Here is a 115,343-nt window from a genome sequence, read left to right as displayed (position 1 = left end):
TAAATTAACCTCTTCTCTTATATCAAATACATTGGCAATACCACCCATACCTTCCGAAATCCATACCGCAGCATCCCTTGCAGTACCACACCAGGTACTATATAATATTGCCCACTTTTTATCCGATGGATTTGGATAATACTCCAATCCTTTTACTCCCTTTGTGATAAAAAAGAAACCAGTGCTAAAAGACAGCCATTTAAAAAAATCTCTCCTCTTCATCTTCACCCTTCAAAAGGTTTACTCTTCACTTTCTTTAATAAGCGGGACAAATCTTACAGGTAAAAGATTCTTAATACTTATCCTATTCAATTTTTTCTCTATTAGATAGAGAAACTGCAATGAGAATTGAGGACCTATTGGAATTACCATTCTACCACCGTTTTTTAACTGATTCACAAGTTCTACGGGTATCGTATCAGCTGCAGCGGTAACAATTATTGCATCATAAGGAGCATGCTCTTTCCAGCCAAACCATCCATTCCCCACTTTAAAGAGTACATTTTTATAACCCAATTTCTTTATCACCTCTTGTGCTCTTTTACTAAGTGCCTTAATAATTTCTACAGTAAACACAGAGTCTACAATTTCGGCAAGCACAGCTGCCTGATAACCAGAACCAGTCCCTATCTCCAATACCTTATCATCACCATCCAATTCCAATTTTTCGGTCATAAATGCAACGATATATGGCTGCGAAATCGTCTGCCTATACCCTATCGGTAACGGACAGTCATTATAGGCTTCGCTTACATACTCCGCTGGAACAAAAAGATGTCTTGGAACTTTCATCATCGCATCTATGATCTTTTTATCTATGATTCCTCGTGCAATTATTTGAGTAGTCACCATTCGTTTCCTCAGGCTGACAAAATCCTTTTCACCGCATCTGCAGAATGAAACGGATAAACATAAAAAGGCAGTCAAAACTGAATATAGTTTTTTAAATCTCAATTTAAACCTTTCTCAGCTAACGTTTTGATTCTTTTTATTCTTCGCTCAACAGATGGATGGGAATGAAAAAAGAACTCCACAATCTTTTGAGGCCGTCGATCAATAAGGTTTATTTCTGAAAGTTTATTCAAAGAAGATATGAAAGAATCTACCATTCCGGCTTTACGAAGCACAAATTCATCAGCTTCAAACTCCAGATAACGCGAAAAACTATTCACAACAGGCGATATAATAAATTGAACAATTATAATTATCACGTAAAGGATAGGTAATAGCGCTATTCTTGACTTATCAGATATTCCCATTGAAAAAATTATTTTAAAATACACCTGGTCAGCAACAAATAGCAGAGAGAAAACAATTAAAATCTGAAATAGAAAATTCTTCCAAATATGACCCAATTTATAATGTCCTATCTCGTGAGCAATTACACTTAATATCTCGCCTTTTCCGAAATTGTCAATAAGATTGTCGGCAATAATTACTCGCTTTGTCTTACCTATTCCTGTAAATCCTGCATTTGCTTTCCTTGTCGTCTTGCTGAGATTAAATCTATAGATATTTCCAATCTTGAAACCCATCTTCTTACAAAACTCTTTTATCTCATCCACCAGACCTTCATCACCTACCTTTTCAAACTTATAAAATATCGGCATAATAATAACAGGTGCTATATAGTTAATTAACAATGAAAACAATATCATTGCTGTAGCAAATAAAATCCACCACATCTTTTGAAAATTGACGATAATAGCATAAAAAACTAATAGAATTAGCAAAAGAATTGGCAAACCAATACCAATAGACTTTGTCTCCTCAATTATCCATTTTACAAGAGACTGATTGCTTAATCCGTATTTACGTTCTATTATATAGGACGAAATAAAATTAAACGGAAAGAGTATAATACCCAGAACTATAGCCAAAACCAGTGAAAATCCAACAAATATAATGTACTTATTCGAAAAAACTTTATAGAAAATATTCTCAAGAAAAAAGCTGAAATCAGAAGCAACAATAGCTATTAGTAAAATTATAACAAGAACAAACTCTATAATGCCGATACTGAGCTTCCATAATTCATATTGTTTCTCTTTTTTATCGTTGTTTCGCATATTATTTCTTTACTCGGCTCTCGATCAATTCCCTAACTGAGGGTAAAAGATATATTTTAGAAAGGTCCTTCTCACTTAAGAAGTCCAGTAAAAACTCTAAATGGACATCGATGGGGAAAAATTTATTAATTACTACCCTGTTATCCTCATAAACTTTGCATGCACCATTTGAAAAATCACCTCTATCAAAAATCACTGCATAACCCAATTTTTCAAGTACCTCTACAAGTTGATTCCTTAGCTCTCTTTTTTTATATCCAGCAAGACGAGATAGCTTCATAAGTATTTATTCAATCCCATTTTTTCAAGTTTTTCGACTATCTGTTTCACTTTCTCAGATTCACCACGTTTCGCTATCAAAACTGCATCACCTGACTGAATTATTATCAAATCTTTAACTCCAACAGTAGCCACTAATTTTTTTGAAGATATCAAACATCCTTCTGTATCTATCTCTACAAACTTATCCGATGCAACGTTGCCACTTTCGTCTTTTTTACTCAACTCATACACTGAATCCCATGAGCCCACATCACTCCAGAAGAAATCGCTTTTTACAACAAATACATTTCCTGCTTTTTCCATCACACCATAGTCAATTGATTCAGGATGAATTAATGCCCATTCGGTTTTTAATACATGTTCATACCTGGGTTTGTCTATTGCATCATGAATACGCATCAAACTTTCATACAATTCAGGCATGTATACCCTGAGTGCATTCATAATTACGCTTACCTTCCACACGAACATACCACTGTTCCATAAAAATTCTCTGGTTTCTAAGAATTTAACAGCCGTTTCAAGGTTCGGCTTTTCTGCAAATGTCTTAACCTTATAAACCTTATTCTTAATAAACTCATTTCTCTTATCGATTTGAATGTACCCATAACCAGTAGCAGGTTTGGTTGGATTGATTCCAAAGGTAACAAGCCCATTCTTTTCTCTAGCAATATTCTCTCCCAGTTTTACGGTCTCAATAAATTCATCTGTGTTTAATATGTGATGATCTGCAGGGAAAACACCCATTACAGCCTCTGGATCCTTTTTCATTAAATGAATAGCCGCAAGTCCTATACATGGAGCAGTGTTTTTACCGCTCGGTTCCATTATATAATTTTCCTGTGGAAACTCTGGCAAATCATCAAGTGTCTTTTCAAAAAACTGACTTCCAGCTACCAGATAAATATTTTCGATTCCTGTTATATTTTTTAGCCTATCATATGTCAGACGCAACATAGACCTATTCTTCTCAATAATATCCAGAAATTGTTTCGGATTTTCTCTCCTGCTCAATGGCCAGAATCTTTTACCAGCACCTCCAGCTAATATCACCACATACATTTTTATACCTCACAGGTTATTTTACCTTCAAAAACCTTTTTTACTTCACCACTTAGCCAGTATTGATCGTCAATAAAGTCCACTTCCAGATCACCACCTAATGCCTTTAATCTAATAGGGAAATTTTCATTAAAAATTCTGCTCACTACTAGAGCAGACGCCACAGTGCCTGTACCGCAAGAATAGGTTTCTCCTTCAACTCCTCTCTCATATGTCCTTATTTTCCAATGGGATAACTTTTCCCTCTCTATCAAGTTTACATTGGCATCATACTTTCTTCTAAACCCCTGTGCATACTCATCGATATCAATATTGTCAATTTCATCCTTAACTATCACAATGTGCGGTACACCAGTGTTAACAAAAAATATTTTTTCTCTTTCATTATCCAGACATTCCACTTCACCACCTCTAACAGTTACAGAAACCGCTCTATTACTATAAATACCAGTATGCTCGCCATCGATTGACAGAAACTTATAACATTTTTTTCTCACAATTGGTTTCTCAAACACAAATAATACAGACGCTCTTCCACCATTACCACACATAACAGGACCTGATCCGTCACTGTTATAATAGCGCATTTCATAATCAAAACCTTCTGCCTTATTTATAAATATAACGCCGTCAGCTCCAATTCCAAATCTCCGATCACATAGGAATGGCGTAATTTTCTTAAAAAATTCCCCACTTAATGCCTCTTGCATATTATCTATCATTATAAAATCATTTCCGCAAGCCTGTACTTTCCAGAAATTAATCTCAATCAAGGGATATCTCCAATCCTGCTGTTTCCCACCTTGCTCTAACACTTACTTTACCAGGAATAAACCAGAACGGTTCACACTCCCTGTATGGTATCAGACTTCCAGTATCAAATACCCCGTTTTCATTGACATCATACCAGACAAAAATAGAATAATCTCCTGGCAATAGATAGTTTATATAAAATTCTGCATTTTCCCCGACTCGTGTTGTCATTGTGTAATTATCATCAACATTTACTAAGCGAATTCTCAACTTATTTTTATCTTTGAAATCAGAACTGATTTTACCCGAAACTGATCCGGTATTATTCTCTTCAACAGTTTTAAAATGATAAATTACTAATGTATCTCCCATAATATTATTATTCACATCTGTAATTTTATTTCCATTAAAAATTAATTCAATAGTTTTACCAACTAATGGACTAATAGATGGATAAATTAAAACGGTATTATCATCTATTTTAATATCACTATACCTCATGGTATCGTTATCCACCTTTAAAATCATATATCCAGGCATTAACATAACAGCCTCAGAAAAATCCACTCTTATAAAATCAAATTTAGGATTAACTCTAGATGACTTACTCGAGGGATACATTCTACTGATTGCAGGTGGGATAGTATCTGCTAAAACTTCCTTCGCGTTAATTTTAATTTCTCCTCCTGACTTATTACCATAAATATCCCTTACGTTTTTATAATAAAGTTTTCCACCCCTTTCCAAAATCTTACCATTAACAATGACGTTAAGGTTCTTACCCTCACTTTCAACCCATCTTGCCAATATATCATACCTTTTTAATGAGTTATCACTACAATATAACAGAAAATTTCTTACTGAATCTTCCTTCAGTGGCTTATTAAAATTTAATTTTATTACTCCAAAACTGTCGATATTCATCCCAGTAACTTTCAAAGGTTCAATATCAAATTCAGTAACGTAAAACTTAATACCACCTATTACCTGATCTTTATGAAACACTTTCAATTCGTTAAAGATTGATACACCTGCAAATCTTATAACCTGTCCAGCTTTATAATAGCTTCTTTTGGTACAAATAGATAAAAGTCTATATCTACCTGGAGCTATATAATTTAGAACAAAATTCCCATCCTTTTCCGTTTCCACAATATAATCCCATGAATAATTAAGCAAGGTATCTACTGATATCCTATCCATATTATAAGCGAGAACAAAACATTTCATTTTTTCCGGAATATTATAAATTTTCCCTCTTATTTCAGCCTTGTTTAACTCCTCTCCCGTTGAAAATGCAAGTTTAACTTCCTTATCAACAAAGTTTCCATGAACATCCTGTACAGACCTTCCAAAGGAAAATACATAAGTTGTATTATCTTTTAAACTTTTCAAATTTTCAATTATTATTCTCTTTTTCTTAACCTTTATCTCAGGTTTATAATCTAAACTTGGCGTGATAGAAAGATAAACCTCAGGATTCCTAATTTGGATGTGCTCATCGAAAATAAATTCTATATAATCGAGGTCCGATATATTTGTCGACTGATTTTCAGGTATTGTTGATATTAAAACTGGTCCCCTTTTGTCCTCTGGACCACCAGTAGGAGGTGATATAGCAGCACAACCTATAAAAATAGCTAACACTAAAACTATATAAACCGCAGAACCTGTCAATAAAAATCTGTTATAATGGAAATTTATCACATTTTACCAATTCTAATTATATTATTCCCAGCTCTTTGCCTACTTTCTCAAACTTACTTAAAACATAATCCATCTGCTCAAATGTATGAGTAGCGATATAGCTGGTTCTCAATCGTGCAGAATTTTCAGGAACGGCAGGTGCAACAACTGCATTTGTATATACACCCTCCTGAAATAGCTTCTTCCAAAATAGGAAAGTCTTGATACTATCCCCGATAACTATAGGTATAATCGGGGTCTCACTTGTTGAAGTATCGAATCCTAAACTCTTGAAAGAATCTCTCATATAATTACTTATTTTCCAAAGATTTTCACGCCTCTGGTCATCTTCTTTTATTATTTTTAAAGCTTCCCTTGTGGATGCAACGACGCTAGGCGGAAGGCTTGCGGTAAAAATAAAACTTCTCGTATGATGCCTGATATAATCTATAACATATTCATCTCCAGCTATAAATCCACCGACAGCTGCAAAGGATTTTGAAAACGTCCCCATTATCAAATCTACATGCTCTGTAAGTCCGAAATGAGAAGAAGTACCGCTTCCCTTTGGTCCCAATACACCTAAAGAATGGGCATCATCCACCATTAACCTTGCACCTTTTCTATTTTTCACTATTTCAACAATTTCCGGCAGCTTAGCGATATCCCCTTCCATAGAAAAAATACCATCTACAACAACCAGGACTCCCTTATCTTTTGGAATTCTAAAAATAACTTGCTTCAAATTCTCTATATCATTATGTCTGAACCTTAATATTTCAGCTCTGGAAAGAAGACAACCGTCAACTATACTTGCATGGTCAAGTCTGTCTATAACCACTACATCATTCTTTCCAAGCAGTGTAGAGATTACACCAAGATTTACAAGATAACCGGTTGAGAAGATTAATGCCGATTCTTTTCCAACAAACTCTGCCAGTTCTTTTTCGAATTCCAAATGAATATCAATTGTCCCATTTAAAAAGCGACTCCCAGTTCTTCCCGTCCCGTACTTCCTCAATGCATTTTCAGCTGCCTCAATTAACCTTGGATGATTTGTTAATCCAAGATAATTATTGGAACCGATCATAATAATATTTTTTCCGTTATACTCAACGACGGTTCCATCACCACCTGTAAAAGGAACAAAATAGGGATACCAGCCCTGCTCTCTTGCTATTTGAGCATCATGAAACCTGTAACACTTTTCAAAAATGTCCATAATATTTCTCCCTCAATTCAATTCCATTCATGTTGCTCTAATTTAACCTCAAGACTAATTAACTGCAACAAAAGTAATTTGTACTTAATTATTTGAAATGATTATTTTAATAGTACAATAAATATGGATTCAATTATAATTATTCGTGAATTACTTTTGACATCTCAAATGAAAGGTCCACCTTTGGGTATATATTATGAAATTGTACTCCCAAATCTCTTAATATTTTCAATAAAATATTTAGCAAGTTCCTTATATTTGGTCAAATATTTATTTTTATCATCCCAATTTCTCTCAGAAAATAAAATATCCAAAGGGATACCATCACATTCAGCAGGAATTTTATAATCAAAAATTGGATCGGCTATAAATTTTACTTTATTAAATTTGCCATTTAGTATATTTTTTTAAAATTTCTCTGGTGTATTTTATACCTACAGATTCCCTAATCCATAAGGACCAACAATCTATTCTGTATTCACAAGCCACACTTCCGATTTGTACTTTTTTACATTCTCCTTAAGCGTTAATGCATATTTCAACAGATATATAACTATAAAAGGTGCACCGAAACAGTTGCTGAAAGTTGGAATAGGCTTTTTATCCTGCCCTCCTTCAGTACCACAAATTTTAGAAGTCTACCCAAACATAAAATGATACACCACTTAATTTAAATCAAGCTTTGCTACAGGAGGCATAACACCAAATGCATTACAGGTTAAAAATATTATGTGCTTTGGATGTGGGCCCTTTCCTGTCCAATTTCGTATTATCTATAAAATACAAAGGATATGAAGCTCTGCAATTCTCGGTTAATCGATCACTACTGAGATTAATTTTTTCGGTTATCACATCATAATCAACTTAGTAAAGAGTTGTTTAATATCTTCTAAAAATTATAACGTCTTAGTATCAGAGCGTCATTAACCTATTAATATTTTAATGTGTTAATATATTAAAGGTAAAGTTGTATAATAATTTTATTTATTAAATTGCAAATTTGGCGAGTTCAGTAAACCAAAACTCCTTTAGTGATATATGTCGGTTAAAATCTCCTTGATTCTTTTACTTGCTTCTCCATTACCAAATAAATTACTTCTCTGTTTTGTAGGATTAAATTTTGATACCACTTCGAAAATTTTCTCTGTCTCTGCCTCTACCAAAATATTCCATCCTTCTTCTAATGTTTCTACCCATTCAGTATTATTACGTATAGTAATACATGGTATGCCCAGAATATATGCTTCCTTCTGTACACCTCCTGAATCAGTTATAATTTTTTTTGCATTTTTTTCCAACGCCAGCATATCAAGATATCCTACTGGTTCAATTATTTTTATTCCGTTTATAATATCTCTACTTAAGGGAATATTTTCTAAAGCTCCCTTAGTTCTCGGGTGTACTGGAAATACAATATTTCCAAGTTCTTTAAATGCTCTTAATATATTAGATAGTCTTTCAATATTATCGGTATTCTCTGCACGGTGAATTGTTGCAAGATAATAATCTCCCGGTGTTACATCAATTTTTGATAAAATATTTTCTTCATCAATAATATTTATACAACTTTTTAGAGCGTCAACCATTACATCGCCAGTCATGAACACATTTTCAACAATAGATTCGTTTTTAAGATTATTAACTGCAGTCTGTGTTGGACAGAACAAATAATCCGAGCAATGATCGGTTAGGATTCTATTTATCTCCTCAGGCATTGATTTATCAAAACTCCTCAAACCAGCCTCTATATGAGCTATTTTAATGTGCAACTTTGAAGCTGCCAGAGCTCCAGCTAGCGTTGTGTTGGTATCACCATAGACCAAAACCAGATCAGGGTTTTCATTGATTAATACCTCTTCAATTCTTTTCAGCATCTCACCAGTCTGGTAAGCATGTGAACCAGATCCAACACCCAAATGATAATCAACCTCTGGCATCCCAAGCTCATCAAAAAAGACCTTGTTCATTAAATAATCATAGTGCTGACCTGTATGAACTATTACTTCTTTAAATTCCTTTCTAATTTCCCTTGAAACAGAAAATGCTTTAATAAAATTCGGTCTTGCTCCAACAATTGATACAATCTTTGCCGCCATACTTACTCCATTTTCATTCGATTATTATTGTTAGAAGGATAGTATTTTTCCAATCGCATTTTTACTTTACCGAATTTAAAAGATGTTTCAATCAGGACAGGAACCCTTTTATCAATAGACAGATAGATGACCGCCTGTCCACCGTACTTGAAAGGTTTATTATCAAATCCAATTGGCTTTATAACTAGACAATTCTGGTCTCCAAATATAGTACTGATGGTTTTAACATCACTAACTATTAACTTATATTTACTTATTTTACTATTATCAAAACTCTCAACGGAATATTCTTCTCCAGGATTAAGATCCAATCTTCTCACATAATAAAAAATTGACACTGGATCATTAACATATCCATTGAGAGATATCGTATCACTGTTACTTCTGGCTTCCATATTAACATAATCAAAATCAACCTTATAATTTTTCCTATAACTTCCCTCCCGAATATTTTTTTTAAATCCACAAGAATAAAACTTATCTGCATCAACAATTGATATCATATAATCCCTGACTTTATATATTTTTTCAAAAATTCCTGTTGAGATAGCTTTATATGAAATTATGTATGCAAAACCATTTCTGGTCTTTATTAAAGAATCTACACTCATTTCTGCATATCCAGCTTTTATAAAATTGTACCACATTGAAAACTCAAGTTTTTCTCCAATACCAAACCCGTTTTGGGAGTATAATCGACATATAAGAATAATAGTTAAAACAACCAGCAATAAGTATCTTCTCAAAATTACCTCCTGTACTGCCTGAAAAACCTTTTTGTGTTATGCCTTAAAAGGTTATTTTTTATAGCCTTTTGCAACTTTCCAACATCTTTTTCTGGTTGAATTGAATATTCTTTTAAAAATTCCCTATATAAACAATTATCATGCTCATACTCAAGCCTACAATTACACAAATTCAATTTAGATATGTCATACATTCTAAAATACGATGATAGAAATACCTTTCTCTTCATCCTATTTAAGTCCACAATAAATACCTTCCCATTACTATCTATTAAAAAATTACCAAGGGTTAAATCATTGTGGGTAAAGCCCATATTGTGAATTGTTTTCACGAATTCAGCAATCTTTTTTACTATTTTTATTTTATCTTCAAAATTTACACTAATATCCCTTAGCACTGACCTAGCTAATCTATAATTTTCAATTTCTTCCATAATAATAAAATTAGTCATTATAAACCCAAGTTTCCTTTCTGTATATACAGCTATAGGTTTAGGCACATTAACACCATTTTCTAACAGTAATAGCGAATTATCATATGTTTTTTTTGCTCTTGACCTCATAAAAGGACTTAACATGTAGGATATTTTGTTTCTCCAGCCAAAATATTTGATAACATAATTTTTTATTGTACCATCTAAATTAAGTTTTAATGATGCGACAATATTTACTTTGTTTTTGTAAATTTTTTCCGCATTTAATTCAATCCACTGCCTTGATTTTAAATTATTCAAAATATTAATATTTATTTCTTTCCCAATGTATTCTTCGCTTATCATCAAAACGACATTAAAATTAATTAAAGAACCTATAAGCCTGATACTTTCTAAAAAAGTTTAAGGGTTTTTTTCTTAATTTACTCAAAGCACCCGATTCTATTATTTTATCTACTGATTCTATCACTCTTAAACTATTTTTTGTATCGCGATATGCCTGTACTTGAGTAATTATTTTATCTCTAGCCTCCAAATTCAAGTCAGGGTTTTCTCTAAGCTTATCTATCGCAGCTCTTAACAAATTGACATCCTTTAAATTGATACCCTTCTCTTGCCTGACCTTTGCTCCAATTGTTATCACTGGTTTCCCCAATAATAAAAATTCATAAACGATTGACGATGTATCTGAAATCAAAATATCAGCAAGGTGCAATAAAGGGACGTTATCAGCATCTTTCAAAACAATTATCCTATTGTCTCCAATTTTTTTTGCCTCATTAATTTCTTCTCTTCTTGCAAGATCATGAAATTTCACAATTACTATTTCATCATCTCTTATAATACTGGATAAAACAGGCATTAGTTTGCTTGTTGATTTAAATTTTGGACTAAAAGTTGGAGCATACAATATTACTTTCATACTTGTATTGCCTACTATTTTCTCTCTGTACTTCTGATCAAGCTCGTAACTTAATATGTAATCAACCTTTGGCCAGCCTGTCTCAACTACTACAAAATGCCCATATTTTTTCTCCAACCTCTTAAATTTGCTGGTAATCAAAGGACCACTTGTACAATAGATATCAAAAAATCCAGTAATCTTATAATGCCCACCTTTTTCCTCACAAAGACCATGAAATACCTGAACTTTGATCCCTGGTAAATTAGGATGAACAATATTGCCCGGGATAAAGACTATATCAGGCTTAAATTTGATTGCATCATAGATGGAGTCGGTGACATTCGAACTGACGTATGAAGGAACCTTATCTAAAATACTTTTATGTACATAGACAAGACTTTCTCCCTTTTTATAATTATTAATTGTTTCAAGTAATGGTTTTATAACAGGGAATGAATATGGCTTAGTTACAAAGTGTAAGTATCTCTTCATTTAACTCTTTTTATTATATCTTCCACAATCCTTATAGAAGTTTTACCATCTACTTTACCAAGAAACATTTCTTTTCTTTCTCTAATCCTATCAAGTTTTTTTGTCTCAAATTCTGTTAATGAATCAACCACTTTATAAATATCCTCGGGCTTTTTCAGAACAAAAGCGAAATCTATATATTTAAAAATTTCTTTGTCCATTCTTGATGACCAGAAAAAACTTCGAAATATTCTGTGTTTCCATCTTGGCTTATAAAAATCACACAGTATTATTGGTTTCTCGGTAGCCAGATATTCAAATACAGTGGATGAGTAATCAGATAATAAAACATCTGATATTTTATAGTAAGGTATAATGTTAAACTCACCATAATCAATAAGGTATATATCTTTTCCTTTTTTCGACACATCTATCAAAATATTCTTCTGCTTCTCATATTTTTTCATAGTAAATGTGAACTGGTGGGGCTTGATAACAACATTGTAAACATCAGATAGAAAAGGGAGATACTTTGCGACATGCTCTATTGAGCTTGGGTAAAATGTCGGAGCATACAAAAGAACTGGCTTCTGGTTATTTATTTTAATATCAGCAGTAACACTGGAATCCAAAAGCAGATCAAGCTTCGGAAATCCTGTAACAACTATATCATATCTATAATTATATTTTAGAAGTTGCTCCCGTCTATATTCACTTTCAACATATCTAACATCTATTCTGGAGTCATAATCGGTATAATAACATTTCTTGAAACCTATCCCGTGATAAAGTAAAACCGCCATGGTTTTCTCTGAGCAATATTTTTTTGCGTGGGCACTTCTACCAAACACAGTCACATCAAAATTCTCAGATCTAATTTTCTTTATCTTATCCCCTTCGCTCTCAGATTCAATAAAATGATATCTATTTCCATGAACTATCTTTTTAATCATTGCGTAATCTACGAATTTACTGTTAGAAGCAGTAAAAAATATCTCAAATTCACCAGATTTTTCCATCTCTTTTGCCACAGGTAAAAATTGTGGTAGGTAATATATATATTCTACATTAAAAAGTACTTTAATTAGCATATTTTGATAATAAAAATTTTACCTTTTCAAATACTTCCTCAGGTGTAATCTTCCGTAAGCAAAAAAGATTATTAGTACAATTTAAATAACACTTTCTCCTCCTACAATTAACTTCTTTAGATACAGCAATACAATGCTCCTCAGGTGCATTCCATATCCTATAATCGGTCGGACCAAAAATTGTTATTGTGGGAATATTTAAAGATTGAGCAATATGGTTCAAGCCGCCATCATTCCCTATATGTAAGCTGGATTTTGAAATAATTGCTGCTATCTTTTTTATACCATCAATCTCAAGTCTCGCCACGTCGTACTTTCCACCCATCATATGTCCTATCTGCTCCAGATGCCAGTACTCCCCTGGACCACATAATAGTATAATTTTATATTTTAAATGACAATAAATACGTTCAATAAGTCTGGCATAATACCTATGCGGCCATAGTTTATAGAAAGCAGGTGATATGGGAGTGATTGTTATATATTTTTCATCCTCGTTCACACCAGATACTGAAAGTATTTTCATCGCCTGTTCAAATGATATATCATCAATAAATATATCCCTTTTTACTGAATCTACTTTCATTGACATTAAGCGTATAGAATTTAACCGGAAATCAGCCATATAAGGAGTATTGTTTAGTCTTTGTTCATTGTAGTGCAAATTATAAAAATATTTTCTCACTCTTTTATTTAATCCAATTCTAATAGGGGAATTTATATACCATGTAATAAGAGCTGTTGATGGTAAAGACAGGATATCTATAGTAACATCATAGTTATTTCTCTCCTTAAATAAACTTTTTAAAAATTCTGAAACAAATCTTTTTTCGTCTAAGCTTATTATATGGTCAATATAAGGGTTATTTTCAATTATTGATTTATATCTATCGTATATTGTTACAGTTATAATTGATTCTGGTAGGTTACTTTTTATATTCCTGAAAATAGGAGTAGCCAGAACTATTTCCCCGAACCTTTTTGGAATAAGAATCAAAAAACTTTTATACATCACCAGTTATATTCACTAATAATTCTATTGTATACTTCCAACCTTGCTCTTTCAAGGTCCTCTGGAAAATCTATTTCAATCACTGGAAGACCAGTTATATTTTCAATATAAAAATCAAATTTATCAAGAAGCTTATCCACCGCTTTTTCAAAGAAATTTTTTTCTCCTCCAGCTGATATTATCCTTTCCATACAATCAGCAAAGTCCTCCGTTAAATCCGAACTAAACTTAGCTATACCTATAAATTCTCCTTTGCATTTATCGGGATTAATATCTTTACCAATTCTTAAAATTTTACCATTATGATCACAGATTACCTTTACTTCCTCCTCACCGCAATCCTTTTCTTCAATAGCCATGACATTTGAGTGAGCCGACTTTAAAACCCTCTTCGGGACATCAGGATGACAAAGCACATCGGCATTAAAGTAAATAAAGTCATTATTAATAAAGTATTCCTTTGCAAGCCAGAGAGAATAAATTGTATTCGTATTCATATATTCCCTATTCTCAATATAGTCTAATTGCAAATCTGCAAATCTATTCCCGAAATAATCAATTATAATATCTTTCTTATATCCCACAACAATATAAACTTTATCAACATCTGAGCCCAATAAAGATTCCATCTGGTATTGTAGTAATGGCTTATCACCAAATCTAATCATTGTCTTTGGTAAACCATCCGTAATATTACCTAATCTTCTCGAAGCTCCTGCCGCAAGTATAACAGCTATCATAACTACCTCCTTTATTTTCTTTCGCTCAGATAGTTAATCAGGTATTCGGCAAGTGGCTTTATTCCAATACCATGATATATCATAGCACAGACAATGTTATCGGATACAAATTTCTGAATTGGATATCTTGACCACCCAGAAATGAATACATCGAAATTTGAATTTTTTAATTTTTGTTTTCTCTCTTCTTCATCCTTTGCTAATATCAACTCATCACCATTCTTATTTTTCAAAACTTTCAGTGTAATTTTATATTCACATTCGGAAATAGAATTCGATATCGAATAAAAAATTTTAAAATCTTCAGTATCCTTTAGCATTTCTATAACAGGTTCAAATTGTGGTAAATGACACAGATGGTATATATCAAAAATAACTTTATATTTCTTATTCCCGACCATCAATCACCCAAACTCTGCATGTTATAGAAATGATAATAAAGCCCATCTTTTTTTTCTATAAGTTCATTATGATTACCTATTTCAACTATAGAGCCATTCTCCAGTACAATAATTTTATCAGCACCCACGACAGTGGATAGTCTATGAGCTATTACAAGCACAGTTCGATCTTTCATAAGTTTTTCTATGGCATCCTGCACTTTTCGTTCAGATTCAACATCAAGATTGGATGTAGCTTCGTCAAGTATTAGAATTGGAGGATTTTTCAACAGAGCTCTCGCTATTGCTATTCTTTGTGCCTCACCACCAGATAGTCTTGTACCTCTATCTCCTATTATTGTATCCCATTTATCTGGCAATTTATTAATAAATTCATATGCATTGGCTGCCTTTGCCGCACTCACTACCCTACTAAAATCAATATTCTCAAGACCATAGGCTATGTTATTATATATAGTATCATTGAAAAGTATTACTTCCTGCGTGACAATACCCATTAATGATCTCAATGACTTTAATGAAATATTTTTTATATCAACTCCATCTATCAATATTTTTCCTTTTACGGGGTCGTAAAATCGAGGCAGGAGATCAACCAATGTAGACTTCCCGGCTCCGCTGAAACCAACAATTGCAACAACCTCCCCCTTCTTTACTGTTAAGTTAATGTCTTTTAGTATATAGTCTTTATTTTCCTCATATTTAAAATATACGTGATCATAAATAATTTCTGATTCAAAGTCCTCAATATGCACCGGTCTTTCTATTTCGATTATATCACATTTCTCATCAAGCAATGAAAAAACTCTACCAGCAGATGCCATCCCCTGTTGAATATCTACATTTACATTATTCAAATTTTTTATCGGATTTAGAATTGCAAATAGTAAAAGAATATATCTTACAAAATCTTCAGCAGATAATCCTGAACCTGAAAGCACCTGTTTACCACCAAACCATAATAGAATTACCCCTATAGAAACTCCTATGGTTTCCGAAACAGGTGTAGAAATCATTCTCAACCTTGCCCTTTTGAAAAGCAGTCTGAAATATTTTAACGTTTCTCTAAAAAACCTTCTTTTTTCAAACTCTTCCATTGCAAAGGCTTTTACAACTCTGATGCCATTCGTTGTTTCATTTAGAATAGACATAATACCAGCTATTTGTTTTGAACTTCGAAATGATTTTCTCCTTATACTTTGACCTATCTTAATAATAGCATATCCAGAAACTGGAAGTATTATCAGCGATATCAGTGTTAATTTCCATGAAATTATGAAAAGCAATATGGCAAATGTCAATATGTTGATAGGCTCTACAATCAATTTATTAAGACTTACGCCAAACGTTCTTCTTAACACCTCGACATCATTTATAATTATCGATGTTATCTCTCCAGCCTTAACTTTTTTAAAAAAGGACAATGACATATCCTGAATGTGTGAATAAACTTTATTTCGCAAATCTGTTATAAATTTCAACTGAGCATATGAAAAGGATATTCCCTTTAAATAAAAGAATATATTTTTAAGAAAAAATGCAATAAATATAAAAACACATAGATTCCTCAGGGAAATATAAGGATTCTTATTTATAATGATTTTATTCGTATAATATTTTAGTTTTTCATTTAAAGAATTATTTACTGTTTCTCTTTTTTCGATATTAGATGTTCTCTCTGCCGGGAAAATTACATTAATAAAAGATGCCGTCATCCATACAGATGCGCTATTAAATGCAACATACAGTAAGGAGGCAATAAAACCTATAACAATATACTTCCAATATGGTACAAAAATTCGAGCAACTCGAAGATACATTTTTAATTATTTTTTTATCTTGTTTATTATTTCAAATATACTTACTGCCCCTTCCCTCAAAATCTGGAAATCGCTTTCCGTCACTTTTATCACTGTAGAAACGGAGGGCTTTCTAACATAACCAGTATATATAACAAAGGAAAGCTTTTTATCAAAGTATTTAAGAATCTCCGTCAAATTTTTTGCTGGGGGTTTTCCAGCTGGATTAACACTCGTCGTGGTAATCGGGTTTTCAAAATCACGCAGTAATTCACTTACTACAGAGACATTCACAACTCTCACGCCAATAAAACCATCTTTAATAAGCTCCTGTGGAAATTTCTTATTCTCTGGAACTGGAAGAACGAGAGTAATCTTGCCTGGTAACAACTTCTCGACAAACTCCTTCTGATAAAAATTTAAAACACCATCAAAATCTTTTAATAATTCTCCTTTGGATTTATATAAAACACTGAATGGTTTATTTACATCCCTTCCTTTTAGAATGGATAGTCTCTCTATCCCTTCTTGAGAAAATACGTCAACGCCAAGTCCATAAATCGTATCCGTTGGATAAGCTATCACTTCACCATTCCTAAGTGAATTGTATATTTTTTGAATGATATCACCTTTTAAATCTTTTGCCTTAATTACCTGAGTCATCTCTTTTTCCACCTCCTATGGAACCAGAAATACTGTTCCGGATTTTTACATATTTTCTCCTCATAATACCTAAAATAGATTCCGGTTAGTTTTAAAACATTCTCCTCAGAATAATCATGTTTATCAAATTTTAACGCATCAAAATTAACATAATATTTCCCATTTACCAAATTACAGGTGGCAAGTATCATAGGAACGTTCAATTTCAGAGATAATCTCGATGGACCAATAAATACTTTCGTCTTAATCCCAAAAAAATCCAAATCTCTGCCCCTTCTTCCTGCATATTGATCTGGAATTATATAAAGAATTCCGCCTCTCTTTACATGAGAAACCATTTTTAATACACTATCATTCATATCTATAATCTTCATTCCATTTCTTATGCGAATATCCCTGACAATATCGTTAATAGCTCTATTCTTTAAAGACTTTGCAACTGATGCTAGATTAAATCTTCTCCTTACCAGTACCTCTGGTATTATTTCCCAGTTACCAAAATGAAAGCCGACAATAACACATCCGGTATCTGTCGTTAAATCCTTAACTGTATCCAAATTATTAATTACTATTTTCCCCTTTATCCATTTATCACTTGCAAAATAAAGGGGTAAAAAATCAAGAAAAACTTGCGAAAAGTGAAGGTATGTCTTGTAACATATTCTTTTTCTCCAATATTCCCCTTTATCAGGAAAAGCTATCTTTAAATTATTTAAAACATCCTTCTTTCTTTTCTTTAATATGAAAAAAAAGAGCTTGCCTACAAAAAGGGAAAGATTTCTACGACCTGTCTCACCGATACCCAATAGTATTTTTTTTAAAAGGCTCAAAAGGGAAAAAGATAGCCAAATTTTTATAGAAGGGAATATCATCTTGATTGTTTCTGAATATAATACTCTACAAGTTCTTTTAAAGTTTTATCACCTACCTTTACCATTTCGCAAGCGTATTCAATAGCTTTATAAAACGGCTCAGAATAGTTAAACTCCATTTTATAAAACTTATCGATATACTTTATCATTTCATCTTTTGTATTATCTTTAAAAGTTGTGTAAATCTCATAAAGAGGATATGAAATAAACTCTCGATAAAATATAAGGCAGTCCCCTTTCGAATCTTTAGCCTCTATCTGACGATAAACCTCGTGTGTTCTGTAAAGATAAGCATATAAAAAGGCTTTTTTACTGTCCCGATCAAGAAGTTTCCAGTAGATAGCAGTTGCAAGTGGTGTATTGTCTTTACTAACCTGCCCAATGCATATGCCATAGAAAAACAACGCAATTATTAATAATAAAGATGCTTTCTTTCCCATGGACTCATTCCTCATCAAATTTTTTTACCTCTTCTATCAACCTATTCACTGCTTGATCTCCCCTAATTTTTTCAATAATCTCACCTCTTTTAAATAAAACAGCATCGCTTTTACCAAAAGCCACTCCTACATCCGCTTCTCGTGCCTCCCCGGGACCATTCACAACACATCCCATAATGGCTACTGTGAGGTCTTTCTTTATTCTTCGTGTTTTTTTCTCAAATAGATTAACCATTTCAACAAGATTCACCTGAGTCCTGCCACAGGTAGGACATGAAATAATATTTATTCCAGGTATTTTAAAACCGATGGATTTTAAAATATAGTAGCCAGCCCTCACTTCTTCTGCTGAGCTTCCTGTTAAAGACACTCTAATCGTATCCCCAATACCGTTTAGAAGCAAATATCCAATCGCAATAGAAGATTTAATTATTCCCTTCATTCCAGGTCCTGCCTCGGTCAATCCTATATGTAGTGGATAGTCATACTTCTTGGAAAATAAAGTATTTGCCTGTATAGTCAACTTAACATCACTTGATTTTAATGAAACAACTATATCAAAAAAACCATTATCGTTAAAAAATTTAATATATTCATCAACTGTTTCCATCATTCCTTTTGCAGTTGGACGAGAATATTTTTCCAATATTTTTCTGGGGATTGAGCCCGAGTTTACACCTATTCTAATTGGAATGTTGTGATCTATTGCACATTTTATAATCTCTTTTACTTTCCAGCTGTCACCAATATTGCCAGGATTTATTCTAATTTTATCAAAGCCAGCCTCGATAGCCTTTATTGCCATTCTGTAATCATAATGGATATCCGCTACAAGTGGTCTGGTCGTATATTTTCTGATTTTTTTCAAAACGGAGGCGGACTTATCATCTGGTACAGTTATTCTTATGATCTGGCAATCCTCATTGACAAGTTCATCAATCTCCTTATATAAATTCTCCAAATCCCATGTCTTCGACTTTGTCATAGATTGAACGGAAATCGGTGAATCTCCACCAATATAGATATCACCAACTTTTATTTTCCTTGTTCTTCTTCTTTTCTGCCTATCCACCATTTTTTTCTAAATTAAATGGAGTATTCAAATAATATTTTGCCCTCTTAACTGTAATACTTCTATTATCAGATTCAATTGCCTTTCGATACCAGAATTTTGCATTAGTACGCTTTCCCAACATGTCATATAAAAAACCAAGCCTTAAATACAAATTCCCAAGTTCATAATCCAGATCAAAATCGTCAAAATTTAAACATTTCGTTAAAAATTTCTCTGAGTCATACAACTGGTTCGTATAAAGGTATATACTACCCTTGAGAAGATTATAGCGAAATTCGTTTTCCCTTTTGACTCTGTTATTTAGATTGGGCAAATATTTTTCGATTCCCTTAGTTAATTCTATTACCTTATCTAGTTGGCCTATCTCTAAATATGCCTCTGCCATAAGATACTTATAGTACGGATTTTCGTCAAATTCTTCTGATAATAGCCTAGAATATTTTAATGATTCATTATAATTGCCCTCAATATATAAATATACAAAAGCAAGAATTCCCTGAGCTTCATATTTCCCGTATTTACCATTATCAGCTGTCAATTTCATATATTCTAATCCCTCTTCCTTTGAACCTGCAATATCTAATATGTAAGAAGCAATTTTCATATAAGAAGAAGATATTCCGACATAATAACTAAATAGACCTACAGGTAGATATACATCATAATCATCTTTAATATTATCTATAGCTCTCTTCATATATTTCACACTTTTATATCCATTTATTAGAATCCCAAGCCAATCCTTTTTTGCAAGCGATAATCTTGCTTTTAATCCCAGAGTCAATCCATAATAGAACAAACTATAATAATCTTCTCTATTATTTTCTAATTTCTCTTTATAATAAGAAGCGACTCTTTTTATGTCCTGTTCGAGTTTGTCATTTGCTCTTTTCATGGATTCAATCTGTTGGTTTTTCAACCACTCTACAGCTATTAACCCAAATGGTGATAATGGATGGGTTTCAAAATTTTCCAGAAAAATTTCATAAGACCTATTATAGTCAAGTCTATATATTGATTTTACGCCTTCTAGTATCTCGTCGGTATTATCTTCAATTAACTCATTTGAGTTCACAAGTCTATAAAGTATGATTATATTAATAAATACATATAAAACAGTCTTCAATCTCATTAATATCCCACAATCCTATTATATTTATGAATAAAAAATAGATTATTCTATAACGTCTTCTTCTAACAGATCCTGCAGACTAAATCGGCCTTCTCGCTCAAGCTCTCTTGCTTTATCTACAATCTTTTTTTGAGCAGCTTCTACTTTTCTCCTGGGCTGTGGTCCCTCAATAAGCTTCATTTCGTCTTCAAGGATTATCCTGGTTCTTTGGGGCAATACGTTTATAAACTTTTCCTGAATATTATCTGGCTGCCCCTTAAGTGCATAAGCAATATCAGAGACCTCGACAGACTTCAAAACATCTGCCAGAATACCTGATGGCAATTTCACGAGATCTTCAAAAGTTATATAATACCTTTTTACTTCTTTGACAAGTTCAGGAGCTTCCTTCTCAAGATATTCCAGAAATCTTTTCTCATCACTTGGTCTCAAACGGGATAAAATACCAGCGACACTCTTTCCACCACCTCTGGAAAATTCAGATTCCTTGGGCAGAAAATTGGCTTTTTCCTTCAACTCAGACGCTATACTAACAACACCCTCAAGGGGAATATCGTCAAGATTTCCCATCTCAGTCAACACCTTTGGTTGTATGGTAGGATCGAGTAATTGTATAACTTTTGATTGTCTATCGACATCCAGCTGTGCAATTGTCAAAGCCATTATTCTCGGTGGTTCATTGGAAATTAGATAAGCAACTTGTTCATCAGTTAACCTCTCAAGGAATTCAAAAGGTTTTCTTGTCTCCTTACCCGCTGGCTTTACTTTCTCCTGGATGAATGTAACATAAAATTCTTCAAGAATTGACCTTTTCACTTTAAAAGGTACTTCCCCTATTGCCTCCATACGCAGCTTTATTCTATGCAAATCCTGTGGTGATATCCCTTTAAAAAGCTGTGCCGCCAGATGAAAGCCTAGCGTTTTAAATAAAATCGCTACTTTATCAATACCATCATAAACCTTCTCTTCAGCCATTATATCCTCCAAAATATTTTCATTCTTCTTCAGATTCTGTTGACTTTGAAACTTTTAACCATTCCCTTAATATTCTTGTAGCCGCATCCGGTTGCCCAACACTCATAGAAATGACCGACTGTTTCAACGATTTTAACTCTTCTTTCTGCTGCTCCAACTCTTCAAGTTTTTTCAAACGCTCCTCTTCTTGCCTTAGTTTAGTTTCATTTACAGCTTTTTCTACCTCTATCTGAGGTTGGGTAACTACCTGTTGTTTGGACTGGGGTTTTATAACAACTGGCTCTTCAACCCTTTCAGTTACCACTGAATTTGGTTTAACAGAACGTCTCATTGTAAGAATCAATATAAGTGCTATAATCAATAGTAATACTAATACACCTAATATTAAGTACATCAAATAATTATTACCCAGAGATAAGAACCCTCTGGGCGGAGTCCCGGCCAAACTTTTTTCAAGTTCTTGTAGCTTCCGATTACTTTCCTCAAGCTGTGCCTTCAATGTATCAATTTGTCGCTCCCTCTCTGTTGCCTGATCCTCTGTAATCCTCCTTTGTGCCTCAGTCAACTGTTGCGTTGCCAATATTTCTTTAAGCCTTTGTAACTCTTCCTCCAATTGTGCTATTCTTAAAGAATCCTGTACTATCCTTTCCCTTTCTCTCCTTTTCTCCTCCTCAAGTCTCGCTTTTCCTTCAATATCTTTTTGCCTTTTATCTATTTCATCTATCTTTTCTGCTATATTTTTCAAAATCAGCGCCTCAGCATCGCCTTTCTGTTTTGTAAATGGGGCTGTTTTTATAATTAGCTCATCACCCCTTGTTTTATCAAGATGTGCTGCAACGCTTGCAACCTCTCTGACACTTTGTATCAGTTCTGACGATATCCCTTCTTCCAGTATAATATTTATTGTTTGCTTTTTTATAATAGGCACACCAGAAGGAGGTGTAACTGTTTTTTGTTGTTCTACACTGGTGGCTTCTTGCTGTTCCTCTATAGTAAGATCACTGGGAGTTTCAAATCCTGGTAAAGGTAAATATTTGCTTTCGGTAGTAGGCTTTTCACCAACCTCTTCTTTTGACCGAATCTCTTGCTGACTGGTTTGGTAATCCAATTCAATATTTACATCTACAACAAATTTTATATCCTCAAGAATTTTATTTAAAGCTTCGTTTATTCTATCTTTTATTGCATTCTCAAGCATAATTTTTTGTGAATAGTAAGATAAATGTGAGACCTGAGGTAGAATAAATGGCACAAATACAAAAACTACTATTAAAATTTTTAGATACCTCATTTTATTTACTCCTTTATCATTCAACTGTTAAAAATACAATCTCAACTCTTCTATTTTGAGCCCTTTTTTGGGGAGTATCATTCGCTTCTTCAACCGTTCTCCCTGGGGCACGTGGACGTGTAGATGCATATCCAATTGCACGGAAACGCGAAGGATCCAATCCCCTATTAATATAATATCTTACAACTCTACAAGCTCGAGCTGATGAAAGCTCCCAGTTTGATGGATAATTTCCCGACGAAATTGGAACATTATCTGTATGCCCCTCAATAGCAATAGGGAATACAGACCGTCTCATCATGGGCTCAATTTTATTTAAAATTGGATAAATTCTTGGATCAAGCTCTGCTGAACCCGATTCAAAGCTTATCTCACTCGGTATTTTTATTGCTACTCCACGTGCACTCGTCTGCACTTCAATTACTTTCTTTAAATTTTCTTCTTCAACAACTCGAACAACTTCTCGATAAATCTCACTTAAAGAATATGTCTTTGCCTTTTTTATTCCAAGTGCCTTACCAACGGAATTACTGAACATCTCAAGCTTAACAGGATCAATTGTAGACATTGAAAACAATAGAACAAAAAACGTCAGAAGAAGAGTCATCATATCACCGTAGGTCAATAACCACGGCTGCTCCTCCTCAGCTGGTTTTTCAACCGCAAATTTCTCTATATCATTACCTTCATACATTTTTTATCTTGCTTCCTCTTCTCTTTTCCATTCCCTCGGTCTAAGATAAGAATTTAATCTTTCCCTGATAATAAGAGGGTGTTTTCTTTCATGTAAAAGCAATATACCCTCTATAAGCATCCTCTGAAGCATATTTCTTTTCTCAATTCTCGATTCGAATTTTACAGCCATTGGATTAAAAATTAAATTAGCTAATATCACTCCGTAAAATGTGGTTATCAATGCAGCACCCATACCTGCACCAAGAGTTTTCATTGGGTCCTCACCGGCCGCAGAAAATTCACTCATACCATATAACATAACTACGAGTCCAATTAGTGTCCCGATCATACCGAAAGCAGGTGAAAATTTACCCATTGTTTTCAAAACATTAGCTTCAGCCTTCTCTCTCTGTGCCCTATTTATGATTCTCGTTTCGAGTATTGTTCTGATTTCATTTCTGTTATACCCATCAACAATCATCTGAATTCCGTCTCTTAAAAATGGTTCTGAAATACGGGGAATCTCCTTCTCCAAATCCTGCATGCTTCTTCTAGCTATAGGTGCAAGTTCTACAATGGTATCTACTATTGCCGCCATCTTTATTTTTTCCCTACGGAAAACAGCAATTGCAGACTTAATAATCCCCAACACTTCTCCCATTGAGAAACTTATCATCGTTGCAGCAAGAGATCCGCCTACTACAATTAAAAAGCTGGGTAAACTCACGAAAATTATAAAATCAGGGGTTAATTGATATATCCCCATTAAAATTAATCCAGTACCTGCTATTATCCCTAATAAACTTGCAATGTCCATCTTTTACCTATTCCTTCCCCAATCCTTTCACACTTTTTAATCTATACTCGCTCATTGCCTTTAAAATATTCCTCACATCTTCATAATCCGGGTCAAGCCTTAGGGCAAGATTCCAGTTTAAAGTTGCCCTTTCTATATCGCCTAACTTGTAATAAATCGATCCCCTTCTTGCATAAGCAAGAGCAAGATTTGGATTTAATTCAATCGCTTTTTCAACCTCCTTCAACGCTCCTATATAATCCCCCTCATAAAAGTACCTCAGTGATTTAGATAGATGCCTCAATGCCATATTGGTATTTCTCTCCATTGCATATTTTGCCAGTTTAACACTTCTAACAGAATCCTCTAATACACCAATTTTCTGCCTCAAGTATGTAATTTCATTAGACAAATATTTAATTTGACTTTCATAAAATTCTATTGAATCTCGCAAACCGGCTATAATGATATCGCATGCTTTTAATATCGAATCTATCTTTTGTTCATAATACTCCTGAGCATTTAATTCCTTAATAGTAGATTGCCTCTGAGGAACCTGCATTCCAGGTTTTTCGGTTTTTATTTCCTTAATTCTGGGAACTACAAAATCAAGACTCACAACAAAAGCTGGAGAATCCCATCGGTAGGACTTCCCAAATTTCGGAAGATTCTCCATATGTATTACACCAAAATTAATTTTATAATTTGAACCAATTGGTACTCTAATTCCCATATTTACACCTGTCCCATCATACTCTGCAATGAAATCAATACCACCCTTTTCCTGCATTGCAGATGTATTCAACATTATTCCTGCAAAAAAACCAAGTTGATTACCACGGGCTGAATCACTCCTCACATTCTCTTTTGAAAATCCACCTGTGCCTATACCTATATAAGTATTTAGCTTATAATTTTCAAATTCTTTCTCATTTCCTAAAACACCGAAAAGAGATAAACTTCTGGTATCAAGGGACATCTTACTGCTACCTTGCTGAAATACAAAATCATATAATCCAGCAGAAAAACTTACATCGCTATATTCAAAAAACTTTTTCTGAAAATGCAAACCAATCTCTACTGGCGAATCACCAGCAACACCCTGAATGGTAGTCACTCCTAATTTAAAAGATGCTGTCAAATCTGTCTCAAAATATACAGCTTCTGTATTTACAACTATGTCGGAAAAATCAAACATCTCTGTTGATAATCCCGTTCTAAATACATACGGGCTTATTTCTTTACTACTGATTGGAATTTTCATCATATAACTAGGTCTTGTAAATGAAACTCTGGTTATGCCTCTAGTAAACGCCAGACAGACCATTTCCAAAATGAGTATTACAATAGGGTATATTGTTTTCCTCAATATCATTCCTGTTCCCTCAGTACATAATTAACTATTCTTTTTTCACTTTTCCAATTGTAAAATTTTCACTTTTGTTAAACTTATAAGTTAAATTGTGATAAAAAGTGAGACTTTGAAATATATAATAGCACCAATTTGTTAAAACAATGCATTTATTATATGGAATTATATATTCCTCAAGATTTTCATAACAATATTTAATGCCGGTAAACAGTATCATTAAAAACTTGTATCTAATTTCATATACTCTTTTGCTTTTTCAACCAGTTCACTGTCAGGATATCTCTTTTCAAGATCTACAAATATCTCATGTGCTTTTATCTTATTCCCAAGTTTTAGATAGCTCAATCCGATCTTAAAAATAGCTGCATCAGACTTATTACCATCACCAAGATCTAATACCCTCTGAAATGCTTCAATAGCATCTTGGTACCTTTCCATTGAATAATAGCATTCTCCCAACCAGTATTGAGCATTATCGGCTAACGGATGCTTACTGTTAGCAACCACAAGATATTCAAATTTATCCATACTGGCTCTATACTCTTTATTAAAGTACATCGATAGAGCATTATTATATATTGAAATATACTCCTCATCGGTCAAAACAGAATCGACTATACTTTTTTCTTCTGAAAGAGTATCTGCAGATGATCTTATATTCCTAATTATCGCCGTGGACAGCTCTTTATCTTCTTTTACTGTTTTTAGAAGCTCTTCGAGATTTTTAATCTTTGATTCCTTCCTCCTTAGCGAGTCATTTAAAATCTCATTTTGAATTCTCAACTTTTCAAGTTCTTTCCTTAACTGATTAAGCTCTGCTTGCTGGATTATAAGAGCAGAGCGTAAATCAAGAATTTCTACAGCCTTTTTTTCAAGCTCTTTTCTTTTCTCTTCAAGCTCTTTATTTACATCCTGAGCTTGTAGATTACTTAAACAAACAAATATTATCATTACAATTAATAAATATATTCTATTCATTAATCAAAATACTCCCATTCAATATTATAACTATAGCTAACAAATGTCCCGAAATTTTTAGGTAATATTAGCTCAAACTTCCCAGTTTCCCCGGGCTGAAGTGAATTACTGGTAGTAATCCCTGTTTTTTTAAATGTATAACTAGAACCTTCTACAAAAACCGTTTTTATATCCTTTGTTCCGCTCCAATCCCTACGAAAAACAAAATTAATCTTGACAAAATCTGCTCTTCTTGTCCCAATATTTTTAACCTCTCCATAAAGAACCAGGTTACCCGTTGATGTTTTTCTTTCTTTAACTGATCCCATCAGTACACAATTTGCCTGTCCAGTGCCTATAGCAGAAACCTTAGTTTGAGTTTTAGGAATTAAGACTGTTTGCGTCTGGGTGGTTGGGGCCTGAGACTCCATTCGTTTTTCTACCTCTTCAGGAATTACATATTCTGTTGCCTGAGCTACTGTATTCGACACAATCCTTACAATTTCATCTCTTTTTACAACCAGATAACCAATAAGTGTCTCCACTTTGATAATCTCATCATCTTGGTATATTATCTTCCCGAAAATAGATGTCCCATTGGTTAGTATTATTTCTTTGTCATAAAAAGAAAATGGATTCTGCCATATTTGAGCTCTTGCTTTTAATTCGTTTAAATCGTTAGCAAGTGATGAGACCTTTGCGGTTAGTTTTTTAACTTCAAAAGACAGTTCCTTAATTACTTCTTCTTTTTCTTTATCTGAAACTTGCTCTGGAATTTTTAACCCAACGCGAGTAGTCTCTTCAGTAGGCTCTTGAATTTCCTTTTCTTCTATTGGCAACTCTTTAACAGGTTCTTCTCTTTTTACCTCTTTAAAAATCCCGCAACTATAGGAAACTATAAATATAAAAGCGGATAGAATGATTATAAATTTTTGTTTCATTATTCCCACCCTTCGGAAAATTTTTTAAGTTTATTAACATAATTCAAAACTAACCTTGCTTCTGTAAATATATTTAACTAATGCCTGTTAGTCAAGTTAAAAATCAAAACATTTATCTCTATTTTCTGGTAATTTAAACAAATATTAAAAACCAAATCTTTTTATACAATTGGAAAATATAAAATTGCTGCTATTCCAGGGATTTTATCTTTTTCTTTCTCAATGACTTCTATATTACCACCATTTTCCAGAACGGAATGTATCAAATTTTCTGTTACATCGTTTGTTATCATTAGGTTATTACCACAATCGGGACATTTAGTAGCATCCCCGGTATCAATTAAACCACAATCTTTACAATAATGACCCTTTTGAATAAAATCTTCTGCGAATAAAAGTGTTTTTACTGCTCTTTTCCTGCTAGAAATAATAACAGCTTGTATACCCTCTACAGCATAATTTTCTGTTGATAGTTCCCTCACCTTTTGAATCAATCTTTTCTCATATTCAGCCTTTATAATATCCTCCATCGATTCAACTTTCTTGAAAGCATCGTCAGTAGGCACTTCAGGGCCTATTATCATTTCACCAAGTACTTTACATAAGATGTCATCTTTTAGATATTTTTTAAACTCATTTAATACATCTCTGTGTCCTCCAAGTATAATCCAATTGAAATTCAACTTGCTATCTAATTCAGAAACCTTTTTGGAAACCTCTTTGTAATGACCTAATATTATGTTGTGAATATTCCTCTCAACGCTTCTTTCATCCCTACCCTTATAACCACCATATTTAATAGACTCTACCTGATTACTTCTTACCTGGAAATGCTCAATATTGCTACCAAGTCTTCTTTCAAATATTTTTGCTTTAGCTTTATCCACCAATACTAATCCATAATTCCTGTAATGACTGTACAATTTTGCTAAAGGCTTAATATATACAAAAGGCTGAACTTCTACTTCTGTCATAAATGGAACATCAAAATTTACCACTTCCCACAAGTTTTCTCCTACTGAAGAAAAACAAACACTTGTAAGTTTGCCATTAATAGGAAAATCCTCATTTGCAAATTTTAAAATTCTTTCAAAATCTTGAGAAACAAAATTCCTTTCCTCCTCACTTAACTCTCTATAATAGGACTTATTTTGCTTGTACCGAATTAATTTCTTCAATTCCGTCATATAACTCATCTTCCCTCGCCCTACAATATTCTTGGTAAGGTAGGCCGTAGTAACAGGGAATCTCTTTGTCTTGATTTTCAAAAAATCTCGTAACAGGCTAAATTCACCCATCTTTTTCCTCCAGTTTTATAAAACCCCGATTTTTATATAATTGATACTTTTATAATTGCGATAATAAAACATCTAATTTTTTATTAATGAATCTTTTTGAATTTTTCAATAGCAAAATAAAAAATATTATAATAACCACTCTATTTTATAATCAGGATTAAATATAGGTTTATATGGATCATCAATTTCCTCATCTATATTCTTTATGACAAGACATTTTGCCACTTTACCTGGTTCTAAGCTACCTACTTCCCTGTGAAATCCGATAGCATAAGCACCATTCAATGTAGCAAATTTTAAAGCATTATCATAACTAACCTTGAATTTCGTGACGCATCTAATCATTTCATTTCTTAAGTCCAGATCATTGTTAACCACTCTACTTTCAGTACCAAGACATATGTTAAATCCATTCTCAATCAATTTATGAATGTCAGGAGGTTTGATTGATAATGAATCATAAACTCGTGGTGCAATACTAATATTTATTTTTTCCGGTAACTCTTTTAGTCTTTCAATCTCCTCTTCCGTTAGATCACAGCAGTGGACTAATAAGTTGTGCTTTGTATATAGCATATTTTCCATCATATAATTCACAGGGCTCTTTCCCGGACATTTCCAGTCAAAGTCATAATCTTCAACACTAAGCAAATATTGTTTCAATAACCCGTTACAATTCAAGAGCAACTGCCTTTCACACTCTTCAAATCCAAAATGCATAGCAATATGTTTCTCTCTGTAAAAAATCGCCCTGAGGAGTTCTTCATTTGTAAGGGCAAGCGAAGAAGGGGTAAAATGACATGTAACTTTTTTACTTACCGGCAAAAAATCTATTATATCTTTATACCTTTTAAGAATAAAATCTTTCTGCAATCTTCTAAATCCTTTTATTTCAATAAAGACCCTGGCAAACAATTCACTTTCTATTAAAGGATTTACTGAAATTCCATCTGAGCTAAAATCAGCCACTGCTATAGTACCATATCCTAAAACATCTTTAATATTTTCATTTATAGTATTCTTTCTGATATCGTCAGGTTCTCGCTCCTCTTCATAGCATTTAAATAAATATTCTTTAAAATTTGTGGGGACAAATACCGGCGAAGAGTGTTCGAGGTGTATGTGAGTATTAACAAATGCTGGAAAAACAACTGAATTACCGAGATCTACAACTTCATAGTCTTTATACTCTTCCTGTAATTCTGTAACCACACTATGAATCTTATCTTCACTAACAATAATATAGGAATCTTTTAAGGGATGTTTCGATACTGGTACGATCCACCTTGATTTGTATATTTTAATATCATTAGCCATATGTTTCTTCCTTTACGCTACCTAAATAACCTGGATATATCATTGTAGAAAACAAGAATAGTCAAAAGTATAATTATAGCTATTCCAATCTGTTGGATTATTAATTTCGTTCTTGTAGTTAAAGGTTTACCTTTTATACCTTCAATCAATGTAATTAAGAAATGACCCCCATCAAGGGCAGGAAGTGGTAAAATATTTATAAGTCCTAAATTAATATTTATTATTGCCATTAATCCAGCCAGAGCGCTCAGACCACCTGTTCTTGCTGTTTGACCAGCAAGTTGTGCGATAAAAATTGGTCCTCCAATATTTCTTATAGATTCCTGTCCCGTAATTAAAAGCTTAACAGAAATAATAGTTACTTTCAACCAGTAAAATGTATTCTCGAATCCTCTCCCTATCGCACTAAAAAAGGTAGCTTTCTTACAATGCAATATCGGTGATATACCCACCAAACCTACTTCTACAAATTTGCTACCTTTTAAAATCCTATTTTTAAGGGTGTGAACTTCCTTTTCAAAAACTTCTCCGTCCCTCTCCCATTTTATTCTAATTATTGTATCTGGATAGGAATGTATAATCTCTGTGATTTCATTCCAGCTGTTGGTTGGGATACCATTTACAGCTAAAATTCTATCACCTGCAATAAGACCAATCGAATCAGCAGGGAATTTTCCCATAACCTCACCAATTACAGGAGAATTATCTGCCTCATATATCCCAGATAACCCCGTTAGTATGCTGAAAATAAAAACAGCGAATAAAAGATTAAAAAGCACACCTCCGGATATAAAAAGTAATTTCTGCACAATATTTTTCGACTGAAACTCCCATGGCTCACCTTTTATTTCTGTATCCATAGATTCATCTACTACACCAGATACCTTTACATATCCACCAAGCGGTATTGCAGATATTCTATATTCAGTTTCTCCTATCTTTTTACCAAACAATTTAGGCGGAAAACCGATAGAAAAAATCTCTACCCTCATACCAGTAAGTTTTGCAAACACAAAATGTCCCAATTCATGAGCCAATACAACCCCACCTATAACCACCAATACAGAAATTATCGTTAGCATTTCTCTCTTTATTCCTTTATTAAATTAACAAATTTATATACTTCGATACTTCTTTCTCCGTTAAAAATATATCTTCTATCGAAGGATTTTTTATAATATCAATCTCCTTTAGTGCTTTCTCAATTAACACAGAAATTTCGTTAAATTTAATCTTTCTATCAAGAAAAGCATAAACGGCAAGTTCATTGGCTACATTCAATATGGCAGGTGCGTTACCCCCTATACTAATTGACTCATATGCAAGTCTTATACAGGGGAATTTTTCTATATCAGGCTGTTCAAATGTTAATGTCCCAATATTTTCTAGGTTCAATTTCTCCCAGGCTTTATCAAATCTTTCTGGATATGAAAGAGCAAATTGTATTGGAAGTTTCATATCCGGAACCCCAAGTTGTGCCTTAACCGAACCATCAACAAATTCGACAAGTGAATGTACTATTGACTGAGGATGTATCAGTATATCTATTTTCTCTGCTGGAATGTCGAAAAGCCATCTGGCTTCTATTACTTCCAACCCTTTATTCATCATGGTTGCAGAGTCAATAGTAATCTTCTTGCCCATACTCCATGTAGGATGTTTCAATGCCTGCTCAGGTGTTATATTCGCAAAACATTCTTTCTGTATTTGCCTAAATGGACCACCTGACCCTGTTAAAATAATTCTCTTTATAAAATTTTTATCCTCGCCAATAATACATTGCCATATAGCACTATGCTCACTATCAATAGGATGTAAATTAATCCCTTTATCTTTAACAATTGAAGTAATTATTTCACCTGCCATCACAATGGATTCTTTGTTAGAAAGGGCAATATTCACTCCATTTTTGACACAAATATATGTAGGTTCCAGACCTTTAAACCCCACTATTGCATTTACCACAAGATCTACCTCTTTGCATTCTGCAAGCTCCCTAATACCATTATTTCCCGAGAGTATCTTTATACCATAAGAAGAAAGCTCACTTTTCACAATATCAACAAAATTCTCATCATATATTGCAACCATTTTAGGCTTCAATAATTTCGCCTGATCAATTAATTCTCTATAGTTTTTCCCACATGCAAGATATATTACCCGAAACTTATCGGGAAATTCCCTAATTATCCTGATAGTGTTTTTTCCAATTGACCCTGTTGAACCAAATATGCCTATTCTCTTCATTTTATTCTCATATAATTATGATGAAGTTTAAATTAAAGTAAAGAAAATTTTTACCAGCTTTAAATTCAAATCCTGTGAAAATATTACTATTTAGCCTTGTTAAGACCCCGCTTTGAAAATCAACAACTGTTTCCTTAAAAGAAAATGGCATCAGCTTTTCATTTCTACACTCCAGTTCCCCAAAAGTCATCCCGAGAAATAGACTATATCCTTCCATTTCAAATCTTTTTATAAACGAAATATCCCGGGAGAAAAACCGAAAATCATCAGGCCCAATCGTTCGTATAAAATTTACTATAACAAAACCTTCGGAAATCAGTTCATTATTAACACTAACCATAAAACGTGGATTAATTATATTGATATTGTCATCATAGTACCTTCCCGAAAAAAATGAAACTCCGAGACTTACATGTAGAGATAGATCCAGCATTCCACTAAAGGTAGGGTAACCGTGCACAATTTTATTTCCATTTTGTAAAATAATGGATGGCAAACCAAAGGTAAGTAGAATATCAGGATCTCGACCGGAAGCGACCAGATCAGAAAATAGTAAGGATTGTGCTTTAATAATTCTTGCCAGTGGCATCACTACCACCCTGGCATTCCCTTTCTCACCCAACTTTAATGACAAAGGATATAAAATATTATGCACTACGATTAGTGTAAATATAGCTCTAAAGATTAGAATCTTTATTTTCAAAACAGTTCTATCTTATTATGCCTCTTGAGCTGCTTTTTATAAATTCAATTATGGTTTTTACCTCATCCGATGGGTCTTTTTCCAGCTTTTTAACAGCATCTAACACATTAAGATTAGTATTATAAATTACTTTATAAGCGTCCTTTATTTTCTTTATCTGCTCAGAACTAAAACCTCTCCTTCTCAGTCCAACGACATTCAGCCCTTCGAACCTCAAAGGTTCACCTGCAGCAAGGACATATGGTGGAACATCCTTTGTAACTCTGAAACCACCACCAATAAAGCTATGTTTACCTATTTTTACAAACTGATGCACACCAACCAAACCACCAATAACAACCCAATCATCCATTTCAACATGTCCACCAAGATTCACCGCATTTGCGAGTATTGAATTATCCCCAACTCTACAATCATGGGCAACATGTACATAAGCCATCAAAAAGCAATTAGACCCCACAATAGTTTTACCAGTAGCTTTTGTCCCCCTATTTATTGTAACAAATTCCCTTATAGTAGTATTATCACCAACTTCAACTACTGTCTCTTCACCTTCAAATTTTAAATCCTGTGGGACCTCTCCAATTACTGCATGATGAAATATCCTGCAATTCTTCCCAATTCTTACTCCAGATGCAATAACTGCATGGGCACCAATTTGAGTTCCATCACCGATTTCTACATTATCCATTATATATGCATACGGACCAATTCCCACGTTCTTACCAATTTTCGCACAATGACTTACTATTGCTGATTTATCTATCACAATTGTACTTTTACCTATTTACTATTGAGGCAATCATTACTGCTTCAGCTGCCAGCTCTCCATCAACAAACGCCTGTCCATGCATTTTACACGTGGATAATTTATAATTAAGCATCTTTACTTCAAGTCGGAGCTGATCACCTGGTATCACAGGTCTTTTAAACCTTACATTATCTATTGCCGCAAAATAAGCAAGTTTTTTATCATGATCTTCAATTGTATTCAAAAGTAGAAATGCTCCCGCCTGTGCAAGTGCCTCTACAATCAGTACACCGGGCATTATTTTCTTTACGGGGAAATGACCAACAAAATAGGGTTCATTAACTGTAACATTTTTAATAGCTATGACATGTTCCCTTGGCACAAGGTCAACTATCCTATCCACTAATAGAAAAGGATAACGGTGCGGAAGAACAGACTCAATAGTCGAAATATCGAATAGAGCACCTTTTATCTCTTCCCTCTGAAACTTCTGCTTAATCAGTTGCTTCTCATATTCTTTCTTTATTTTCTTAACAAGATTGACATTATGAGAGTGGCCACTTCTTGCTGCTATAACATGTCCTTTAATTGGCATTCCCAGAAGCGCAAGATCCCCTATTAAATCTAAAATTTTATGTCGTACAGGTTCGTTATAGTACCTTAGATCAGAACTGCCGATTAATCCGTTAGGACCTATTATAATATCCTCCGAAAGTCCAAAGAGATCTTTAATTTTTCTTTTTTCCTCAGGTGTTAATTCTTTATCTGCAAATACTAAAGCGTTATTGAGGCTACCCCCCTTTATCAAACCTCTTTCTTTTAAATAGATCACTTCACTTAAAAAGCAAAAAGTCCTCGCCGCAGCATAATCTATTTCAAATTCATCCTTCAAAGAGTACATTGCTGAATACTGAGTACCTATCCCTATATATTTATAATCAATTAAAAAAGTTATTCGAAAATCATCGGCTGGTAATACATGAATATCAACTCTGTTTTCTGGATCTGTGTATGTAATAATCTTATCAATTATTAAAACCTCTCTCTTTTCATCCTGCTCAACGATCTCAGCCTTTTTTAAAGCATTAACAAATTCCAGGGCGCTTCCATCACAGACAGGAGGCTCTATATTATTCAACTCAATTAATACATTATCTATCTCAAGCCCTGCAACAGCTGCCAGAACATGCTCTACTGTATGAACTTTAAAACCATTTTGCGCTATTGTAGTCCCGCGAGATATATCGACAACATGATCTATATCCGCTGGTATTTCGGGACAACCATCAACATCAGTACGTACAAACTTTATTCCTGTATTTACAGGGGAGGGTCTAAATGTAATAGTGCTTTCGACTCCTGTATGTAATCCTATACCAGATACGCTTACCTCATTCTTGATGGTCCTCTGATTACTTCTCATTTTCAGTTCCCTTTTTCAGTTTTTCCTCTATTTCTTTAACTTTTTTAAACAAATTTGGTAGAGAACTGATATAAGCTAGTTCTCTATTTACTTTCATTGCATTTCTCGCTGGATATCCAAATACAGTAGCTCCAGGTGGTATATCCTTCGAAACACCTGATTGAGCAGCTATTTTTGCACCCTTTCCAATGTGAAGATGGCCAGATATACCGACCTGCCCACCACATAGCACTCCGTCTTCAATTGTTGTACTACCTGCAATTCCTGTCTGCGCAGCAAAAAGACAAAATTTGCCAATCTTAACATTGTGACCTATCTGAATCAAATTATCTAACTTTGTACCCATTCCTACGACAGTATTGCCTATAGTAGCCCTATCAATAGTACAATTTGCACCTATTTCTACATCATCCTCTATGATCACCCCACCAGCCTGAGGGATTTTTTCCACTCTTCCACCTACCTGAGTAAAACCAAAGCCATCACTACCTATTACAGTTCCCGAGTGTATCATCACATTTCTTCCAATATGGCAATTTCTATAAATAGTCACATTTGGATAGATAACTGTATTCGCACCTATTGATACCCCTTTGCCTATGTAGGAATGACCATAAGCTACCACACCATCTTCAATGATCGCATCCTCTTCAATGACAACATATGGTCCTATATAAGCTTTATTAGAAACACTAGCCTTATTGCTAATAATTGCAGTTTTATCCACATCTGGCTCTGGCAAAGACGGCTCAGGACGAAACTTTTTTATCAAAAGAGAAAAAGCATAGTTTGGATTATCAACATATATCAGGTTCTTATAACTTCCTTTAAAATTATTGGGGACAATTACCGCACTCGCTTTTGTCACACCAATGTATTTATAATACTTAGGATTGTGTAAAAAGCTTATTTGACCATCTATAGCGTTTTGAATCTCCGCCACATCTGTAATTACAATATTTTCATCTCCTTCGAGCTTGCCTTTAATAAGCTCAGTAATCTGTGCCAATGTAAATTTCATACTATCTATTGCATTCTTTTCAATTCATATAACACTTGATCAGTTAAATCATGAGCAGGATCTGCAAATAAAATATTCCCAGCTACCGAATCAAAAATATAATCATATTTTCCCTCTTCACCGATTTTTTGAATAACCTTCCTTATCTTTTCAAGCACAGGACCGACATACTCTGCCTGCTTTTTATAAATTTCACCATCAGGTCCGAGCTTTTTAATTTGATATTCCTGTATTTCTCTCTGAAGAGATGCGATTTCATTTTCTTTCTCAGTCCTTCGCGCCTCACTCATTATCAGTCTTTGCCTTTCATATTCTCTCTGTAAGCTATCAAGTTTTGCAAGCATTCTCTGATATTCATCCTGAATCTTCTTAGCTTCCATATCAAGCTTTGCCTGTGCCTCTCTTGCCTCATCATACTCTTTTAAAATCACTTCTGAATTAACATAACCTATTTTTAACTGGGCATTTAGATTCCCGGCAAGAATTATCAGACAAATAGCAATAATAGCAAATAATCCAAATCTTTTCACTTTTAACCTCCTCATATAAATTTTAATTCTTTAAAATGGCATCCCAAATATAAAATGTGTCTTCCAGCCCTCTGGCTTACCCCATCCTTCAGTACCAGGCTCGTCTACATCATCAAATCCATATCCAAAATCAAATCCAATCATTCCAATGGCTGGCATAAAAAATCTCACTCCCACACCCAGTGACCTTTTCAAATCAAAAGGATCCGTAACAGAGAGACTTTTCCACGTATTTCCAGCTTCAAAAAACGTCAACAAATATATAGTTGGATTCTCTGACAATCCCATCCTATATTCAAAAGTATATTTAAGATATGTCTCACCACCATATGGACTAACCGCCCCCCAACTCTGCCGAGGACCAATTGATAAATCATCATAACCACGCAGGGCTATACCATAGTAGATACCAGAGCCACCCAAATAAAACCTTTCATCTGGTGGCAAAAAAGACTCCTTATGCAGCCTTTTTATTATACCAAATTCCAAGTGATTAAATAATACTAGTTTCCAGAAAGTCGGAGTATAAAACTCTATGGAAAATTGATGCTTATGAAATTCCTCATTTCCACCTAGTACACCACCAGAGAGTGTATTTACAACCTCCAGAACGGAACCTGTTGTCGGAAACTCTGGCTTATCCCTGCTATCCCTTCTAATAATTTGAGTAATGCTAACTCCTCTGGGATTGTCTTCACCATATAGTACTCTCTCTATGTATGATTGAGATACATTTTTATATTTTTTCTTACTTACATTGAGAATCCATGTCCCTCTGAAATATCTATCGGGCCATCTGAATCTCCTTCCCCATCTCAAAGAAAATCCCTGTTGATCAAGATCAAAAGGATAATAGTAAGCACCTCCACCTCTTTGATAATAAAATATAGAAAATCCGAAAAGATTCGGTGTCCCAAAAACATAGGGCTCAGTAAAACTGATGCTAAAAGACTCATATCCTGGAGCTGTACCTGTATAAAAAGAATATCCCGTTCCCCGTTGATACATTAAAGATAATCTTTGTCCTCTACCTCGAAAATTTGTAAACTCTAATCCACCTCCACCAACCAAACCGTAAAGTTCACTATAACTAAAAGAAAGATTTGCTCTATCAGATGATTTTTCCTCAACCTTGATTTCCAGATCAACCTTATCTTCATCTACTGGTATTATATTTGGCTCAACATTACTAAAATAATTAAGTAAGAATATATTTCGCTGGCTTCGTATTAAGACATCTCTCCTAAAAATGTCACCGGGATAAATAAAAAGCTCCCTTCTTATAACATTCTCATGGGTTTTATCATTACCATATATATTTATCTTATTAACCTTAACAATTTTATTTTCTGTTATGAATATATTTACATCGAGGCTATCATCATCAACAGGTATTAATTTGGGATCTACCTGAAAAAATAGATAACCCTGATCCATATATAGACCGTTCAGTCTCTCATAAATTGCCCGTTGAAATTCTTCTTCATTATAAACATCACCTCGCTTTAAATTTAAAACTCTCATTAGCTCGCTGTCCGAATAAAGTCTATTTCCAACGAATTCAAAATTTCTGTATTTATACTGAGGACCTTCATATATCCCTATTTCTATGATCATCCTCTTTCCATTTTTAGCATACTTAATTGTATCATATAATATTTCAACATCTCTATACCCATGATTTCTGTAAAATTTTAAAACATTTTCCTTATCCTCTTCATACTTATCTTTCTTAAACTCACCAATTCTTAATAGAAAAAGATTCCTTTTGTGGGTCTCTTTCATCACCCTTCTTAATCGTGAATCGGAAAAAGCTTTATTTCCTGTAAATACTATATCACCAATTCTTACTTTTTTGTTTTCTCTTATCCTGACCACCAGATCCACAACATTTTCATCGGCAGTCTTTTTAGTCTCAATTTCAACTTTAGCGTTCAAAAACCCTTCCTCTTTATACAGATCAATAATTTTCTTTCTTACTGAAAAAATTCTACTATTTGATAATACCTGTCCCTTAATCAGTTTTATTTGATCCTTTATCTTATTTTTGCTTATTTTTTTATTTCCTGTAATACTTACATTACCAAGCCTTGGATATTCTTTAACCTCTATTATTAGAAAAACCCCATCACTTGTCGCTTTATCAAGATAAATTTTAATATCAGAGAATAACTTTAAATTCCATAATCGCTTTATTGCATTCTGGATACCCTCAATTCCAATACTTTTCCCCTCAAATAATCCTGATTGAAGTTTTATACTTTCCTCCTTAATGGTTTTGTTACCTTTAACAGTAATACCTAAAATTTTAGCTTTCTCCTGTGGAAATGCATACATAATAAAAATTGAAATAATAACAAAAATAATTCTTTTCATTTACGGCCTTAGTTGTTCACTTATTTTACCAAACCTTCTTTCCCTTTTCTGAAAATCAAGAATAGCAGTTAAAAGCTCCTTCCTTCTAAAAGCTGGCCAGTAGACCGGCGTTATGTATAGCTCCGTATAGGCAATTTGCCATAATAGGAAATTACTGACCCTTGACTCACCACTTGTCCGAATTAGCAAATCAGGGTCAGGCAAGTCTCTTGTATACAAATATTGAGAGAAAATGTTATCATTAATATCTTCTGGTTCCAACCTTCCGTCTTTAACCATTTTTGCAATCTGCTTTACCGCATCGATTATCTCAAGCCTTCCACCATAGGATATTGCAAGATTTAAAATCAAACCTGTATTATTGCTGGTTTTTTCTATTGCCTCAAGCAAACCCTGCTTCGGTTTTTCAGGTAAATCCTCTAAGTGCCCTATAGTCACCAGTTTAACATTGTTTTCCATCAACTCACCAATCTCATTCTGAATAGTTCTCAATAATAGATTCATAAGAGCATTTACCTCACTTTTTGGTCTTGCCCAATTTTCAACTGAAAAAGTATATAAAGTTAAGACTTCAATACCAATTTGTCCACATTCTCTGGTTACCTCTCGAACAGAATTTATCCCTTCATTGTGCCCGGCTATTCTTGGCAAGCCCCTTTCCTTCGCCCATCTTCCATTACCATCCATTATTATAGCAATATGGCGCGGAAGATCGCCTCGCTCAAGTACTTCTTTTCGTAGTTTTTCTAATTCTTCCTTCTCGCTCATAATCACCTAAATGCCCTGTGAAATTAAATTCAATACTCTATAAAGTCAATGGAAATAAATTTATAATACCTCTTTCAATAAACAATGAAATCTCATTTCTGAAAAAGCTGGTTGAAATTAAGCTTTCTTAATTTTTAAAAATGATAAAAATAAATAAATTTAGGCGGTAATATGAAAGTCAAAGAAACGTTCATTATAATTTTTACCGTTCTATTTGTTTCAGGCTTATCCATAGAATTACTATACTTCTTTCAAGTAAAAATTAGCGAGCCAACATTTTTAATACTAGGGATTCTATTCCAGATATCTGCTCTTCTATATTTTATAATGACCATTTTTAAGAGGCTACCACAAAAAAATTTGCATAATATGAAATTATTTGAACAGCTTGCTGATAACCTTACATGTGGAGTTTTACTGGTGAATGAAAAAAACAATATAAAATTCTGGAATAAAAAGGCTGAAGAAATATTCGGATGGAAAAAGAGTGAAATTATCAATAAAGATATTTCAATACTTTTTCCTGGGAAAGCAAGTAGTGTAATCGCAGAAATTTGTACCATAAATCCATCTGGCATAAAAATATGTGAAACAGATATGCAATTGAAAAACGGAAAAATGAGAAGAATGGAACTAACTGATATATTTCTTAATAAGAGTATGAAAAAAATCTCAGAAAGAATTATAATAATAAGGGACTTACTGGAAATATCTGCTGTTGAAGGCAAACTAATGCAGTCAGAAAAACTTGCAACTCTTGGCCATCTTGCCGCTGGGGTTGCACATGAGGTTAGCAATCCTTTATCATCAATTCAGTCACTTGTTCAGCTTATACAAAGAAAAACCACTGATAACTTCATACAGGAAAGCCTAAAGAAGATTAGAGAAAACATAAATAGAATAAACAGAATAGTAAAAGAGCTCGTTGATTTTTCAAGACCAACAACTGGAGAAAAAACAAAAGTTCAGATTAATGAAATAATAAGCTCTGCCGTCGGTCTTTTAAAATATGACGTTAGATGTGAAAAAATAAATTTTCATATAAATCTAAACCCGGATGTTCCTCTGATTTATCTTGTCCCTGATCAGATACACCAGGTTGTTATGAATATGCTTCTAAATTCTATTGATGCGTGTAAAGACAAAGAAAGTGGAAATATCCATGTAAACACTTATGCAAATGACAGCTATGTCTCAATAGAAATTATTGATGATGGTGAAGGTATAAATCCTGATATAATTGATAGAATATTTGAACCGTTCTTTACAACAAAGGATGTCGGCTACGGCACTGGATTGGGTCTCTCTGTGAGTCACGGTATAATTTCTAGTATAGGTGGAAATATAAAGGTAGAAAGCACTCCTGGTGAAGGCACAAAGTTTACTATAAATATCCCAATAGATAAAAGTGAGGTAATTAAATGACAAGAATACTTATAGCTGATGATGAAAGAGAGCTAAGGAACTCATTGTATACTGTACTCTCTGAAGAAGGATTTGAATGTAATACAGCAGCAGATGGAGAAGAGGCAATAAAACTTATCGAAAAAGAAAATTTCGATATATTGATCGTGGATATTAAAATGCCAAAGAAAAATGGAATGGAAGTTTTAGAAACAACCAATAGAATAAGCCCCAAAACTCTGACAATAATAATCACTGCCTACGCAACTGTAGAAACTGCAATAGAAGCTCTAAGACGCGGTGCTGTCGATTATCTCATTAAACCGGTGGACTTCGATGAAGTCATTATGAGAGTAAAAAGGATAAAGCAATATCAGCAACTTAATCTTGAAGTACAATATCTAAGAAAGGAAATTCATTCTAAATTCAATGAAAACATAATAATTGGAAAAAGTCCCGCAATTCAAAATGTATTTCAACTTATAAAAAAAGTAGCAAATTCAAACTCAAACATATTGATAACAGGAAAAAGTGGAACCGGGAAAGAACTGGTTGCCAGAGCTATTCACCAAGCAAGTCCGAGAGCGAATGCACCTTTTATTCCGATTAATTGTGGCGCTATACCAGAAAATCTCTTTGAAAGCGAGCTGTTTGGATTCAAAAAAGGTAGCTTCACCGGTGCTACTATGGATAAAGACGGGGTTTTTCGTGCTGCTAATGGCGGAACTCTTTTTCTTGATGAGGTTGGAGAAATACCCATTCATATACAGGTAAAGCTTCTAAGAGCTATTGAATCAAAGGAAATAAAACCTCTAGGAAGTAATACAACATTAAAAGTAGATGTAAGAGTTTTATCTGCAACCAACAAGGATCTCAAGAAAGAAATTGAAGAAGGAAATTTCAGGGAAGACCTCTACTATAGATTAAATATTATAGAAATACATCTTCCTTCACTGAACGAAAGAAGAGAGGACATACCTCTTCTAATTGAACACTTCATCAGAAAATACAACCATGAATTAAAAAGAAAAGTACGTGGAGTTGATAACGAAACAATGAAAGTTCTGATGAACTATAATTACAAAGGTGAGGTAAGAGAATTGGAAAATATGATAGAACGCGCAGTTCTTTTATGTGAAGGTGACTATATTACACTGAAAGATTTACCACCACATACAGCAAGTCAGGTACATGAAGGCTATCCTGATGAGCTTAAATCCGCTGTAAGACAATTTGAAAGACAACATATACTTGCTATCATGAGAAGAACAGGAAATGATAAAGTGAAAGCATCAAAAATTTTAGGAATCGGACTTTCATCGCTATATAGAAAAATCGATGAGCTTGGCATAGAAGTTTAATCCTTCTTCATCTTTTCCACAAAATGCATAACTATAAATCCAAGACCAGGTGTTATTATAAAGATAGGCCACAGCTCATCAATAGTATTCCAGTTATTGTAGGATTCGTAAAGAAAATATATTCCCAGAACTGTTAGTATTGTTCCCGGTACAGCAAAACCTTTTTCTTTTTTCATAAATGTAAGATATAATAAAACAAAACCCGGGATAGTCATCACAACTGGCCATATATTCTCAAAATCAAAAATATCAAAATTTCCAATTAGAAAAACAATTCCAATCGCTATTAATATTATACCAATTGTTATACGACTATTCATTTTTATTCATCTCCTCCATATTAGCACTCATAGATTTCATTTTATAGGCTAATATAAAAATTAAAATAAAAAGTACATAATATTATATTGCATCAGATTTTCAAAACTGATCCAAACCAGTATAGGTTTACAGTAACACAACATTTACAACATTTCTAATTTAAACATATGTCAAGCTTGAGGACATGAAATATCCATTTTGATTTTTAAGCCCCCTATTTACTTCACGGGATTATATACTGAGAGAATATTTAAACTAAATCATATCCTCGGATTAATGAGTAATAAATTTTTAGATTGCTCAGTTTTAAGTTTATAAATCAGTGATTTATTCATAATATTAATGTTAAACTTTGAGTATAATGTGGGTGAATTCGATACTCTTCAAAAATTATACAAAAAGCTAAAACTACAAATAGATAACCGTCTGCTGGAATTTAAAAATATCTGGGATAGATTTGATAAATATGAAATTTTATTTGAACTAATATTTTGCATTTTGACCCCTCAATCGAAAGCAAGGGTCTGCTGGGAAACGGTAAAAAAGATAAAAGAAACCAACGCATTTATAAACTTGAACAAAAGCACTTTAAAAAATTGTCTGTATGGTGTAAGATTTCCAAATAACAAACTCAGCTACCTATCTCAACTGAGATTAGACTTAGATAATGGGAAAATAGATAAGATTTTAGAAATAATAAAAACAGATAATGATGTAAAGAGAATAAGAGAGATACTTGTAAAAAACATTAAAGGGTTTGGTTATAAAGAGGCAAGTCATTTTCTAAGAAATATTTGGATAGGCAGAAAACTTGCAATACTTGACAGACATATATTGAAAAATTTAAAAAAATACGGTATAATAGATAGTATTGATTATAGCATGAGCCGACGTCATTATTTATATATTGAAAAAAGGATTTATAATTTTTCAAAAAACCTGGGTATACCAATTTATTATATTGATTTTATATTCTGGTATAATGAGACAGGAGACATATTTAAATAAAATTTCTTGACATTAATTATATTTGTAATTAATATACTTTTGTAATGATTACAATTGATGAAGTTAAGAAAATATTAAGTGAAAAGGGAATTAAGCCAACTTACCCGCGAGTGAGAATATACCAGATACTATCTGAAAATGAGGATCATCCGACTGTCGATAACATTTTTAAAGAAATAAGAAAAGATATCCCGACAGCAAGTAGAACTACTGTATACAACACCCTTGCCGGATTTGTCGAAGCGGGGATAGCAGATGAAATTCTAATCACAGGTAGCGAAGCTCGATATGAAATAAAACGCAAAAATCATCACCATTTTTTATGTAAAAAGTGTGGAAGAATTTTTGACATTAACGTAAGATGCCCGCTTGCTGAGGGAAAATATGCAAAAGTCAGAGGTCATCTAATACAGGAAATACATGGATATTTCAAAGGCATATGCAAAGACTGCCAGAAAAGTGAAGAAAGTGAATAAAATGAAAAAAATGACAGAACAATTTCTAAAGGACGCCTTTGCCGGGGAGTCCATGGCTCATATGAAATATATTATTTATAGCGAAATAGCCGAGAAAAAGGGATATAAAAATCTCGCAAGAATGTTTAAAGCTATTGCCTATGCAGAGCAGGTTCATGCAACAAATCATGCAAGAATCCTAGGAATCTTCACTGATGATTTACCAGCTAATATACAATCCTGCATAGAGGGTGAACATTATGAAGTAACCGAAATGTACCCGGTTTTTAAAAATTCTGCTCAGCTTCAAAATGAAAATCTAGCTGTCCAATCTTTTCACTATGCACTAGAGGCTGAGAAAATTCACGAGAAAATGTACCGAGATTCAAAAACAGTTGTTGAAAAAGAGCAGGATATCGAAATAGAAGATATTTATATCTGCCCTGTCTGCGGTTATACACATGTGGGAATACCACCTGATGAATGTCCAATATGCAAAGCAAAAAAAGAAATCTTTAAAAAATTTTAAAATTAAACAGGAGCAAAAATCATGAAAGAAAAAATAGAAAAAGTAATTGAGTCCCTAAGGCCATATCTCCAGGCAGATGGAGGGGATGTGGAACTTGTTGAAGTAACTGAAGACGGTATAGTAAAACTCCGTTTAACCGGTGCCTGTGGAGGCTGTCCCATGAGCACCTACACTTTAAGAATGGGCATCGAAAACAGACTAAAGGAAGAGGTGCCAGAAGTAAAAAGGGTCGAACAGGTCTTTTAGTTAAAATAAAAACATCAAGCAACGTAAGGAGAAAAATCTATGAGTGATATCTTCGGCATCGAGGGTAAAAAAGAAAAGATTAAAGAGTTAATAAAAAAACTACATCAGGGATATCCACTAGAAGAAGCAAAAAAGGAATTCTCAAAATACATTGGCGATATAAATCCCGATCAATTGGCAAAGATTGAGGAGGAACTTATTAGAGACGGCATGCCAGTTGATGAGGTTCATAAATTATGCGATGCCCATATAGCGTTAATGAAAGAGTCATTAGAAAAATCAAAGCCTAAAAATCTCGATAATAGCCACCCCATACAAATTCTGTATAATGAACACGATCGTCTTATTGATTTCTCTGAAAAATTAAAAGAAATGATTAACTCAGGAAACATTGCCCCGGAAAAATTTGACCATATAATCGAACATTTAAAGGAATCGGAAAAGCACTACATTCGAGAGGAAAATGCTCTCTTCCCATTTTTAGAGAAGCATGGTATAACACAACCTCCAGCTATAATGTGGATGGAACACGATAATATTAGAGCTTTAAAAAAACAAATTTATTCTATTGCAGATAAAAAAGAGTACATAGCTACTGAAGAATTAAAAAATCTCACGAAACAACTACACGAACTACTATCAAGCCACTTTTATAAAGAAAACAACATCCTCTTTCCAACTGCTCTTCGAGTAATAACAGATAATGAATGGGTCACTATAAGAAAAGATTTTGATAAGATAGGCTACTGCTGTTTCACACCGGAACCTGGTGAATTTAAAATAGATATTGAAGAAGCAGTTGTTGCCAAATCAAGCGGGGATGAGGGGTGGATTCAACTTGACACTGGTAAATTTAAAAAAGAAGAGATAGAAGCAATATTGAACTCCCTACCTATTGATATAACATTTGTTGACGCAAATGATGAAGTAAGGTATTTCAACCAATCAAAAGAAAGAATTTTTGCAAGGACTAAAGCAGTAATAGGACGAAAAGTACAGCAATGTCATCCTCAGAAGAGTATCCACATTGTGAATAAGATTATTGAGGACTTTAAAAATAATAGAAGAGAATCTGCTGACTTTTGGATTAATATGAATGATAGATTGATTTATATTAGATATTTCCCTGTCAGGGATAAAAACGGACGGTATCTTGGAGTAATTGAGGTGACTCAGGATGTAACTAAGATAAAAAACTTAAAAGGTGAAAAAAGACTACTGGACGATTAGAAGGGTAAAATAATGAAAAAGTATGAATGTAAAGTATGCGGTTACGTATATGATCCAGAAGTAGGCGATTCGGATGGTGATATCGATCCCGGGACGCCTTTCGAAGAATTACCTGATGATTGGGTATGCCCCGTATGTGGCGCAGGAAAAGAGGAATTTGAACCTGTAGAAGATTAATCGTTCAGGACTAATTCCAAGGAGGAAACATACATGACAATCCAGAAGATAAAAGATGATATATTCTATATTGGGGTAAGGCACTGGGATAGAAGACTATTTGATGAGCTTATCCCACTACCCGATGGCACCTCGTACAATGCTTACCTTATTAAAGGAAGTGACAAGATAGCCCTTATAGATACAGCCGACCCATCTATGGAGAAAAATTTTTTCTCACAGCTTTCACGAACAGGTGCCGACAAAATTGATTATATAATTTCGAACCACGCAGAACAGGATCATTCTGGACTAATTCCCCATATACTTGAAAAATTCCCTGATGCTAAAGTAGTTACGAATGCCAAAAACGTTGTATTTTTAAAAGACCTTCTTTTAATTCCGGATAACAGATTCATTGTAATAGACGACAAGGATGAACTAAACCTTGGAAATAAAACTTTGCAATTCATATTAACTCCATGGGTCCATTGGCCAGAAACAATGGTTACCTATCTAAAGGAAGATAAGGTCCTGTTTACCTGCGATTTCTTCGGCTCCCACCTTGCCACCTCAGATCTTTATACTGATGAAGAAACTATACATGAACCAGCAAAAAGATACTATGCAGAGATCATGATGCCTTTTAGAAGCATTATTAAAAACAATCTTAGAAAAATCGAAAAATTCAAATTTGATATTATCGCACCAAGTCACGGCCCTATTTATAATAATCCAGATTTTATAATAAATGCATATAAAGACTGGATCTCTGACAATGTAAAAAAAGAGATACTGATACCATATGTATCTATGCATGGTAGTACAAAAGCAATTGTAGAATATCTTGTAGATTATCTATTAAATAAAGGGGTAACAGTAACTCCCATAAATCTTACAGTAGCTGATATCGGTCAACTTGCAATAAAACTTGTAGATGCCGCAGCTATTATACTTGCAACACCGACTGTACTAACAGGTTTACATCCACCTGCAGCTTATGCACTATACCTGATCAACGCTCTTAGACCAAAGACAAAGTATATATCCATTATCGGTTCCTACGGATGGGGCGGCAAAGCACTTGAAGTAGCTACCTCTATGATGAGTAATCTTAAAGCAGAAATAATTGATCCATTTTTAATAAAAGGGTATCCTAAAAAAGAAGATTTTACAAAAATTGAGGAACTTGCAAACAAAATTATTGAAAAGCTAAATACATTGTAAGATTTAAAATAGGGGGAGATAATGGGACTTTTAACAGCAAAAGAAGTATTCGAATTTGCAATCAAAATCGAAGAAAATGGTGAATATTTTTACCGCAAAGTCTCGGAAAAATTTGACGATACCAATATCAAAAGTTTATTTGTTGATCTTGCAAATCAGGAACTAGAACATAAAAAAGTTTTTGAGAATATGGAAGCAAGACTTGGAAATATAAAAATATCTGAATCTTATCCCGGTGAGTTCTTCAATTACATAGACGAATACCTAAAAGAAGTTATCTTCCCTGAATCAGTCGAATCAGAAATAGAAAAAGTTGATACTCTTGATAGGGCACTGAATTATGCAATAGAGGTTGAATTAAAATCAATTCTTTATTACAAAGAGATAATTGAGCTTATCTCCGAAGTTGATAAAAAATTAATCAATGATATAATCAATGAAGAAAGAAAACATTTCATCCGTCTATCAGAAGCAAAAGCATCTCGAAAGTAGACTATTAAAAATTTAAACGGAAAATCCATCAAGAAATAGGGGGAGAAAATGAGAAATTCAAAATTTATTTTGACTTTCATTTCTTTAATTGTTACTACATCTCTAATATTAATTAATTGCGAAAAAAATATCGAAAAAAAGAAGGAGGTTGAATCAGAGCAAAAATACTTTAATATTTCACCAGACAGTGCCTATCAAATGCTCACAAATCCAAAACTTTCACACTCAATAATCGTTCTTGATGTAAGAACAAAGAGAGAATACTCTGAAGGATACATTGATAGTGCTATAAATATTAATTACTATAGTGACAATTTTAAAAAGGATGTATCTGGACTTGATAAAAATAAAATTTATATCTTATACTGCAAATCAGGGGGAAGAAGTGCACTTTCATGCGAGATAATGAGTGAATTAGGTTTTAATAGAATATATAATATAGAAGGCGGTTTTGAGGCTTGGGTTAAATCTGGATTACCATATAAAAAATAAAAATTTTTCCATAAATTACCCGATTTTTTAATTATTACCCTATTCAATAATAGAAAGATGGAAGGTGAAAAAATCACCATTGGAGTAAAAACACTCCTTGGGAATCCCAAAAAAGCGATAATAAAACTATCCATACCTATGACAATAGGTATGATAGCACAGACTGCATATAATGTTGCCGATGCAATCTGGGTATCCGGATTGGGACCTGATTCCCTCGCCGCAATAGGGTTCTTCTTTCCTATTTATTTCATTTTAATGTCGCTAGCTGGTGGCATAGGCGTGGGGGCAAGCTCCGCCATTTCAAGAAAAATAGGTGCAAAAGACAAAGCCTCTGCAGACAAAATAGCAATACAATCAATTGTTCTTTCCTTTATTGCAAGTCTAATAATAAGCATTCCACTACTGCCTTTTCTTGAGACGATTATAAGAAATCTTGGTGCTAAAAACATATCTTTTCTTACAACACAGTATGGTAGAGTCATACTAGCTGGTACTATATTTCTCTTCTTCTCAAATATTTCAAATGCAATTTTAAGAGGGGAAGGTGACACTAAAAAGGCAATGTGGGCAATGGTTTCCGGCTCAATATTGAATATAATCCTTGACCCGATGTTCATTTATGTTTTAAAACTTGGTGTAGTTGGGGCAGCATTAGCATCAATTTTATCGATGGCTCTGGTTTCCGCACTATTCATATATTGGCTTTTCTTTCAGAAAAAAACTTTTGTGTCAATACATTTCAATGAATTTAAATTTACAAAGGAAATTTTAAGGGAAATATTCTCTGTTGGTATACCATCGTCAATGATTCAAATGGGGAATGCTTTTTCAATGTTCTTTATCAATCTAATCGCTATTAAGGCAGGGGGGACAGACGGAGTTGCCGTATTCACCTCTGGCTGGCGTATCGTAATGATAGGCACACTACCAATGATCGGAATGGCAATGGGAGTAACAGCTGTTACAGGTGCTGCCTATGGAGCAAAAGAGTATAAAAAATTAAAAACTGCATATTTTTACGCTATACGAACTGGCCTCATTATAGAAGTGATAGCTGGAATTTTACTTTTTACCTTTGCAAAACCAGTATCCTTTATTTTTACCTATGCTCCGGAAACAAGGAGAATTTCAGAAGACCTGATTCATTTTCTAAAGGTAATGTGTGCCTTTTACCCTTTTATACCACTTGGGATGCTAACCTCAGCAATGTTTCAGGGAATAAGAAGAGGTTTTCTTGCTTTAATTATAACATTAACAAGAACGATCCTTTTGAATGTACCATTGGCGTATATACTCAGTATAGTAATCAAATTGGGTTCTCCAGGGGTATGGTGGGGCATTGTATTAGGCAATGCAACAGCTGGTCTTCTTAGCCTGACTATAGCAACAATAATCATGCATAAATGCAGAAAAAACTTAGAGATCTGTTCATAACTGGTATTCTTTACATTTAATAAGATTTAATAAGGGTTCTTAGTACAAATTTACAAGAGTAACTTGCAAAAAAGCCGTAACTGCCCTCTACTCCCGCTGAATACCCCGGTTGTCCTTCGCCTAAAAACAAACTGACAAAAAGGTCATTTATTGGCCTTTCAATAAAATATTTATAATAATTCTCGTCATAAGCAAAAATCGATATATCAAAATAAATTGTATCAGTTGAAGAATAACTATATATATCATATCCGGGATCTTTTAATAAAATATTAATAGTCGTATCTGAATTAAAAGGTCTGTAAGTAGCGTAATAATAAAAACCTGCATCAATCTCTACATAACTAGCATTTTTTACTCTGAATTTTAGTTTTACGACATCACCATAGTAAAGAGTATCAGGGATAAGGCTTTCATCTACATATATCTCAGAAGGAGTTGTCGTCTGTCCTGTAGCTATCTTACCGTCTTTAGTCTTTACTTCTAAGTAATATGTCTTATTTCCTTCAGGTTTAAAGTTAAAAGTAGTATCAACATAGACTACATCAACACTATAAAAACCTTTTAAATCTCCTAATTTCTCATAGATAAGAGAATCCTCTTTATCATACCTCAATTCATCTATACATAAAGGATTAAATCTATAATTTTTATCTCCGTCATATACAATAACTTCTGCGCTATCAACATCCCATGTGCTTTTCTTCTTATAAACAGTATAGCGATATCCATTCCAGTATACTGTATCCGTATCTACAACAACGGATTCAGTCTCATCTAATCTTAATGTGCGATTTACAACAACAAAACTCGGCATTGTATCAACACGTATAAAGCCTGCGATTAAGAGCTCAGGTTCATAATCTGCTGTAACCTCTTCAGGTTTATAATTAAAACAATCACTTATCATAAGTAATGTAATTGAAATAAACAAACATAATATTTTACTAACTAATATATTCTTAGAATTCAAATTTCACTCCAAATGTAGGCATAATCGGAAACATTGGTATTGGATACTTTACAACAGTAGGTTTTTTCCCCTCATATATAACTTCATCTTCATAATAAGGTTCTTCATATATATAAGTCATCACATTTAACCTCATTGTAACATTTATAATATGGAAATACCATTCATAAGAACCCCAACTTTTTTCCTTCCTTTTCATTATCCCGATATCCAGTCTAAAATAATAAGGATACCTTGCGCTATTTTTTTCTCCCAATAACCACAAATTATTGACATATAAATCAAAATATCTGTAATAACCACCTCCCATTAATATATAAAATTCCTTAATCTTACCAACTATCGGAGTATATGGATTACCACTGCAATATGTCAGAGTTGTACCTAATTTTAAATTATTTTTCAGTTTAATAAATCCCACAATATTTAATGAGTGTCTCCTATCATACTTAGGGAAAAACCATTTATTCCCATCTTCCAATTTTTTCTTTACAACTGCATAGCTGTAACCAATCCAGCCTTGGATTTTGCCAGACGTTTTCTTGTACAATATTTCCAGACCATAAGAATAAGCCTTTGCATTTCTAAACTCATTAACATGTTTAAAAACAATACCTTCATCCTCTTCTTCTACAGTTATTTTTTCTGCTTTTAATTCAAGTAGATTCTTATAATCTTTATAGTAGCCTTCAATTCTGAAATATGAATTATTAGGCAGTAGATATTCAAACCCAAGTATATTATGAATTGCTTTAATAGGTAAATGACCACGAGCCACAGGTAACCACACATCAAGAAGTCTAAGGGTTTCATCAGGCGGATTAGCCGTTGTTAAATACTGGTGATAAATCCCCCATGAAAACTTTGTTGATAAGTTTTCTGTTATCATGTATTTGATATTAAAACGTGGATCATTATAAAATTTTGTTTGGTTTGTGTTTTTCGAACTCCTCAACCCAAATTGGCAGAATAATAAAGGATTTATCTCCCATTTGTCCTGTATGTAAAAATGATACTCAAATGGATGATATTTCATATCTAACGGTTTCATATAAATATTTGAATATAATAAAGTATCTTCCCATTCCTTACCATAGATCTCCATTCCAAGATTATAGTCATACCATTTAATATCACATCCAGATAATACCAAATGCTTTGGAGATAACTTATAGGAAAATGATATATTATAGGAGTTTTCAGATATGTAATCATAAGTATTAAAACCATAATTTACTTTTGATCTATTTGTATCTCGTTCAGCTATATAATATTCACTTTCCCTACCCCATACATCAACGAAAAATCTAAACCTTGTGTTGTACAAATAATTCTTAACAACTAATCTTGGGCTCAGTAACCACCGCCATATGATTCCATTTGCCCGATTACCCCATTTTACTGTAAATTCACCACTCTCTTTATGATACGAATACTCATTAAATTCCGGGTATTCGTAGCTATATTCATCTCTATGCTTATAGTAAAACACATCATCTCCGTAAAACGATATCAAAGTGATTCTGTAGTTATTTCCTATATTTAAATTTATCTTGTTATTAAAATCATAAAAATAATATGGAAATTTTAAACTATTTTCTTCCCCTGATATTTTTTCAACTATGAAATTTACCCCATCAAACATTTTATCAAAATATGTTCTCCTGCCTCCTATCATCCACGTACCTGTTATATTTTTAGAAATTTTTAGAGGTCCTTCCAAAAGTATCTTACTTGAAATTAGTGAAACATTGGCATTTCCTTTTATCTGGTTAGCATTTCCATCCCTTTGAACAATATTAATAACTGAACCAATCCTATCACCATACTCCACAGGAAATCCACCTGCAATAAATTCGGCTTCCTTTATTGCATCGGTATTAAAAGTTGAAAAAATCGCGCCCAGGTGAAATGGATTATAGATAGGGATCCCATCTATCATAACAAGATTTTGATCTGGAGTACCACCTCTAACATACAACGCCGCCGTATAATCAGTAATTGATTGCACTCCTGGGAGATGCTGTATAGCTCTTAATACATCCGATTCCATAAACCCTGGGATACTATTTATACTCTTCATGGAGAATGTAAAACCACTTACTGTTAGAGATTCCTTAAACTTTTCTCTCTCAGCAACTACTGTAATTTTCTCCCCAGCTACAGGCGATATATTCATAAAAAAATCATATCTATAATCCTTCCCTGCTTCAACTTTCGCCTTTTTTGTGATAGTTTCATAACCAATCATAGAGACAACAATTTCATATTCACCAGCAGGAACAAATGAAATCGAATAGTAGCCTTCACTATTGGTAGGAGCTCCAAAGTCAGTCCCCTTCAAAAAAACATTAACATAAGATAACGGTTCGCCTGTAGCTTTCTCACGCACAAAGCCATAAATGCTTGCATTACTCTGAGCAAATACAATACTTTGCAAAAAAACTATTATAAAAAGGATTCTTTTTATTAACATAGTATCAAATATGCTTTATTTTAAAATTCTAATTCTACTAATGCAATAAATATTTTAAACAATTTATAATTTTGCTTAATCTAAAAACTATTATTTATTTATAGCCAAACAGTCTCAATGCATAATCATTCTTTCTCCATTTTTCATATACCTTTACCCATAGTTCAAGGTAAACATGTCTCCCAAGGAACTTTTCTATATCCAATCTCGCCTCTGTACCGATTTTCTTCAGCATTGAACCTTGCTTTCCTATGATTATCTTTTTTTGACTTTCTCTTTCAACGTATATAACTGCTCTTATGTTCACTCTATCGGGACTTTCTTCATCGTTAAAATCCTCTATTACCACGGCGATAGAATGGGGAATCTCATCGCGAGTATTCAATAGTATTTTTTCCCTTATTATTTCCGCCACATGAAACCTTTCCGTTTTATCCGTTAGTTGATCAACTGGATAATAAGGAGGGGACTCAGGCAGCATATTGACAATACATTCCAATAATACATCAGTATTTTCCCCTGTAAGAGCACTTATTGGGATATATTCATCAAATTCACATATTGCCTTTGATCTATCAACAATAGACAATAATTCATCCTTTTTATTTACTGTATCAATCTTATTAATCGTTAGAATTTTCTTAGTGTTCAATCTGGATACAGCTTTCAATATCATATTATCTTCTTCGGCAATCCCTGTTGTAGCATCAAGCAGGACTACCACTACATCGGAATTCTCCATCCCCCTTTCCGCCTCCTTTACCATACGTTCACCAAGTTTATGCTTTGGATTGTGAATACCTGGTGTATCAATAAAAATAATCTGATAGTTTTCTTCGGTAAGAATAACAAGAATCCTATCTCTTGTTGTCTGTGGTTTGGAAGATACAATCGAAACTTTTTCACCAATATATCTGTTAATAAGCGTAGATTTGCCAACATTTGGTTTCCCTATAATAGAAACGAAACCTGCTTTAAAATTATTCCCAACAATTTTTTCATTATCCATTATTAACCCCTGTAATAAACGCAATTGCAGCAGTCGCATTTTTTTTGAAAATCATCCAGTAACCACCTTTTTCTTCTTTCATAATCTTTTTGAAATGCTCTTTTTAATAAATCTACGCTTAACTTTCCAAATATAACTTTTATATAATCACTAATTATCTCATATAGTTCGATAAAAAATCTTCTGATATAATATCCTGGATAGTTTCTTAAAATATTATTCGTAAAAAAATATTTAAATCCAGGGTAATATCGGTACATTTTCAGTACTAATTTATTAATCTTTTCTGTTGTTAAAAACTTTGTTCTTATATTCGCCTTAACTCCATTATACCATGTTAAGTCATTTGGATTTGTTATATAACCCTGATGTATGAGTTTTCCTCTCAAAGCTGTTCCAATATGAGGTGTAGGAGTAAAAATAAGAGGTGCATCAACATTAAGTCTTTTAAGAAATCTAAAGTTTTCCCATATATCCTCCTCAGTGTCATCAGGATTACCCACAATTACCGAACCTAAAACTATGATCTTATTCTCTTTTAGGTACCTTACAGCCTGGACGGTCAATTCCTCTGTTACAAGAGTATTCTTGTTTATAAAATTAAGATTTTTCCGGGATACATTTTCAATACCAAGAAAGATCGTTTTAAAACCAGCTCTTGCCATTTTTCTAACGATCTTCGCACTTGAAGCTATTCCATATACACTTGCCTGCGTTATATAATGAATATCATTTAATCTTTCATATATGATAGCATCACAAACCTGTTCAAGATGATTCAAATCAAGTGTTATATTATCATCAACAAAAAATATTACTCTGTTCCCCATTTTCTTCATCTGTTTTAAATCTTCAATAATTCTTTTGACAGAAAACTTCCTAAAGGTTCTACCGTACATCCCAGTAATTGAACATATATCACAGTTAAAAGTACACCCTCGTGAGGTTTCAGCGACATCGGCTTTTAGCCCCCATGCTTTATAATTTTTAAAAAATCTTACATCCCTATTGGGTAAATTTATTTCTTCAGTATCAAGAACTTTAACTGGAGGTTTATGGATAATTTTACCTTCATATTTATAAGATATTCCAGGGATATCATAAACCTCATCTCTTTTTAAAAGATTTACCAGTTTATTAAACGTTTTTTCCCCCTCATTCCTTACAATAAAATCGATATATTGAAATTCTTCTTCAGGTATCATTTTATATGCTAGCGTAGGGTGGTATCCGCCAAAGACCGTTATTACTTTATTATTCGTGCGCTTGATTAATTTTGCAATTTCTAATGCAGTTCTATACTGAAAACTAAAACAGCTTAAACCAACAATATCCGGTTGGAAATCTTTACACATTCTATATAAGAAGGCTTTTATATCACCCTTGTTCAACATGACTAAATCCACAATTAAAACCCTATGCTTACCTTCTAGATTACCTGCAATTGAGGATAATCCAAGAGAAGGAAACCGACACGCCTTATTAAAGGCTATTATCACATTGGGCATAGAAAGGAGTAGAATGTTCATACCCACCACTCAGAAATAGTTATATTAGAACAGCCTGCCTCTTTAACTGCTCTTAAAATACATTCTGAACTCACAAATAATCTCCACTAACAATTTTAATATAATTTACTAAAATTCTTTAATCATACACTAAATAATTTATGATATACATTTTTTTAAGTTTCAACAATATTATAGATACTACGGTAGTAAAAATATCCCCCATCATCGATAAAATTCCAAATCAAACTAAAATTACCTGTTTTTAATGGAGATTATAACAATGTAATCTTAAATTACACTGTTAATTGTGACGAGGTAACTTTATGAATGAAAAACAAAACTATATAAGTCCATGGAGACTACTTGCAATATCAGCATACAAAGCACCATCCGATAGCAAAATATATGGTACTTTTGAAGTCGATGTCACAGATGTTTTAAACTATATTGAAAAAGCCAAGGGAAAGGGTAAAAAACTCACTATCACACACTTTGTGATAGCGGCCCTGGCAAGGACTCTGCATGAGGATGTACCTGAAATAAACTGCTACATAACAAGGGGGAAATTCAAGTTCAGAAAAAATGTTAATATTTGTATATCGGTGTCAATAGACGAGGGAACAGAAATGACTGCTGTTATTATAAAGAAGGCTAATGAGCTCTCAGTAAGCGAAATCTGTGATAAATTAAATGAAGAGGTTGAAAAAATACGATTAAAAGGAGAAGAATTAGAGGGGTTTGATGCTAAAAAGTTTCTATCAAAAATTCCATGGCCTTTCAGAACGTGGTTCGTTAAACTGATCAAGTTCTGGGTGTATGATCTGGGTTTAAAATTTCCATTTCTTAATATACCCAGTGACCCCTTTGGTAGTTTGATACTTTCAAATATCGGTAGTCTGGGACTTACGGTAGGTCTGGGAGCTCTATTTCCATTGGGGAGAGTTCCGGCTGTGATAATGATAGGGAAAATACAGGATAAGCCTGTAGTGATAAATGGAGAAATAAAAATACGTTCAATTTTACCTTTTGGAGGTACTTTCGATCACAGAATAGTTGATGGAGCACAGATAAGTAAATTCGTGCTTGGAGCCGTACATAGATTACAAAAACCAGAACAACTGGATAAACCAAACAGAAAGGAATAATTTATGAAAAAAGTAGAATTAAATAACGATATTGGCATTTTAGATAAGATTATCAATATAAAAGCAAGAATATTTAATGAAATAGGGAAAAGAATCGTAGGTCAGAGGGAAATTATTGAAAAAATACTTATTGCAATCTTTTGCCGCGGACACTGCCTGCTAATAGGTGTCCCTGGACTTGCCAAAACATTGATAATAAAATCAATATCCGAAATCTTGGATCTAAAGTTTTCAAGAATTCAATTTACTCCCGATCTGATGCCCAGTGATATCGTAGGGACTGAAATTATTGAAGAGGATAAAGCAAGTGGTAAAAGATCATTTAAATTCTATAAAGGACCCATTTTCGCCAATATTATCCTTGCGGATGAAATAAACAGGACGCCACCCAAGACTCAATCTGCCCTCCTAGAAGCAATGCAGGAGCATCGTGTAACGGCAGCTGGTAAAACATACATCCTGGAGGAACCATTTTTTGTACTTGCCACTCAGAATCCGATTGAACAGGAAGGAACATATCCATTACCAGAGGCTCAATTGGATAGGTTTATGTTCTGTCTCAATGTAGACTATCCTTCTTTTAAAGAGGAAAAAGAAATTGTAAAAACAACAACTTCAGCTCCTCTATCAACCTTAGAAAAAATCGTTTCAAAGGATGAAATAATTGAAATTCAGGGTCTGATCCTGCAGGTCCCTGTTTCGGATAATGTTATCGATTTTGCCGTCAAATTGTCAGCAAATTCTCGCCCAGGCAGAGATGGCTGCCCTGATTTCATAAATGAGTGGGTTGAATGGGGAGCCGGCCCAAGAGCAAGTCAATATCTTATTCTTGCAGCAAAGGCAGTAGCTTTACTCGATGGTAGACCCTCCCCAGAAATAGATGATGTTATTAAAATTTCACTTCCAGTCTTAAGACACAGAATTATCAAGAATTTTAATGCAGAAGCGGAAGGAATTAGTACTGATCATATAATAGAAAGGCTAATAAAAACCATATGAATAATGAAAAACTAAAATATCTTGATCCACAAGTACTTGCAAAACTCGATAATATAAAACTGAGAACAAGGCTTGCAGTAGAGGGTTTTATTATTGGTCTCCATAAAAGTCCCTACCATGGATTTTCAGTGGAGTTTGCAGAGCACCGACCCTATATGGCAGGAGATGAGGTAAAACACATAGATTGGAAGCTTTACGGAAAAACCGATAGATTCTTCGTCAAACAATTCGAAGAAGAAACAAATCTTAAATGCTATATAATACTTGATAAAAGTGGATCAATGGAATTTAAATCCAATGAAATATCTAAATTTGAATACGGAGGTATCATTTCTTCCGCACTCTCATATTTGATGTTAAAACAGCAGGATGCGGTTGGGCTAATACTTTTTGATACAAAAATTAATAGATATATACCCCCATCGGCTAAATTTGGACATCTGGATAATATTCTTGTTGAAATACAAAATGCTAAATTGGGTGGGGAGACAAAAGTAGCCCCAATCATTCATGAAATGGCAGAAAAAATCAAAAAAAGAGGATTAATTATTCTTATTTCAGATTTAATGGATGATCCCTATGAAATAGTACAGGGGCTAAAACATTTCAAACACAAAAAGCATGAGGTAATAGTTTTTCAAATATTAGATCCACAGGAGCTAAACTTTCGTTACAAAGATAACATAAAATTTGTGGATAGAGAAACAGGTGATTCGATTATAAGCCAACCATGGTATATAAGAGATTCATATATAAAAACTATTTTTGGTATTATATCTTTTTATAAAAAAGAATTAAGTCAGAATAAAATAGACTTTGCACAATTAAGAACTGACCAAAACGTAGGTATTGCACTGACTGAATTTCTCAAAAAACGTGCTAAGTTAAGATAATAAAAATTATTGTTGACCTCGTAAACTCTTTTCTATAGCTCTATATTTTTGAGCTTCTTCAAGTCTACCCTGATTATATATCGACTTCCATAAAACCTCATAACCGTATGGGTCATTTGGTTCTAATTCAACTATTTTCCTTGCATACATCTCAGCCATAGGCCAATCCTTAGAATCAAAATAGGCTTTTGCGATTCTCTGAAGGACTTCAAGATCCTCCGGATTTTCCGCCAGTATTTTCTGATATTCTACCTTTGCCTCATCTAAATAACCAGCTCTCGCATACAATTGAGCTAGAATGAACTTCACATCCAAATCATCGGGATACTTATCAGCGAGAATTTTGGCATACTTCAAAGCCTCTTCGTTTCTATTTAAATCAGCAAGAAACTGAATCTTTAGCACATATAACTCGCGAATATCCGGATGCTCTTCCAAGGCTTTATCAAGCTGTTCAAGAACTATATCCTGCTGACCTCTACTCCATAAAGCCTGCGAATAATAGAAGAATACATCCTTGTCAAATATCCCATTTTCGAGAGCTTTCTGACCAGTCTTTATAACATTATCTGTATCTCCTAACATATAATAGCATTTTATCAATCCATTATATGTAGGTGCCTCTGTACCGGAAAAAAGCAATGCCTTTTCAAATCTATTCGCAGCTTCCTCTAATAATGAATCCTTTTCTATGTCCAGTATTGCATTTAGGGCTTCGTTAAAATAATTTGCACCTTCATTATGGATTTCATTCCATATTCTTTTCTTAGCATCATCAACCTTTGCCCTATATGTGGTATCTCTTTTTATCGTCTCATCTAAGTAATACCTCGCTTTTTCCCAATCCTTTTTCTGTGCATAAACACCAATAGCAAGAAGATACGTAACCTCCGGGTTTTCAGGCTCTCTTTCAAGAGCTATTAAAAGCTGTTCTTCAGCTGCATCCGGGTTATTCTGCTGGAGATAAACCTTTGCGGACGTGACTTCTGGACTCTGACAGGAGATATTAAAAATTAAACTGCCTATAAACAATACAACAACTAAAATGATGTTTGAAATTTTCAATAACTTCATCCTATTACTCCTTATTGGTTCTCAAACTCCGCCAAAATTTATTTTTTAAAATTCACTAATCCAATTATTAATTACCACCCTTTTGATATAAAAACAGGATTTCCTCTAATGCAGTTCATCCCTGAATAAATTAAGATAAAACAATTTGCTTAGGTTTTTAAAAGTAAGTATTTTTCCAGCGTATTATGAAGTTTATAGAAAAGCTAAAGAATTCGATCAACACCAAAAAAACATATCTCTGTATAGGAATTGACCCCGATCCTGAAAAATTGCCTCCTGATTTTAGTAAAAATGTTACTGGGATAATGGATTATGTTACAGAGGTCATAAATCTCACCAAGGACATAACCGCCGCATACAAATTCAATATGGCTTTTTTCGAAGTCTGGGGTTCCCGCGGCTGGAAAATCATAGAAAAAATAGGAAACCTAATTCCAGAAGATATTTTTTTAATTGCCGATGGGAAAAGAGGCGACATTGGAAACAGTGCCCGATTTTATGCAAAGGCACTGCTGGAAAACCTCTTTTTTGATGCTGTCACTGTATCCCCATACTTAGGCACTGACTCCATTATCCCTTTTATTGAGAGTGAAAAGAAGGGAGCTTTTGTACTCTGCGTCACAACAAATAAATCCGCTTGTAAAATACAAAACTTCAAAGAAAACGGTAAACCTCTATATGTACACGTTGCTGAAATTGTAAATAATTTAAATACGAAGTGTAATCTTGGTCTTGTTGTTGGTGCTACAAAACCTAAAAAACTCCTTGAGTTAAGAGATAAATTTCCTTCTCTGCCATTTCTAATCCCAGGGATCGGAGCTCAAGGAGGAGATATTGAAGCATCTAGATCGGTATGTAAACCAGATATTGGACTTATTAATATCTCACGTGCAATTCTTTATCCTGATTCAAACAAGATTAATGAGGTTAAGACAAAAGCAATAGAATTTAGAAAATTACTAAATAAAGAGTAAAATCATGAAACAAGAAACGCTTGAAAATTATCTCCTAGACACAGGGGCAATTCTCAAAGGACATTTCCTACTGACAAGTGGTCTACACAGCGACACATATGTAGAGAAATTCAGAATACTGGAATACCCTAAGCTTACTGAAAAACTTTGTAGATCAATTGCTACTTACTTTGAAAGTAAAAAACCACATGTTGTTGTAGGAGCAGCCACAGGTGGTATTATAATTAGTCACGTTGTAGCAAAGTTTCTCGCTTGTCGAAGTATCTTTGCAGAGAGAGTATCAGATAAATTAACATTTCGTAGAGGTTTCAAAATCAATCCAAGGGAGAGAGTACTAATTGTTGACGATATTTTAACAACAGGAAGCTCTCTTTATGAATTAATTGACCTTGTAGTTAAACAGGACGGAGTCATTGTGGGTATAGGGGTATTTATAGATAGAAGCATGGGAAACGTTAAATTTAGCCTCCCCTATTTCCCGCTTGTCAAATTAAATATTCCAACTTATAACCCAGATGATTGTCCCCTGTGTAAAAAGGGTATACCGCTCGAAATAAGAGGTAGAACTGGTAAAAAATGATCTTCTGCAATCTGGGTAGTGGTAGTAAGGGAAACTCAACATTTATAAAATACAACAACACAGCCGTACTCATAGATCAGGGCTTCAGTATTAAAGAAATAGTAAGAAGATTGAATCAAAGGGATTTGAACCCTTTAGATATCAAAGCTATAATTCTCACCCATGAACATTCAGACCATATTTCAGGTGTAGCTCCCTTTGCAAGGAGATATAAAATACCTGTCTATATGACAGAATTAACCTACCGGGTAATAAAACAAAATCAATTTAATAATGTTCATATTAAAACATTTACCTCGGGCGAATCTTTCAAAATTTTTGATTTAGGAATAAAAACATTCAAAATACCTCACGACGCAGCTGATCCCATCGGTCTAGTAATATCATCTGGTGGCAAATCCATTGGCATTTTAACAGACATAGGTAGCCCTATTGAATCTCTTTTTCAACATATTGATAATGTAAATTTACTCCTTCTCGAAAGTAATCATGATCTATTTATGCTTTTAAATGGTCCATATCCACTAAATGTAATACAGCGAATAAAATCCCGTTTGGGACATTTATCCAATGATCAGGCTCTATATTTTTTCAGAAAAGTCAGCCAAAACACTAATACTAAATATATAGTCATTGGGCATATAAGCGAAACTAATAATGATCCAATGATTATCAACGAAATGTTTTCAAAAGAAAATAATAAAAGAATAAAAATAGAAATAGCGCGACAGAATTATCCATCAAATGTAATAAAGATATAAAATGGAGAAGAAATGAAAAATTTTATGGTTTTTCCTACTATTCTATTAATTTTATCAGCTTTGGTATTACCTCAGCCTATCACGAACACTCAAATTGATAGCATAATAAACAAAGTAAAAAACCTTCCCGTAGAGCCCGTAACTTCCGAAGATATAGTAGTCATTGATACAGACTATGGAAAAATAATGATTGACCTGCTAGAAGAGCAGGCCCCACTACATTGTATGAACTTCAAAAAGCTGGTAAAAGCAGGATTTTATAATGGAACAACATTTCACAGAGTCATCCCAAATTTTGTCATTCAAGGTGGGGATATTCTTTCAAGAGATGAAAACCCATCAAATGATGGTACAGGTGGTCTGGGGTATACAATACCTGCTGAGATAATTCTTAAACATAAGAGAGGAATGGTAGGCGCAGCAAGACTTCCTGACAATATAAATCCGAGGATGGAATCCTCTGCCTGCCAGTTTTATATATGCCTCAAAGATTTACCACATCTTGATGGTAGCTACACTATTTTCGGAAAGGTAGTAACAGGCATGGATGTGGTAGATAGAATCGCAATGGTAAAAACCGATAAAATGAATAAACCCATCAAACCTGTTATAATGAAAAAAGTCTATGTAACCATTAAAAACAAAACAAATCAAAGGTAGCGAGGTTTCTCAAAATGAAAATAGGAATAGCACTTGGCGGAGGTGGTGCAAGAGGTATAGCACACATAGGAGTACTTAAAGTACTGGAAAGAGAAAAAATACCAATAGATTTTATAGCAGGAACATCAATGGGAGCAATTATAGGAGCGATGTATTCTCAGAATCCCAGTGCTCATAGTGTTATTAATAGAATTCAGATATACCTTGAATCAAATGATTACAAATCACTTGGGATAAAGCATTTTGTACCTAGACAAGTCAAAGCAGAAAAGACATTATCCTTCCTTCAATTTCTTTATAAAGGATTGTGGGAAAGATTTTCGATGGAAATCTCATCCAGACGAAGCGGACTATTAAAGAAAAACCGACTGGAAGAAGCGCTAAAAATACTTTTAAATCAGGGTAACATTGAAGATACAGCTATACCTTTCGCAGCTGTGGCAACAGATATCTCAAGTGGCAAAACAGTTGTAATAAGAGAAGGCGATATAAGAAAGGCTGTAAGAATCAGTGCATCTATACCCGGGATAGTTCCCCCTGAGATAGTAGAAGAAAGCGTTCTAGTAGATGGTGGCGTTACAGAGCCAGTGCCTGTCCATGCTGTTAGAAAGATGGGAGCTGATTTCGTAATCGCAATCTCTGTTAACGTTAAGGAACTAAATCCTTTAAAAAATCCAAATATAATAGACATTATAACAAGGGCAGAAACAATCCGAGGAAACATTCTATCCAGCGAAATCATTAAAGACGCTGATTTTCTATTTTACCCTGACTTGAAAGATGCTCACTGGAGTGAATTCATGAGATATTATGAATTTATAGAGGCTGGAATTAAGGAAGCAGAAGAAAAAATTGATGAGCTGAAAAAGGTTCTAAAAAAGAGAAAAAGCCTCTGGAGAAGGATATGGAAAAGGCAATAAGAACAATCCTGCTTATGGCAATTTTAATTTTTCTCTATACATCTGCCTCAGCGCAATTGGTTAAAATTAAACTCTATCCCAATGCTAATGGTGTCATCCCAGGAAAAAAGTTAATGCTCGCTTTAGTACTTGACATAAAAGAAGGCTGGCATATCAACTCAGTGAGTCCAGATGATGAACTATTAATACCAACTTCAATCCACTTTAACGAGGTCAATTTCAAAGTAGAAAAAATCATTTATCCACACCCAAAGAAAATCGAACCACCCTTTTATAATAATCCTTTAAAAGTCTATGAGGGGTTAGATACAGTATATGCAATACTATTAATAGATAGAAGCATAAAAAATAACTTAAAGATAAAGGGCTCTTTGAAATACCAGGGTTGTAATGACCAGGTATGCAAACCACCCGAAGAGGTAGAGTTTGGTATAACACTCCCAATTTTGAATAACGAATCCCAATTTGAAAATATAAATAAAGAATATTTCATAAATTTTGATAATCAAATCATTTCAAAAAGTGTACAGAAAAACAACAAAAATTCCTCATTCATGGACAGCATTGAAGAAAAAGGATTACTTATAAGCTTGATTCTCATTTTCATTGGAGGTCTTGGACTTAATCTGACACCCTGCGTCTATCCTCTTATTCCCATAACCATAGGCTATTTCGGCGGTCAGGCAGCAAGCAAAAAAGGGAAGAAGCTTCTTATGGCATTTTTATATATCATGGGAATGACTCTCGTAAATTCAACACTCGGTACTGTCGCTGCTCTTACAGGAGGAATGCTGGGCAGTTTTCTTGCAAATCCAGTAGTACTTGTTTTTATTGCACTTGTTATGATTACTCTTGCCCTAAGTATGTTTGGTCTTTATGAAATACAGCAACCTGCTTTTATTTTGAGGCTGGGAGCAAATATTGGAGAGGGTTATTTTGGAGCTTTACTCATTGGAATGACCATGGGACTTGTAGCTGCTCCCTGTATCGGTCCTTTTGTAATCGGACTGTTGACTTATGTAGCTACTACTGGGAATCCCTTTATCGGGTTTGCAATGTTTTTTACACTTTCTCTTGGTCTTGGAATACCATTTATGATACTCGCTTTCTTTTCCAGCAAAATTTCAAGTTTACCTAAGTCTGGGAGATGGATGGTTGGAATTAGAATGTTTTTTGGATTCATATTAGTAGCAATGGCAATATACTTTCTTTCCCCCTTACTAAGAAGCACATTATCAAAACTTATCTACTCATTATACGCACTTGGAATTGGAATTTATTTAATTCTCTTTAATAAAACTGCTCCTGAATCTAAAGCCTTCAACTACATAAAAAATATTATAGCTATCATTCTCATATTTATCTCCGGTTGGATGATAAAACCCGTAGAGCAAAAAGAAAAACTGGAATGGTTTGATTATAACGAAACCATTTTGGAACAATCAATACAGTGGAAGAAACCCGTTATCATAGATTTTTATGCAGATTGGTGTATCCCCTGTAAGGAACTTGAAAGTATAACCTTCACTGACGAAAGGGTTATTAATTTGGCAAAAAACTTTACATTGATAAAAGTAGACTTAACCATTGGGGATGACCCGATTAAAAAGGAGTTGAAAAAGAAGTATGACATAAAAGGTGTCCCAACTATAATATTTATCTCACCAGAAGGAAAAGAGATAAAAGAACTAAGGCTCTTTGGATTTGAAGATCCCAAGAAATTCGTACAAAGAATGAAAAAGGCATTAATTAAAAACCAGGGAGGTTAAAATGTTAATATTGAAATCAACAACCGGTATTAGAATAATAGCACTCGCTATACTATCAATGGTGTTTTTAATAAATATCACATATTCCCAGGAAATTATAGGTAAAAAGGCACCCGATTTTGAACTTAATGATTTAAATGGAAATAAAGTAAAGCTATCTGATTTTAAAGGGAAGGTTGTTATGTTGAACTTCTGGGCTTCATGGTGTGGTCCCTGCAGGATGGAAATACCTGATTTGATTAACATTCAGGAGAAACATAAAAAAGACGGACTTATAATTATAGGAATAACTATACCGTCTTCAGGTACTCCAGAGCAGGTAAAAAAATTCGCTGAATCGTATAAAATAAATTATATCCTTGTTACAGGCTCAAATATAGAAATAATGACTATTGCAACCAGTTATGGCGGCGTCAGAGCAGTTCCTACTACTTTTCTAATAGATAGGGATGGAATCGTTAGACACCAATGGATAGGCGCAAGAAGCAAAGATGACTTTATGAAAGAGGTAAAAAAATATCTCAAGTAATTTTTCGCTTCTTAAATAGATTTTTTATAATAGCTATTTTTTCAAATTTATTTTCTTGTCCTCTGAATATTCGAATTATATTATGCCTGTGTGTAAAGATGATAAAGAGTGGAATTACAAGACTAAATATTAAGAGTGTCTGATCTATACTCACTCCCCTTATTACTGAATATAGGACTAAGGCTATAGGGAAGCAAATAGCAGTTGTGATTGAAGCTACAGATACTATCCCTGTAGAAAATAAAACCAGTGCAAAGATTATCAAACAGGCGATAAAAACCACAGGTGTTAATGATATAAGCATCCCCGCACCTGTAGCTACGCCTTTTCCACCCCGAAACCCAGCAAAGACTGTGAAGCTGTGACCAATAACTGCCGATAATCCTGCAACTATTTTGAAAAGCATATCACATTCAAAAGAAAGTTGTTCTATTCGAATTTGCGAGACAAGTAAAGTTGCAATGACTCCTTTCCCTATATCAACTATAGATACTAAAATTCCGTACTGCCATCCCAACACTCTAAAAACATTTGTTCCACCAGCATTTCCTGAACCATAATTTCTTATGTCTATGCCCTTTGCCAGTTTACTTACAACAATGCTGGTCGGGAAAGAACCACATATATAACTAATTATCATAACCAATAAAATATTTAAGATTACCACTATCATACTACACCCAGGTAATAGCTACTCCGACAGCTCCTCTTCCCGCATGGGCACCAAGGGCTGGCGTAGCAGGTAAAATTTCTATATTCGTAACTTTTAAATGATAAATCAATCTATCCCTGACAAAACTTGCCAGCTTAATACAATCAGCGTGAATTACTGTAATTTCCCTTATAGTCTTGCCTTTTATCAGCTTTATAGTATGCTTGATTAGTTTATTTAAACCTGTCTTCCTTAGAAAAGCTTTATCAATATGACTTACACTCCCATCACCATTTAACGAAAGGATAGGTTTTACATTTAATATTTTTGCCATAATTCCTCTAATCGGGTCGACCCGCCCACTCCTCATCAAATATTTGAACGTATCAACATAAACGATTAATCTCGTTCGAGACTTTGATTTCTTAACTTCTTTTATGATTTCTTTATGTTTTTCCCACGCATATGCCAGCTCTGAGGCAATTTTTACTAAATGACCCTGCGCAGCTGTAGCAAATCCTGAATCTATTATTGTTATTCTTCCATCAGAATAATGTTGAGATGCTTTCACTGCATTCTGATAAGTACCACTCAACTTATCAGGTAAAAAAATACCAATAATTGATTTATAATGGGAAAGTAAAAACCCGAATAGGTTTAAAAAGTCGCCGGGTGCAGGTTGAGACGTAACGGGATAATCTTTCGCCGAATCCACCATTTTATAGAATATATTTGGAGTAATTGTCACTTTATCAATATAGGTCGTATTCCCAAAAGATATCTTTAATGAAACAGTATTTATCATATATTTATCTATAACTTTCTGTGGCAGGTCACAAGCAGAATCAGTAACAATCGCAACATCCGGATGGGGATTATGGGCTACCTTATATTGCATATACATATCATCGGCTTTCTGGTAAACTATCTCTCCAAAATCCTTTAGAGCGTACATCACACCTGCCGGGTTATCGGTATGTATATGCACACGAACTTTATCATCAGAACCAGCAACCACAACAGAGTCACCATATTCACGTATTTTATTCTTAATTAATTCATGATCAATGTTCTCTCCGCTGATAATACACTCTGTACACCATCTATAATTCATACTATTAATATCAATATTCTCATAGCTCTTAATATCAACTTCTAAATTCCCTTTCTTCATTTTCCTTAGATCACTTATCCTGCCGCTTTTTAAAAATTTGACTATACCTTCTATAAATAGAACAAATCCCAATGCTCCTGAATCAACAACATTGTTTTTCCTTAGTACTTCTATTTTATATCGCGTTGACTGTAAAGATATTTTTGCAATTTCCAGCGATCTGGAAAGTAATGTTGGAAAATCTTTTATCCTTGAGCTTTGTTCACACACGAAGTCTGCCCACTCCCTCATAACTGTCAGGATTGTCCCCTCACGGGGATCGGAAATTGCACTATAAACATTATTTATAGCATTTTTAACAGCCAGACCAAATTTTTCTGTGGATACCTTGAATTCATTTTTTAATTCCTTAGCCAGTGCATGAAAATATTGAGCAAATATTACACCGCTATTACCTCTGGCAGTCTCCAGTGAAATATTTGCCACCTCACTGATTGATTCGCCTATTTTCTTTATATTCCACGACCCAATGCGCTCAACAATCCCCTGAAAGGTACCTGAAATATTAGTTCCAGTATCGCCATCAGGCACAGGAAAATAATTTATTTTATCAAGATAATCTTTTCTATTGAATACCTCATTGGCACCAGCCAGTACACTGATTAAGAATCTTCTCCCATCGAGATATTCGAGCTTTGTGGTGTTATTCATTTCCCTTTTTATTTTTCCTTATAAAACTCATTTTTTGAGGAGCGACGGCACCTCCAGATATCAATGCTTTTAAACCCTGCTCAATGGTCATCTCCGATGGGATGACATCTTCCTTTGGAATAAAAAGAGCCCATCCAGAAGTTGGATTAGGTGTTGTCGGAACAAACAGGTTATAAAATTCGGCGCCATCTTTTCCCACTGATTCACCAGTAACAAAAGCTATAGTCCAAATTCCACTCCTCGGGTATTCTATAAAAACTACTTTTTCGAAACCCTTTCCCTGAACAGAAAAAGCATATACAATCTGCTTTGCAGTTCTGTAAATCGTTCCAGCAATAGGTATGTAATTCAACCATTTTTCAATAAGTAATAATAGCTTCTTACCTAATAGATTGGATACGAAGAGTCCGAGGATATAAAGAATAATGAAGAACACTACTATCCCTAGACCTGGTATATGAAAACCAATATAAGGATCAATAATTGGACTTACTATATTATCAAAAAACTCTACAAAAAGTCTTATCAGATAAATTGTGACAGCAATCGGTATTAACGCCAGAACACCGGTAAGAATCTTATTGCGTATCTGAACTCTTACCTTTTTTAAAAAACTGCTCATATTTTAATAAATTCCTTAAACACCATAATCTATCAAAAGTAAAATTACACTTAAGTGACGTTTAATACAAGAGTAAGTTCTACTGGCCGATTATTCAATATATCTATAAAAATTTAATTTAAACTAACAAAATTATACAGAATGTATATGTAACTAAATTAACATAATCGCTATAATATCTTAAATAGATTAATGGCATAAAGGATGTTAAAAGAATTTAGTAAAAATTAAGAAAGGAGTTGACATAAAATTATTTTGATATTAAAATCTTTAATGTAATAAATAAATATTTACAATGAAGTGTTATTAAGGAAATAAGCTTCGTGATTAATTCAGTGGGGAGATTACATCTATTTGTATGCCGTTCCTTTAAAATAATAACTATTGCCACTTTTACAATACTTTTAATTGCCAAATCACGTCCACAAACTTCAGTAATAGTAAAAGGTAAAGTACTTGATAGTTACTCTAAAATCGGTATTCAAGGAGCAAAGGTTAGTTTTATAAATGAATACAAAGATACATTTTCAACTTATTCCGATAATGAGGGTAATTATACAATAAATTTTTCAATAATAGAAATTGGGGATAAAAAAGGGCAAAACACTCTACTTGGATATAAACTATATCAAAATTATCCTGATCCTTTCATTCCTTGGATGTGAGTAGCTTTTGAAATATCAGAGCTTTCAATAGTTGGTACAATCATTTATGACATGTATGGCATAGCATATCAAAAAATAAAAGCTTTCAATTATTAGAAAATAGTGGGTATGAGGTGTTCATTTCGGGTTGTGACAGTAAGTGAAAAATTATAATTGAAAAATAAAATTGGGAGGAAATGATGAAACTAAAATATTTTTAATCTTAATTTCATTTTCATTATTTGTAAACCTTCATGGAAGTTCGGGAAAAATTCCAGAAAATTTATCTGATAATAACATAAAAATTTATAAAGAGTGGATAAATATGGGATTAAGGCTTTATGGAACCATGTCTTCTGATATAGATGTAGTTATATAATTCTCAGATATAGATCATTTTACCAAATTTACACATAACTTTTTTGAAGAATTCCCTGTTTTGGTCCTCATTATAAATTTAGAATAATCACATTTTCCTATGATTTTTAAGGAGAATTTTTCAATCACTTTCTTCTTCCATATTGCATTTAACAAGATAAATTCATTAAATTCAACAGCTTTTAAAACAATGAAGGGACGGAAATGAAGAAAGGAATACATCCAGAATATAAAATTTGTAAAGTAACCTGTGCATGCGGTAATACCTTTATAACAAGGTCAATAAGGTCTGAAATAAAAGTGGAAATATGTTCTAATTGTCACCCATTTTTCACGGGCAAACAAAAACTTGTCGATTCCGCAGGAAGAATTGAAAAATTTCTACGTAAATACAATTTAAACAAGGAAAACAGTAACAAGGGTTAGCACCCGATAGACATAAATTTCAACCAATAAAATCCAAACTATCAGGATAATTTAAAATGAACGAACCTATTTTAGTTGGCGGTCAGGCTGTGATAGAAGGGGTTTTGATGAGAGGACCCGATGGATACGCAGTATCAGTCAGAAATCCAAATGGCGAAATCGAAACTATTAGAAAAGATTATAAATCCCTTACAAAAAGATATAAATTCCTATCACTACCTTTAATTCGAGGTATAATCTCTTTATATGAGTCACTAAAAATTGGACTTGAAGCATTACAATTTTCAGCCAAAGTTTTTGAAGAAAAATCCGATATAAAAAAAGAAAGTTTGAAAGAAAAAATCTACAGCTTTCTATCTTTTTCTATTGCAATCGTTGTTGCCTTTGTATTCTTTTTCTACCTACCTATACTTCTTACAACCAAATTATTCAATATAGAACAAAAGGCTGCTCTCTTTAACCTGAGCTCGGGGCTTCTACGAATTGGTTTTTTTGTAGCTTATCTAATATTTATAAACTTTCTTAAGGATATAAAAAGAATATTTCAATACCACGGAGCTGAACATCAGGTAGTATTTGCTTTCGAGAATGGAGAGGAATTGAATGTAGAAAATGCGAAAAAATACTCGACCCATCACCCCAGATGTGGCACGAGCTTTATTTTTGTAATGCTAATATTTTCCATAGTAACCTTTGCAATTATTGATACCATTATTATTCTAATTAAGGGAAATATTACGATTTATAACAGGTTATTTTATCATTTTATACTACTTTTACCTGTGTTGGGTATTTCATATGAACTTCTTAAAATAACATCAAGAAATCAAAATAACATATTTATTAAAATTTTATCTTTCCCCGGGCTGGCACTTCAGAGAATTACGACACATAAACCCAGTAATGATCAGTTAGAAGTAGCAATAACGGCGCTTAAAAGTAGCTTCGGCGATAATTTCGAGAAGTACAGCGGCAAAAAATTTACTGCAAAAGCAATCGAGTAAAATATGGTTGAAGAAAAAATTAACAGCATAATAAAAAGATATGATGAAATCTCCTCTCAATTATCAAATCCTGAAATTGCTTCCGATCCTGAAAAGTTCAAAGCCCTTGCCAAGGAACATAAAGGGCTTTTTCCAATTGTCGAAAAGGGCAAAGAGTATATCAAGCTATTAAAGCAAATCAAAGAAGATAGAGAAATTCTTCAAGAAGGTGACCCGGAACTTAAAGCACTGGTAAAAGAAGAACTTGCAAAACTTGAAGAAAAAGAAGAAAAATTAAAAGAAGAACTAAAAATACTACTCCTTCCTAAAGATCCAAATGATAGCCGCAATGCTGTTGTGGAAATTAGAGCAGGCACAGGAGGTGAAGAAGCAGCAATATTCGCAGCAGACCTTTACAGAATGTACACAAAGTTTGCAGAAAAAAAAGGATGGAATATAGAAGTTCTATCCAGCAATGAAACAGGTATAGGCGGTTATAAAGAAATCATATTTCTATTATCAGGTGATGATATATACGGAACTATGAAATTCGAAAGTGGTGTTCATCGAGTTCAAAGAGTCCCGATCACCGAGACAAGTGGAAGAATACACACTTCCGCAGCATCAGTTGCAGTCCTTCCAGAAGCAGAAGACGTTGATATAGATATAAACCCGGATGATTTAAGAATCGATACCTATAGAGCAAGTGGACATGGTGGTCAGCATGTCAATAAAGTAGAAACAGCAGTTAGAATAACCCATATTCCTACAGGTATTGTCGTAACATGCCAGGATGAAAAATCTCAATTCAGAAATAAACAAAAAGCAATGAAGATTTTAAAGACAAGACTCTTGCAGTTAAAACAGGAAGAACAGGAAAAAGAACTGGCTGAAAAAAGAAGGTCAATGATTTCCACTGGAGACAGAAGTGCAAAAATCAGAACTTATAATTTTCCTCAGGGCAGAGTAACCGACCATAGGATAAACCTTACTTTATATAAATTAAATGAAATAATGGATGGTGATCTTGATGAATTAATCGATGCATTGAGAATAGCTTATAATAACGAATTACTACAACAGACAGAATAAATAAAATTACAAATAGTAATAAAACTCATATTTCATTAAATTGAAACTATGGATGATAGTTTACGGGTTCGCACTTTAATAGAAATATTAAAATTATCCGAAAATTATTTAAAATCTAAAGGCGTACAATCAGCTCGCATTGAATCTGAATGGATCCTCCAGAACGTTCTTGGATTATCCAGGATTGATCTTTATCTAAATTTTGATAGACCAATCTCAAAAGATGAGGTAGAAAAAATTAGAAACTACATCTCTCGAAGGGGGAAGAAAGAGCCCATCCAGTATATACTGGGGAAAACAGAATTTATGGGACTACCCTTCATTGTGACACCTAAGGTATTAATTCCACGTTCCGATACTGAGGTTATTGTGGAGAAGGCAATTGAAATTTTAAAACAGTTCAAAAATAGGAAAACAAAAGTGCTTGATATAGGTACTGGTTCTGGTAATATTGCGATTTCAATTGCAAAATATTGTACTGGCACTCAGATTACTGCAATCGATATCACCCTTGATATTCTAAAAGTTGCCAGAGAGAATGCAAAATTAAATAAAGTTGAAGATTCAATAAGATTCATAGAGAAAAATTTTCTTAAAAATAGCGATCTTGATGAAACTTTCGATCTCATCATCTCAAATCCACCTTATATAGGAAATAATCATTACGAAAATCTACCAGAAGAGATTAAGCAATGGGAGCCAAAGATCGCTTTATATCCAGGGGAGGATGAGCTAATTTTCTATAAGGCAATCACCAATTCTTATAAAAAATTTTTAAAACACAATGGCCACATCGTTGTAGAAATTGGTGGAGATTATCAACTTAAAAATGTAAAAAGTATATTTGAGATGGCTAACCTAAATGTTATTGAAACAATTTTTGATTATACGGGTGAAGCAAGGGGAATAATTGCAAAAAATATTGGCTAAAATCACCTCTTATATAGAACTGGCAAGACCATTAAACCTACTCCAGGGAAGTATTTCTGCAATAATCTCAGCCCTTATAATGGACAGCCTTCCGTCACTAGAAAAAATCCTAATTGCTACCGGGATTATTGTGCTATTCATGGCAGCAGGTAATAGCCTAAACGATTATTGTGATTATAAAATTGACAAGATAAATCGTCCATCAAGACCTATACCATCGGGAAGAGTCAAAAAAACTGAGGCACTGACTTTATCCTGCATTTTATTTATATCGAGCACATCATTATCAACTATAATAATGAATCGGCGAATTTTCATGATAATACTCATAACTCTTATTTCCCTGATTGGATATAGTCTGCTATTTAAAAAACTTCCAATAATTGGAAATATAGTTGTATCATTCATTCTTGGACTCGCATTTATTTTTTCAACCGAAGTCTACGGAGACTATCATAAAGGTATAATACCATTCTTTCTTACGTTCTTTTTTACCATTGCTAGAGAAATAATCAAGGACATGGAGGATGTCGAGGGAGATACAAAAGTAGGGGCAAGAACACTGCCTGCTATATTGGGGTTGAAAAAGTCTTCGAAAATAGTAACAATTGTATTAACTTTACTGACAATAACAATCTTTTACCCTTACTTTAGTAATATTTACGGCATTTATTACATTGTTACTATAATACTTTTCATTCTACCAGCTGTTATTTATACAATTGTTTCTATCAATAGAAATTTTTCATCAAAGAATTGTAGAAAGCTTCAAACATTATTAAAATACGATATATTCTTTGGTTTGATTGCTATCTACGTTGGGAAATTTTAAAAAATGCCAGAGTTCGTTCACCTTCACAATCATACCGATTACAGCCTTCTTGATGCAGCACAAACGGTGGAATCACTTGTTAATAGGGTTAAAGAGCTTGGTATGCCTGCTGTCACTATTACAGAACACGGTAATCTATTCAGTGCAATTGAACTCTATACTACTGCAAAGGCAAATAACATAAAACCAATCATCGGCTGTGAAATATATGTTTCAAAAGATAATAAAAATGAAAATAGCAGGGCTACAAGAGGACCCAACTATAATCATCTTGTTTTACTTGCAGAAAACTTAACAGGCTATAAAAATCTAATAAAAATATCCACTTACGGTTATCTTGAGGGATTTTATTACAAGCCCTGCGTAACAAAGGAAATTTTGAAAAAATACAGCGATGGTTTAATCGCATTGACAGCTTGCATAAAGGGAGAAATCCAGGAATATGCTATAAATGGTTCCTATGATGATGCTAAAAGAGTTGCCAGAGAATACATGGAAATTTTCAATGGACAACTATATCTGGAAGTGCAAAACCACTTTCTACAGGAAGAAAAAGTATGGTATGAAGCATCCAAGAAACTATCCAGAGAGCTCGGAATACCGAGAGTAGCAACCAACGATACTCACTATACACTAAAAGAACACTGGGAAGCCCATGATGCATTGTTTTGTATTGGAACAGGGAAAGAAATAAGTGATCCCAACCGGAGAAAATACGAACCATACGAATATTATGTCAAAACCCCCGAGGAAATGGAAAAGCTTTTTCCAGGCGATTTTGAGGTTTTAGAAAATACATTAAGAATTGCCGATGAATGCAATTTAGAAATTGAGATTGGGAAGGTCTATCTACCCGAGTATACAATACCTGAAAATTCTGGTATAACCGATCCCGATGAATATCTCAAAAAACTTGTCTACGAAGGGTTACGTGAAAGATACGGTGAAATCTCTTCCGAGATAAAGGAAAGAGCTGATTTTGAACTTAATACCATCAAAAACATGGGATTTACAGGCTACTTTTTAATCGTTCAAAATTTCGTACAATTTGCCAAAAGTAAAAATATACCTGTTGGTCCAGGGAGAGGTTCTGCAGCTGGTAGCCTTGTAGCGTATGCACTTGGTATTACTGATATAGATCCATTAAAATTTAATCTCCTTTTTGAAAGGTTTCTGAATCCCGAACGAGTCTCAATGCCTGATATAGATATAGATTTTTGTGAAGTTCGTCGGGGAGAGGTAATTGACTACATAAAGAAAAAATACGGTGAGAAAAATGTAACTCATATTATTACTTTTGGAAAACTAAAAGCTCGAGCTGTAATAAGAGATGTTGGAAGAGTGTTGGGTATCCCCCTTGCTGAGGTTGATCGCATTGCAAAGCTTATACCTGCGAGTCCAGGAGTAAAGCTAAAAGATGCCATTGAAGATATACCTGAATTAAAAAGAGCTTCTGAGATTGACGAGCTACATAAGAAACTCTTTGAAATATCTATAACACTCGAGGGTATGAATAGACATACATCCACACACGCTGCAGGTGTGGTTATAGCCCCTGGAGAATTGACCGATTATGTCCCTCTATATAAATCAACCAATGGTGATATTACTACTCAATATGAGATGAAATATATAGATAAGATAGGGCTACTAAAAGTTGACTTCCTCGGTCTAAGAAATCTAACTGTAATTGATAGCACCTTAAAGCTTCTGGAAAAAGAGGGAATAAAATTAGATATGGATAAAATTCCAGAAAATGACGAAAAGACATTTCAATTATTTGGTGAAGGAAATACAATTGGAGTTTTCCAGTTTGAATCAGCCTCAATGAGAAAATACTTAATGAAGCTGAAACCAACCTGTATTGAAGACCTGATCGCAATGAACGCACTTCACAGACCTGGTCCTATGCAGATGATCGACGAATTTATCAGAAGAAAACATGGTAAATCAAAAATCGAATACCTGCATCCAAGCCTTGAGCCAATATTAAAAGAGACCTACGGCATTATTGTATATCAGGAACAGGTAATGCAGATTACCAATAAAATAGCAGGATTCTCACTGGCAAAAGCTGACATCATGCGACGTGCAATGGCAAAAAAAGATAAAGAAACAATGAAATCTTTGATGGATAACTTTATTCAAGGGGCAATAAATAACGGAATAGATACAAAGACAGCCATAGAAATTTTTAAATTAATAGAAAAATTTGCAGAGTACGGTTTTAACAAGAGTCATAGTACAGCATATGCCGTACTCGCCTATAAAATAGCATATCTGAAAGCTCACTATCCTGCATACTTTATGACATCAAATATTTCAAGCGAAATTGACAAGACAGATAGAATCACTATTCTCTCTAATGAAGCTAAACATATGGGGCTGGAAATACTACCGCCAGACGTTAATAAAAGCGAAGTGTTTTTCTCTACCGATGGTAAATCAATCAGATACGGATTGTACGCTATAAAGAATGTAGGAGAAAAGGCAGCAACATCTATCGTTAAAGCAAGAAAAAAAGAAGGCAAATTTAAGAGTTTCTTTCATTTTGTATCTTCAGTAGACCTCAAAATTGTAAATAGAAAAACAATCGAAAGTCTGGTCTTATCTGGTGCATGTGACTCTTTGGAGGGAACAAGAGCGCAAAAGTACGAATCCATAGATACAGCAATTCAATATGCACAGAAAATTCAAGCTGAAAAAAATAATAATCAGGTAAGTCTATTTGGAACAGCATCAAATGGACTACCAGCGATTGTTTCAGAACCACAGTTGCCAGAAGTTGAGCCATGGAATGATATGAAAATGCTATCGGATGAAAAGGAATTACTTGGTATGTATTTATCAGGCCACCCCTTATCTAAATACGCAGAAGAAATAGAAAATTTCTCCAACTATGATTTTACTGAGGATCTTGAAGATTTTAACGAACCTTTTATTAAGCTTGGAGGACTGATAACTAACTTAAAAATAAAATATGATAAAAATAAACAACCATACGCAATTTTTACACTCGAGAGTTTAAACGGATCCATAGATGTAATGGCATTCAGCAGAACCTATAGTGATTTTATGAACTATATTGTCGAGGAACTACCCGTCTTTATCTATGGAAGGGTAAGTGTACAGACTGAAGGTAACGTTAAAATAATAGCAGAAAAGATTATCTCTCTTGATAATTTGATCGATGAGGAAACTCGTAGTCTTCATCTCAGGCTAAACAAAAGCGAAATTGATCAGATATTTGTCGAAAACCTGTTTAATTTTCTCAACAATTATAAAGGTGAGTGCGAACTATATCTACACTTAACTGAACCAGGTAATGGTGAAGTAGTAATTTTATCCCACAAAGTAAAAGTTGATCCCAGTATGAAGCTACTTACACATTTAAAAAAACTTTATGGTGACAACAATGTATGGGTTGAGGGATGATTTCTGTTGTCCAGAGAGCTAAAAATGCCTATGTTGAAGTTGACGGAAACACAGTAGCGAAAATAGATTTTGGACTGGTCATACTCCTTGGAATCTTACACGATGATAAAGAAGAAGACGCTGATTTCCTTGCCAACAAAATAGCCTATTTTAGAATTTTTAATGATGATAAAGGCAAAATGAATCTTTCTATAAAGGATATCAATGGTCAGATTTTGGTAATCTCACAATTCACTCTTTGTGCTGATTGGAAGAAAGGTCGAAGACCTAGTTTTGTAAATTCAGCTCCTCCAGACAAGGCGAAAAAATTATATGAGTATTTTATTGATAAATTATCTGAATATGATATCCCTGTAGAACATGGTATATTTGGAGCTATGATGGATGTTCATCTTGTAAATTGTGGCCCAGTGACATTCATCCTTGACAGCAAAATCAAATAGCTATTTCCCTTTTTAATATTTTTCTTTAAACTTCATTGAAAAAAATGGGGGAAAAATTGAAAGAAGAAACAAAAGCAAATTTGATAAAATTCTTTGAATCAAATCCTGATAGTTTAACCTTTCCCATTATAGCAGATTTTGAGTTACAACAAGATAATATAGAACAGGCTCTGGAAATTTTGAATCAGGGATTAAATTACCATCCAGATTATGCATATGGTCACTATGTTTTATCAAAGGTTTTACTTAAACAGGGCGATATTGATAATGCTATTGAGGAATTGAAATTAACAATAAAATATGATCCAGATTTTCTACATGCCCTCTATGATATTATAGAATACGGCATTGACAACTTAAGCGAAAAAGATTCTGAACATTATCTTGAAAGGATAAAATTACTAAATCCCTTTGAAAAAAAAGATTATTTTGAAGAAAAGAAGACTCACGAAGAGGAAGGTGAGTTAAAAACTACTGAAACAGAAGAAAAAGATGAAGCTATAGAAGGGGAACCATCATTTGACATTGTTGAAAAAGAGGTAATTCCAGAAGAGGAAGCACATCTCGGTCCTGTAGAGGATATCACAAAGGAAACCGAAGAAATAAATAAGAAAATAGAAGAAAAAAAAGAGATAGAAGAACATGAATCCACTGAAAAACCACAACCATCGCAGAGTAAGGACAGACTTACCTCAATAATTGAGAAATTAAAATCAGCACCCTATGGTTCATTGGGTCCGCTTGATATAGAAGAATTTAAAGATATAGAACTCGCTGAAAGTCACGAGGAAGAGGATACCGAAAGAATGATAGAATCTCAATTAAAGGAGGAGGAAAAATCTGCAGTAAAAGAACCATCAGAAAAACCAGAAGAGGTAATCACTAAAGAAGCGCAGGGAAAAACAGAAAAACCCACAGAAATCGAAGAAAAAACGGAGGTTGAGTTAGAAGAAAAAGAAAAGAAGGTGTTCAAAGAAGAAAAAGTGGAAGAAGTAAAAGTGCAAGAAAGACATCCGGGTGCAGAGATAGAGGAAGTAACCTCTGATGAAAGAGAATCCCTGGAATTAAAAATACCGGTACCCACCTTTACCCTTGTGGAAGTATTGATAAAACAAAAACTCTACGATCAGGCACTTGAGGTTTTAAAAGTACTCGAAAAAAGGAAAAAAGATATAGATAAAGTTGAAGAATATCGGAAACAAATTGCAGAACTTAAGGAGAAGGAAAAAGAAAAATAGATCAGTCAGAATTTATCTCTATTCTATAACTTATATCACAAGTCTTTTTTAGAATCGCACTTACTGTACAATATCTCGTATGGGAAAGCTCAACAGCTTTCTTAATGTTATCCTCATTTAGATTCTTACCCCAAAACTTATAAACTATTTCAATTCTCGTAAAAACTTTGGGATGTTCATCGACTCTTTCTCCCTCGATTTCTATTCTGAAATCATCCACCGGTGTACGCATTTTATTTACAAGACTTTCGATATCCATACCTGTGCAGCCACCCAGTGCCATTAGTAATAGCTCTACTGGTTTACTCCCGGCAGAATTACCACCAAATTTCTCATCTGTATCCATTACGACCCAGTGATTGGATTCCCCCTTTGCAATAAAAGTATTGCCACTTGTTCGCTGTACTATAACTTTCATTTTTTACCTCCTAATCGAATCACTCAAAATACCTAATATCTATTCGAAAATATATCCGATTTTAGATACTATCTCTCTTTAGCATACCCTATAAATACTGGCTCACTACAAACTACACATGCTATTTTTAATTTTTCAAAGACTCCTATAAGTTAAGGATAGAACGTGATGATACTTTCAATTGTGTCATTAGGACAAATTATTCTTTTCAAAATCTTCTGGATTAAAATTTATTTTAGCAAAAAGCTCCCTTTTGGCTTTTTCAGGAACCTTTATCTCCTCATCTAGCTTTTTATAAATAGTTACAATTTTCTTAAGCTTATCAACAAAAATTTCACAATTTTTACACTTTTCCAGATGCCTTTTTATAGATTTACAGGGCAGAGAATCCAAATCTTCACCAAGATACTTACATATATCTTTGAACATATAATTGCGATTTTCTTTTTTCATATAATACCTTCTTTCTTAAGAAAATCTTCCAATTCATTTTTCAACATTCTCCTTGCCCTCATTAATCTCACCTTGGTATTTGAAGGTGTAATACCGAGGATATTGGCTGTCTGCTCCGTAGATAATCCGTGTAAATCTCGCAATATAAAAACTGTTCTATAAAATTCCGGTAATTTCTCAAGAGTTTCATTTAACTTCCTTTTAAATTTATCGCTATCAAGCTTTGAAATATCCACTTCCTGCCATGAATCGGTTTCCTTAAGCTCAATCCTATCAAAATCAGGTTCATTCAGACTCTCCTCATAAAAATTTTTCTTTCTCTGTTTAATTTTCGTAAAAGCCATATTAATCGCAATCCTATAAATCCATGTGAAAAAGGACGAATCTCTCTTGAACTGGTCAATTTTTTTAAAAGCCATCAAAAAAGTATCCTGATACACATCTTCTGCATCCTTTTCATTAGCTGTAATTCTTAAAGCTAGCCTATAAATTCTATCGCCATAAAGTCTAACGAGCTCTGCGAAAGCTGCCCTATTCCCTTCCTTCGCCTTTTCTACAAGTGGTTTTTCCTTGGATATATCAACCATATAAAAAATTAAGCAATAAAAGGGAAACATTCACTAACTTACTACGGATGTGAAAAAACAAAAAGGGGAGAATATTCTATCTCCCCCATCAAAAAATAAGATCATGAAACAGCTTCTTTTACTTTTGAAATAAATACACTCTCAGGAACTGCACCTTCGATCGATACCGATTCATTTATAATTGATTTAGGCACACCTCTGACATTATACTTTGTAGCCAAGTACGGAAATTCAGTAACCTCAACCATATCTGCTTTAATTTCATCACTTGCTATAGCGAGTCTGTGGGCAATTCTTACTGCAGATGGACAGTAGGGGCAGGTCGGTGTGACAAACACCTGAATATGAACTGGTTTTGTAATTGACGTGATCTCTTCAAGCTGTTCTTTATTGAAACTATGCTCACCATTTGAAACATCAATAATATCTTCAAGCAGAGACATGAACTCATAACCGCTTGGGATTCCATAAAACCGAATGCCATAATCCATACCATCCTCTTTTACCATTGCGATTGCCGGAATTTTGTCAATACCATACCTCTGAGCTTTATCCTTATCAATCTGGAAATTGAATACTTCAAGGTCAAGCTTATCCGAGAGTTCAACTATCTCCTCCAAAAGTTGTCTAGTCTCCTTGCAAAACTGGCATTCGAGTTCCTGTGTAAAATATACTATTTTTACCCTGGAATCCATTTGACTAAGTTTGCCCTTTACGAATTCCTTATCATCTTCTCTTAAAAACATCTCCGTACCTCCGTTTTTTTTACATTTATTTGAACACCAAAAATCTCAACTTTTTGATATTAATTGTTATATTATGGTTACAACTATCGGGCAATTTTATATTTATCGAGTTGGAAAGGAAATAAATTAAACATTTATACTAAAAATTCTTCTGATTACAAACCCGATCACCAAACTAATAGTACCTACGGACAAGTTTAACAAGATTGTTTCTGTAAACTGTCGTTTAAAATTTTTATTTTCAACAACTGAGATATAGAAATTGAAAACATCAATTACAAAAACGATAAGAAGAACGGCAACAGCTAGAGCAATAAGTGGATTTTTAATTATCAAAAATGGAATAATCAAAAATGCAATAGTAATTATATAAAAAATACCCTTTAATAAAATCATCTTTAAGGAAGTCTTTTTCTCAAATCTTTCTTTCTTTCTTTTCAACATATCAGATGAAATCATTGATATAGCAACCGCAAACCCGATTGAAAGAAAAACAGCTGCAATTAGTCTACTATCCATCAAAACCATGGTTAATCCCAGTAAAATAGCTGTTATTCCCGCCATTGCATCATTTAATATAGTTAAGATTGAACTTAGGAATCTGATTTTTGCTTCGTTAAGAATATCAAGTAACTTTATCTCGTGCCAGTACTCATCTTTTATTATTCGGCCTACCTCATCTACTTTGTACCGGAACTTTTTATATCTTATTCTCCCGTACATTTCTTTTCTTTCCATCAGTTTTAGAATAAACGAAATACCAAAAACATAGGACATAAAAATATACCAGATGATTTTGAAAATATTCGGTTTTACATCCCTTGCTGTAAGCCTTTTTAAATAATTATGATGAGTCAACTCATCATTAGCAATCATTTCTAAAAGACGTTGATTATAAAAATCATCTATCCTTGGAATAAATCGTTTATAAATATAGTGTTGAGTTAACTCCTGCCGTTGAGATTTCAGTAAGAACTTGATAGACTCATCACTAAACTTTATCTTAATTTTCCTCATCGCTAAAGATTAATAATTTGCACAGAATATTGAAATAATTTTTTATAAGATATAATAACAGGAAACAATAAAATTACTCAATTATAATAATGAAAATTAGTAAAATAAAAAACTACATTTTAACCTATATCCCATTTGAATTAGCGAATTAAACACCTTTTAACATATTTTAGAACTTGATTTTTCAAATTCTTTAATTCATCCTCTTCATAAACTGACGGAACAATTAAATCAGGCATATAAACCTTTCTTATTTGCAATTTTTGTATTACAAACAAATCTGCTCCGGATATACTTTTTGCAATTCTGATTACATCTTCATATGAAAGAAATTGCTTTATATATGTTGTTCTAAATTCATAGGGCAAGCCAGAATTCATAATTAACTTTATACTTTCTTTTATCATCTGCGTGTAATCTGTTTTTACATTTATGACGAAATTGTATTTATCAAATGGAGCCTTCACATCCATTGCAATATAGTCTATTAAACGTTTACTAATTAAATCCTTAATAACATGGGGTATACTCCCATTTGTATCAATTTTTACTTTGTAATCCAATAATTTTATTTTATATATAAAATTTGGCAGATCATTTTGTATTAGAGGTTCTCCACCGGTAATGACCACCCCATCGATCTTACTTTTCCTTTTCTTCAAAAAATCAAAAATTTCATCCTCACTAATAAAATCTTGAAAACTTTCATTAATTAGTTCTGGATTCTGACAATATGAACATCTAAAATTACAACCGTAGGTAAATATAATCGCACTTACCAAACCTGGATAGTCAATAAGAGAAAACTTCTGGAAACCGCCAATTTTCACTGTTTTACTTTAAAAGATTTTCTGAGTTTAAACTCTTCTCTCTTTCCTTTATTCCATTGATTCGTAGGTCTTAAATACCCCACGACTCGAGAGTAAACTTCACATTCATTACCACACCTTGGACACCTTTCATGCTCACCTGCAATATATCCATGCTCTTCACACACACTGAAAGTTGGGGTAAAGGTAAAATATGGCAATTTATAGTTTTCACATATCTTCTTAGTAAGTAATTTTATAGCCTCATGATTGTCTACTTTCTCACCAAGATAAATATGTAGTACCGTTCCACCTGTATACTTTGTCTGTATTTCATTTTGCAGTTCAAGTGCCTCAAATATGTCATCGGTACAGTTTACTGGTAGTGATGTAGAGTTTGTATAAAATGGCTCGGCTCCATGCTTATAGTATTCCTCATTTGCACAAATAATTAAAGGATATTTATCCTTATCTATTCTTGCTAACCTATATGAAGCACCCTCAGCAGGCGTAGCTTCTAGATTGTAGTTGTTGCCAGTCTCCTCCTGAAATTCAAGTAGCTTCTTCCTCATAAAGTCAAGAACTCTAATTGTTAGCTCTATTCCCTCTTTACTTGTTATATTCTGTTTTAAAAAATTCAGCAGAGCTTCGTTCATCCCAACCAATCCTATTGTAGAAAAATGGTTTTTCCAGTATTCACCAAATCTCTCCTTCACATTCCTGAGATAATATTTCGCATATGGATAGAGATTTTGTGCTGTAAACCTTTCCAGTACCTTTCTCTTGATCTCAAGACTTTCTTTTGCAAGCTCCATTAATCTCTCAAGTCTATTAAAGAAATCTTCTTCATTTTTCGCAAGATACCCGATTCTTGGCATATTAATTGTCACCACACCAATACTTCCTGTTAGAGGATTAGCACCAAAAAGTCCACCACCCCTTTTATACAAAACTCTTGTATCAAGGCGTAGTCTGCAGCACATTGATCTGGCATCCTCAGGATTCATATCTGAATTTATAAAATTAGCAAAATAGGGTATGCCATACTTAGCAGTCATCTCCCATAATCCATTTAAATTCTCATTATTCCAATCGAAGTCTTTTGTTATGTTGTATGTTGGAATTGGAAAGGTAAAGACACGTCCCTTAGCATCTCCTTCCATCATAACTTCAAAAAAAGCTTTATTAAATAAATTCATTTCTTCCTGAAATTCTGAATAGGTCTCATCCTTTAACTCTCCACCAATAACAACAGGGGTGTTTTTTAGATTTGAAGGAACAGTTAGATCGAGTGTAATATTGGTAAAAGGGGTCTGGAAACCAACGCGAGTTGGCACATTCACATTAAATACAAATTCCTGAATTGCCTGCTTTACATCCCTGAATTTGAGGTTATCATATCGAATAAAGGGGGCAAGTAATGTATCAAAATTTGCAAACGCCTGGGCTCCCGCAGCCTCACCCTGAAGTGTATAGAAAAAGTTTACAATTTGTCCAAGAGCCGATCTAAAATGTTTAGCGGGTTTACTTTCAACCTTACCAGGGGCACCCCTAAACCCTTCAAGTAACAAATCATATAGATCCCAACCCACACAATATACAGAAAGTATTCCAAGATCATGTATATGAAAATCACCATCGATGTGAGCTTTCCTTATCTCTTGCGGATAAATTTTATTAAGCCAATATGTTTTACTTATCTCAGAAGAAATATAGTTATTGAGCCCTTGGAGAGAAAAACTCATATTACTGTTTTCATTCACCTGCCAGTCTATTTTTTCCAGATATTGATCAACCAGATCGACCCCACTTTTGGCTATAATTTCTCTTATCCGAGCGTGCTGCTCTCGATATATTATGTAAGCTTTTGCCGTTTTTTTGTAAGGTGAAGTTAGTAAGACATCCTCGACAATATCCTGGATCTGTTCGACCGTTGGAATTTCATCTTTTATAATTTGCTGAGCGAGATTTAATACTCTAATGGCTAACTTTTCAGCAGTCTGGCGATCAAACTCCCCTGTCGCTTTACCAGCCTTGGCTATAGCATTTGTTATTCTTTCAGCATCAAACTTAACTAACCTTCCATCTCGCTTTTTTATTTTATCAAACATTATTACGCCTCCCATTCAGAGGAAAATTTAGAATTAAAATTAAATAATTAATAATAAAATACAACGTATAAAATGTTTTTAGAACTAACAATCTATTTTATAAAATAGTATAAAATAAATCAATACTTTATTTAGTTGCATCTACAAATATTTATACCACATAATGTATTATATAATTAATAAGTATAACAATTACATTATTGTAACCATTTCACATATGTATCTATCTAAATAATTATGAATTTTAACAATAGAAAGATATGGAGAACAAAATGAATGAAAACAAGTTTCCATTAATCGGAGAAAAATTCCCTGAATTGAAAGTAAAAACTACCTTAGGAACTTTTAATCTTCCTGAACATTTTAGAGGAAAATGGTTTGTATTTTTCAGTCATCCTGCAGATTTTACGCCAGTTTGCACCACAGAATTTTTCGCTTTCCAGGAAAGATACGAAAAATTTAAGGAGTTAAACTGTGAACTTATAGGGCTAAGCATTGACCAGGTTTTTTCTCACATTAAATGGGTTGAGTGGATAAAAGACAATCTGGAAGTTGAAACTCAATTCTCTGTAATAGCCGATGATACCGGTGAGATAAGTAAAAAATTGGGATTGATTCATCCTGGTAAAGGCACTAACACTGTCAGGGTTGTATTTGTGGTAGATCCCGAGGGAAAATAAGAGCGATACTCTACTACCCACAGGAACTGGGAAGAAATATCGATGAAATCTTACGTATGATCAAAGGATTTCAGGTTGCCGACGCAAATAAAGTAGCAATACCTGCCAACTGGCCTGAAAATGAACTTGTTAAAGACGAGGTAATCATACCGCCGGCATCTGATGTGGAATCTGCCCAGAAGAGAAAAGAAAAATATACCTGCTACGACTGGTGGTTCTGCCATAAAAAACTATAGTTGAACTAATTCTAATCACAAGGTAATTAAGGGCTAAAATTGAAACTGTTGGACACTGATTTTTCAATATAACATATTAGTAAATAAGCTATTTGTTACTATCTTGAAATCTGGCCCTTAATATATTTGCAACTTTAACCATATTATTTAATGAGGCTATTACCTCATCCCAACCTCTTGTTTTCAATCCGCAGTCAGGATTTATCCAAAACTTATCAGGTGGGATAACTTTTAACGCTCTATCGACAACTCTAAACATTTCATCAATCTCCGGAACTCTTGGAGAATGTACATCCCATACTCCCAGCCCTATTTCTCTATCGAAATTCACCTTTTCAAAGCTGTCTAATATCTCTCCTCTACTCCTAGTTGCCTCTACAGATATAACATCAAAATTCATCTTCAGAATATATTCCATTATCTCTCCAAAATCGGAATAGCACATATGAGTATGAATCTGAATATCTGAGTCAATAGATGATGCTATGTTAAAAGCATTTACCGCCCATCTAAAATAATTTCTCCACTTTCTTTTCTTAAGAGGTGCCTTTTCTCTAAAAGCAGGTTCGTCTATTTGTATTATCTTAACCCCTTCCTTTACCAAATCCTCAATTTCTTCCTTTATACACAGGGCAATTTGATTTGCTATAACATCTATTCGCACGTCATCTCTCACATAACTCCAGGCAATCATAGTTACAGGTCCTGTCAGAATAGCCTTTACAGGTTTCTCTGTAAGGGTTCTTGCATAGACTATTTCGTTCAAAGCAAGAGGTTTTGTTCGTTTAATATTTCCAAAATTAATTGGAGGTTTATAACATCTTGTCCCGTATGATATTATCCAGCCATTTTTTGTAGTTAAGAAACCATCCAGTTTTTCTGCGAAATACTCAACCATATCACTGCGTTCGAACTCCCCATGGACAAGAACATCAAGACCAATCTTTTCCTGGAGTTCTATTACTTCTCCTATTTTTTGCTTTATAAAATTATTATATTCCATATCTGTAATTAATCCATTTTTGTATTTATTTCTTATTACCCTAACCTCTTTCGTTTGAGGAAAACTACCTATGGTGGTTGTTGGAAAAAGCGGTAGATCTAAATGAACATGTTTTCTTTTTTCCACCTTTGGCATGCTTCTTTCATCAAAATAAATATATTCCAAATTTTTTCTTTCATAATCTTTTATGATATCCTCATTTACCTTCTCTGAACTGAGCAACAACTTCAAAACCTTTAATTCCTCAAGCCTCTCATTGGCAAAAGACAATGACTTTTTAATATTTTCTGGGAAATTTTCATTTTTTATCGTAATCGGTAAATGATACAATGGTCCAGCATTTGAAATCCATATATTTTTTACCCGCTTTGAGATATCTTCAATTAACCTCAATGTTCTTTCTAAATCAGTACGCCATATATTTCTACCATTGACAACTCCTGCTATCAAAATCTTATCATCAGGGAATCCGTATTTTTCAATTGTAATTAAATTTTCCTTACCATTTATTAAATCAATTCCAAACGATTTAACAGGTAAGTCATAAAAATCCTTCAAAAAGTCTATACTATCATAGTATGTTATAAGATTTATTTTCACTCCACTTTCTGCTATTTTTTTATATAAATCTTCTATGGTTTTGATTTCGCACTTTTTTATGTCTGTAACAAACGAAGGCTCTTCAATATGAACAATTTCAAAATTACAGCATATCTTTGTATAGATTTCACCAATTTTGTTCAAAAGTTCTTCAAAATTATTATCTACTCCTCTGGATAATTTTAAAAAAGTATATGGCCCAATTAGGTATGGTATGCCATCTGGAAATTTACTTTTATAAAAAGATGGTTTATTCCATTTTAGTTCGAGTTCTTTAACATCTTTTCCTGAAAAATCAGGAGCGAGATAATGGTAATTTGTATCAAACCATTTGGTAAGCTTTAATGCTCTTTTCCCTCTACACAGGTCATAATAATCCTGTAAATTCTGTACATCATACAAACCAACAATTATCGCCATATCGAGCATATTATCATAATAAGTTATCTCACCAACGGGATACATATCCACATACTTTTTATAATTATCAATCATGTATCTTTGTAAACTTTCAATTCCCTCCCGCAAAGACTTCTCATCGATTTTCCCTTTCCAGTATCCCTCTATTAATTTTTTATACTCCCTTTTCTCTCCCAATCTTGGTAAACCATATGCATAGGCTTTTATATCCATCTCCCTTCCCCTTCATGTGAACAGACCGGCATTGTAAAATAATGAAAATTAATTAAACCACCAAATCTGCTAATAACAGATATAGAAGTTATATATATATATATATTAATTAAGCTCTCTTGTTTTAGAAAAGCAAAATAGTTAAATTGAATGGCACAAAAATTGACTGAAAGCAGGGGAGATTATGTCTGAGAAAGTAGATAAAGAATTGGTAAAAAAAATAGCCGATCTAGCAAGAATTACCCTAACGGAAGAAGAAGTCGAATTGTATGCAACACAGTTGTCAAAAATTCTTGATTACATGGAACAATTAAACGAACTGGATACTACAAACGTTGAGCCGGTATCCCACGTACAAAATGTTGTAAACGTGTTTCGCGAAGATAAGGTAAAAAAATCGCTTGATATAAAAGAGGTATTACAAAATGCGCCAGAAAAAGAGGGTAGCTTTTTTAAAGTTCCCGGAGTTATTAAGAAAAACTAAAGAAAAACATGAGTGTATTAGGTATCATCCCTGCCAGATTTAATTCCAAAAGATTACCTGGCAAATTGCTCAGAGAAATTTGTGGTAAAACTTTAATCACTCGTACATATGAAAATGCAAAAAAGAGTAACCTTATAGATAGACTAGTAGTAGCAACTGATGATGAAAGAATACTAGAGGAGATAAAATCCATAGGGGGTGAGGCTTATCTTACTCCACAAAATATTATTTCAGGTACCGAAAGAGTAGTATATCTTGTAAAAAAAGAAAACTTTAACCAATTTGATTATATTGTAAATATACAGGGGGATGAACCATTCATTTCGCCCACACTGATAGATGAATGCATTGATACCCTTTCTAAAGATGAAAAAGCTGTTGTTTCAACACCGGCAAGAAAAGGCATAAAGAAAAGCGAGCTCATAAATCCAAATGTAGTAAAGGTTATAATCGATCACAATGGACACGCTATCTATTTCTCCAGACAAAATATACCTTATATAAGAGACAACGACATTATTTTCGATGAACACCCCGCTCTTGTCCATATAGGATTATATGTATACAAAAAGGACTTTATTCTACATTATGATTCACTAAAAGATTCTTTGCTTGAACAAATGGAAAAACTGGAGCAGTTAAAAATTATCGAAAATGGATATAAAATAAGGATTATAAAAACAGATAAAGACAGTCTAGGAATAGATACAATTGAAGATTTTTTATTGGCAGAAAAAATTGTAGAGTCTTATGAATCCCGATAAGAACACAAAATATATTTTTATTACTGGTGGTGTAATATCCGGCCTTGGGAAAGGAATAGCCTGTGCTTCAATCGGTTACATATTAAAATCAAAGGGGCTAAAAGTCAATATACAGAAATTTGATCCATACATTAATGTTGATCCAGGAACAATGAGCCCTTATCAACATGGTGAAGTATATGTTCTTGACGATGGAGCAGAAACAGATCTTGACCTCGGGCATTACGAACGTTTCATTGACCTTGATATGAAGCGTGAAAATAATACTACTACGGGTCAGGTGTATTATGAAGTTATAAAAAGGGAAAGAAGAGGCGATTATTTGGGAGCAACTATTCAGGTCATTCCCCATATAACCGATGAAATAAAACGCAGGATAATAGCTCTATCACAAAATAAAAAATACGACGTTATCATTACTGAAATTGGAGGCACAGTAGGAGATATCGAAAGCCTGCCATTCTTAGAGGCGATAAGACAATTTGGTCTTGAAATTGGAAATAGCAACCATCTATACATTCATCTTACACTTGTCCCATATATTGAATCAAGTGGTGAAATAAAAACCAAACCCACGCAACACAGCGTTATGAAACTACGAGAAATAGGAATTCAGCCCGACATCCTTTTATGTCGAACAAAATTTCCATTATCCAATGAATTAAAGTCCAAAATAGCTCTTTTCTGCAATGTCTCTGAAGAAGCTGTAATTGACGCACTTGATGTAAAAACTATCTATGAAATACCTTTGATGTTTGAAAAACAAAAACTCGGTGATCTTATTCTTAAAAATCTGTCCCTTCCTTCGGAGAAATCAAATCTAATGGAATTAGTAGAATTTGTAAAAAAAATTAAAAAGCCGGCAAAGGAAGTAGATATTTGCATATGTGGTAAGTATACAAAACTACATGATGCTTATAAATCAATCATCGAATCCTTTACCCACGCAGGAGTGGCAAATAACTGTAGAATAAATCTACACTGGATAGAATCGGAAGACCTTGAAAATGTTGAAAATGTCAGCAATCATCTTAAGAATATTGATGGCTTGCTTGTCCCTGGCGGTTTCGGCGAAAGAGGTATAGAAGGGAAAATAAAAGCTATTCAGTACGTTAGAGAAAATAATATCCCATTTTTCGGCATCTGCCTTGGACTCCAATGTGCAGTGATTGAGTTTGCAAGAAATGTATGTAAACTTGAAGGAGCAAACAGCACAGAATTCGATGAAGATACCCCTTATCCGGTAATTGATCTTATGGAAGAACAAAAAAGAATCCTGGAAAAAGGCGGAACTATGAGACTTGGAGCCTATTCCGCCGCGCTAAACAAAAATACAAAGGTTTATAAATTATACGGTAAAAAAATTATTTCGGAAAGACATCGACACCGTTATGAAGTAAATAATAAATATTTGGACATATTTAAACAACATGGACTTATGGTTGCCGGCATAAATAAAGAGATGAATCTTGTGGAATTGATAGAACTGGAAAACCATCCATGGTTTATCGCATGTCAATTTCACCCTGAGTTCAAATCACGCATTGGAAAGCCACATCCATTATTCAAAGGATTTGTAGAGGCAGCAATAAAGTATAGGGAATCGAAAAAATGAAGAAAACCGTTCGAGTAGGAAACATTGAAATTGGGAATACATCAAAACCAGTATTTATTCTCGGTCCATGTGTCATAGAATCAAGGGACCACACTCTTAACATGGCAAAAAAATTGAAAGAACTTTCAATAAAACTCGATTTCCCATTCATTTTCAAAACCTCTTTTGATAAAGCAAATAGAACATCTATAAACTCATTCAGAGGCCCTGGCCTTGAGGAGGGATTAAAAGTTCTGGAAGAAGTCAAAAAAGAACTCGATATACTAGTACTAACCGACGTTCACACTCCCGATCAACCTGAAATAGTAGCTAAAGTTGTAGATATATTACAAATTCCAGCTTTTCTATGCAGGCAGACAGATCTAATCCTATCCGCTGCAAAGACCGGCAAACCTATAAATATAAAAAAAGGTCAATTTATATCACCCCATGATGTAGTTCATATAATTAGAAAAATAGAATCAACCGGGAATAATAGGATACTTTTAACAGAGCGTGGTACATGTTTTGGTTATAGAGACCTTGTTGTAGATTTTAGATCAATTAAAATAATGAAAAAGACTAATTATCCTGTTATATTTGATGCAACCCACAGTGTTCAGGTCAGAGGTGGAGAAAAAACAGGAGGAAATAGGGAATTTATCCCGACCCTGGCAAAGGCATCTGTTGCTGCTGGATGTGATGGACTTTTTTTTGAAACCCATGATAATGTAGAAAAAGCATTAAGTGACAAGGACTCTCAAATACCCTTTAGTGAACTTACTTCTCTAATACAAAAACTCATACAGATATATCAAATAGTAAGGAGTGATAACAGTGAATAAAGACGAACTGATGGATAAGCTTAAAAAGGTTAAAATAATTATTACCGATGTCGATGGTGTTCTGACAGATGGTTACTTATACATAGGTAGCAATGACCTAGAATTAAAAAAATTTAATGTATTTGATGGTGCTGGCATTGCATTACTGAAAGCAGCCTCAATTCCACTTGTTTTTCTTTCCGGTAGATATTCCAAAGCAACAGTTGCAAGAGCAGAAGAATTAGGTCTATTGGATAACTTATACCAGAGTGGTCATGCAAAAATAGAGGAATACCAGAAAATTAAGGAAAAATTTAAGGTTTCTGATGATGAAATAGTATATATTGGCGATGATATAATAGACATACCAGTTTTAAGAAAAGTAGGTATACCTATAGCCGTAAACAATGCCAATGACGAGGTAAAAAAATTAGCGGTCTATATCACTAGGAAAAATGGTGGTGAGGGAGCATTAAGGGAAGTCATTGAGCTATTACTCAATGCAAAGGGGTTATTTGAAAAATCTTTTGAAAAAGTTACACACGCCCCATACAGGGAATAAAAATGAAAAACAATTACTTAGAAAAAGCTATTGAAGTGTTAGAGAAAGAATCAGAAGCTATAAAGAATGCGATACCACGAATCGATGATAATTTTACAAAAGCCGTAGAGATAATAAGCAATAGCAGTGGAAAAGTAGTGGTATCAGGTCTTGGTAAATCCGGCATAATTGGAAGAAAAATAGCAGCAACCCTATCGAGTACTGGAACTCCGAGCCTATTTATGCACGCTGGTGAGGCAAGTCATGGTGATATTGGAGTTTTAACTAAAAACGACGTAATGATTATTGTTTCAAACAGTGGTGAAACTGAGGAACTTCTTGACTTAATACCGTATGTAAAAAAAATAGGTGTACCAATAATTGGGTTTATTGGGAAAGAAAATTCAATACTTACCAAAAAATGCAATGTAGTTATTAGTACTTATGTTAAAGAGGAAGCTTGTCCCCACGGAATAGTTCCAACAGTTAGCAGCATTGTTACCAATGCACTTGGGGATGCCCTTGCAATCGCTCTAATGGTAAAAAGAGGGCTAAATAAAAAAGAGCTTGGAGAACTTCACCCGGGAGGTTCAATAGGAAAGAGGCTTTTAACAACTGTATCCGACTTAATGCACACAGGAGAAGAAATACCTCTAATATCAACTGAAAAAACAATGAAAGAAGCCCTCTTTGTCATGACTTTTAAAGGTCTGGGTATAGTCGGTGTATATGATGAACATGATGAACTTGTTGGTGTTATAACTGACGGTGATCTAAGGCGTGGACTGGAAAGGACAAATGATTTTCTCAATTGTAAAACAAAAGAAATAATGACAACCAATCCTAAATGGACAACTTCATCTGCACTTGCATTAGAAGCATTACAGGTTATGGAGACACACGCAATTACAAACTTATTTGTATATGAGAAAGAAAAGAAAGGGCTCCCAATAGGAATTATCCACATTCATGATATATTAAGATATGGCATAAGTATATGAAAAATGGGAAAATAATTATAACCTATACACTGATTACATTTATTTTTTTATCATGTATAAGAGATAGAAATGATAAGCATCTTGTGGACAGCCTCCAATTTGTCGGGCAGGAAAGTTGGAACGCCCGAATCACAATTATGAAAGATGATGTAAAAAGAGCTGACGTTTCTGCTGGACACCTTATAAAATATGATGACAGGAAAATAATTATACTCAATCAGGGTGTTGCTGTCGACTTTTTCGACAAATACGGGAATCATACATCCTACTTGGAGTCTGATAGCGCGGAAATAAATGAAAAAACAAACGACATGATCGCTTTTGGGAATGTAGTTGTTATTTCTGATACAGGGATAACTTTATTTACCAACCATCTGAAATGGGATAATAAGATTGAAAAAATCATTTCAAATGATGACATTATACTTGTTACCGAAAGCGATACACTAAGAGGAAAAGGCTTTGAATCCAATACTGATTTGACAGAATGGGTTATCAAAGAACCAAAAGGATCAATAGAGAAGGAAATTAAAGCCGAATAGATGGATGAAAAAGTTTTACGTGGTGAAAATCTGGCCAAAATCTATAGCAAAAGAAAAGTGGTAAATGGTGTATCCATAAATGTCAAAAAGGGGGAGATTGTGGGACTGTTAGGACCCAATGGAGCCGGTAAGTCGACTACCTTCCACATGTTTACAGGCATGATAAAACCAAACGATGGAAAAGTTTATCTAGATGATGTAGATCTTACCAATTACCCAATGTATAAAAGGGCACGCCTTGGAATCGGATATTTATCCCAGGAACCATCTATTTTTCGTAAATTAACGGTAGAAGAAAATATATTACTTGTTCTACAAATGATGAATCTGACAAAAAAAGAACAGGAACTAAAGCTGGAAAAGCTATTAAATGAACTTGGAATTATTCATCTCCGTAAACAAAAAGCCAACACTCTATCCGGCGGAGAAAGGAGAAGGGTTGAAATATCCCGAGCCCTTGCAACTGATCCTGATTTTATATTACTCGATGAACCTTTCCTTGGCGTCGATCCAATCGCTGTACAGGATATCCAAGAAATTGTGAAAGGCTTGAAACAAAAGGGGATCGGAGTATTGATTACAGATCACAATGTAAGGGAAACGTTATCTATAACAGATAGAGCATACTTAATGTTCGAAGGAAGAATACTCAAATCCGGAAACTCAGACTATTTAGCCAATGATGAAGAAGCTAAAAAATTATACCTTGGGGATAGATTTAAATTGGATTAAGATATGCCAGGAATTAATCAACACCAGGTACAAAAACTTTCGCAGGAATTAAGATTAGCACCACAGCAGATTTTACAATCTACAATCCTTCAACTCAATATACTTGCTCTGGAGGCAAGGGTAAACCAGGAGCTTGAACAAAATCCGGTACTTGAGGAAGTAGAACAAGAAACTCAGCAAACTGAAGAAATTTTAGATGAAACTCTCAAACAGAAAAAGGAGGGAGAAGAGGAAAAAATAGATGATTTCGATATTGAAGATATGCTCCCTGATAATGATGACTACAAAATTCGTGAGGTAGTATACAATAGTAAAGAAGAAATCAAGCGAGTTCAACCCTCACCAAGAACCCTCATTGACCACTTAATCGACCAAGTAAAACTACTACATCTAGATGATAAAGAGTATGAAATAGCAAATGAAATTATATGGAATATTGATGATAAGGGATATCTCACAATCCCTATTGAAAATATTGCTTATGCAAAGGGGGTAAATCTAGAATTTGCATTAAATGTATTAAGGAAAATTCAACATCTTGATCCACCCGGTCTCGGAGCTCGAAATCTTCAGGAATGCCTGTTAGCTCAACTTGAAGAGTCCCCAAAAAGACCTGCAGTCAAAAATGCTATTACGATAATTAGAGACCATTTCGATGATTTTGCTAACAAACGCTTTGATAAAATTTTAAAAAGCCTTAGTTGGAACAAAGAAACTCTCGAAGAAGCTATAAAAGTTATTCAAAAATTAAATCCAAAACCAGGTGCATCATTTTCTACGGGGGAAAATTCTTATATTGTTCCTGATCTTATTGTATACAAAATGGGAGGAGACTTTGTAGTTGAAGTTAACGATACAAATATTCCAGAATTACGAATTAATTCTCGCTATATGCAAATGCTATTTGATAAGAAAAAATTGAACCATGAAGCCAGAAATTATATAAAGAAAAAAATTGAATCAGCCAAGTGGTTTATACAGGCTATACAACAAAGACGTGTTACAATGATAAAAGTTATGAAAGCAATTATAAACAGACAGAGAGATTTTTTTGAAGACAATACAAAGCCACTAAAACCAATGGTATTAAAAGATATTGCGGAAGATGTGGGTATGGACATCTCCACAATCAGTAGAGTTACAAACGGAAAATATGTCCAGCTTGACACTGGTGTTTACGAGTTGAAATATTTCTTCAGTGAAGGAATAGTTTCTGAGAACGGGACAGAGATATCAACAAAACAGGTTAAGGAAAAACTGAAAGAACTAATTGACAATGAAGATAAACATAACCCTTATAGCGATGAGATGTTATCTAAACTTTTAAAAGAAGCAGGTTTCCCAGTGGCTAGAAGAACAGTTGCAAAATACAGGGAACAGATGAATATCCCCGTGGCAAGGCTAAGAAAAACCCTATAAGGAGGAGATAAAATATGTCTTGGAGGAAAGTAAAAGTTGGCAAAGAAGAATATGAAATACCTGCGGGGTATTTTTATATAACAATTTTAATACTAATTATTTTAATTGCAGGTGTTACAATTATAATGTCATTCTATACGGTTGATGCAAACGAAGTTGGAGTAGTTCTAAGATTTGGAAAATTTCAGAAGATAACTTATCCCGGGCTACACCTGAAATTGCCATGGGGTATAGATAAAGTATATACAGTGAAAGTAGATTACCAATATAAAGAAGAATTTGGATTTCGAACACTAAGACCGGGCGTAAAGACAAGATATGCTGAAGAAACATTTACTGAAGAGTCTTGGATGCTAACTGGCGATTTGAACATTGCCGATGTAAAGTGGGTTGTTCAATATAAGATTAAAGACGCATATAAATTTCTATTTAAAGTCAGAAATGTAAGTGAAAGTATAAGAGATGTATCTGAAGCAGCAATGAGATTAGTAGTAGGAGACAGATCCTTTCATGAAGTTCTTCAATCAGACAGGATAGAAATTGCCAATCTAGTAAGAGATTACATGCAAAAAACATTTGATCTCTATGATGTGGGTGTAGATGTCCAGCTCGTGCAGTTAAAAGATGTACATCCTCCCGACCCTGTCAGGGACTCATTCAACGAAGTTAACAGAGCAAAGCAGGAGCAGGAAAGAATGATTAATGAGGCAATGCAGGTTTACAATAGAGAAATATACAGGATCGAGGGTGAGGCTGACAGAATCATTCAGGAGGCAGAGGGTTATAAAATAAATAGAATAAATAGAGCCAGAGGAGATGCCGCTCTCTTTAATTTAATTTACAATGAATATTCCAGAGCAAAAGATGTAACAAAAAAGAGACTTTATCTCGAAACTATTGAAGAGATCTTCAGTAAGACAAAAAATCTCTATATTGTAGACAAAGATATTAGAAGTTTTTTACCCTTTTTAAATCTTCAGAATAAGGGGATTGGAAAATGAAAGGAAAAGCAATATTGACATTGATCATACTCGCGATTTTAATAGTTTTAATCACCCAATCAATTTTTATCTTAAATGAAACTCAACAGGCAATAATTACTCAATTTGGGAAACCTATTGGCGGAGCTGTTCAAAAAGCTGGTATACATTTCAAGATACCGTTCGTACAAAAGGTAATTATATTCGATAAGCGATTACTGGAATGGGATGGTGAACCTCAAGAAGTACCAACGAAAGACAACAAATTTATAAAAATTGATACATTTGCTCGATGGAAAATCACAGATCCGCTTTCATTTTATAAAAGCGTGAGGAATGAAGCTGTTGCCCAATCAAGGCTTGATGACATACTTGATGGTACCATAAGAGATGAAATAGCCAATAGGGCTCTGCAGGAAATAGTTAGGAATTCCAATAGACCAATGTCCATACCTGAAATTGAGCAGGACATATTGTCCCAGTCAGACTCTTCCTCAGAAAGAGAATCCTTAATCCCCGGTGCGAGGGAAGAAATAGCCAGAATTATTCTGTATAACATTACAAGGAAACTCAAAGAACTAAATTTTGGTATAGAGGTGGTAGATTTAAAGTTTAAAAGGATTGACTATAATCCGAAAGTACAGGAAAAGGTATTTGAAAGAATGATTTCAGAACAGAAAAGAATAGCTGAAAAATACAGAGCTATTGGACAGGGTGAAAAACAGCGTATCCTTGGTAAGCAAGCTCAAAAAACAAAGGAAATTTTATCCGGCGCATACAGGAAAGCGCAGGAAATTAGAGGTCAGGCTGATGCTGAAGCGGTCAAAATCTATGCCAGCGCTTATGATAGGAATCAAGATACAAGGTCCTTTTATGAATTCCTTAGAACCTTGGAAACCTATAAAACGATATTTGATACAACTACTACAATTATCCTTTCAACAGACAATGAACTCTTAAATTTATTAGAATCGATTAAATGAAAACTGAGGTTAATAAAATGAAAATATATTCAACAACTATAGTCGGTGTTAAAAAAGGCGAAAATGTCGCTATTGGAAGTGATGGACAGGTCACATTCGGAAATACAGTCATGAAAAGTAATGCCAGCAAGGTTAGAAAAATCTATGGGGGTAGGGTAATTGTTGGTTTTGCTGGTGCATCAGCCGATGCTTTTGCACTTTTCGAAAAGTTTGAGGGTAAACTTGAAGAATTCAAGGGAAATATTCAAAGAGCTGCCGTTGAATTAGCCAAACTGTGGCGGACAGACAAATACTTAAGAAGGTTAGAGGCTTTATTAATTGTAATGGATAAAGAGAAAATGTTAATAATTTCAGGCACCGGCGATGTGATAGAACCTGATGATAACATCATAGCAATAGGTTCAGGAGGTCCATATGCTTCAGCAGCAGCAAAAGCTTTAATGAAATATACTGATTTAAGTGCCAAGGAAATCGTAGAAGAATCTTTAAAAATAGCCAGTGAAATATGTGTATTTACAAACAATAAGTTTACAATACTGGAACTATAAAAATGAACAGAAAAGAGTTAACACCACAAGAAATTGTTAATGAGCTTGACCAATACATAATAGGTCAGGATAAAGCAAAAAAGGCTGTTGCTATTGCCTTAAGAAACAGGTGGAGAAGACAACGCGTAGAAGGAGATATTAAAGAGGACATACTTCCAAACAATATCATTCTAATTGGTCCTACAGGAGTGGGGAAAACAGAAATAGCACGCCGTCTTGCTAACCTTGCTCATGCCCCTTTTATAAAAGTGGAAGCTTCAAAATATACAGAAGTGGGCTACGTCGGAAGAGATGTGGAATCGATAATAAGAGACCTGACCAATATAGCCGTAAATATGGTAAAAGCTGAGAGAATGGAAGAAGTTCGAGAACAGGCTGAAAGAATGGCAAACGAAAGAATTCTTGATATTCTCCTACCTCGCAGAAAAACAGCTACAACCGATTTCCAGATAGACGAAGACGTACAATATCGTAAAACCAGAGAAAAACTAAAAGAGATGTTAAATAATGGTGAGCTTGAGCAAAGAGTTATTGAGATAACAACTCAGCAGACGGCAGTACCTGTTATGCAGGTGTTTGGACCAGCAGGAATTGAAGAAATGGGACTGAACTTGAGTGAACTTCTTGAGAGTGCCTTCCCAAAAAGAAAAAAGGTTCAGAAAGTCACTGTTGAAGAGGCGCGCAGAATCTTTGCACAGGAAGAAGCCCAGAAATTAATTGACATGGATGCTGTTATAAAAGAAGCTATAAGAAGAGTTGAAAATTCTGGAATAGTATTCATCGATGAGATAGATAAAATAGCAGCACGAGGAGGAGAAGGTAGAAGCGGACCTGATGTATCACGAGAAGGAGTACAACGTGACATACTACCTATAATTGAAGGATGTACAGTGCAGACTAAATACGGTCCCGTAAAAACCGATCATATACTATTCATTGCAGCCGGAGCCTTTCATATGAGCAAACCTTCTGATTTAATTCCGGAGCTACAGGGAAGATTTCCTATAAGAGTTGAAATGGACAACCTTGGAAAAGAAGAATTTGTTAAAATTTTAAAAAACCCAAAAAACGCACTTATAAAACAGTATAAAGCACTATTAGAAACAGAAGGAGTACAGATAGAATTCGATGATGGAGCCATAGAGGAAATTGCTGAGCTTGCCTGTGAAGTAAACGAAAAACTTGAAAACATTGGAGCAAGAAGGCTGCATACTATTTTAACCACGCTATTAGAGGATATATTATTTGAAGTCCCCAATTCCGAAATTAAAAAAATTAAAATAACAAGAAAGTTCGTCAAAGAAAAATTAGCTGATCTGGTTAAAGATAGAGACCTGAGTAAATACATATTATAAAGTAAGGAGCCATGAATGAAAAGAGATTTTCTCATGATAACTGATTTTAGCTCCGATGAGATAACAGAAACATTTAAAATGGCAGAAATGCTAAAAAAATATCAAAAAGAAGGTAAAGAATACAAACCTCTAAAAAATAAAACGATGGCGATGATCTTTGCAAAACCTTCTGCAAGAACAAGGATATCCTTTGAAACGGGTATGTATCAACTGGGAGGTCACGCACTTTATCTTGCACCCACCGATATCGGTATCGGTAAAAGAGAAGCTATCAAGGATATTGCAAAAGTAATTTCAAGATATAATGATATTATTATGGCACGGTTATTTGAACACAGGCATATCGAAGAACTGGCAAAATACGCATCTGTTCCAGTGATAAACGGTCTTACTGACCTTACTCACCCCTGCCAAGTTATGTCAGATCTTTTTACTATTTTTGAACATAAAGGTACATACCAGAACTTGAAAATTGCATTCGTTGGGGATGGCAGCAATAATGTTGCAAATTCCTGGGTGAATATAGCCTCCCGTATCCCACTTGATCTCACAATAGTAACTCCCAAAAATTGCCTGCCAGAAGACAATATTTTAAATAATGCAATAAAATCAGGAATAAGTACAATAAACATAGAACATGATCCATTAACTGGAGTCAAAGAGGCAGATGTAATCTATACCGATGTCTGGGTAAGTATGGGGCAGGAATCCTTAAGAGAAGAAAAGATTAAAAATTTTAGAGGATTTCAGGTTAATGAATGCTTAGTCAAAAATGCTAAAAAAGATGTAATAGTTATGCACTGCTTACCTGCACATCGTGGTGAAGAAATCACGGACGATGTAATAGATGGTCCACACTCTGTTGTATATGACGAGGCTGAAAACAGAATGCATGTTCAAAAGGCAATTATTTTAAAGCTATTCAATATATTTTAAATGAGGAGTTTAAATCCAGCTTCCTTCTTCAATTTTTCAATGTAACTAGAAATTACATCATTTTCTTTCCTATTTCGAATTTGACTCTCTAGTTCATCTTTTACCTGATCAAAAGGTTTGGATTCTTTTTTTCTATTAATAACCTTCAAAATATGAAATCCATATCTTGTTTCAAAAATGGGACTGATTTCGCCTATCGGTGTATTAAAGGCCTGGTCTTCAAATTCCTTAACCATTTTACCCCTTTCAAAATTCTCATAAAGCCCTCCTCGGTCCTTAGACCCTGGATCCTCAGAATATTGCTTTGCAAGCTCAGCAAAATCCTCCCCCGTGACTGCCTTTTCTCTTATCTCTTCCATTTTTTTATAAACAGCAACCTTTTGAGAATCAGACATACCCTGTGTTGATAATAAAATGTGTCTTACTGTAGCAGTCCTATCTTTATCATATTCTTCAATCAATTCTTCATTTGAAACACTTATAGTATCAACTATCATCATAATCAGTTTGTTGATCTTTAAATTATCGGAGATATCAGACTTAACCTCATCAATAGTAAATCCCTGATTTGTAATAATATTTAAAAAAGCATCTTCTCCACCCGCTCTGCTATATTGAATCTGTATTATACTATCTACTTCCGTAGAATCAACAGAAATCCCCTTTCTACCGGCTTCCCTGAGTAATAACTTCTTTTCTACCGTTGCCTCAGCATAGACCTTCATTATATCCAGAATTCTTCCCTGATCAAATTGAATCAATTGAAACGCATTTCTACCATATGTATGATATATCGTGTTGATTACTTCTCCTGCAGATACTGCAAAATCCTTAGTTTCCGCAACTATATTATCTTTCTCAGGATCTACAAGTGGTAATTTTTTAGCCAGCTCATCAGCTAATTGATATGCTGGAGTACCTTTTCTCAATCTGAATACCTCTTTTTTTGAACAGGAAAAAATAACTAATAATAAAAAAATTAAGTAAACGCTAAACCTTCTCATGATAATACCTCTTATTTTAAAAACTTGGTTAACATAATAATTATTTTTCTATTTTCATAGGAGATTTTGGAGGTTTCCTCCTTTGCAGTACCAATGTTCTGATTATGAAAAGAGGTAGCATTATAAACTGTATTGCATTAATATACTGATCGCATAAATTGCTTGGCCATGGAAAAGGTTTAAAAATAAAATAATCCGTTGCTTTACCTGTGAAAATTATCTCCCATACATTCCCAGTAGCACCCACAACAAGGGTGATAAGAGTTAAATAAAACATCCTATCCCATTTCGATAGATTGTCTTTAATAAGACTTCTGACCATAAAACCAAGAATAATGGTAATAAAAATCAGCCCTCCAATTGACCACAGTCTATTGTTTGGTATCCGACCAAATATATAATGATAACCCTCATTATGTGTTAAATATAGTTTTAAAAAAGGTAAAAATGTATCCTTTAAAATATTATATTCAAGACCGCTGTTCGCTATAAACTTTATCAATAAATCAATACCTATCAATATCAAACCGATGCCAAACGCCAGAATTACCTGCCTGATTTTATCTTTTTTTTCCACCACCTACCTCTTTTTGAACACTTTTCGCCATCTCATTTGTCTGCTTCTTTGTGGAAAAAATCCTGCTCTCACCTCCCTAATATCTTGAACGGAGATAAAAACATTCGGCTCAATACTTCTTGCAATATTAATAACCTTTTGTACTTCCCTCCTTGGTACTATTACAAGTAATACATTAACTTCACCTTTTGCCCCGTAAGCCCTTGTAACTGTAACTCCATATCCTTCATCCCTCAATGCCATAGCAACAAGATCAACCGTCTTATTGGTAATCATACTGATAGCCTGCATTCCAACTGCCAGTTTCTCTTCAATCATCATTCCTACAAAATTTCCTGTAGCAAAACCTGCTCCATATGCGAGGAAGCAGACAATATTATTTAAATGCTGCATTACTTGGGAGATTGCCAGAAGCCATATACTCACCTCTATAAATCCCAATAAAGGGGGAAATAAACGCTTGCCTCTGGCGATAAAAATAATCCTCATTGTACCAATTGAAACGTCACATATACGTGCCATAAAAATTAGAAAAGGTATAATGATCCAATTATATATATCCATGGGAAAGTCCTCGAAAAAACCAGTAAATTTAATTTTTCAACATCTTAATTACTATTACTTTCACCTGTAAGGTATGGATAAAATATCCTTTCTTTCCTGTTCTGGAAATTTTTCTATTGCATATCGCAATGTTGTACGCGGGATCGATTGTATATTGCTTATTAAAAATTTTTTTAAAGCCAGCATATCTAACTTACCAACTTCCCTTAATAACCAGCCGTTTGCTTTTGTTATCAAATCATGTTGAATCGAGAAAAAATATTGGCAGTGATTGAAAATATAATCAACTTCAACGTATTTTATTAATTTTATCAACGATACAATCGATGCTCTTTTTATATAGATATTATCATACTTCCTCCAGCTGGTAACCTTATCAACCAAACTTTTTTCTTTACTAATTAAATATCCTATAACTCCAAGAGAAATGGTATCAATTAAAGCCCAGTTATTGAAGTAATTTTTTAAAAACAGCTCTTTTATATATTCAATATCATTTAAGTCAAGCAATTCTCTTTTTAATTTGAGGACAGAAATTCCAGCTACCTTATACTCATGAATCTTCTCCTTTAATAACTCCTTAGATAAATAAAGTATATCCTTTTTTGATAATGAAACACTATCCAAGGCATTCCCGCATACCTTAACAATCACAGGACCTTTTACACCAATTAATTTGATATTATCACCAGCTTTAAAGAATCTTGATTGAATTATCCTCTCTTTATCGCTTGAATTATGTATTAATGTTGAAATTATTTTCTTCTTTAAATCTTCTATAAAATTCTCTGAATTTTTATTCAATCTTTCTTTTCTATGGTTTCTTTAATCTCCTTGAGAAGCTCAATAATCGAATACGGCTTTGGTATAAACTTAAACTTTCTTGCAATTATCTTTTTCAGATTTATAATACTCTCAGAATATCCACTTGTCAATAAAATTTTAATACGTGAATAGTTTTTTCGCAACCATTCAGCCATATCAAAACCACTACCATCTATTAGCACAATATCAGCGAAGAAAAGCGAAATTTTATCATCATGTTCCCCTACAATCTTCTCCGCATCTTTTCTGTATTTACACGAAATTACTCTATAACCGTTGCTTGATAAAATTTTAGATACAATATTCCTTAATTCATCCTCATCCTCAAGATAAAGAATGAATTCTCCATTACCTTGATATTGTTCAATAAAATCTTTTGTGTCTTTAATAAGCTTCTGCTCACGTACATCAGTAATCACTGGGAAATATATATAAAAGCTCGTTCCTTTGCCTTTTTCACTTTCGACACTGATATACCCATGGTGCTTATCTACGATACCATGGACGACAGCAAGCCCTAACCCTGTGCCAATGCCCTTAGGTTTAGTGGAAAAATATGGTTCAAATATTTTCTCCATAATATCCTCTGGGATTCCAGTACCGGTATCTTTAAAAGTAATTTTAATATACTTTCCCGGTTCTACCTTTGGTGCATAAATTGCACCTATTTTTTCCGCAATATCTTCATCAATTTCAACATTTTCCGTCTTTATAAATATTTTTCCACCATCTGGCATTGCGTCCTTCGCATTAATTGTAAGATTAAGAAATACCTGCTCCAGATTGGCTTCATTACCCAGAATATACCAAGTCTCATCTGTAAATTGACTTACAATTTCAATATTTTCGCCAATTAACTCTTTGATTAGTTTCATCAAATTTCTTAAAAGTGTATTCATATTAACTATTTTAAACTCAACTTCATCCCTCTTTGTTGTGACCAACAACTGCTTTATTATTTTGGATGCTCGCTCACAAGCATTCATTATGGGATTTAAATAATCCCTTAAACTTTGAGCATTCACATCTTTTTTATCCAATTTGTACAAACACATCTGGGCATTGCCCATAATAATTGAAATTATATTATTGAAATCATGGGCAACACCTGAAATTAGCCTTGCTATGGATTCATACTTTTGCTCAACTATTGCTGAATCATCAATTATTTTTTCAGATTTTTCCATTTCTCCTCCTTTCTTTTCAAAACTATTCCTAATATAATAATTTCTTTCCTAAAATAAATTAATAATATGGCAGATTAGATATATAATGAAACATTAAAACCTATTATGATTCTAAAAAATGTTAATAAGACACTAACATATGCATAAAAAATGCCATACTATTTATTTTTTAGTATAATTTTCATATCTTACTAGGGGAAAATTGTAGGAGAAAGAGAATGTCAAAAATATTAATAGTCGATGATGAGCCAGGCATAAGAAGAATCCTACGAAAAACTCTTGAAGATGAAGGTTATACCGTATTTGAAGCCGCAGATGGAAGAGAATGTATAACTCAGCAAAGAAAGCACAGACCAAAGCTGGTAATTATAGATATACTTATGCCCATAAAAGATGGTTTTGAGACAATCAAAGAATTAAAAAAAGAGTTCCCTGAAACAATTATATTTGCAATGTCTGGAGCAACTTACGAAGGTTCCACTGAAAAATTGCTCGAAGTAGGGAGGAAATTAGGTGCGAGGAGAACATTTCAGAAACCACTTGATATGGAGGAAATATTAAATGCTGTCAAGGAGTGGCTCGATAAACCAATGAAGGCAGAAGATGTTGAAAGTAAAGCTATAAGCGTAAAACAAACTATACCTGTATGGTTATGGATTATTTTCATTTTTATAGCACTTATATTAGGTTTCATACTGGGAAACTTAGGCGATTAATATAAAGTTATTATTTTATAATTAACAAAGAGTCTGAAAGAGAAATTGTAGCAACTTTGTCCTTTAATACATCACATCCAAGACAAATGTGTATTAAATCTTCGGTTGTGTAACTCAAATCCATCACCTTATCATTTACGATTAAATCTTCTTTAGAAAGGATTAATCCATCTATAGTTAGAGTGTCAATAACAAACCTATACTTTGTGTATATCCTGCCTGTTAATAGATTTACGAGCTCAGGACTTATTAAACTTTCATCAAAGAGAGTGCTAAAGGTCAAATAAATTTCTTTATCCCTAATTTTCCCCTTAATCTTTAGTGCATTTACCAATTCCGTATGTGCAGACCTATCAAATACAAATCTAACGATCCTGTATCCGGAGTCCTGCAACGTTTGAATATTCATACCATTAACATTATCTTTTATACCTATAATACCATTCTTAAAATCAAGAGTTACTATTTTATCGGTAAAAAATCTTTTTCCAATTATACCATCTGAATTTAGTTTCATATCACTTTTTTTTAATAGAAGAATGTACAACAATGGATAGTTTACCCCAAAAATTTCCACATCATGTAAATAACCTTCTTCAAACATCATCTCTTTTGATAAAAATATTTTTGTGTAAATTCTCTGAGCTTCAAACTCACTACTCTTAATCAGCCTCTCATTAATAATAATGTCATTAAATAAAAAATCAATCAATAACTTCACTTTTCTTCCACCTATACTGATCTCAACCTGAGGATATTTACTGCCAGAGCTCATATATAGCGGAAACAAATTCTCCCTACTATATCCAAAATCATCAAACCAGCCCAGTTTTGTTATATCAAATTCCTGTAAATTTTTATCACCACAATAATTAATTAAAAATATAGTAACCATAATGACCGTTGTTATTTTAACTCTATACATTTAATTAACCCACTTCCCAAAAAAATCATAATTAGCAAGTGTAATATACCTCACTTAAAAATAATAGCACATAAAAATATTTACTTTGAAAAAAATTATTAACGACTATAGATACCCATCAATTCAGCCGTACCCAATATATGCCCACTTATGGCATTCAGGACCTGCTCCTTGGTAGCACCGGCTTTCAATGCTGGTACAAAGTCAAGAGCATACAGTTTGAAAAAATATCTGTGGGCCGGTCCTCTTGGAGGGCAAGGACCACCATATCCAATTCGACCAAAGCTATTTCTACCCTGATATATATATCCAAAAACAGTATCCGCCTTTTCTACACCTTCAGGAAGACTATTAACGGAATCCGGGATATTATAAACCACCCAGTGTACCCAAGTTCCCATAGGAGCATCAGGATCATCACAAATTAAAGCAAAACTTTTAGTACCTTGCGGAACACCTTCCCATGTTAGCTGAGGAGAAATATCCTCCCCCTCGCAGGTATGCTTGACGGGTATCCTCTCACCATTTTTAAATGATGAACTTTTCAAAACAAAGCTCATTTCATCCTCCTTCCCTTCACTTTTTTTATCTCTTTTACCTTCGCCACAGGAGGTATTAAATACAAAAAACGTTACTATCAAAAAAATCTGAATATATTGAGCAAGCCTCATGATAACCTCCCCTTTAAAACTAATTAAAAGTTACTAAACTAATTTTGATTATATTCATATTATAAACCAAACGGTTTAAATACTCTACCAACTGGATACATACAATAATTTTTGTCCCAATAAGGCGACCTCTTATAGAAAAAATGAAGCCTTTCACGAGGATTGTCTCTAAATTCTGCATCAATTTTCAATCTTTTTAGGAACTCATTATATATAGATGAATTTGACGTAATCATTTCCCTTGCCAGCTTTTCAAGCACATACATTTCTGCATACTCTTTTCTTTCAAAAATTACATTAAAAAATCCCCATCGCAAGAATGAATCTGGTGCTTTCGGTTCAAGTGCGTGCAATATAACTTTATTCACTCTCTGGTTCATCAATACTAGAACGCTGCCTTTAGGAAAAGTCCTCTCAACAACGGTATCCATAAGAGAAAATTTAACCCGATGATGCCCCTCGTAGGATTCAGAATCCCATGAAAAATCAAAAAATTTATATGTATGAACAGGCAACCTTAAATCTCTATTTAAATACTTGACATTAACACCATGGAGGATTAATATGGTTGTTATATCACTCCATTCCGGTGGAATAATATAGGCATATGGTACCATAACGGAATCAGCAGGAAAAATTTTACTAAAAAGAAAAACATCAAATGTATCTGGTTCATCCTCCCATATAATGTATTCAGATCCAGAAATATCGCTATATTCATGCCGATACTTTTTTCCCAGAAACTTAACTCTGGACGAATCGCTAAAATCGACTCTATAATTAAGATAGAATGCACTTCCTGTTTCCATGTTTGATGTCATTTTATCAGATTGTGACACGGATTCCTTTAAAGAATATCTCTCACTACTAACAATTTCTACAATATTCCTAATCGTCTCGTATGTTGCTAACACTCTCTGCTTATAATCTTTAAGCATATGGTTTTCAATAAGTAAGAAAATTCTATTTTGTACTATCCCATATCCATTTGAATATCTTGGTGATGGGACACCAATGATAAGACCGCTTTCAACATCATTCCATCTCCTTGGATGAATATATGGAAAAATTTCATAACCCGATTTTCGCATCTTCGATATAAATTGGGGTAGAAAAATATTATTACTCCAAACTCTTAGAGGTTCATCCAATACATCCCTGATTTCTAAACCATAAGTAACAACATATTGATAATCAGCACCATCTGTTACATGTATGTCAACAAGAAAATCCGGTAACCATTCCCTAAATAGCTTCAGCCATGCTTTCATTTCTGGAGCATCTGCTTTTAAAAAATCCCTATTGAGATTGAAATTCTGAGCGGTAGTTCGCCAGCCAGTCTCAATTGGTCCGTTCTGATTTATACGATTATACTTACCAAATCGTTCATGACCATCTACATTAAAAATTGGTATGAATAATAAAGTAACGTCTTTGACCAGTTCCTTATACTTTCCAAATATAATGACATCTCTTAAAAACATTAGACCGGCGTCTTTGCCATCAGGTTCTCCTGCATGAATACAAGCTTGAATAAGAATAACTGGTTTCCCCGTTCTTTTCTGCAAATTTGGTGAAAAGCGCTTATCGAAATCTACAATCAAAAGCGGTAACTCTCTGCCCTGAGACGATTTTCCAAAGCTCCTGTACTTTACAAATTTGGACACCCTGCCTAATCTCTTACAGAATAGTATTGTCTCATCATAACGCGGTGTCTCTTTGAACTGTGATATTTCACAGGGAGTTTTCCACCTTTCCCTGAGAGGTTTCTGTAGCTTCTCACAGCTATTAGAAAAAATTGAAAAATAGGAGATTATAAATAGTAAAATTGGTATTAGCTTTTTGTTATACATCAAAAACAAAAATGAGAAAATTTTTTAAAAAATTCAATATTTAGGAAAATAGCTCCTCACAAGCTCTGTATATTTCGTCAATAAGAACTTTAATATTTTCCAGATCAACGCTCGCATAGGAAACACGCAAATATCTGTCAGCAATAGAAATCATACCTATGCCTTTCTTCATTAGTAAATATTCCCTCAATCGTTCTGCTGAATCTCTCACTTCAAAACATAAAAAATAACCAGAGTTAAAGGGAAGCGGTGTTAAATATTTACTGTTCCTTCCTTCAAGTTGCCTTTTAACCTCATTAAAACGTGACTTAAGTAACTCAAATTTTTCTCTTTTTTCTTCGAAATAGTTGTTATTCTCGTATGCTCGAATTAACAAAGTTTGTGCAAGCCTATTGGCATTTGAAATTGTAGCTCTGATCATTCCTTTTGTTTTCAATTCCAGTGCTTCATAATGCTCTTTCTTTAATCCTTTTCCACCATAAGTAATAAAAGCTATTCTGAAACCCCATGCAAAATCTTCTTTTGTAGCTCCATCAAGCTTTATAGAAAGGACATTTTCATGAATATCAAAAAATTCATTGAAAAGTGAATGCTTATAAACGTCATCTTCATAAAAAAATCCAAAATATGAATCATCAAAAATCAGCAAAATTTTTTTACCGCTATCAGCATGTCTCAAAATAATCTCTTTAAATCCATTAATCTCATGAGAATATGGTGAATAGCCAGTTGGATTATGAGGAAAATTAAACAAAATCATCAATTTGTCTTTATTACACTTTTTAATAAGTTCATCAAGACCATCTATGTTATATTCGCCTTTATCATTAAATGTGTTATAGGTCAGAATACTACAACCATTTTTTATAGAAAAAATCAATTTATAATTACCCCAGTATAATTCAGGCAATAACAGTGCATCCCCATTATCAGTGAACAAATCAGCAATAATGGATAAACCATTTGTTACACCACCTGTAACCATCGGTTTGCTCGTTATACCATTTTTTAATCGCGGATTTTTCAATAACAATTGCTCCAGCCATAATTCTCTTAACTCCTCAACTCCAGCGCTGGGAGCATAGGAGTATATCTCATCGGGACTGATATCCCCTATCATTTCGTCTATTAATCTAAGGTGAATAGGTTTACCATTTTCCTTAGCCATACCAACAGTTGCATTTAAAAAGTTTGCATGCAACTTTGCCTGTTCCGTTTGATATACAATTCCTTTCGGAAAGAATAGTGACCGTCCAATATCAGATAATAAATCATTAACAACTGTACCTTCTAAAACTGAATTTAGTATTTCCGCTTCTTTTTCCATTTCTACCCCTATACAATTCTTTCAGCAGTAAATCTAAATCTCTAATAAAATTAAACTTATGTTGTTATTATATCAATGAGTAATTTTTTGACTTGTAAATTAAAACTTAGCAAATGGGGAAATTTTATCCTATTTATTCGTGATTTAAATCAAATTTTTATGAAAAATAATCAATATTCTGACGGGATGTGTCTTGACAAAGTGAGGTAATATTATTATAATCTTTAAAGGATACACTAGTTGATGGATCTATGCGTCTGACTAGAGTACAAAGAAAATTCATTAAAATATTTTCTCTACTTTTTGGTGGATTTTTCATATTCATCGGGTCAGGCTATTTGGTAATTGGTGAGACAATTTATGGAGCTATCTTTCTACTACCGGGAATGACACTATTCTTTATCGGATCTCTTGTAAAAGTAAGAAGGTTCTATTAGTCAGCCGATTAGTAAAAAAGCTAACTCTACAATTAAAATCTCTAGATAAGAGATTAAAAGTTATATCCGGGATCTAACAAATAGCTTTTTGTGGAAATATGGGTAACATATAGCGATGCATTCTGCTGTTATAGATTTAACAGATGAAATAGGAAATACTCTCCATGACGAAAAATTCATAAAAATCTTATATTAATAAGTATGCTTAATAAATAATTGCTGTCGGGGTGGCCGGATTTGAACCGGCGACCTCTTGGTCCCGAACCAAGCGCGCTATCCAAGCTGCGCTACACCCCGTCTAATTAACGATCTGAATTTAACCCATAATAAAAATAGTTACAATACAACTTTATTTAAAAAATGACATACGAAATTATTGAAAAATCAATCATAAAATAATTAAAACCTATTTCAAAGCTAATCTATTGTTTCAGAAAAAAAGTATTATTAAATTTCGGTGTTTATTTACAATGGCGGTGTAGCTCAGCTGGTTAGAGCAGCGGAATCATAATCCGCGTGTCCGGGGTTCGAGTCCCTGCACCGCTACAAAAAGCCTCAATAGTGAGGCTTTTATTTTATTTACTCTAATATCTCAAATTTCCATATAGCATTAATGAAACAGTTAGTTTAGGTAATTATGGATTTGAACGTATACCTACTTCTTCAGCCAGAAGAATAATGTATATCAATACCATTGTAAACGATATGTTATATTCAATAAAAATTTCATCTTAATCTCAACTTGTTATCTTGACTTAGTAACTAATATCAATTATTGAAAATTTTAGCTTAAAAGGACAGAAACGATTACTCAATAATATTGTAATAATATATTACATGTAATATAAGTAATATAAATGACAGATTTATTTCAACATTTCCTTGATTCTGAAACAACAGTCAACAGCAAAGGCATAAGCATCATTATTAAAATAAATATATGAATCCATTCCTTTATTTAGCACATCTCTCATCATTTCCAAGTCTTTCTTTAAATCATCATCAGTATAATTAGAAGCGTATAAACTTTTCGGTCCGTGCCGTCTAATATAAATATAATCTGCTATAACAGGATTATCAACTTCCACGCCAGGCCAATCACTAAAACACAATGCAATTTTATTTTTTCTAAGTATATCATAAAATCTATCACACAAAAATGTTTGATTTCTAACTTCGAACGATACACGTATTGTTGGAAGCACCTTTTTATCATAAAGAATTTGTATAAAATTCTCTATCCTTTTAACATCAAATTTCATAGAAGGGGGAAGCTGCACCAGTATAATCCCAAGCTTTTCTTTAAGTCTTAATACTCCCTTTAAAAAGTTATCTAACGGTTCGGAAACATCGCCGAGTCTTTTAACATGTGTAACGAATCTTGACATTTTTACTGCAAACTGAAATTTCTCAGGAACGGTATCATACCATTTAGCATAGGTCTTCTCCGATATAAGATGGTAAAATGAGGAGTTTATTTCAACTGTATTAAAAAATCGTGAGTAATGATTCAACCATTCTTTTGTTTTTATTTCAACGGGATAAAACCTACCTATCCAGTGTCTATATGACCATCCGGAAGTACCTATATATACTTTACCATTCATTTATAAAACAAAAGGAGGGGGATAAAAAATCCACCCTCCTCCTTCTAACTATTTTCTTATAACTGTTAACCTTACAATAAACCTTCTTCAGCAATTTTTTTATAAAAATTATATCTTTCTATAACTTCTTTTTCAAGAAGTGAATGGAGTCTTTCGGCTTCCTCTGGAAAAGTTCTATAAAGTGCTGCATACCTCACTTCTCTTTTCAAAAATTCCCTTAACTTACCATTTGGCTCTTTGTATTCAAGAATAAAGGGGTTCTTACCTTCCTCCCTTCTCCTAGGATTGTATCTATACAGTGGCCAGTACCCGCATTCAACTGCAAGTTTTTCTTCTCTTTGCGACAACATACCTTCGTAAATACCATGATTAATACATGGAGAATAGGCTATAATCAGAGATGGACCTGGATATGCTTCCGCCTCCTGAATCGCCTTTAAGTATTGATTCATATTAGCACCCATTGCTACTGAAGCAACATATACATTCCTGTATGCCATTGCCATTAAACCAAGGTCCTTCTTTGCTGTCTTTTTACCAGAAAATGCAAATTTTGCGGTAGAACCGAGAGGAGTCGCTTTTGACGATTGACCACCAGTGTTTGAATACACTTCGGTATCGAGTACCAGAATATTTACGTCCAAACCCATTGCCAATACATGGTCAAGTCCACCATAACCTATATCGTATGCCCATCCATCACCACCTATAATCCAGATAGATTTCTTCACCAGTAAATCTCTCATTTCCCAGATTTTTCCCAGTAGTTTATTCCCTGATTTCTCTTTTCCCAATATTTCCTTAATCTTTTCCCCAAGCTCTTTAGATTTCTCGCCATCATTTCTATTTCCAAACCATTGTTGTAATATATCCTTTAGCTCTCCATTAGTTTGCTTTATCGCTTCTTCAACTATTTGTGCTAATCTTTCTCTTCTTTGCAATATCCCAAGCGCTATTCCAAATCCGAATTCAGCATTGTCCTCAAATAAAGAGTTCGCCCAGGCTGGACCGTATCCCTTTTCATTAACTGCATATGGACATACTGGTGCACTGCCACCATAAATAGATGAGCAACCGGTAGCATTTGCAATAATCATACGATCGCCAAAAAGCTGTGTGGCTACTTTTATAT

The 115,343-nt window shown here is 33.8% G+C and carries 118 protein-coding genes, 2 tRNA genes and 1 pseudogene (2 of these 121 only partly in view); 50 read left to right on the top strand and 71 right to left on the bottom strand.

Annotated features, from left to right (window positions below; translation table 11 throughout):
- The 42 genes from H0Z29_02585 to H0Z29_02380 all read right to left on the bottom strand — a co-directional run.
- Positions 1–222 carry the beginning of a hypothetical protein gene (locus tag H0Z29_02585; GenBank protein MBO8130386.1) on the bottom strand. It extends 243 nt beyond the left edge of the window, so 222 of the gene's 465 nt are visible here — the first part of the coding sequence; it begins with the start codon at positions 220–222; its stop codon lies beyond the left edge, outside the window.
- A gap of 18 nt (positions 223–240) precedes the next feature.
- A complete protein-coding gene (locus H0Z29_02580; GenBank protein ID MBO8130385.1) occupies positions 241–852 on the bottom strand; it encodes a protein-L-isoaspartate(D-aspartate) O-methyltransferase in 612 nt (203 codons plus the stop codon).
- Between the two features lie 98 nt (positions 853–950).
- Positions 951–2,069, bottom strand: coding sequence for a M48 family metallopeptidase (locus H0Z29_02575; GenBank protein ID MBO8130384.1), 1,119 nt, complete (start codon positions 2,067–2,069; stop codon positions 951–953).
- Position 2,070: 1 nt separating this feature from the next.
- Complete coding sequence (locus H0Z29_02570; GenBank protein ID MBO8130383.1) at positions 2,071–2,349, bottom strand: hypothetical protein; 279 nt, start codon at positions 2,347–2,349, stop codon at positions 2,071–2,073.
- Complete coding sequence (locus H0Z29_02565; GenBank protein ID MBO8130382.1) at positions 2,346–3,413, bottom strand: mannose-1-phosphate guanylyltransferase; 1,068 nt, start codon at positions 3,411–3,413, stop codon at positions 2,346–2,348. The genes H0Z29_02570 and H0Z29_02565 overlap by 4 nt, the downstream gene beginning before the upstream one ends.
- A 2-nt stretch (positions 3,414–3,415) precedes the next feature.
- Entirely contained in the window at positions 3,416–4,186 is a 771-nt protein-coding gene (locus tag H0Z29_02560) for a diaminopimelate epimerase (GenBank protein ID MBO8130381.1), read from the bottom strand.
- Positions 4,179–5,873, bottom strand: a complete 1,695-nt coding sequence (locus tag H0Z29_02555) for an Ig-like domain-containing protein (protein MBO8130380.1) — start codon at positions 5,871–5,873, stop codon at positions 4,179–4,181. Before H0Z29_02555 ends, H0Z29_02560 begins: the two co-directional genes overlap by 8 nt.
- 16 nt (positions 5,874–5,889) lie before the next feature.
- A complete protein-coding gene (locus H0Z29_02550; protein MBO8130379.1) occupies positions 5,890–7,074 on the bottom strand; it encodes an aminotransferase class I/II-fold pyridoxal phosphate-dependent enzyme in 1,185 nt (394 codons plus the stop codon).
- 467 nt (positions 7,075–7,541) lie between these two features.
- A complete protein-coding gene (locus H0Z29_02545) occupies positions 7,542–7,703 on the bottom strand; it encodes a phosphoenolpyruvate carboxykinase (ATP) (protein MBO8130378.1) in 162 nt (53 codons plus the stop codon).
- 36 nt (positions 7,704–7,739) lie between these two features.
- The gene (locus tag H0Z29_02540) at positions 7,740–7,847 is read right to left on the bottom strand and encodes a phosphoenolpyruvate carboxykinase (ATP) (GenBank protein ID MBO8130377.1); all 108 of its coding nucleotides are present in this window, start codon (positions 7,845–7,847) and stop codon (positions 7,740–7,742) included.
- Positions 7,848–8,102: 255 nt separating this feature from the next.
- Entirely contained in the window at positions 8,103–9,170 is a 1,068-nt protein-coding gene (wecB, locus tag H0Z29_02535; protein ID MBO8130376.1) for a UDP-N-acetylglucosamine 2-epimerase (non-hydrolyzing), read from the bottom strand.
- A gap of 2 nt (positions 9,171–9,172) precedes the next feature.
- Positions 9,173–9,916, bottom strand: coding sequence for a DUF3108 domain-containing protein (locus tag H0Z29_02530; GenBank protein MBO8130375.1), 744 nt, complete (start codon positions 9,914–9,916; stop codon positions 9,173–9,175).
- Positions 9,917–9,918: 2 nt separating this feature from the next.
- Positions 9,919–10,650, bottom strand: coding sequence for a protein kinase (locus H0Z29_02525; protein ID MBO8130374.1), 732 nt, complete (start codon positions 10,648–10,650; stop codon positions 9,919–9,921).
- Between the two features lie 61 nt (positions 10,651–10,711).
- On the bottom strand, positions 10,712–11,746 hold the full coding sequence (locus tag H0Z29_02520) for a CDP-glycerol glycerophosphotransferase family protein (protein MBO8130373.1): 1,035 nt from the start codon (positions 11,744–11,746) through the stop codon (positions 10,712–10,714).
- Complete coding sequence (locus H0Z29_02515) at positions 11,743–12,816, bottom strand: CDP-glycerol glycerophosphotransferase family protein (GenBank protein MBO8130372.1); 1,074 nt, start codon at positions 12,814–12,816, stop codon at positions 11,743–11,745. The genes H0Z29_02520 and H0Z29_02515 overlap by 4 nt, the downstream gene beginning before the upstream one ends.
- On the bottom strand, positions 12,806–13,828 hold the full coding sequence (locus H0Z29_02510; protein MBO8130371.1) for a glycosyltransferase family 9 protein: 1,023 nt from the start codon (positions 13,826–13,828) through the stop codon (positions 12,806–12,808). Before H0Z29_02510 ends, H0Z29_02515 begins: the two co-directional genes overlap by 11 nt.
- Complete coding sequence (locus tag H0Z29_02505; GenBank protein ID MBO8130370.1) at positions 13,828–14,568, bottom strand: phosphocholine cytidylyltransferase family protein; 741 nt, start codon at positions 14,566–14,568, stop codon at positions 13,828–13,830. Before H0Z29_02505 ends, H0Z29_02510 begins: the two co-directional genes overlap by 1 nt.
- 11 nt (positions 14,569–14,579) lie before the next feature.
- Positions 14,580–14,969 (bottom strand): hypothetical protein, encoded by a 390-nt coding sequence (locus tag H0Z29_02500; protein ID MBO8130369.1) that lies wholly within the window; start codon positions 14,967–14,969, stop codon positions 14,580–14,582.
- Complete coding sequence (locus H0Z29_02495) at positions 14,969–16,789, bottom strand: ABC transporter ATP-binding protein (GenBank protein MBO8130368.1); 1,821 nt, start codon at positions 16,787–16,789, stop codon at positions 14,969–14,971. Before H0Z29_02495 ends, H0Z29_02500 begins: the two co-directional genes overlap by 1 nt.
- A gap of 6 nt (positions 16,790–16,795) precedes the next feature.
- Positions 16,796–17,431: a threonylcarbamoyl-AMP synthase gene (locus H0Z29_02490; GenBank protein MBO8130367.1), complete on the bottom strand. Its 636-nt coding sequence runs from the start codon at positions 17,429–17,431 to the stop codon at positions 16,796–16,798.
- The gene (locus H0Z29_02485) at positions 17,428–18,261 is read right to left on the bottom strand and encodes a lysophospholipid acyltransferase family protein (protein MBO8130366.1); all 834 of its coding nucleotides are present in this window, start codon (positions 18,259–18,261) and stop codon (positions 17,428–17,430) included. Before H0Z29_02485 ends, H0Z29_02490 begins: the two co-directional genes overlap by 4 nt.
- A 38-nt stretch (positions 18,262–18,299) precedes the next feature.
- Positions 18,300–18,743, bottom strand: a complete 444-nt coding sequence (locus H0Z29_02480) for a hypothetical protein (GenBank protein ID MBO8130365.1) — start codon at positions 18,741–18,743, stop codon at positions 18,300–18,302.
- Between the two features lie 4 nt (positions 18,744–18,747).
- On the bottom strand, positions 18,748–19,818 hold the full coding sequence (gene ispG / locus H0Z29_02475) for a flavodoxin-dependent (E)-4-hydroxy-3-methylbut-2-enyl-diphosphate synthase (GenBank protein MBO8130364.1): 1,071 nt from the start codon (positions 19,816–19,818) through the stop codon (positions 18,748–18,750).
- On the bottom strand, positions 19,808–20,950 hold the full coding sequence (locus H0Z29_02470; protein ID MBO8130363.1) for a hypothetical protein: 1,143 nt from the start codon (positions 20,948–20,950) through the stop codon (positions 19,808–19,810). The genes ispG and H0Z29_02470 overlap by 11 nt, the downstream gene beginning before the upstream one ends.
- Positions 20,951–20,992: 42 nt before the next feature.
- Positions 20,993–21,925 (bottom strand): hypothetical protein, encoded by a 933-nt coding sequence (locus H0Z29_02465; GenBank protein ID MBO8130362.1) that lies wholly within the window; start codon positions 21,923–21,925, stop codon positions 20,993–20,995.
- A 19-nt stretch (positions 21,926–21,944) separates the two neighbouring features.
- The gene (locus H0Z29_02460) at positions 21,945–23,216 is read right to left on the bottom strand and encodes a hypothetical protein (GenBank protein ID MBO8130361.1); all 1,272 of its coding nucleotides are present in this window, start codon (positions 23,214–23,216) and stop codon (positions 21,945–21,947) included.
- Positions 23,217–23,232: 16 nt separating this feature from the next.
- Positions 23,233–23,910, bottom strand: coding sequence for a flagellar motor protein MotB (locus tag H0Z29_02455; GenBank protein MBO8130360.1), 678 nt, complete (start codon positions 23,908–23,910; stop codon positions 23,233–23,235).
- 3 nt (positions 23,911–23,913) lie between these two features.
- Positions 23,914–24,708, bottom strand: coding sequence for a MotA/TolQ/ExbB proton channel family protein (locus H0Z29_02450; protein MBO8130359.1), 795 nt, complete (start codon positions 24,706–24,708; stop codon positions 23,914–23,916).
- A gap of 7 nt (positions 24,709–24,715) precedes the next feature.
- The gene (locus tag H0Z29_02445) at positions 24,716–26,062 is read right to left on the bottom strand and encodes a tetratricopeptide repeat protein (protein ID MBO8130358.1); all 1,347 of its coding nucleotides are present in this window, start codon (positions 26,060–26,062) and stop codon (positions 24,716–24,718) included.
- 213 nt (positions 26,063–26,275) lie between these two features.
- Positions 26,276–27,037, bottom strand: a complete 762-nt coding sequence (locus tag H0Z29_02440; protein ID MBO8130357.1) for a tetratricopeptide repeat protein — start codon at positions 27,035–27,037, stop codon at positions 26,276–26,278.
- Positions 27,037–27,957, bottom strand: a complete 921-nt coding sequence (locus tag H0Z29_02435) for a hypothetical protein (GenBank protein ID MBO8130356.1) — start codon at positions 27,955–27,957, stop codon at positions 27,037–27,039. The genes H0Z29_02440 and H0Z29_02435 overlap by 1 nt, the downstream gene beginning before the upstream one ends.
- A gap of 161 nt (positions 27,958–28,118) precedes the next feature.
- A complete protein-coding gene (locus tag H0Z29_02430; protein MBO8130355.1) occupies positions 28,119–29,255 on the bottom strand; it encodes a hypothetical protein in 1,137 nt (378 codons plus the stop codon).
- Between the two features lie 126 nt (positions 29,256–29,381).
- Positions 29,382–30,572: an amidohydrolase family protein gene (locus tag H0Z29_02425; GenBank protein ID MBO8130354.1), complete on the bottom strand. Its 1,191-nt coding sequence runs from the start codon at positions 30,570–30,572 to the stop codon at positions 29,382–29,384.
- A 17-nt stretch (positions 30,573–30,589) separates the two neighbouring features.
- Entirely contained in the window at positions 30,590–31,654 is a 1,065-nt protein-coding gene (gene rseP / locus H0Z29_02420; GenBank protein MBO8130353.1) for an RIP metalloprotease RseP, read from the bottom strand.
- Positions 31,655–31,673: 19 nt separating this feature from the next.
- Positions 31,674–32,819 (bottom strand): 1-deoxy-D-xylulose-5-phosphate reductoisomerase, encoded by a 1,146-nt coding sequence (locus H0Z29_02415; protein MBO8130352.1) that lies wholly within the window; start codon positions 32,817–32,819, stop codon positions 31,674–31,676.
- 7 nt (positions 32,820–32,826) lie between these two features.
- Positions 32,827–33,522, bottom strand: coding sequence for a hypothetical protein (locus H0Z29_02410; GenBank protein MBO8130351.1), 696 nt, complete (start codon positions 33,520–33,522; stop codon positions 32,827–32,829).
- Positions 33,523–33,529: 7 nt separating this feature from the next.
- Positions 33,530–34,291, bottom strand: a complete 762-nt coding sequence (gene lpxA / locus H0Z29_02405; GenBank protein ID MBO8130350.1) for an acyl-ACP--UDP-N-acetylglucosamine O-acyltransferase — start codon at positions 34,289–34,291, stop codon at positions 33,530–33,532.
- Between the two features lie 10 nt (positions 34,292–34,301).
- Positions 34,302–35,696, bottom strand: a complete 1,395-nt coding sequence (locus tag H0Z29_02400; GenBank protein ID MBO8130349.1) for a bifunctional UDP-3-O-[3-hydroxymyristoyl] N-acetylglucosamine deacetylase/3-hydroxyacyl-ACP dehydratase — start codon at positions 35,694–35,696, stop codon at positions 34,302–34,304.
- Positions 35,686–36,717, bottom strand: a complete 1,032-nt coding sequence (gene lpxD / locus H0Z29_02395; GenBank protein ID MBO8130348.1) for a UDP-3-O-(3-hydroxymyristoyl)glucosamine N-acyltransferase — start codon at positions 36,715–36,717, stop codon at positions 35,686–35,688. Before lpxD ends, H0Z29_02400 begins: the two co-directional genes overlap by 11 nt.
- A gap of 5 nt (positions 36,718–36,722) precedes the next feature.
- Positions 36,723–37,247, bottom strand: a complete 525-nt coding sequence (locus H0Z29_02390) for an OmpH family outer membrane protein (GenBank protein ID MBO8130347.1) — start codon at positions 37,245–37,247, stop codon at positions 36,723–36,725.
- A 30-nt stretch (positions 37,248–37,277) separates the two neighbouring features.
- The gene (gene bamA, locus H0Z29_02385; protein MBO8130346.1) at positions 37,278–39,623 is read right to left on the bottom strand and encodes an outer membrane protein assembly factor BamA; all 2,346 of its coding nucleotides are present in this window, start codon (positions 39,621–39,623) and stop codon (positions 37,278–37,280) included.
- Positions 39,624–40,391, bottom strand: coding sequence for an isoprenyl transferase (locus H0Z29_02380; protein MBO8130345.1), 768 nt, complete (start codon positions 40,389–40,391; stop codon positions 39,624–39,626).
- A 171-nt stretch (positions 40,392–40,562) separates the two neighbouring features.
- On the opposite strand from H0Z29_02380, the gene H0Z29_02375 reads away from it, so the two are divergent.
- Complete coding sequence (locus H0Z29_02375) at positions 40,563–41,816, top strand: PAS domain S-box protein (protein ID MBO8130344.1); 1,254 nt, start codon at positions 40,563–40,565, stop codon at positions 41,814–41,816.
- Positions 41,813–43,156 (top strand): sigma-54-dependent Fis family transcriptional regulator, encoded by a 1,344-nt coding sequence (locus H0Z29_02370; protein ID MBO8130343.1) that lies wholly within the window; start codon positions 41,813–41,815, stop codon positions 43,154–43,156. Before H0Z29_02375 ends, H0Z29_02370 begins: the two co-directional genes overlap by 4 nt.
- Here H0Z29_02370 and H0Z29_02365 read toward each other — a convergent pair.
- On the bottom strand, positions 43,153–43,476 hold the full coding sequence (locus H0Z29_02365) for a hypothetical protein (GenBank protein ID MBO8130342.1): 324 nt from the start codon (positions 43,474–43,476) through the stop codon (positions 43,153–43,155). The two genes, H0Z29_02370 and H0Z29_02365, sit on opposite strands and share 4 nt — an antisense overlap.
- Before the next feature lie 364 nt (positions 43,477–43,840).
- On the opposite strand from H0Z29_02365, the gene H0Z29_02360 reads away from it, so the two are divergent.
- Genes H0Z29_02360 through H0Z29_02315 form a run of 10 tightly spaced genes read left to right on the top strand, consistent with a single transcriptional unit; the run spans position 43,841 to position 50,749 of the window.
- Positions 43,841–44,485 (top strand): N-glycosylase/DNA lyase, encoded by a 645-nt coding sequence (locus H0Z29_02360; GenBank protein ID MBO8130341.1) that lies wholly within the window; start codon positions 43,841–43,843, stop codon positions 44,483–44,485.
- Between the two features lie 44 nt (positions 44,486–44,529).
- Positions 44,530–44,961: a transcriptional repressor gene (locus tag H0Z29_02355; GenBank protein MBO8130340.1), complete on the top strand. Its 432-nt coding sequence runs from the start codon at positions 44,530–44,532 to the stop codon at positions 44,959–44,961.
- A gap of 1 nt (position 44,962) precedes the next feature.
- Complete coding sequence (locus tag H0Z29_02350; GenBank protein ID MBO8130339.1) at positions 44,963–45,469, top strand: rubrerythrin family protein; 507 nt, start codon at positions 44,963–44,965, stop codon at positions 45,467–45,469.
- Between the two features lie 21 nt (positions 45,470–45,490).
- Positions 45,491–45,715 (top strand): NifU family protein, encoded by a 225-nt coding sequence (locus H0Z29_02345; protein MBO8130338.1) that lies wholly within the window; start codon positions 45,491–45,493, stop codon positions 45,713–45,715.
- Positions 45,716–45,754: 39 nt separating this feature from the next.
- Positions 45,755–46,945, top strand: coding sequence for a DUF438 domain-containing protein (locus H0Z29_02340; protein MBO8130337.1), 1,191 nt, complete (start codon positions 45,755–45,757; stop codon positions 46,943–46,945).
- Between the two features lie 12 nt (positions 46,946–46,957).
- A complete protein-coding gene (locus H0Z29_02335) occupies positions 46,958–47,122 on the top strand; it encodes a rubredoxin (protein MBO8130336.1) in 165 nt (54 codons plus the stop codon).
- 33 nt (positions 47,123–47,155) lie between these two features.
- Positions 47,156–48,328 carry an FprA family A-type flavoprotein gene (locus tag H0Z29_02330; GenBank protein MBO8130335.1) on the top strand — a complete coding sequence of 391 codons (1,173 nt, stop codon included), beginning with the start codon at positions 47,156–47,158 and terminating at the stop codon, positions 48,326–48,328.
- Between the two features lie 21 nt (positions 48,329–48,349).
- On the top strand, positions 48,350–48,820 hold the full coding sequence (locus tag H0Z29_02325) for a ferritin family protein (GenBank protein ID MBO8130334.1): 471 nt from the start codon (positions 48,350–48,352) through the stop codon (positions 48,818–48,820).
- A 48-nt stretch (positions 48,821–48,868) separates the two neighbouring features.
- Entirely contained in the window at positions 48,869–49,312 is a 444-nt protein-coding gene (locus tag H0Z29_02320) for a rhodanese-like domain-containing protein (GenBank protein ID MBO8130333.1), read from the top strand.
- Between the two features lie 57 nt (positions 49,313–49,369).
- The gene (locus H0Z29_02315; protein MBO8130332.1) at positions 49,370–50,749 is read left to right on the top strand and encodes an MATE family efflux transporter; all 1,380 of its coding nucleotides are present in this window, start codon (positions 49,370–49,372) and stop codon (positions 50,747–50,749) included.
- A 16-nt stretch (positions 50,750–50,765) separates the two neighbouring features.
- On the opposite strand, the gene H0Z29_02310 is transcribed toward H0Z29_02315, so the two are convergent.
- From H0Z29_02310 to H0Z29_02295, 4 genes are all read right to left on the bottom strand, one after another.
- Entirely contained in the window at positions 50,766–51,722 is a 957-nt protein-coding gene (locus H0Z29_02310; GenBank protein ID MBO8130331.1) for a hypothetical protein, read from the bottom strand.
- Positions 51,712–54,198, bottom strand: a complete 2,487-nt coding sequence (locus H0Z29_02305) for a TonB-dependent receptor (protein MBO8130330.1) — start codon at positions 54,196–54,198, stop codon at positions 51,712–51,714. Before H0Z29_02305 ends, H0Z29_02310 begins: the two co-directional genes overlap by 11 nt.
- A 94-nt stretch (positions 54,199–54,292) precedes the next feature.
- Complete coding sequence (gene era, locus H0Z29_02300) at positions 54,293–55,207, bottom strand: GTPase Era (GenBank protein MBO8130329.1); 915 nt, start codon at positions 55,205–55,207, stop codon at positions 54,293–54,295.
- Between the two features lie 2 nt (positions 55,208–55,209).
- Positions 55,210–56,736, bottom strand: coding sequence for a B12-binding domain-containing radical SAM protein (locus H0Z29_02295; GenBank protein MBO8130328.1), 1,527 nt, complete (start codon positions 56,734–56,736; stop codon positions 55,210–55,212).
- A gap of 305 nt (positions 56,737–57,041) precedes the next feature.
- On the opposite strand from H0Z29_02295, the gene H0Z29_02290 reads away from it, so the two are divergent.
- Genes H0Z29_02290 through H0Z29_02280 form a run of 3 tightly spaced genes read left to right on the top strand, consistent with a single transcriptional unit; the run spans position 57,042 to position 59,755 of the window.
- On the top strand, positions 57,042–57,863 hold the full coding sequence (locus tag H0Z29_02290; GenBank protein ID MBO8130327.1) for a 2-oxo acid dehydrogenase subunit E2: 822 nt from the start codon (positions 57,042–57,044) through the stop codon (positions 57,861–57,863).
- 3 nt (positions 57,864–57,866) lie between these two features.
- On the top strand, positions 57,867–58,862 hold the full coding sequence (locus H0Z29_02285; GenBank protein ID MBO8130326.1) for a MoxR family ATPase: 996 nt from the start codon (positions 57,867–57,869) through the stop codon (positions 58,860–58,862).
- The gene (locus H0Z29_02280; GenBank protein ID MBO8130325.1) at positions 58,859–59,755 is read left to right on the top strand and encodes a DUF58 domain-containing protein; all 897 of its coding nucleotides are present in this window, start codon (positions 58,859–58,861) and stop codon (positions 59,753–59,755) included. The genes H0Z29_02285 and H0Z29_02280 overlap by 4 nt, the downstream gene beginning before the upstream one ends.
- A gap of 6 nt (positions 59,756–59,761) precedes the next feature.
- On the opposite strand, the gene H0Z29_02275 is transcribed toward H0Z29_02280, so the two are convergent.
- On the bottom strand, positions 59,762–60,829 hold the full coding sequence (locus tag H0Z29_02275; GenBank protein ID MBO8130324.1) for a tetratricopeptide repeat protein: 1,068 nt from the start codon (positions 60,827–60,829) through the stop codon (positions 59,762–59,764).
- A 185-nt stretch (positions 60,830–61,014) separates the two neighbouring features.
- Here H0Z29_02275 and pyrF point away from each other — a divergent pair, with 185 nt between their 5' ends.
- Genes pyrF through H0Z29_02240 form a run of 7 tightly spaced genes read left to right on the top strand, consistent with a single transcriptional unit; the run spans position 61,015 to position 67,022 of the window.
- Positions 61,015–61,803, top strand: coding sequence for an orotidine-5'-phosphate decarboxylase (gene pyrF / locus H0Z29_02270; protein ID MBO8130323.1), 789 nt, complete (start codon positions 61,015–61,017; stop codon positions 61,801–61,803).
- Between the two features lie 4 nt (positions 61,804–61,807).
- Positions 61,808–62,383 (top strand): orotate phosphoribosyltransferase, encoded by a 576-nt coding sequence (locus H0Z29_02265; protein ID MBO8130322.1) that lies wholly within the window; start codon positions 61,808–61,810, stop codon positions 62,381–62,383.
- A complete protein-coding gene (locus H0Z29_02260) occupies positions 62,380–63,144 on the top strand; it encodes an MBL fold metallo-hydrolase (GenBank protein MBO8130321.1) in 765 nt (254 codons plus the stop codon). The genes H0Z29_02265 and H0Z29_02260 overlap by 4 nt, the downstream gene beginning before the upstream one ends.
- A gap of 24 nt (positions 63,145–63,168) precedes the next feature.
- A complete protein-coding gene (locus H0Z29_02255; protein ID MBO8130320.1) occupies positions 63,169–63,804 on the top strand; it encodes a peptidylprolyl isomerase in 636 nt (211 codons plus the stop codon).
- A 14-nt stretch (positions 63,805–63,818) separates the two neighbouring features.
- A complete protein-coding gene (locus H0Z29_02250; GenBank protein ID MBO8130319.1) occupies positions 63,819–64,724 on the top strand; it encodes a patatin-like phospholipase family protein in 906 nt (301 codons plus the stop codon).
- The gene (dsbD, locus tag H0Z29_02245; GenBank protein MBO8130318.1) at positions 64,709–66,493 is read left to right on the top strand and encodes a protein-disulfide reductase DsbD; all 1,785 of its coding nucleotides are present in this window, start codon (positions 64,709–64,711) and stop codon (positions 66,491–66,493) included. Before H0Z29_02250 ends, dsbD begins: the two co-directional genes overlap by 16 nt.
- A 1-nt stretch (position 66,494) precedes the next feature.
- Positions 66,495–67,022 carry a TlpA family protein disulfide reductase gene (locus tag H0Z29_02240; protein MBO8130317.1) on the top strand — a complete coding sequence of 176 codons (528 nt, stop codon included), beginning with the start codon at positions 66,495–66,497 and terminating at the stop codon, positions 67,020–67,022.
- On the opposite strand, the gene plsY is transcribed toward H0Z29_02240, so the two are convergent.
- The 3 genes from plsY to H0Z29_02225 are packed head-to-tail and all read right to left on the bottom strand — an operon-like array spanning position 67,015 to position 70,121.
- Positions 67,015–67,683 (bottom strand): glycerol-3-phosphate 1-O-acyltransferase PlsY, encoded by a 669-nt coding sequence (plsY, locus tag H0Z29_02235; protein MBO8130316.1) that lies wholly within the window; start codon positions 67,681–67,683, stop codon positions 67,015–67,017. The two genes, H0Z29_02240 and plsY, sit on opposite strands and share 8 nt — an antisense overlap.
- A 13-nt stretch (positions 67,684–67,696) precedes the next feature.
- The gene (locus H0Z29_02230) at positions 67,697–69,499 is read right to left on the bottom strand and encodes a DegV family EDD domain-containing protein (GenBank protein MBO8130315.1); all 1,803 of its coding nucleotides are present in this window, start codon (positions 69,497–69,499) and stop codon (positions 67,697–67,699) included.
- Positions 69,492–70,121 (bottom strand): DUF502 domain-containing protein, encoded by a 630-nt coding sequence (locus H0Z29_02225; GenBank protein MBO8130314.1) that lies wholly within the window; start codon positions 70,119–70,121, stop codon positions 69,492–69,494. The genes H0Z29_02230 and H0Z29_02225 overlap by 8 nt, the downstream gene beginning before the upstream one ends.
- A gap of 335 nt (positions 70,122–70,456) precedes the next feature.
- On the opposite strand from H0Z29_02225, the gene H0Z29_02220 reads away from it, so the two are divergent.
- From H0Z29_02220 to H0Z29_02175, 10 genes are all read left to right on the top strand, one after another.
- Positions 70,457–70,786 (top strand): carboxypeptidase regulatory-like domain-containing protein, encoded by a 330-nt coding sequence (locus H0Z29_02220; GenBank protein ID MBO8130313.1) that lies wholly within the window; start codon positions 70,457–70,459, stop codon positions 70,784–70,786.
- Between the two features lie 166 nt (positions 70,787–70,952).
- A complete protein-coding gene (locus H0Z29_02215) occupies positions 70,953–71,144 on the top strand; it encodes a hypothetical protein (protein MBO8130312.1) in 192 nt (63 codons plus the stop codon).
- Between the two features lie 203 nt (positions 71,145–71,347).
- A complete protein-coding gene (gene rpmE / locus H0Z29_02210) occupies positions 71,348–71,569 on the top strand; it encodes a 50S ribosomal protein L31 (protein ID MBO8130311.1) in 222 nt (73 codons plus the stop codon).
- 56 nt (positions 71,570–71,625) lie between these two features.
- The gene (locus tag H0Z29_02205; protein MBO8130310.1) at positions 71,626–72,573 is read left to right on the top strand and encodes a DUF1385 domain-containing protein; all 948 of its coding nucleotides are present in this window, start codon (positions 71,626–71,628) and stop codon (positions 72,571–72,573) included.
- A 3-nt stretch (positions 72,574–72,576) separates the two neighbouring features.
- Positions 72,577–73,644, top strand: coding sequence for a peptide chain release factor 1 (gene prfA / locus H0Z29_02200; protein MBO8130309.1), 1,068 nt, complete (start codon positions 72,577–72,579; stop codon positions 73,642–73,644).
- Positions 73,645–73,692: 48 nt separating this feature from the next.
- Positions 73,693–74,574 (top strand): peptide chain release factor N(5)-glutamine methyltransferase, encoded by an 882-nt coding sequence (gene prmC / locus H0Z29_02195; protein ID MBO8130308.1) that lies wholly within the window; start codon positions 73,693–73,695, stop codon positions 74,572–74,574.
- A complete protein-coding gene (locus H0Z29_02190) occupies positions 74,555–75,406 on the top strand; it encodes a UbiA family prenyltransferase (protein ID MBO8130307.1) in 852 nt (283 codons plus the stop codon). The genes prmC and H0Z29_02190 overlap by 20 nt, the downstream gene beginning before the upstream one ends.
- A gap of 3 nt (positions 75,407–75,409) precedes the next feature.
- Entirely contained in the window at positions 75,410–78,841 is a 3,432-nt protein-coding gene (dnaE, locus tag H0Z29_02185) for a DNA polymerase III subunit alpha (protein ID MBO8130306.1), read from the top strand.
- A complete protein-coding gene (locus H0Z29_02180) occupies positions 78,838–79,284 on the top strand; it encodes a D-tyrosyl-tRNA(Tyr) deacylase (protein ID MBO8130305.1) in 447 nt (148 codons plus the stop codon). Before dnaE ends, H0Z29_02180 begins: the two co-directional genes overlap by 4 nt.
- Before the next feature lie 56 nt (positions 79,285–79,340).
- Positions 79,341–80,522, top strand: a complete 1,182-nt coding sequence (locus tag H0Z29_02175) for a tetratricopeptide repeat protein (protein ID MBO8130304.1) — start codon at positions 79,341–79,343, stop codon at positions 80,520–80,522.
- Between the two features lies 1 nt (position 80,523).
- On the opposite strand, the gene H0Z29_02170 is transcribed toward H0Z29_02175, so the two are convergent.
- The 7 genes from H0Z29_02170 to H0Z29_02140 form a co-directional block, all read right to left on the bottom strand.
- Positions 80,524–80,940 (bottom strand): OsmC family protein, encoded by a 417-nt coding sequence (locus H0Z29_02170; protein ID MBO8130303.1) that lies wholly within the window; start codon positions 80,938–80,940, stop codon positions 80,524–80,526.
- 189 nt (positions 80,941–81,129) lie between these two features.
- Entirely contained in the window at positions 81,130–81,393 is a 264-nt protein-coding gene (locus tag H0Z29_02165; GenBank protein MBO8130302.1) for a hypothetical protein, read from the bottom strand.
- Positions 81,390–82,010: a sigma-70 family RNA polymerase sigma factor gene (locus H0Z29_02160; protein MBO8130301.1), complete on the bottom strand. Its 621-nt coding sequence runs from the start codon at positions 82,008–82,010 to the stop codon at positions 81,390–81,392. Before H0Z29_02160 ends, H0Z29_02165 begins: the two co-directional genes overlap by 4 nt.
- A 71-nt stretch (positions 82,011–82,081) precedes the next feature.
- Positions 82,082–82,726 carry a thioredoxin family protein gene (locus H0Z29_02155; protein MBO8130300.1) on the bottom strand — a complete coding sequence of 215 codons (645 nt, stop codon included), beginning with the start codon at positions 82,724–82,726 and terminating at the stop codon, positions 82,082–82,084.
- Positions 82,727–82,852: 126 nt separating this feature from the next.
- Entirely contained in the window at positions 82,853–83,743 is an 891-nt protein-coding gene (locus H0Z29_02150) for a rubrerythrin family protein (protein ID MBO8130299.1), read from the bottom strand.
- A gap of 140 nt (positions 83,744–83,883) precedes the next feature.
- Entirely contained in the window at positions 83,884–84,573 is a 690-nt protein-coding gene (locus tag H0Z29_02145) for an anaerobic ribonucleoside-triphosphate reductase activating protein (protein MBO8130298.1), read from the bottom strand.
- Positions 84,570–86,663 carry a ribonucleoside triphosphate reductase gene (locus H0Z29_02140; protein ID MBO8130297.1) on the bottom strand — a complete coding sequence of 698 codons (2,094 nt, stop codon included), beginning with the start codon at positions 86,661–86,663 and terminating at the stop codon, positions 84,570–84,572. The genes H0Z29_02145 and H0Z29_02140 overlap by 4 nt, the downstream gene beginning before the upstream one ends.
- A 272-nt stretch (positions 86,664–86,935) precedes the next feature.
- Here H0Z29_02140 and H0Z29_02135 point away from each other — a divergent pair.
- A pseudogene (locus tag H0Z29_02135) lies at positions 86,936–87,579 on the top strand (peroxiredoxin).
- Positions 87,580–87,667: 88 nt separating this feature from the next.
- On the opposite strand, the gene metE reads toward H0Z29_02135, so the two are convergent.
- Positions 87,668–89,809, bottom strand: a complete 2,142-nt coding sequence (metE, locus tag H0Z29_02130; GenBank protein MBO8130296.1) for a 5-methyltetrahydropteroyltriglutamate--homocysteine S-methyltransferase — start codon at positions 89,807–89,809, stop codon at positions 87,668–87,670.
- 190 nt (positions 89,810–89,999) lie between these two features.
- On the opposite strand from metE, the gene gatC reads away from it, so the two are divergent.
- From gatC to argF, 14 genes are read left to right on the top strand one after another with little or no spacing between them, the layout of a single operon-like run.
- The gene (gene gatC, locus H0Z29_02125; GenBank protein ID MBO8130295.1) at positions 90,000–90,299 is read left to right on the top strand and encodes an Asp-tRNA(Asn)/Glu-tRNA(Gln) amidotransferase subunit GatC; all 300 of its coding nucleotides are present in this window, start codon (positions 90,000–90,002) and stop codon (positions 90,297–90,299) included.
- An 8-nt stretch (positions 90,300–90,307) separates the two neighbouring features.
- Positions 90,308–91,063 carry a 3-deoxy-manno-octulosonate cytidylyltransferase gene (kdsB, locus tag H0Z29_02120; protein MBO8130294.1) on the top strand — a complete coding sequence of 252 codons (756 nt, stop codon included), beginning with the start codon at positions 90,308–90,310 and terminating at the stop codon, positions 91,061–91,063.
- Positions 91,050–92,678, top strand: a complete 1,629-nt coding sequence (locus H0Z29_02115; GenBank protein MBO8130293.1) for a CTP synthase — start codon at positions 91,050–91,052, stop codon at positions 92,676–92,678. Before kdsB ends, H0Z29_02115 begins: the two co-directional genes overlap by 14 nt.
- The gene (kdsA, locus tag H0Z29_02110; protein ID MBO8130292.1) at positions 92,675–93,502 is read left to right on the top strand and encodes a 3-deoxy-8-phosphooctulonate synthase; all 828 of its coding nucleotides are present in this window, start codon (positions 92,675–92,677) and stop codon (positions 93,500–93,502) included. Before H0Z29_02115 ends, kdsA begins: the two co-directional genes overlap by 4 nt.
- Before the next feature lie 10 nt (positions 93,503–93,512).
- On the top strand, positions 93,513–94,043 hold the full coding sequence (locus H0Z29_02105) for an HAD hydrolase family protein (protein ID MBO8130291.1): 531 nt from the start codon (positions 93,513–93,515) through the stop codon (positions 94,041–94,043).
- Positions 94,044–94,045: 2 nt separating this feature from the next.
- A complete protein-coding gene (locus H0Z29_02100) occupies positions 94,046–95,023 on the top strand; it encodes a KpsF/GutQ family sugar-phosphate isomerase (GenBank protein ID MBO8130290.1) in 978 nt (325 codons plus the stop codon).
- Positions 95,020–95,565: an LPS export ABC transporter periplasmic protein LptC gene (lptC, locus tag H0Z29_02095; protein MBO8130289.1), complete on the top strand. Its 546-nt coding sequence runs from the start codon at positions 95,020–95,022 to the stop codon at positions 95,563–95,565. The genes H0Z29_02100 and lptC overlap by 4 nt, the downstream gene beginning before the upstream one ends.
- Entirely contained in the window at positions 95,566–96,297 is a 732-nt protein-coding gene (gene lptB, locus H0Z29_02090; GenBank protein MBO8130288.1) for an LPS export ABC transporter ATP-binding protein, read from the top strand.
- Positions 96,298–96,300: 3 nt separating this feature from the next.
- Positions 96,301–97,716, top strand: a complete 1,416-nt coding sequence (rpoN, locus tag H0Z29_02085; GenBank protein MBO8130287.1) for an RNA polymerase factor sigma-54 — start codon at positions 96,301–96,303, stop codon at positions 97,714–97,716.
- 14 nt (positions 97,717–97,730) lie between these two features.
- On the top strand, positions 97,731–98,717 hold the full coding sequence (gene hflK, locus H0Z29_02080) for an FtsH protease activity modulator HflK (GenBank protein ID MBO8130286.1): 987 nt from the start codon (positions 97,731–97,733) through the stop codon (positions 98,715–98,717).
- A complete protein-coding gene (gene hflC, locus H0Z29_02075) occupies positions 98,714–99,679 on the top strand; it encodes a protease modulator HflC (GenBank protein MBO8130285.1) in 966 nt (321 codons plus the stop codon). The genes hflK and hflC overlap by 4 nt, the downstream gene beginning before the upstream one ends.
- A 17-nt stretch (positions 99,680–99,696) precedes the next feature.
- Positions 99,697–100,227, top strand: coding sequence for an ATP-dependent protease subunit HslV (hslV, locus tag H0Z29_02070; protein ID MBO8130284.1), 531 nt, complete (start codon positions 99,697–99,699; stop codon positions 100,225–100,227).
- A gap of 2 nt (positions 100,228–100,229) precedes the next feature.
- Positions 100,230–101,582 (top strand): ATP-dependent protease ATPase subunit HslU, encoded by a 1,353-nt coding sequence (gene hslU / locus H0Z29_02065; protein ID MBO8130283.1) that lies wholly within the window; start codon positions 100,230–100,232, stop codon positions 101,580–101,582.
- Positions 101,583–101,597: 15 nt separating this feature from the next.
- Positions 101,598–102,518, top strand: a complete 921-nt coding sequence (argF, locus tag H0Z29_02060; GenBank protein MBO8130282.1) for an ornithine carbamoyltransferase — start codon at positions 101,598–101,600, stop codon at positions 102,516–102,518.
- Here argF and H0Z29_02055 read toward each other — a convergent pair.
- Genes H0Z29_02055 through H0Z29_02035 form a run of 5 tightly spaced genes read right to left on the bottom strand, consistent with a single transcriptional unit; the run spans position 102,515 to position 106,675 of the window.
- The gene (locus H0Z29_02055; protein ID MBO8130281.1) at positions 102,515–103,522 is read right to left on the bottom strand and encodes a peptidylprolyl isomerase; all 1,008 of its coding nucleotides are present in this window, start codon (positions 103,520–103,522) and stop codon (positions 102,515–102,517) included. The two genes, argF and H0Z29_02055, sit on opposite strands and share 4 nt — an antisense overlap.
- 40 nt (positions 103,523–103,562) lie before the next feature.
- Positions 103,563–104,099 (bottom strand): signal peptidase II, encoded by a 537-nt coding sequence (locus tag H0Z29_02050; protein ID MBO8130280.1) that lies wholly within the window; start codon positions 104,097–104,099, stop codon positions 103,563–103,565.
- Positions 104,100–104,102: 3 nt separating this feature from the next.
- On the bottom strand, positions 104,103–104,663 hold the full coding sequence (locus H0Z29_02045; GenBank protein MBO8130279.1) for a DUF2179 domain-containing protein: 561 nt from the start codon (positions 104,661–104,663) through the stop codon (positions 104,103–104,105).
- Positions 104,664–104,723: 60 nt separating this feature from the next.
- A complete protein-coding gene (locus H0Z29_02040; protein ID MBO8130278.1) occupies positions 104,724–105,467 on the bottom strand; it encodes a DNA alkylation repair protein in 744 nt (247 codons plus the stop codon).
- Positions 105,464–106,675, bottom strand: coding sequence for a response regulator (locus tag H0Z29_02035; GenBank protein MBO8130277.1), 1,212 nt, complete (start codon positions 106,673–106,675; stop codon positions 105,464–105,466). Before H0Z29_02035 ends, H0Z29_02040 begins: the two co-directional genes overlap by 4 nt.
- Positions 106,676–106,893: 218 nt before the next feature.
- On the opposite strand from H0Z29_02035, the gene H0Z29_02030 reads away from it, so the two are divergent.
- On the top strand, positions 106,894–107,391 hold the full coding sequence (locus tag H0Z29_02030) for a response regulator (protein MBO8130276.1): 498 nt from the start codon (positions 106,894–106,896) through the stop codon (positions 107,389–107,391).
- Positions 107,392–107,401: 10 nt separating this feature from the next.
- Here H0Z29_02030 and H0Z29_02025 read toward each other — a convergent pair whose 3' ends face one another.
- From H0Z29_02025 to H0Z29_02010, 4 genes are all read right to left on the bottom strand, one after another.
- Complete coding sequence (locus tag H0Z29_02025; GenBank protein ID MBO8130275.1) at positions 107,402–108,316, bottom strand: hypothetical protein; 915 nt, start codon at positions 108,314–108,316, stop codon at positions 107,402–107,404.
- A 98-nt stretch (positions 108,317–108,414) separates the two neighbouring features.
- Entirely contained in the window at positions 108,415–108,876 is a 462-nt protein-coding gene (locus H0Z29_02020; protein ID MBO8130274.1) for a YbhB/YbcL family Raf kinase inhibitor-like protein, read from the bottom strand.
- Positions 108,877–109,046: 170 nt separating this feature from the next.
- Positions 109,047–110,840, bottom strand: coding sequence for a M14 family metallopeptidase (locus tag H0Z29_02015; GenBank protein MBO8130273.1), 1,794 nt, complete (start codon positions 110,838–110,840; stop codon positions 109,047–109,049).
- A 40-nt stretch (positions 110,841–110,880) separates the two neighbouring features.
- Complete coding sequence (locus tag H0Z29_02010; GenBank protein MBO8130272.1) at positions 110,881–112,167, bottom strand: aminotransferase class I/II-fold pyridoxal phosphate-dependent enzyme; 1,287 nt, start codon at positions 112,165–112,167, stop codon at positions 110,881–110,883.
- A 251-nt stretch (positions 112,168–112,418) separates the two neighbouring features.
- Between H0Z29_02010 and H0Z29_02005 the strand changes: the two genes are divergently transcribed.
- Entirely contained in the window at positions 112,419–112,604 is a 186-nt protein-coding gene (locus tag H0Z29_02005) for a hypothetical protein (protein ID MBO8130271.1), read from the top strand.
- Positions 112,605–112,826: 222 nt separating this feature from the next.
- On the opposite strand, the gene H0Z29_02000 is transcribed toward H0Z29_02005, so the two are convergent.
- Positions 112,827–112,901 (bottom strand) — tRNA-Pro (locus tag H0Z29_02000).
- Positions 112,902–113,076: 175 nt separating this feature from the next.
- On the opposite strand from H0Z29_02000, the gene H0Z29_01995 reads away from it, so the two are divergent.
- Positions 113,077–113,150: transfer RNA gene (locus H0Z29_01995), tRNA-Met, on the top strand.
- Between the two features lie 320 nt (positions 113,151–113,470).
- Here the strand turns inward: H0Z29_01995 and H0Z29_01990 are convergent.
- Both H0Z29_01990 and nifJ read right to left on the bottom strand, forming a co-directional pair.
- Entirely contained in the window at positions 113,471–114,211 is a 741-nt protein-coding gene (locus H0Z29_01990; protein ID MBO8130270.1) for a DUF72 domain-containing protein, read from the bottom strand.
- Positions 114,212–114,282: 71 nt separating this feature from the next.
- On the bottom strand, positions 114,283–115,343 hold the final stretch of the coding sequence (gene nifJ / locus H0Z29_01985) for a pyruvate:ferredoxin (flavodoxin) oxidoreductase (GenBank protein MBO8130269.1). The gene runs 2,455 nt beyond the window's last position; the window shows 1,061 of its 3,516 coding nt (coding positions 2,456–3,516); its start codon lies beyond the right edge, outside the window; it ends in the stop codon at positions 114,283–114,285.

The sequence above is a fragment of the Candidatus Neomarinimicrobiota bacterium genome (assembly GCA_017656425.1).
Taxonomy (GTDB): Bacteria; Fidelibacterota; UBA2242; order UBA2242; family B5-G15; genus JACDNV01.
This window is presented reverse-complemented; position numbering and strand designations above follow the sequence as displayed.

Bases quoted from the DNA above. Each gene is read 5' to 3' on its own strand.
- prfA (MBO8130309.1), top strand. From the start codon at position 72,577: ATGGTTGAAGAAAAAATTAACAGCATAATAAAAAGATATGATGAAATC.
- H0Z29_02330 (MBO8130335.1), top strand. From the start codon at position 47,156: ATGACAATCCAGAAGATAAAAGATGATATATTCTATATTGGGGTAAGG.
- H0Z29_02295 (MBO8130328.1), bottom strand. From the start codon at position 56,736: ATGAACATTCTACTCCTTTCTATGCCCAATGTGATAATAGCCTTTAAT.
- H0Z29_02250 (MBO8130319.1), top strand. From the start codon at position 63,819: ATGAAAATAGGAATAGCACTTGGCGGAGGTGGTGCAAGAGGTATAGCA.
- H0Z29_02280 (MBO8130325.1), top strand. From the start codon at position 58,859: ATGAATAATGAAAAACTAAAATATCTTGATCCACAAGTACTTGCAAAA.
- H0Z29_02500 (MBO8130369.1), bottom strand. From the start codon at position 14,969: ATGGTCGGGAATAAGAAATATAAAGTTATTTTTGATATATACCATCTG.
- H0Z29_02365 (MBO8130342.1), bottom strand. From the start codon at position 43,476: ATGAATAGTCGTATAACAATTGGTATAATATTAATAGCGATTGGAATT.
- dnaE (MBO8130306.1), top strand. From the start codon at position 75,410: ATGCCAGAGTTCGTTCACCTTCACAATCATACCGATTACAGCCTTCTT.
- ispG (MBO8130364.1), bottom strand. From the start codon at position 19,818: ATGGTGGATAGGCAGAAAAGAAGAAGAACAAGGAAAATAAAAGTTGGT.
- H0Z29_02495 (MBO8130368.1), bottom strand. From the start codon at position 16,789: ATGTATCTTCGAGTTGCTCGAATTTTTGTACCATATTGGAAGTATATT.
- H0Z29_02430 (MBO8130355.1), bottom strand. From the start codon at position 29,255: ATGGGTGAATTTAGCCTGTTACGAGATTTTTTGAAAATCAAGACAAAG.
- H0Z29_02490 (MBO8130367.1), bottom strand. From the start codon at position 17,431: ATGACTCAGGTAATTAAGGCAAAAGATTTAAAAGGTGATATCATTCAA.
- era (MBO8130329.1), bottom strand. From the start codon at position 55,207: ATGGATAATGAAAAAATTGTTGGGAATAATTTTAAAGCAGGTTTCGTT.
- H0Z29_02275 (MBO8130324.1), bottom strand. From the start codon at position 60,829: ATGAAGTTATTGAAAATTTCAAACATCATTTTAGTTGTTGTATTGTTT.
- prmC (MBO8130308.1), top strand. From the start codon at position 73,693: ATGGATGATAGTTTACGGGTTCGCACTTTAATAGAAATATTAAAATTA.
- hslU (MBO8130283.1), top strand. From the start codon at position 100,230: ATGAACAGAAAAGAGTTAACACCACAAGAAATTGTTAATGAGCTTGAC.
- H0Z29_02465 (MBO8130362.1), bottom strand. From the start codon at position 21,925: ATGGCTGAAGAGAAGGTTTATGATGGTATTGATAAAGTAGCGATTTTA.
- H0Z29_02260 (MBO8130321.1), top strand. From the start codon at position 62,380: ATGATCTTCTGCAATCTGGGTAGTGGTAGTAAGGGAAACTCAACATTT.
- H0Z29_02460 (MBO8130361.1), bottom strand. From the start codon at position 23,216: ATGAGGTATCTAAAAATTTTAATAGTAGTTTTTGTATTTGTGCCATTT.
- H0Z29_02150 (MBO8130299.1), bottom strand. From the start codon at position 83,743: ATGAGGAAAATTAAGATAAAGTTTAGTGATGAGTCTATCAAGTTCTTA.
- H0Z29_02020 (MBO8130274.1), bottom strand. From the start codon at position 108,876: ATGAGCTTTGTTTTGAAAAGTTCATCATTTAAAAATGGTGAGAGGATA.
- H0Z29_02440 (MBO8130357.1), bottom strand. From the start codon at position 27,037: ATGAATAGAATATATTTATTAATTGTAATGATAATATTTGTTTGTTTA.
- H0Z29_02010 (MBO8130272.1), bottom strand. From the start codon at position 112,167: ATGGAAAAAGAAGCGGAAATACTAAATTCAGTTTTAGAAGGTACAGTT.
- H0Z29_02205 (MBO8130310.1), top strand. From the start codon at position 71,626: ATGAACGAACCTATTTTAGTTGGCGGTCAGGCTGTGATAGAAGGGGTT.
- H0Z29_02105 (MBO8130291.1), top strand. From the start codon at position 93,513: ATGGATAAGCTTAAAAAGGTTAAAATAATTATTACCGATGTCGATGGT.
- H0Z29_02005 (MBO8130271.1), top strand. From the start codon at position 112,419: ATGCGTCTGACTAGAGTACAAAGAAAATTCATTAAAATATTTTCTCTA.
- H0Z29_02350 (MBO8130339.1), top strand. From the start codon at position 44,963: ATGAAAAAAATGACAGAACAATTTCTAAAGGACGCCTTTGCCGGGGAG.
- H0Z29_02470 (MBO8130363.1), bottom strand. From the start codon at position 20,950: ATGAGATTGAAGACTGTTTTATATGTATTTATTAATATAATCATACTT.
- gatC (MBO8130295.1), top strand. From the start codon at position 90,000: ATGTCTGAGAAAGTAGATAAAGAATTGGTAAAAAAAATAGCCGATCTA.
- H0Z29_02335 (MBO8130336.1), top strand. From the start codon at position 46,958: ATGAAAAAGTATGAATGTAAAGTATGCGGTTACGTATATGATCCAGAA.
- H0Z29_02505 (MBO8130370.1), bottom strand. From the start codon at position 14,568: ATGATAGCTGTTATACTTGCGGCAGGAGCTTCGAGAAGATTAGGTAAT.
- rpoN (MBO8130287.1), top strand. From the start codon at position 96,301: ATGCCAGGAATTAATCAACACCAGGTACAAAAACTTTCGCAGGAATTA.
- H0Z29_02580 (MBO8130385.1), bottom strand. From the start codon at position 852: ATGGTGACTACTCAAATAATTGCACGAGGAATCATAGATAAAAAGATC.
- pyrF (MBO8130323.1), top strand. From the start codon at position 61,015: ATGAAGTTTATAGAAAAGCTAAAGAATTCGATCAACACCAAAAAAACA.
- H0Z29_02315 (MBO8130332.1), top strand. From the start codon at position 49,370: ATGGAAGGTGAAAAAATCACCATTGGAGTAAAAACACTCCTTGGGAAT.
- H0Z29_02140 (MBO8130297.1), bottom strand. From the start codon at position 86,663: ATGTTTGATAAAATAAAAAAGCGAGATGGAAGGTTAGTTAAGTTTGAT.
- bamA (MBO8130346.1), bottom strand. From the start codon at position 39,623: ATGAAAAGAATTATTTTTGTTATTATTTCAATTTTTATTATGTATGCA.
- H0Z29_02570 (MBO8130383.1), bottom strand. From the start codon at position 2,349: ATGAAGCTATCTCGTCTTGCTGGATATAAAAAAAGAGAGCTAAGGAAT.
- dsbD (MBO8130318.1), top strand. From the start codon at position 64,709: ATGGAAAAGGCAATAAGAACAATCCTGCTTATGGCAATTTTAATTTTT.
- H0Z29_02165 (MBO8130302.1), bottom strand. From the start codon at position 81,393: ATGAAAAAAGAAAATCGCAATTATATGTTCAAAGATATATGTAAGTAT.
- H0Z29_02170 (MBO8130303.1), bottom strand. From the start codon at position 80,940: ATGAAAGTTATAGTACAGCGAACAAGTGGCAATACTTTTATTGCAAAG.
- H0Z29_02565 (MBO8130382.1), bottom strand. From the start codon at position 3,413: ATGTATGTGGTGATATTAGCTGGAGGTGCTGGTAAAAGATTCTGGCCA.
- H0Z29_02435 (MBO8130356.1), bottom strand. From the start codon at position 27,957: ATGAAACAAAAATTTATAATCATTCTATCCGCTTTTATATTTATAGTT.
- H0Z29_02255 (MBO8130320.1), top strand. From the start codon at position 63,169: ATGGTTTTTCCTACTATTCTATTAATTTTATCAGCTTTGGTATTACCT.
- H0Z29_02115 (MBO8130293.1), top strand. From the start codon at position 91,050: ATGAATCCCGATAAGAACACAAAATATATTTTTATTACTGGTGGTGTA.
- H0Z29_02375 (MBO8130344.1), top strand. From the start codon at position 40,563: ATGAAAGTCAAAGAAACGTTCATTATAATTTTTACCGTTCTATTTGTT.
- H0Z29_02025 (MBO8130275.1), bottom strand. From the start codon at position 108,316: ATGTATAGAGTTAAAATAACAACGGTCATTATGGTTACTATATTTTTA.
- H0Z29_02380 (MBO8130345.1), bottom strand. From the start codon at position 40,391: ATGAGCGAGAAGGAAGAATTAGAAAAACTACGAAAAGAAGTACTTGAG.
- hflC (MBO8130285.1), top strand. From the start codon at position 98,714: ATGAAAGGAAAAGCAATATTGACATTGATCATACTCGCGATTTTAATA.
- hflK (MBO8130286.1), top strand. From the start codon at position 97,731: ATGTCTTGGAGGAAAGTAAAAGTTGGCAAAGAAGAATATGAAATACCT.
- H0Z29_02015 (MBO8130273.1), bottom strand. From the start codon at position 110,840: ATGTATAACAAAAAGCTAATACCAATTTTACTATTTATAATCTCCTAT.
- H0Z29_02265 (MBO8130322.1), top strand. From the start codon at position 61,808: ATGAAACAAGAAACGCTTGAAAATTATCTCCTAGACACAGGGGCAATT.
- H0Z29_02450 (MBO8130359.1), bottom strand. From the start codon at position 24,708: ATGGACATTGCAAGTTTATTAGGGATAATAGCAGGTACTGGATTAATT.
- lpxD (MBO8130348.1), bottom strand. From the start codon at position 36,717: ATGAAATTTACATTGGCACAGATTACTGAGCTTATTAAAGGCAAGCTC.
- H0Z29_02520 (MBO8130373.1), bottom strand. From the start codon at position 11,746: ATGAAGAGATACTTACACTTTGTAACTAAGCCATATTCATTCCCTGTT.
- H0Z29_02445 (MBO8130358.1), bottom strand. From the start codon at position 26,062: ATGATATTGAGGAAAACAATATACCCTATTGTAATACTCATTTTGGAA.
- H0Z29_02160 (MBO8130301.1), bottom strand. From the start codon at position 82,010: ATGTTTCCCTTTTATTGCTTAATTTTTTATATGGTTGATATATCCAAG.
- H0Z29_02515 (MBO8130372.1), bottom strand. From the start codon at position 12,816: ATGCTAATTAAAGTACTTTTTAATGTAGAATATATATATTACCTACCA.
- H0Z29_02055 (MBO8130281.1), bottom strand. From the start codon at position 103,522: ATGAGAAGGTTTAGCGTTTACTTAATTTTTTTATTATTAGTTATTTTT.
- H0Z29_02305 (MBO8130330.1), bottom strand. From the start codon at position 54,198: ATGTTAATAAAAAGAATCCTTTTTATAATAGTTTTTTTGCAAAGTATT.
- lptC (MBO8130289.1), top strand. From the start codon at position 95,020: ATGAAAAATGGGAAAATAATTATAACCTATACACTGATTACATTTATT.
- H0Z29_02480 (MBO8130365.1), bottom strand. From the start codon at position 18,743: ATGGGAAAGAAAGCATCTTTATTATTAATAATTGCGTTGTTTTTCTAT.
- H0Z29_02425 (MBO8130354.1), bottom strand. From the start codon at position 30,572: ATGGCTAATGATATTAAAATATACAAATCAAGGTGGATCGTACCAGTA.
- H0Z29_02575 (MBO8130384.1), bottom strand. From the start codon at position 2,069: ATGCGAAACAACGATAAAAAAGAGAAACAATATGAATTATGGAAGCTC.
- H0Z29_02230 (MBO8130315.1), bottom strand. From the start codon at position 69,499: ATGAATAACACCACAAAGCTCGAATATCTCGATGGGAGAAGATTCTTA.
- argF (MBO8130282.1), top strand. From the start codon at position 101,598: ATGAAAAGAGATTTTCTCATGATAACTGATTTTAGCTCCGATGAGATA.
- H0Z29_02345 (MBO8130338.1), top strand. From the start codon at position 45,491: ATGAAAGAAAAAATAGAAAAAGTAATTGAGTCCCTAAGGCCATATCTC.
- H0Z29_02180 (MBO8130305.1), top strand. From the start codon at position 78,838: ATGATTTCTGTTGTCCAGAGAGCTAAAAATGCCTATGTTGAAGTTGAC.
- rseP (MBO8130353.1), bottom strand. From the start codon at position 31,654: ATGCTAACGATAATTTCTGTATTGGTGGTTATAGGTGGGGTTGTATTG.
- H0Z29_02030 (MBO8130276.1), top strand. From the start codon at position 106,894: ATGTCAAAAATATTAATAGTCGATGATGAGCCAGGCATAAGAAGAATC.
- H0Z29_02045 (MBO8130279.1), bottom strand. From the start codon at position 104,663: ATGGATATATATAATTGGATCATTATACCTTTTCTAATTTTTATGGCA.
- H0Z29_02325 (MBO8130334.1), top strand. From the start codon at position 48,350: ATGGGACTTTTAACAGCAAAAGAAGTATTCGAATTTGCAATCAAAATC.
- H0Z29_02320 (MBO8130333.1), top strand. From the start codon at position 48,869: ATGAGAAATTCAAAATTTATTTTGACTTTCATTTCTTTAATTGTTACT.
- H0Z29_02510 (MBO8130371.1), bottom strand. From the start codon at position 13,828: ATGTATAAAAGTTTTTTGATTCTTATTCCAAAAAGGTTCGGGGAAATA.
- rpmE (MBO8130311.1), top strand. From the start codon at position 71,348: ATGAAGAAAGGAATACATCCAGAATATAAAATTTGTAAAGTAACCTGT.
- kdsA (MBO8130292.1), top strand. From the start codon at position 92,675: ATGAAGAAAACCGTTCGAGTAGGAAACATTGAAATTGGGAATACATCA.
- H0Z29_02400 (MBO8130349.1), bottom strand. From the start codon at position 35,696: ATGAGAAGTAATCAGAGGACCATCAAGAATGAGGTAAGCGTATCTGGT.
- H0Z29_02225 (MBO8130314.1), bottom strand. From the start codon at position 70,121: ATGAGCAGTTTTTTAAAAAAGGTAAGAGTTCAGATACGCAATAAGATT.
- H0Z29_02285 (MBO8130326.1), top strand. From the start codon at position 57,867: ATGAAAAAAGTAGAATTAAATAACGATATTGGCATTTTAGATAAGATT.
- H0Z29_02340 (MBO8130337.1), top strand. From the start codon at position 45,755: ATGAGTGATATCTTCGGCATCGAGGGTAAAAAAGAAAAGATTAAAGAG.
- H0Z29_02415 (MBO8130352.1), bottom strand. From the start codon at position 32,819: ATGAAGAGAATAGGCATATTTGGTTCAACAGGGTCAATTGGAAAAAAC.
- H0Z29_02240 (MBO8130317.1), top strand. From the start codon at position 66,495: ATGTTAATATTGAAATCAACAACCGGTATTAGAATAATAGCACTCGCT.
- wecB (MBO8130376.1), bottom strand. From the start codon at position 9,170: ATGGCGGCAAAGATTGTATCAATTGTTGGAGCAAGACCGAATTTTATT.
- H0Z29_01990 (MBO8130270.1), bottom strand. From the start codon at position 114,211: ATGAATGGTAAAGTATATATAGGTACTTCCGGATGGTCATATAGACAC.
- H0Z29_02100 (MBO8130290.1), top strand. From the start codon at position 94,046: ATGAAAAACAATTACTTAGAAAAAGCTATTGAAGTGTTAGAGAAAGAA.
- H0Z29_02290 (MBO8130327.1), top strand. From the start codon at position 57,042: ATGAATGAAAAACAAAACTATATAAGTCCATGGAGACTACTTGCAATA.
- H0Z29_02155 (MBO8130300.1), bottom strand. From the start codon at position 82,726: ATGTTTTTAAGAGAAGATGATAAGGAATTCGTAAAGGGCAAACTTAGT.
- H0Z29_02550 (MBO8130379.1), bottom strand. From the start codon at position 7,074: ATGGACATTTTTGAAAAGTGTTACAGGTTTCATGATGCTCAAATAGCA.
- H0Z29_02035 (MBO8130277.1), bottom strand. From the start codon at position 106,675: ATGGAAAAATCTGAAAAAATAATTGATGATTCAGCAATAGTTGAGCAA.
- H0Z29_02370 (MBO8130343.1), top strand. From the start codon at position 41,813: ATGACAAGAATACTTATAGCTGATGATGAAAGAGAGCTAAGGAACTCA.
- H0Z29_02355 (MBO8130340.1), top strand. From the start codon at position 44,530: ATGATTACAATTGATGAAGTTAAGAAAATATTAAGTGAAAAGGGAATT.
- hslV (MBO8130284.1), top strand. From the start codon at position 99,697: ATGAAAATATATTCAACAACTATAGTCGGTGTTAAAAAAGGCGAAAAT.
- H0Z29_02455 (MBO8130360.1), bottom strand. From the start codon at position 23,910: ATGTATGAAGGTAATGATATAGAGAAATTTGCGGTTGAAAAACCAGCT.
- lptB (MBO8130288.1), top strand. From the start codon at position 95,566: ATGGATGAAAAAGTTTTACGTGGTGAAAATCTGGCCAAAATCTATAGC.
- kdsB (MBO8130294.1), top strand. From the start codon at position 90,308: ATGAGTGTATTAGGTATCATCCCTGCCAGATTTAATTCCAAAAGATTA.